This window comes from Paractinoplanes brasiliensis (genome assembly GCF_004362215.1).
Lineage (GTDB): Bacteria > Actinomycetota > Actinomycetes > Mycobacteriales > Micromonosporaceae > Actinoplanes > Actinoplanes brasiliensis.
Window position 1 is genome coordinate 5,832,145 of the sequence record NZ_SNWR01000001.1, and the last position, 112,427, is coordinate 5,944,571.

Genomic DNA, 112,427 nt, shown 5'->3' on the forward strand with positions numbered 1-112,427 from the left:
GGTGACCCCGCGTACGGGGGAGACGACGGCGGCCGGATCTGACCGCGCAGCGGGTGGTGCGGCGGGCCCCACTGCTGTCAACATCACACCGGACAAGACGGATCCCCCCGTCGGTGCTGATCCGGAGCCCGGCGCCACCGCCTCGACGGCCGCCGCCGGCTCCGGGGACGTCGTCGATGGGAGCGTGCCCACAGACGGGACTGGTAGTGTCGCCCGTCCGACCGACCCACCCGGGCCAACCGGACAGGCCGGGACGACGCCTGACAACAGCGGCCCAGCAGCCGGAGAGGAACAGCCGTGACCCCGCGCGGTGCCGAACGGCCCGACGACGACGCTGACCTGCGCAACGAGCAGGCCGGCGGGCGCAAGGGGCGCCGCTTCGGCCGCGGGCGTCAGGAGCCGATCGAGGAAGAGCCGGTCGCCCAGGAGGAAACCGGCTGGCTCGACGACCTGCGCACGGCGAAGGAACAGCGGTCCGCGATCGGCCCCGGCACCCTCGCCGGCGAGACCCGGTACAGCAAGTCGGGGCGGGTCGCACCCGGTCCCGACGACCCCGGCGAAGACCTCTCCGCCCCCGGCTGGCAGTCGGGCAGCGGCGAAAACCCCGCGATCGGGCGCCCCGGCCAGCGTTCGGCCGCCATCCCGCCTCAGGCCGTTGCCCCGCCCCGGCCCGGGCAGCCTTCGGGCGCCGTCCCACCGCCGCCGGCAGGCCCGGCCGGTCCTGGGCAGCGTTCGGGCGCCGTCCCACCGCCGCCGGCGGGCCCGGCCGGTCCTGGGCAGCGTTCGGGCGCCCGCCCGGCTGGTTCTCCGGGCCGCGCCGACGTTCCACCACAGGGTGGCGCAGGCGGTCAGCAATACGGTGGCCCTGATCCGGCCGGCCGTACTTACGGCGGCGGTCAGGCCGGTCCGCCTGACGGCGGTGGTCCGGCTGGTCCGCCCGGTGGCGTTGGCCCGGCTGGTCAATACGGCAGCCCTGGATCCGGTGGGCAGCCTGGGGTCGTTCCTCCGGGCGGTCTCGCAGCGCCGGGTCACTACGGCGCTCCTGCACAGGGCGGTCAGCAGTACGGCGGCCCGGCCGGGCGGCCGGGGCGGCACAACGCCGAGCCCGGCATGCCCGACGCGGGTTCGGTGGTCCCGCTCTCCGGCAACGCGCCCGAGGTCCCCTCGGTGCGACCGGTGTCCCCGGCCTCACGCCCGGTGTCCCCCGGTGGCCCCATGCGCGGCCGCGACCGTTTCCGCAGCGACGGCTCGCACCCTGTCTCGGGCGCCGGCTACAGCGATCTCGGGCCTGGACGGCCCACCTCGGGAGCGCCGCGCCCGGTTTCGGGTGCCCCGGGCTTCGACAGCACAGGTGCCGGGCGTGCCGTGCCGGGTGGCCCAGGTTTCGACAACTCGGGTGCCGGGCGTGCCGTGCCGGGTGGCCCAGATTTCGACAGCCCGGGTGCCGGGCGTGCCGTGCCGGGCGGCGCCACGTTCGGCGGGCGCCCGGTCTCCGGTGTGCCCGGCGGGGCTGACTTTGGTGGTCCGGGCGGTCGGCCTGTGCCGGGTGCGCCTGGCGGGGCTGACTTCCGTGGTCCCGGTGCCGGGCGGCCTGTCTCGGGCGCGTCCGGTCAAGAGACGTTCCCGGGCGGCGGGCCGGGTTATCCCGGGCCGGAGCAGCCCACCGGTCGGCACGGCCGCGGCGGCGAGGACACTCCGGGCGAGCCCACCGGGCGGCACGGCCGCGCGGGCGAGGACGCTCCGGGCGAGCGCACCGGACGCCACGGCGGCGGCGAAGCAGGACAACGCGGCCGCCGAGCCGGGCGAGGCAATGGCCCCGGGCCGGGTGGCACAAGTCAGAACATTCCCCGGCACGGTGGTGCCGGCCAGGGCAGCGGAGCCATAGCGGGACCGGAAGGGCCGCAGGGCCCCGGCGCCGTGGGTCACAGTGCGCAACCCGGCCCCCCAGGACGTGCGCAGGGCAATCAACCGGGTGCCAACCCGCCGGCAGGCGGGCGCGGGCCGGGGATGTCCGGGCACACGGGCAGCTTCCCCGCGGCGGTTCCGGGCACCGGGCCGGTGCGGGCGGCCGCCGTTGTGCCTCCGGTCGTGCCGGGACGCGAGGGTGTGCGGACCCCGGCGGTTCCCGGGCGAGCCGGAGCCATGGCCGGGCAGACCTCGGGAGTGGTTCCGCGGCCCGGTGACGGTTCCGGCCGCGTCCCGCCCCGCGGCGGACAGCCGGCCGGGCCGGGACAGCCGGGTCAGGGCCAGCTGGGGCCGGGTCAGGCAGGGCCGGGCCAGATGCGACCGGGTCAGCCGGGTCAGGGCCAGCTGGGGCCGGGTCAGGCAGGGCCGGGCCAGATGCGACCGGGTCAGCCGGGTCAGGGTCAGCCGGGTCAGGGTCAGCTGGGTCAGGGTCAGCTGGGGCCGGGTCAGCTGGGGCCGGGTCAGGTGGGGCCGGGTCAGCCGGGGCGCGGCCGAGCCGGGGCGGGCGCCGTTCCGCCGGGTCAGGTTCCACCGACCGGGCCGGTGTCGCCGGGGCAGCCGCCACAGAACACGTACGGGCGTCCACCGGCCGGGGCGGCGGCACCCGGCCCGTCGCTGCAGGACCCATATGGGCGTCCGCCGGGCGGGCCGGTGGGACCCGGGCAGCCGCCGCAAGACACGTATGGGCGTCCACCGGCCGGGCCGGTCTCGCCTGCGCAGAATGTCTATGGCCGGCCGCCCGGCGAATACGGGCAGCTCGCGCGCGCGCAGGGTGTGCCTCGTCCGCCGCAGGACGACGCCGAGCAGGTGCCGGGGGAGTACGGGCAGCTTTCGCGCGCCCAGGCCGTTCCGGGGCAACCGCAGCTCGAGCCGGGTCAGGCCACCGGTGCCGTTCGCGGCCCGGCCGGCCGTGGCCGGAAGGCGGGTGGCCGCGGCGCGCAGACCAGCGGAGGACCCGCCCATGGAGCAGCCGGAGCGGCCGCGGTCGGCGGCATAACGGGAGCTGCCGCGGCGGGTGGGCTGACGGCCGGCGCCGCCTCGGTGCGTGGCGCCCAAGGCCCGGCAACAGCGGACGACGCGAACATCGGCGCGGTGCCGACTGCCCGGGGCGGGCGCCGGTCGGTGAGCCTCGACGACGCCGACAGCGGCGCCGCACCCGTTCGCCGCGGGCGCGGACGACCGAGCTCTGACGATGCTGACAGTGGTGCGCTGGGTGCCGTGCCGGTTCGTGGGCGGGGGCGGTCGAGCTCTGACGATGCTGACAGTGGTGCGCTGGGTGCCGTGCCGGTTCGTGGGCGGGGGCGGTCGAGCTCTGACGACGCCGATAGTGGTGCGCTGGGTGCTGCGCCGGTTCGTGGGCGGGGACGACCGAGCTCTGACGACGCTGACAGTGGCGTGCTCGGCGCTGCACCCGTTCGTGGGCGAGGACGGTCGAGCTCTGACGATGCTGACAGTGGTGCGCTGGGTGCCGCGCCGGTTCGTGGGCGGGGACGGTTCAGCTCGGACGATGCGGACAGTGGCGCGGTCGCCGCTGCGCCGGTTCGTGGTGGGCGTGGATCCACCGAACCGGGTGACGGGGACAGCGGCGCGCATGCTGCTGCCCCGCATCGTGGCGGGCGTGGCCCAGCGAGCCTGGTCGACGTGGACGGTGCTCCACCCGCCCCGGGCGGGCGTGATGCGAGCCTGGCCGACGTGGACGGCCGTGCGCCGGTGGGCAGTGCGAGCGTGCCCCGGGCCAGTGCCGCCGCGTCGGTGCGTGGTGCGGCCGGGGCGGCTGCGGCCGGGGCCGCCAAAGTGGGATCGGCCAAGGTCGGAGCGGCAGCCCCGGTGGGAGCGGCAAAGGCCGGAGCGGCCGCGCCCGTGGGAGCGGCCAAGGTAGCGCGGGCGGCTGCGCCCGGACGGGCGGTTGTCGAGACCGGGGGCGGTCCGCCGCGGGGTGACTCTCCCGTTGTGGGGGCCAAGGCCGCCGTGGCCAAGGCGGCCGTGAGCGTGCCGGCCGGCGATGACCAGCGGGCGACCTCCGGCGGCGTCACCGGGATTCGCGAGCAGTTGCGCACCCAGCGGCGCCTGCGGGTGGTGACCTTGGTCTCGCTCGCGGTTGTCGTGCTGGTGGTGCTGCCGGTCTTCTTCGGGCTGCGGACGGCCGGCAACGACCCCGTCTTCGGCTCGCTCGACTCGCTCGACGTGCCGTCGTGGGCCGAGCAGAAGGTCGACGACCAGAACTTCGGCAGCCAGTGGTGCTTCGAGGAGTGCAAGTTCCGCGAGCGCACCGCCGAGTCGCAGAAGCCGTTCAAGGAGACGACCGCTGTCTACACCACGGCGCTGAAAGAGGCCGGCTGGGAGCCCTGGACGGTCGAGGACTGCCCGGAGCAGGCGGTCAACCCGGCCGAGAGCACCTACAGCTGCTGGAAGCGCGACGAGTTCACACTGGACCTGCGGGTGAGCCCGCCGGACTGCAAGATCGACCAGGTGACCGCGAACGACCCGGCCCTCGCGGGTTCGGTGGCCCCGACCGTGCCGCCCCCGGGATCGTGCACGGGCTCGGCCGTCAGCATCAAGGTGCAGAACGCGATCGCCGACACGCGCGGCAAGCCGGACACCGGGAAGAGCCCGTTCACCGGCGAGACGCCGGACCCCGTCATCACGGATGATCCCCTCTTGCAGCCGACACCCACGGCGTCGTGACGCGGGCTGTGGTCACGGACGGTAGGGTCTGCACGTTGACCCGCCCACCCGTGACCTTGTAAGGGAGACGCGCCTGATGGACGCCGGAGAAATCGCAGGCCTGATCGCGGCGGGCGCCTTTCTGATGCTCGTCATCGTGCTCGCTGTTCCGCTGCTCAAGCTGGGGCGCACGGTCGACGCCGCCACCAGGGCGATCAACGACGTGACCGATCGCACCGGCCCGCTGCTGACCGATGTCAACGAGACCGTCCGGGGCGTGAACACCGCGCTCGGCCAGGTCCAGGTCTCTTTGGACGGTGTCAACGTCCAGCTGGCCAAGGTCGACACGATCACCGAGCACGCCGCTCACGTCACCGCCAACGTGGCCAACCTGTCCACCGTCGTGGCGGCCGCCGCGGCCAACCCGTTGGTCAAGGTGGCCTCGTTCGGGTACGGCTTGCGCAAGACCGTGCAGGCTCGCCGCAACGCCGACGAGGCACGGGAGATCCGCGAGACCATGAAGCAGCGCCGCAAGGCCGCCCGCCGCTAATTTCTCAGAAGGGAACCAACCCGCCATGAAGCGGCTGCTCTGGCTGGGTGTCGGCCTCGCCGTCGGCGCCATCGTCGTTCGCAAGCTCACCCAGAAGGCGAACGAGTTCACCCCTACCGGCATCGCCACCTCGCTGTCGCAATCCGCTGGCGGCCTGGTCGAGTCGGTGCGTAGCTTCGTGGATGACGTGCGCATCAACGCGGCCGAACGCGAGCAACAGATCAACAAGGCGTTCGCCGAGGGTGAGCTGTACGTCTACGAGGACGAGGACGGCCCGGACGGCCAGGAGGGGAATCGATGAAGACGGCGGAGATCAAGCGGCGCTATCTGGCGCATTTCGAGGCCAACGGGCACACGGTCGTGCCGAGTGCCCCGCTGCCCGCTATCGACGACCCGAACCTGCTGTTCATCAACGCCGGCATGGTGCAGTTCGTGCCGTACTTCCTGGGTCAGCGCACCCCGGCCTTCAAGCGCGCCGTGAGTGTGCAGAAGTGCATCCGGACGCCCGACATCGACGAGGTCGGCAAGACGTCGCGGCACGGCACGTTCTTCCAGATGAACGGCAACTTCTCGTTCGGCGACTACTTCAAAGAGGGCGCGATCAAGCTCGCCTGGGAGCTGTCGACGAACCCGATCGAGCAGGGCGGTTTCGGGCTCGACCCGGAGCGCATCTGGCCGACGGTCTATCTGGACGACGACGAGGCGTACGGGTATTGGAAGGCGATCGGCGTCCCCGAGTCGCGGATCGTGCGCCGGGGCAAGAAGGACAACTACTGGTCGATGGGCATCCCGGGCCCGGCCGGTCCGTGTTCCGAGCTCTTCTACGACCGTGGCCCCGAGTACGGCAAGGACGGCGGCCCCGAGGTCGACGAGGACAGGTTCATGGAGTTCTGGAACCTGGTCTTCATGCAGTACGAGATCACCGACGTGAGGTCGAAGTCCGAGTTCACCGTCGTCGGTGACCTGCCCAAGCAGAACATCGACACCGGCATGGGCCTGGAGCGGGTCGCCTCGATCCTGCAGGGCGTCGACAACCTGTACGAGATCGACGAGGTCAAGCCGATCCTGGCCCGCGCGGCCGAGATGACCGGCAAGCAGTACGGCGCGAAGTCGGGGCACGTCGCGGGAGAGTCCCACCCCGACGACGTACGGCTGCGGGTGATCGCCGACCACGTGCGCACCGCGCTGATGCTGATCGGCGACGGCGTGACGCCCAGCAACGAGGGCCGCGGTTACGTGCTGCGGCGGATCATGCGCCGCGCGATCCGGGCGGTCCGCCTGCTCGGCTGGCAGGGGCCGGCGCTGCCCGAACTGCTGCCGGTGGCGCGTGACTGCATGGCGCCGTCGTATCCCGAACTGGCCGAGGAGTTCGGCCGGATCTCCACGTACGCGTACGCCGAGGAGGACGCGTTCCTGTCCACACTGCGCGCGGGCACGACGATCCTGGACACGGCGATCAGCGACACGCGGGCCCAGGGCGGCAAGGCGCTCAGCGGCGACAAGGCGTTCCAGCTGCACGACACGTACGGCTTCCCCATCGACCTGACCCTGGAGATCGCGCAGGAGCAGGGACTGGAGGTCGACCAGGACGGGTTCCGCCGGCTGATGGCCGACCAGCGGGCCCGCGCGAAGGCGGACGCCGCCGCGCGCAAGACGGGGCATGCCGACCTCAGCGCGTACAGGAATGCCCTTGATCTTGGTGGCCCGGTCGAGTTCACCGGCTATCAGGAGGTCACACGCGAGTCGCGGGTCCGCGCGCTGATCGGTGGCAGCGGCTCGGTCGAGGTGGCCGGCGAGGGTGACTTCGTCGAGCTGGTGCTCGACACCACCCCGTTCTATGCCGAGGGCGGCGGTCAGCAGGCCGACACCGGTCTGATCAAGGTCGGCGGCGGGCAGCTCGAGGTCGTTGACGTGCAGCAGCCGCTGCCGGGCCTGATCGTGCACAAGGCGCGGGTGATCCGCGGCGAGGTGCGTACGGGCGAGTCGGCCGAGGCCGAGATCGACGTGACCCGGCGCAAGGCGATCTCGCGGTCGCACACCGCGACCCACCTGATCCACCAGACGATGCGCGCGTTCCTCGGCGAGTCGGCGACCCAGGCCGGTTCGCTGAACGCGCCGGGCCGCCTGCGGTTCGACTTCAACACGCCGGGGGCCGTCTCGCCCGCGGTGCTGCACGACGTCGAGCAGCAGGTCAACGAGGTGCTGCTGCGTGACCTCGAAGTGCACGCGTTCATCACCTCCCAGGCCGAGGCGCGCCGGCTGGGCGCGATGGCTCTCTTCGGGGAGAAGTACGGCGACGAGGTCCGAGTGGTTGAAGTCGGCGACTACGCGCGTGAACTTTGTGGTGGCACGCACGTGTCGCGCTCGGGTCAGCTGGGCCTGGTCAAGATCCTCAACGAGTCGTCGATCGGTTCCGGCGTACGCCGCGTCGAGGCGCTGGTCGGCATCGACGCGTTCGGCTTCCTGGCCAAGGAGCACCTGCTGGTGAGCCGCCTGGCCGAGCTTTTCCGGGTGCCTGGCGAGCAGGTCGCCGACCGGGTCGAGCAGACGGTCACCGCGCTGCGCGACGCCGAGAAGGAGCTCGAGAAGCTGCGCGCGCAGATGGTTCTCGGCGGCGCGGGCACGCTCGCGGCCCAGGCCAAGGATCTGCGCGGGGTGGCGTTCGTCGGCACCGAGGCTCCCGAGGGCGCGGCCGGCAACGACGTGCGTACCCTTGCTCAGGAGATCCGCGGCAAGATCGACGGGGCTCGCCCGGCGGTCGTCGCGGTGGCGGCCCGGTCGAACGGCAAGGCGTCGCTGATCGTGGCGCTCAACGGGGCGGCGAAGGACCGCGGGCTCTCCGCGGCCGATCTGGTCAAGGGCGCGCTGTCCGGCCGGGGTGGCGGCAACGCCGACCTGGCGCAGGGTGGCGGGCTTCCGGCCGACCAGGTGCCGGCGCTGTTGGCGGCGGTCGAGAAGGCGGTGGGCGACACCGCGAACTAGGGGGCTGCGCCTTCAGCCCGGTCAAGGACGGTGGCGGGGCTGTGGATGGCGTGACGGAGGGTGGCCGGATGAGCGCACTGTCGCGGGGTAGGCGACTGGGCGTCGATGTCGGTAAGGTGCGCGTCGGGGTCGCGATCAGTGACCCTGACGGGATCCTGGCCACCCCCCTGGTCACGGTGCCCCGTGACATGGGCGCGGCAGATGATGCTGTGCCCGGCGACATAGCTGAGCTCGTCCGCCTCGTGGGGGAACACGAGGTGGTGCAGATCGTGGTGGGACTCCCGGTGCGTCTCAACGGTGCCGAGGGACCTGCCGCCATCGACATTCGTGCGTACGCTGGGCGACTGGCGGCCTCGGCCGGTGAGGTTCCGGTCGTTCTGGCGGACGAGAGGATGTCGACGGTGGTGGCAACCCGTAGGCTTGCCGAGCGTGGCGTCCGAGGGAAACGCCAACGAGCGGTCGTCGACCAGGCGGCCGCGGTGGAGATCCTGCAGAGCTGGCTGGACGCGCAGCGGAGGCAGAGATGATCGACGAGCTGGATCTGGCGTTCGACGAGCACGCCGACAAGACGAAACCTCGGCACCGCCGGGGCCGCGGCGGCAAGAAGAGCACGGGTAAGTCCGGCATCGCCTTCGTCATGGCTTTTGTCCTGCTGGCCGCGCTCGGCGGCGGGGTCTACTTCGGCTACAACAAGGTCAAGGGCTTCTTCACGGCGGCCGACTACGACGGCGCCGGCGGCGAGCCCATCCAGGTGACGATCGAAAAGAACGCGACGCTCACCGACATCGGCAACACCCTCGTCGACGTCGACGTGGTCAAGAGCACCAAGGCCTTCGTGAACGCCGCGGATGCGAACCCCAAGGGCAAGAACATCCAGTCCGGCACGTACAACCTGAAGAAGCAGATGTCGGCCGAGAACGCCGTGACCCTGCTTCTCGACCCCAAGTCGCGGGTCACCAAGGGCGTCACGTTCCGTGAGGGCCTGACGATGATGCAGACGTTCACGCTGCTGTCGAAGGCCACGAAGATCCCCGAGGACGACTTCGTGCAGGCCGCGAAGAACCCGGAGGATCTGGGCATCCCGTCCTTCTGGTTCAACCGGCGTGACAGCAAGCAGGTCAAGAAGACGGTCGAGGGGTTCCTCTTCCCCGACACGTACGAGTTCGACCCCAAGATGGACGCCGAAGCGATCCTCAAGGTGATGATCGGGCGGTTCCTCGAGACGGCCGAAGAGATCGGCTTCGTCGACACCGTGCAGAAAAACCTCTCGGTCTCGCCGTTCGAGGCGCTGATCGTGGCGTCGCTGGCCGAGGCCGAGTCGGGCGTGGCCAAGGACCTTCCCAAGATCGCCCGGGTCGCCTACAACCGCACGTACAAGCAGAAGCCGGCCATGCCACTGCAGTTCGACGTGACGGCGAACTACTGGCTGCAGCTCAAGGGCAGCGCCGCCAAGCACTCCGGCCAGCTCAGCCAGAAAGAGCTGAACGACCCGAAGAACCCGTACAACTCGGTGAGCCAGACCGGCCTGCCCCCGGGCCCGATCGACAACCCGGGCAAGGCCGCGCTCGAGGGCGCGATGAAACCGGCCACCGGGCCGTGGCTGTTCTTCGTGGCGGTCGACAAGGACGGCAACTCGGCCTTCGCGGTCACCGACGCCGAACACGAGAAGAACATCGACAAGGCGTGCGCCAACGGCATCAAGCTCAGCTGCGACTAGCCTGTTCGGCGTGACCACGAGCCCGTCCCGCCGCGCCGCCGTGTGCGGCAAACCGATCGCGCACTCGCTGTCGCCCGTGATCCACAACGCGGGGTTCGCCGCGGCGGGGCTGTCCGGCTGGGCGTACTCGTCCTTCGAGTGCGCCGAGTCGGAGCTGGCGGGGCTGGTGGGCGGGCTCGGGCCCGAGTGGGCCGGGTTGTCGCTGACCATGCCGCTCAAGGAGGAGGGCCTGCGCCTGGCCTCCTCGGCGACGGCGGTGGCGCTTGCGGTCGGTGCGGCCAACACCCTCGTACGCCGTGACGACGGGTGGCACGCCGACAACACCGATGTGGCCGGGATGGTGCGGGTGCTCACCGACGCGGGGCCGGCGGCCGCTCCCACGGGCGCCGAGCCCGACGGCGGGGCGGCCCCGGATACTCCCGGCAGTGAACTCGGCGGCGGTTCGGCCTTTGCTCCGACGGTGACTGTGCTCGGTGGTGGGGGCACGGCACGGGCGGCCCTCGCGGCGGCGGCCCAGCTCGGCGCGCCGGCCGTCACGGTGGTGACCCGGCGGCCAGCGGCGCGCGAGGAGTTGAGACCCGTGGCCGAGGCCCTCGGCATCACGCTGCGGGGCGTGGCGTGGGAGGACGCGAGCGCCGCTTTCGAGGCGGACGCCGTGATCTCGACAGTGCCCAGGGGCGCGGCCGACCACCTGGCCGGCGATGTGCCCTGGCGTGCGGGGACGGTGCTCTTCGACGCCCTCTACGACCCCTGGCCGACACCCCTCGCGGCCGACGCGCGGGCTCACCACGTACGGGTGCTGTCCGGTCTTGATCTTTTGCTGGCTCAGGCGCTCAGCCAGTTCGAGCAGTTCACCGGTGTGACCCCCGCCCCCGAGGAGGCCATGCGGGCGGCTCTGCTCGCCGCGGCGGCAGCCCGTTAGCGGCCGGTCAGCGTGACATGCCAGACTGTCATCCGTGTTGCGCTGGCTGACCGCAGGTGAATCGCACGGACCGGCACTCGTCGCGCTCCTCGAGGGTGTTCCCTCCGGGGTCGAGGTGACGAGCACGGAGATCGGGCGCGATCTCGCGCGCCGCCGGCTGGGTTACGGCCGGGGCGCCCGCATGAAGTTCGAGCAGGACGTCGTCGAGATCATCGGCGGCATCCGGCACGGGTTCACGCTGGGCAGCCCCGTCGCGATCCGGGTGGCCAACTCCGAGTGGCCCAAGTGGGAAACCGTGATGGCGGCCGACCCGGTCGACCCGGCGGAACTGGCTGCACAGGCCCGCAACGCGCCGCTGACCCGCCCGCGTCCCGGACACGCCGACCTGGCCGGCATGCAGAAGTACGCGCACACCGACGCCCGCCCCATCCTCGAGCGCGCCAGCGCCCGTGAGACGGCCGCCCGGGTCGCCGTCGGGGTGGTGGCCAAGGCCCTGATCAAGCAGGCGCTCGGCATCGAGATCGTCTCGCACGTCATCGAGCTTGGGTCGGTCGCGGCCAAGAGCGGCCTGATCCCCACTCCTGAGGACGCCGAGCGCATCGACGCCGACCCGCTGCGCTGCCTCGACCCCGAGGCCAGCGCGCGCATGGTGGCCGAGGTCGACGCGGCCAAGAGCGACGCCGACACCCTGGGCGGCATCGTCGAGGTGCTGGCGTACGGGGTGCCGCCGGGCCTGGGCTCGCACGTGCAGTGGGACCGCAAGCTCGACTCGCGCCTGGCCGCCGCCCTCATGTCGATCCAGTCGGTCAAGGGCGTCGAGATCGGCGACGGCTTCACGCAGGCCCGCTCGCGCGGCTCGGTCGCCCACGACGAGATCATTCCGACTCCCGACGGCGTCAAACGGGTCACCGACCGCGCCGGCGGCCTCGAGGGCGGCATCACCAACGGCGAGCCGCTGCGGGTGCGGGCCGCGCTCAAGCCGATCTCGTCGCTCAACCGCGCGCTGCAGACCATCGACGTCACCACCGGCGAGCCGGCCACGGCGATCAACCAGCGCTCCGACGTGGTAGCCGTGCCGGCCGGCGCGATCGTGGCCGAGGCCATGGTCGCCCTGGTGCTGGCCGAGGCCGCGGTCGAGAAGTTCGGCGGCGACTCGGTCGGCGAGATCCGGCGCAACCTGCAGGGCTACCTCGACACGCTGGTCATCCGCTGATGGCGCCGCGGGCCGTGTTCGTGGGCGCCCCCGGCGCCGGCAAGTCGACGATCGGCGCGGCGGTCGCCCGGCTGCTGGGCGTGCCGTTCGCCGACGCCGACGCGATCATCGAGGTCGAGGCGGGCAAGCCCATTCCCGAGATCTTCATCGACGACGGCGAAGAGGTGTTCCGCGAGCTCGAACGCCGTACGATCGCCGAGGCGCTCGGCTCCTTCGACGGCGTGCTGGCCCTCGGCGGCGGGGCGATCCTCAACGAGGGCACCCGCGAGCTGCTGCACAAGCACACGGTGGTCTATCTGTCGGTCGAGCTGAGCGACGCGGTCAAACGCGTGGGCCTCGGCGCGGGCCGCCCGCTGCTGGCGATCAACCCGCGCGCCACCCTGAAATACCTGCTCGACCAGCGCCGGCCGCTCTACGCCGAGGTCGCCACCCACACGATCAAGACCGACGGCCGCGAGCCGGACGAGATCGCCGCCGAGGCTCTCGCCCTGCTGCGGAAATAGCCGGAGCCGCTCTCCGCCGCGGGGCGATCGATCTTGGGCTCCTGCGGCTGTCCCGCGTTCTTTGCGGGCGCTCGGTGTGGGCTGGTCTCGCGCTTTTGCGGGCGCTCGGTGTGGGCTGTCTCGCAGCCTTGCGGGCGCTCGGTGTGGGCTGGTCTCGCGCCCTTGCGAGCCTCGGTGCGGCCTGTCTCGCGCCCCTTTGCAGGCGGCTATTTTGCGGCGGCCTCCAAGCGCTCGATCCGGGCGATCAAGGGCGCGATCTCGGCCCGTACGGCGGTGAGGAGCCCCCTCATCGCGGGAGCGCCGGGATTGTTCAGGTTGGTGCGGAGGTGGGCGTAACCGGCGAGGGCCACCCCGACCGCCCGGCGAGTGGACTTGGCGTCGGCGCCGCGGTCGCGCAGCGTTTTGCCCGCCCCGCCGTCGGGCTCTGCGGTCAGGGCCACCAGCAGATGCTCGCAGCCCACGTAGTTGTGACCGAAACCGATCGCCTCGCCGACGGTCTGTTCCAGCGCCATTGCCGCGTGCCGGCTGAACCGCAAACCGGCGGCCGCGCCACCCGCGCCACCCGGCGTGGCGCCGCCTGACGTGGCGCCGCCCGGCCCCGCGCCGCCCGGCCCCGCGCCGCCCGGCTCCGGGCCTGTGGGCGCGGTCAGCGAGGTGGGCGAGATGTCCATCGCGGTCAAGATCTGCAGCGCGAGGTTGTTGCCCTCGGCGAGCATGCCGTGCAGCAGGTCGCCCGTTGTCACTGCTTTGCGGCCGGCGTCGCGGGCCCGTTGCGCCGCCAACGTGATGACGGTGATCAGCCGGGCCGTGAGCGTGGGGAGGCGGTCGGCCAGTTCGGCGGCGTCCAGGTCGTCGAGCAGGGCCGCGCGGATCGTAGTGACCCGCTGCACCGCCTGTTCCAGGGCGCGCTGGCAGATCGCCGAGACCGGGATGCCGCTCTCGCGGACGGAGTCGGCCAGATCGTCAGGAAGGTACACGTTGATTTTCGGCATGAATCCTTTGTAACCCTAGTGGGGGTAGAAAGATATAACCCCATTCCGGCGCCGATAGGGTGTCGGCCGTGGTGACTCGGATTTCGGTGAGCGGTGACCGTCCGTACGACGTGCTGGTCGGACGTGATCTCGCGGGCGGGCTGCCCTCGCTGATCGAGGGCGCGGCCCAGGCGGCGGTGCTCTTCTCCGCTCCGCTGCGAGCGCAGGCCGAGCGGGTGGCGGAGGCGGCCGGGGTTCCGGCGCTGCTGATCGAGGTGCCCGACGCCGAGCGCGGCAAGACCGTCGACGTCGCGGCCATGTGCTGGGACAGACTGGGTGACAACAACTTCACCCGTACGGACGTCGTTGTCGGCGTCGGTGGTGGCGCGGTGACCGATCTGGCGGGTTATGTCGCGGCGAGCTGGCTGCGGGGTGTGCGCTGGGTGCCGTGCGCGACGTCGCTGCTGGGCATGGTCGACGCGGCGGTCGGCGGCAAGACCGGGATCAACATCGCCGCCGGCAAGAACCTGGTCGGCGCCTTCCATCCGCCGGCCGGCGTGCTCTGCGACCTCGACGCGCTGCGCACCCTGCCCGCCGATGACCTGCTGGCCGGCCTGGCCGAGGTGATCAAGTGCGGCTTCATCGCCGACCCGGTGATCCTCGACCTCATCGAGGCCGACCCGGCCGCGGCGGTCGACCCGGGGTCCCCGGTGCTGCGGGAGCTGGTCGAGCGAGCGGTCCGGGTCAAGGCCGAGGTGGTCGGCGTCGACCTCAAGGAGTCGGGCCTGCGCGAGATCCTGAACTACGGCCACACCCTGGGCCACGCGATCGAGAAGCGCGAGAAGTACACCTGGAAGCACGGCCATGCGGTCTCCGTCGGCCTGATCTTCGCCGCGGCTTTGTCGCATTTGTCCGGGCGGCTTCCGTCCAGCGATCATGATCGACACCGACGTGTTCTTTCGCTGGTCGGCCTCCCCACCTCGTATCCGAAAGAGGCGTGGCCCGAGCTGCTGAGCGCGATGCGTGTCGACAAGAAGACCCGGGCGGCGACCCTGCGCTTCGTTGTGCTGAACGCACTGGCCGAACCCGGCATCCTGGCCGGCCCGGACGAGGCCCTGCTGGAGCAGGCGTACGCGGAGGTGGCGCGATGATCTACGTGCTGAACGGTCCGAATCTGGGCCGCCTGGGCACCCGGGAACCCGAGATCTACGGCTCGACCACGTTCGCCGACCTCGAACGGCTCTGCCTCGAAACCGGCGAGGAGCTCGGCGTCAAGGTCGACGTGCGCCAGACCGACGCCGAGCACGAGATGATCAAGTGGCTGCACCAGGCCGCCGACGAGGGCGCCGACGTCGTGCTCAACCCGGCCGCGTGGAGCCACTACAACATCGCGATCCGGGACGCCGCGTCCATGCTGCGCGGGCGGCTCGTCGAGGTGCACATCTCCAATATCCACACACGCGAGGAATTCCGGCATCATTCGGTCATCTCGGCCGTCGCCACCGGGGTCGTCGCCGGGCTCGGGGTCGACGGCTACCGCCTGGCGCTGGCCCACCTGGCCCGATTCGCCGGGAAAGCATAAGCGCCGGTAAACTCGGTCGGTCACCGAACTCGTTCCTTCATAAAGGCAGACAGGGCTTACACGAACATGGCTTCCACGAACGACCTCAAGAACGGCCTGGTGCTCAACCTCGACGGCGACCTCTGGTCGGTCGTGGAGTTCCAGCACGTCAAGCCCGGCAAGGGCGGGGCGTTCGTCCGCACCACGCTGAAGAACGTGCTGTCCGGCAAGGTCGTCGACAAGACGTTCAACGCCGGCACCAAGGTCGAGACCGCCACGGTCGACAAGCGCACGATGCAGTACCTCTACCAGGACGGCGAAGACTTCGTCTTCATGGATCTCGACACGTTCGACCAGATCACCGTCCCCGCCGGCACCGTCGGCGAGAACGCGAACTACCTGCTGCCCGAGGCCGAGGCCACGGTCGCCACCCACGAGGGTGTCCCGCTCTACATCGAGCTGCCGACCAGCGTCTTCCTCGAGGTCACGTACACCGAGCCGGGCCTGCAGGGCGACCGCTCCACCGGCGGCACCAAGCCGGCCACGGTCGAGACCGGCGCCACGGTCAACGTGCCGCTGTTCATCACCACCGGCGAAAAGATCAAGGTCGACACCCGCGACGGCCGTTACCTCGGTCGTTCCTGAGATGGCCGAAGGTCCCAAGACGCAGATGCCCGCGCGTCGCAAGGCGCGCAAACGGGCCCTCGACGTGCTCTACGAGGCCGACCTGCGCGACTTGCCGCCCCGGCAGGTGCTGGCGACCTACCTCGAGCGGATCGCCAAGCCCCACCCCGAGCATCTGGACTACGCCGTCGGCCTGGTCGAGGGCGTGGCCGAGCACCTCGACCGCATCGACGAGCTGATCGCCAGTTACGCCGAGGGCTGGACGATCGACCGCATGCCCGTGATCGACCGCAACCTGGCCCGCATCGCCGTCTACGAGCTGCTGTACGTCCCCGAGATCGACGACCCGGTCGCGATCACCGAGGCCGTCGAGCTCGCCAAGACGATGTCGACCGACGACAGCCCGCGCTTCCTCAACGGCATCCTCGGCCGCATCGCCGAATTCGCCACCCGGTAATCATCGGCCGGGCCCCGACGGTGTCATCGCGCCCGGGGCCCGCCCGCCGAAGATCAAACCGTTAGGGCCCCGACCGCACATCGCGCCTCGGGGCCCGCCCGCCGAAGATCAAAACCGTTCCTCCGTACGCGTCGTCGGCTCCGACAACCGCATCGGGGCAGCCCTGGGCGTGCCGGCGGCCTGGCTGCAACACCGGGCCGTAGCGCCCGCACGTGATGGTGGTGGGTCGGGCTCCGGCAGTGAAGAGCCGCGGCGGCGCGAAACCGTGCCGCCGTTCGCCCGGTGAGGAGCCGTGGCGGTGAGACCGTGCGGCCGTTCGCCCAGTGAGGAGCCGCGGCGGTGAAACCGTGCGGCCGTTCGCCCAGTGAGGAGCCGCGGCGGTGAAATCGTGCGGCCGATCGCCCTCGGCGAGCGGACGAATGTCGATCGGTATGCCGACAGCGTCCCGGGCTCGTCCACCGGTTCACCGGGCCGGGCGTCGTAGGGTGTGGCCATGCCTCGCTACGCCCGCCGTTCGGCCCGCGTCCTGGTGATCGACTCCGCCGACCGGGTGTTGCTGTTGCGGCTGGCGTCGCGCTCCCAGCAGGAGCACGCGTGGTACACGCCCGGCGGCGGAGTGAAGTGGTGGGAACGGCTGCAGTCGGCCGCCGCCCGTGAGCTGCACGAAGAGGTGGGGCTCGCGGTCCGGCCGCGCGAGTTGCGGGCGGTGGCGTTCACGAGTGGTCATGCCGAACTGCCGTTCGCGAAGGGCCTGTTCCGGGACGACTTTTTCGTGCACCGCGTCGACCGGCACGAAGTGGACACCAGCCGGCACACCGCGTTCGAGCGCCGGACCTACACGGGCTTCCGCTGGTGGTTGGCTGGGGAGCTGGCCACCACCGACGAGACCGTCTACCCGTTCCGCCTGGCCGACCTACTCACCGACCTCGTTGCGGGCCGCGAGACCGGACTCGTCTCGGCCGGCGGGGCCGGGCTCGTCGAGCTGCCATGGCATCACGCAAGCTGATCGGGTGCTGGTCAGAGATGCGTGGCGTCGCGTGAGCTGATCGGGTGCTGGTCCGAGATGCGTGGGGTCGCGTGCGCTGATCGGGTGACGGGTCGAAAAAGCTGACGGTGTGCGGTGCGGGGGTCACGGATCGCGCAAATTCCGGCGGAGATGTCGATCTTCGTGGATGGGGTCGACACGATCAGTAATGTCGGCCGTCGCGCCCGGCGGCCCGGCCGATGGCAGCATCACGTGCGGGCCCTACGGCCCGGTGTTGCAGCCAGGTCGCCGGCACGCCCAGAACTGTCCCGGTGCGTTTGTCCGAGCCGACGACGCGTACGGGAAAACGGTTTTGATCTGGACGTGAGAAGGGCGCGGACAGCGAAAAAGCCCGCGAGTGAACCACGGGCTTTTCGGGCTCGGGACTCGCGCCGACGGTGGGATCGGCGTGGTCGGGGTCGGGGATGTGACCGGTTGGGGGCCGGTGTTGTGAAGCGGGACTAGCTGGCGAAGAACGCCCGGGGGTCGGCCACGAGAACGCCCTGCTCGGTCAGGCGCTCGATCAGGCCCGACGGCGAGATGTCGTAAACGATGGCCAGCGCCCGCAGGTCGTCGGCGCGGATGGAGAGGACGCGGCCGTTGTAGTCGCCGCGCTGCTGCTGGATGGCGCGGGCGTAACGGGCGACGTAGGCGAGGTCCTCGCCGGTGGTGTCGTAGAGCTTCTCGAGGTCGAGCACGATCTTGTTGGTCGCCTCGAGGCGGACTCCGCTGCCGTCGGGCAGCAGTTCCGAGACGGGGACCCGGTAGAAGTCGGCCAGCTCGGCGAGGCGCGAGACGGTGACGGCACGGTCGCCGCGCTCGTACGACCCCACCACGACGGCCTTCCACCGGCCGTTCGACTTCTCTTCCACACCCTGCAGGGACAGGCCCTGCTGCTGCCGGATGGAGCGCAGGCGCGCCCCCAGCGACTTGGCATACTCAGACGGCATTGAAGAACACTCCCACTGTGCTGGCCCGGAGGGTTCCCCTCCGCGATCGCTACGCAGCGTGACGGTACGGAGTTTGCGACCCCTGGTCAAGTGTCGGTTACCTATGAGTCGCGCGTACCCGGGGCGAAGTGTCGGATTCGTCCGGCGTGTTCTGTGGTCAGCCACGTCACCATGGTCATTGCCGCATCCGCTGGTAACGTAGCGTCAGCCATAGGGGCGGCCCCGTCCGGGGTTGTTCCGAAGACGTCCTTTAACGACCCGTCCCGTGAGGCGGGGAAGGGGGTCCGCGGTGGCATCGCCACGCGCCGACGCGTCCAGCAAGATCATCTTGAGCGAGTCCGACCTGCAGCGGGTCGTCGACCGCATCGCTCACCAGATTCTCGAAAAGACCTCCGGGGCCACCGGCACCGTGCTTCTCGGAATTCCCACTCGCGGAGTGCCGCTGGCTCGCCGGCTGGCCGCCCGCATTCACGCCTTCGAGGGCATCGACGTGCCGGTCGGGTCGCTCGACATCACCCTTTACCGCGACGACCTGCGGCTGCACGCGACCCGCGCGCTCGGCAAGACCGAGCTGCCCGGCGGCGGCATCGACGGACGGCGGGTGGTGCTCGTCGACGACGTGCTGTTCAGCGGGCGTACGGTCCGGTCCGCTCTCGACGCGCTGAAGGACGAGGGCCGGCCCAGCTCGGTGCAGCTCGCGGTGCTGGTCGACCGGGGGCACCGCGAGCTGCCGATCCGCGCCGACTACGTCGGCAAGAACATCCCGACCTCGCAGGCCGAGAGCGTCCGCGTGTCGCTGACCGAGATCGACGGCCTCGACGAGGTCAAACTCATCGGGGGAGCCCAGTGATCAAGCATTTGCGCTCGGCCGCCGACCTCGACGCGGCCACCGCCACCCTGATCCTGGACACGGCGGGCGAGATGGCGGCGCTGGCCGGCCGCGAGGTCAAGAAACTGCCGACACTGCGCGGCCGCACGGTGGTCAACCTCTTCTACGAGGACTCGACGCGCACCCGCATCTCGTTCGAAGCGGCGGCGAAGCGGCTCTCCGCCGACGTCATCAACTTCTCGGCCAAGGGTTCCAGCGTGTCGAAGGGCGAAAGCCTCAAGGACACCGCGTTGACCCTGCAGGCCATGGGGGCCGACGCGGTCGTGATCCGGCACCCCGCCTCGGGCGCGCCGCACAGGCTGGCCGCGTGGGTCGACGGGTCGGTGGTCAACGCGGGCGACGGCACCCACGAGCACCCGACGCAGGCGCTGCTCGACGCGTACACGATGCGCTCGCGCCTGGGCCGGATCGACGGCCTGCGCGTGGCCATCGTGGGTGATGTGCTTCACAGCCGGGTCGCTCGCTCCAACGTTCTGCTGCTCACGACGCTGGGCGCGCAGGTCACGCTGGTGGGCCCGCCGACGCTCATCCCCGTCGACATCGCCGCCGCGCTGTCGCCGAAGACAGAAGTGTCGTACGACCTCGATAGCGTCCTGCCCGACATGGACGTTGTGATGATGCTGCGGGTGCAGACCGAGCGCATGCAGGACTCGTACTTCCCGTCCGCCCGGGAGTACAGCCGCCGCTACGGTCTCGACCTCGCGCGCATGCGCAAGCTGCCGGAGCACGCGATCGTGATGCATCCCGGCCCGATGAACCGCGGCATGGAGATCACGCCCGAGGTGGCGGATTCGTCGCGCTCCACGATCGTCGAACAGGTCGCCAATGGGGTCAGCGCCCGGATGGCCGTTCTCTACCTGCTGCTTGGGGGCAAGGCATGACCTCTTACCTGCTTCGTGGTGTTTCCCTGCTGGGCGCCACGCCGCGCGATCTGGTGATCGCTGATGGGCGCATCTCGGACAAGCCGGACGCTGAGGAGATCATCGACGCCGACGGGCTGGTGGCGCTGCCGGGCCTGGTCGACCTGCACACCCACCTGCGCGAGCCCGGCCGGGAGGACGCCGAGACCGTCGAGACCGGCTCCCGCTCGGCGGCGCTGGGCGGCTACACGGCGGTCTTCGCCATGGCCAACACCTCGCCCGTCGCCGACACCGCGGGCGTGGTCGAGCAGGTCTGGCGCCTGGGCCGCGAGGCCGGCCTGGTCGACGTGCAGCCGATCGGCGCGGTCACCGTCGGGCTGGCTGGCAAGCAGCTGGCCGAGCTGGGCGCGATGGCGACCTCCGCGGCCAACGTGCGGATCTTCTCGGACGACGGGCACTGCGTCGCCGACCCCCGCCTGATGCGCCGCGCGCTGGAATACGTCAAGGCGTTCGACGGCATCATCGCCCAGCACGCCGAGGAGCCGCGGCTCACCGAGGGCGCGCAGATGCACGAGGGCGAGGTCAGCACCCGGCTCGGGCTCACCGGCTGGCCGGCCGTCGCCGAAGAGGCGATCATCGCGCGTGACGTGCTGCTGGCCGAGCACGTGGGCAGCCGCCTGCACGTCTGCCACGTCTCCACGGCCGGCTCGGTCGAGGTGCTGCGCCAGGCCAAGGCCCGCGGGGTTCGGGTGACGGCCGAGGTCACCCCGCATCACCTGCTGCTGACCGACGAGCTCGCCGCCTCCTACGACCCGGTCTACAAGGTCAACCCCCCGCTGCGTACGGCCTCCGACGTCGAGGCGTTGCGAGCCGCCCTGGTCGAGGGCGTGATCGACATCGTCGCGACCGACCACGCGCCGCACGCCGTGGAGGACAAGGAATGTGAATGGGCGTACGCCCGGCCGGGCATGGTGGGTCTCGAGACCGCCCTGCCGGTCGTGCTCTCGGTGCTGGGCGAGCAGTGGGATCTGATCGCCGAGCGCATGTCCCGGACGCCCGCGCGGATCGCGGGCCTGACCGGCCACGGCACCGGCCTGGCGGTCGGCGATCCGGCCAACCTCACGCTGGTGGACCCGTCTGCCCGGCGGGTCGTCGACCCGGCCGAGCTGGCGAGCCGCAGCCGCAACACACCGTACGCGGGCACCACCCTGCCGGGTCGCATCGTCGCGACCTTCCTCCGGGGAGAGCCGACGGTCCTCGATGGGAAGGCTGTTAAGTGAGTAAAGCGATCCTCGTTCTCGAGGACGGGCGTACGTTCACCGGTCTCGCTTACGGCGCGCTGGGTGAGACGTTCGGCGAGGCCGTCTTCACCACCGGCATGACCGGGTATCAGGAGACCCTGACCGACCCGTCCTACCACCGGCAGGTCGTCGTGCAGACCGCGCCGCAGATCGGCAACACCGGCGTCAACGAGGAGGACGACGAGTCCTCCAAGATCTGGGTCGCGGGTTACGTCGTACGGGATCCGGCTCGCCGGCCCTCGAACTGGCGCTCGACCGGTGATCTGGGGGAGCGGCTGGCGGCCGAGGGTGTCGTCGGCATCAGCGGGATCGACACGCGGGCGTTGACGCGGCACTTGCGCTCACGCGGGGCGATGCGGGTCGGCATCTCCTCGGTCGACCTGGACCCGCAGTCGCTGCTGGCCCGGGTGCAGTCCTCGCCGCAGATGGTGGGGGCGGACCTGTCGGCCGAGGTGACCACGTCCTCCCGGTACACCGTGGAAGCTGTCGGCGAGCATCGCTACACCGTCGCCGCGCTCGATCTCGGGATCAAGCGGAACGTCTCGCAGCGGCTCGCCGCGCGGGGCGTGACGACGCACATCTTCCCGGCCACCTCGACGATCGACGAGCTGCTCGCGGTCTCGCCCGACGCCGTGTTCTTCTCGCCCGGCCCCGGCGACCCGGCCACCGCCGACGGCCCGGTGGCGCTGGCCCAAGAGGTCATGCGCCGGCAGAAGCCGCTGTTCGGCATCTGCTTCGGCAGCCAGATCCTGGGCCGCGCGCTCGGCTTCGGCACCTACAAGCTCGGGTACGGCCACCGCGGGATCAACCAGCCGGTGCTCGACAAGACCACCGGCAAGGTCGAGGTGACCAGCCACAACCACGGCTTCGCGGTCGACGCGCCGCTCAACACCGTGATCGGCACAGAGTTCGGCGGGGTCGAGGTCTCGCACGTCTGCCTCAACGACAACGTGGTCGAGGGCCTGCGGGGGATCGAGGTCCCCGCGTTCACTGTCCAGTACCACCCCGAGGCCGCCGCCGGCCCGCACGACGCCGACTACCTGTTCGACAGGTTCGTCGAGCTCGTGGAAAAGAAGGGCTGATCACGATGCCGAAACGTGAAGATCTCAAGCACGTGATGGTGATCGGCTCCGGCCCGATCGTCATCGGCCAGGCCTGCGAGTTCGACTACTCCGGCACCCAGGCGTGCCGGGTGCTGCGGGCCGAGGGCATCCGCGTCTCGCTGGTCAACTCGAACCCGGCCACGATCATGACGGACCCCGAGTTCGCCGACGCCACGTACGTCGAGCCGATCACCCCGGAGTTCGTCGAGCTGGTCATCGCCAAGGAGCGCCCCGACGCGATCCTGCCCACGCTGGGCGGGCAGACCGCGCTCAACACCGCGGTCGCGCTGCACGAGAGCGGCGTCCTCGAGAAGTACGGCGTCGAGCTGATCGGCGCCAACATCGACGCCATCCGCCGCGGCGAGGACAGGCAGCTCTTCAAGGACATCGTGGCGAAGGCCGGGGGCGAGACCCCGCGCTCGCGCGTCTGTCACTCGATGGACGAGGTGCACGCGACGGTGGCCGAGCTCGGGCTGCCCGTGGTCATCCGGCCCTCGTTCACCATGGGTGGCCTCGGCTCGGGCATGGCCCACACCAACGAGGATCTGGAGCGCATCGCCGGCACGGGCCTGGCTGCCTCCCCGGTGCACGAGGTGCTCATCGAGGAGAGCGTGCTCGGCTGGAAGGAGTACGAGCTCGAGCTGATGCGCGACAAGCACGACAACGTCGTGGTCGTCTGCTCGATCGAGAACGTCGACCCGATGGGCGTGCACACCGGCGACTCGGTGACGGTGGCCCCGGCCATGACCCTGACCGACCGCGAGTACCAGAAGCTGCGTGACCTCGGCATCGCCGTGCTGCGCGAGGTCGGCGTGGACACCGGCGGCTGCAACATCCAGTTCGCGATCAACCCGGACAACGGGCGCCTGGTCGTCATCGAGATGAACCCGCGCGTGTCGCGGTCGTCGGCGCTCGCCTCGAAGGCGACCGGCTTCCCGATCGCCAAGATCGCGGCCAAGCTGGCCATCGGGTACACGCTCGACGAGATCCCCAACGACATCACCCTCAAGACGCCCGCGGCGTTCGAGCCCGCCCTCGACTACGTGGTGGTGAAGATCCCGCGGTTCGCGTTCGAGAAGTTCCCGGGGGCCGACGCGGAGCTGACCACCACGATGAAGTCGGTCGGCGAGGCGATGTCTCTCGGGCGCAACTTCGCCGAGGCCTTGAACAAGGCGATGCGGTCGCTGGAGACCTCCGCTGCCGGGTTCTGGACCAAGGCCGATCCTCCCGGCTCACTTGAGGACGCTCTGTCCGCTTTGCGGGTCCCGCACGACGGCCGGCTTTACACCGTCGAGCGGGCGCTGCGGCTGGGCGCCACGGTCGAGCAGGTGCACGAGGCCAGCGGCCGGATCGACCCGTGGTTCCTCGACGAGATCAAGGCGCTCGTCGACCTCCGTACGGAGATCATGAACGCGCCGGTGCTCGACGAGGAGCTGCTGCGCCGGGCCAAGCGCTCGGGTGTCTCCGACAAGCAGCTCGCGGCCCTGCGCCCCGAGCTCGCGGGCGAGGACGGCGTGCGCACACTGCGGCACCGCCTCGGCGTCCGCCCGGTCTACAAGACCGTCGACACCTGCGCGGCAGAGTTCGAGGCCAACACCCCGTACCACTACTCGTCGTACGACGAGGAGACCGAGGTGGCGCCGTCGGCCCGGCCCAAGGTGCTCATCCTCGGCTCCGGCCCCAACCGCATCGGCCAGGGCATCGAGTTCGACTACTCCTGCGTGCACGCGGTCATGGCGTTGCGCGGTGTCGATTTCGAGACCGTGATGGTCAACTGCAACCCCGAGACTGTCTCGACCGACTACGACACCGCCGACCGGCTCTATTTCGAGCCGCTCACCTTCGAGGACGTCTTCGAGGTCTTCCATTCCGAGGACTCCAGCGGCAAGGCAACCGGCGGCCCCGGCGTGGTCGGCGTCATCGTGCAGCTCGGCGGTCAGACCCCGCTCGGCCTGGCCAACCGGCTCAAGGCCGCGGGCGTCCCGATCGTCGGCACCTCGCCCGAGTCGATCGACCTGGCGGAGCACCGTGGCCTGTTCGGCGCGGTGCTGGCCAAGGCGGGCCTGCGCTCGCCCGACCACGGCACCGCGACCAGCTTCGACGAGGCCAAGACGATCGCCGACACGATCGGGTATCCCGTGCTGGTCCGCCCGTCGTACGTACTCGGCGGCCGTGGCATGGAGATCGTCTACGACGAGCCGACGCTGCGGGGCTACATCGAGCGGGCCACCGAGATCTCGCCGGACCACCCGGTGCTGGTCGACCGGTTCCTCGACGACGCGGTCGAGATCGACGTGGACGCGCTCTGCGACGAGACCGGCGAGGTCTACCTGGGTGGCGTGATGGAGCACATCGAGGAGGCCGGCATCCACTCCGGCGACTCGTCGTGTTCGCTGCCGCCGATCACCCTGGCCGGCTCGCATCTGGCCGAGGTGCGCCGCTACACCGAGGCGATCGCCCGCGGGGTCGGGGTGCGCGGCCTGCTCAACGTGCAGTACGCCCTCAAGGACGACACGCTCTACGTCCTCGAGGCCAACCCGCGCGCGTCCCGGACCGTCCCGTTCGTCTCCAAGGCGACCGCGGTGCCGCTCGCGAAGGCGGCCGCCCGGATCATGCTGGGCGCGACCATCGCCGAACTGCGGGCCGAAGGGCTGCTGCTGCCCGAGGGCGACGGCGGCATCGTGCCCGAGAACGCGCCGATCGCGATCAAGGAAGCGGTGCTGCCGTTCAAGCGGTTCCGCACCCCGGCCGGTCACGGCGTGGACAGCCTGCTCGGCCCAGAGATGAAGTCGACCGGCGAGGTGATGGGCATCGACGCCGGCTTCGGGCAGGCGTTCGCCAAGTCGCAGGCCGCTGCGTACGGGTCGCTCCCGACCGCCGGCAAGATCTTTGTGTCGGTGGCGAACCGGGACAAGCGGGCCATGGTCTTCCCGATCAAGCGGCTGGCCGATCTCGGCTTCACGATCGTCACCACGGCCGGCACCGGCGAGGTGCTGCGCCGGTACGGCGTGGTCTGCGAGGTCGTGCCCAAGCACTACGAGAGCCCGGGCAAGAACGCCGTCGAGCTGATCCTGGCCGGCGAGATCGCGATGATCATCAACACGCCGTCGGGCGCCCGCGCCCGCAACGACGGGTACGAGATCCGCAGCGCGGCGGTCACGGCGGACATCCCGAGCATCACCACGGTGCCGGGCGCGGCCGCCGCGGTGATGGGCATCGAGGCGCTGATGCGCGGCGACATGACAGTGCGCCCGCTGCAGGAGATGCACGCCGCTCTGCGGGACGCGAAGTGACCTTGTTCGAGTCCGCCGTCCGGCCGGTGCTGTTCCGGCTGGGCGGCGGGGACGCCGAGACGGCGCACGAGTTCACGCTCAAGCGCCTGGCCGCGCTGCCTGCCCCGGTGCGCGCCGCGCTGAAGAGGCGCTATGCCACGGCCAAGCCGGTCGAGGCGTTCGGCGTGACGTTCCCCAACCCGGTCGGGCTCGCGGCCGGCATGGACAAGAACGGCGTCGCGCTGCCGGCCTGGCCCGCGCTCGGGTTCGGCTTCGTCGAGGCCGGCACGGTCACCGCGCACGCGCAGCCCGGCAACGACAAGCCGCGCCTGTTCCGGCTGCGGGACAGCCGGGCGATCATCAACCGGATGGGCTTCAACAACGCGGGGGCGGCCGCGCTGGCCGAGCGGCTGCGCGCGCTGGGCCCGATCGGGGTGCCGCTGGGGGTGTCGCTCGGCAAGTCCAAGGTCACCCCGCTGGGTGAAGCCGTCGAGGACTACCTGAGCTCGTACCGGCTGCTGCACCCGTACGCGGACTACATCGCGGTCAACGTGTCGTCGCCCAACACGCCCGGCCTGCGGACCCTGCAGGACAAGGGCGCCATCGCGGAGCTGCTGGGGGCGTTGCGCGGGGAGACCCCCGTACTGGTGAAAATCGCCCCGGATCTCACCGAGCCGGCCATCGCCGAGCTGCTCGAGGTGTGCCTGAGCCACGGCGCGGCCGGTGTGATCGCGACCAACACGACCCTGGCCCGCGAGGGTCTGGCGGCTGCCGACCAGCCGCTGGCTGGTGAGGCGGGCGGGCTCTCCGGGGCGCCGCTGACCGAGAAGGCGCGCAAGATCGTCCACTTCGTCCACGCCGAGACCGACGGCAAGCTGCCGATCGTCGGCGTCGGCGGCGTGATGTGCGCCGACGACGCCGCGCGGCTGTTCGACGCGGGCGCCGCGCTGGTGCAGTTGTACAGCGGGTTCATCTATCACGGCCCCGCGCTGGTGCGAGCGGCGGCGCGTTCGATATGACCGATCTGCTCGCCCTCGACCGGGCGCACGTCTGGCACCCGTACGGGCCGATGCCGGGACGCAGTGAGCCCTACTTGGTCGAGAGCGCGCAGGACGTACGGCTGCGGCTGGCCGACGGCCGGGACGTGGTCGACGGGATGTCGTCGTGGTGGGCGGCGATCCACGGCTACCGGCACCCCGTGCTCGACGCCGCGCTCGTCGAGCAGTCGCAGCGGATGAGCCACGTGATGTTCGGCGGGCTCACCCACGAGCCCGCGATCCGGCTTGCCACCACGCTGGTCGACCTCGCGCCGGACGGGCTGGAACACGTCTTCCTGTGCGATTCGGGCTCGGTCGGCGTGGAGGTCGCGATCAAGATGGCGCTGCAGGCCCAGCTCGCGCTGGGCCGGCCGGGGCGGCGCAAGCTCGCGACCTGGCGCGGCGGCTATCACGGCGACACGTTCCATCCGATGAGCGTGTGCGACCCGGTCGGCGGCATGCACTCGCTGTGGACCGGGGTGCTGCCGCCGCAGATCTTCGCCCCGGCCCCGCCGACCGGCTATGACGGCTCCTACGCCGCGTCCTTGGCCGACCTGGTGGAGCGGCACGCGGACGAGATCGCGGCCGTGATCGTCGAGCCGGTCGTGCAGGGCGCCGGGGGTATGCGGTTCCACGATCCGGCGTATTTGCGCGTCCTGCGGGACGTGACGGCCGCACACGGCGTCTTCTTGATCTTCGATGAGATCGCGACGGGCTTCGGCCGGACGGGGTCGTTCTTCGCCGCCGAGTTGGCCGGGGTGACGCCCGACATCATGTGCGTCGGGAAGGCGCTGACGGGCGGGTATCTGACCCTGGCGGCGACGCTGTGCACGTCCGAGGTGGCGGCGGCGATCTCGGCCGGTGAGGGCGGCGGGCTCGCGCACGGCCCCACCTTCATGGGCAACCCGCTGGCCTGCGCGGTGGCGAACGCGTCACTGGGCCTGTTGCGATCCGGTGACTGGGCCTCCCGCGTACGGGTGATCGAAAGCGGTCTGCGGGCCGGGCTCGAGCCGTTGCGGGCCGCGCCGGGGGTCGCCGACGTACGGGTGCTCGGCGCGATCGGGGTCGTGCAGCTGGACCATCCGGTCGACATGGCGAAGGCGACCGCCGCGGCCGTCGAGGCAGGGGTATGGCTGCGCCCGTTCCGCGACCTGATCTACACGATGCCGCCGTTCGTGACGGCCGCCGAGGACGTCGACCTGATCGTCTCGGGCATCGCCGCCGCGGTGGCGGCAACCTGACTGACCACTTGACTGCTGACACAAAGAGGGAGCCCGCATGGAGACCTTCGGCAAGCGCCTCGCGGAGGCCATGGACAAGCGGGGCCGGCTCTGCGTCGGCATCGATCCGCACGCCGCCCTGCTGACCAGGTGGGGGCTTACCGACGACATCGCCGGCCTGGAACGCTTCGCCCATACGGTGGTCGAGGCACTGGCCGATCGGGTGGCCGTGCTCAAGCCGCAGTCCGCGTTTTTTGAGAGATTTGGGTCACGTGGCATCGGAATTCTTGAGTCAACTATCCGACAGTCCCGCGAGGCCGGTGCGCTGGTTCTTCTCGACGTGAAGCGCGGCGACATCGGCTCGACGATGGCCGCGTACGCGAGCGCCTATCTCGATCCGTCGAGTTCGCTGTGTGCCGACGCGATTACTGTGAGTCCCTATCTCGGAGTGGGCTCCCTGCGGCCGGCGTTCGACGCGGCGGCGGCGAACGGCGGCGGCGTGTTCGTCCTGGGCCTCACGTCCAATCCGGAGGGACCGTCCGTCCAGCATGCCGTCGCAAAGGACAAAAGGACCGTAGCGCAGACCGTGATCGATGAAATTTCCCTGCTCAACGCGGGTGCGGAGCCCCTCGGAAGCTTCGGGCTCGTAATCGGAGCGACAATCGGCGACACCGGACACGATCTGTCCCGGGTGAACGGTCCGCTGCTTGCTCCGGGGCTCGGCGCGCAGGGCGCCACCCCCTCCGACCTGCGGTCCGTCTTCGGTGAAAGCCTGCGCACCGTGCTGCCGTCGTACTCACGGGAAGTCCTCGCGGCGGGACCCGGCGTGGCCGAACTGCGGGCCGCCGCGGACCGTGTCGCGGCCGACTGTGAGACCGCTCTCGGGTGAAACGCGCCTGCTTATCAGGCAGCCGGACAGCCGGATCGGGGGTACCCCCACGTTGCCGAAAGCGCCGTTGACCGCTAGTTTTCCCGGCGCCGGGAACCACATGCCCCTTTGGTTCCCTGGCACACCACGTTTCACAGAAGCGCCGGTATTCGACTACGGCGCGATAGGGACCTGAGGAGAACTGGTGCCGCTCCCGTCACTGAGCCCCGAGCAGCGCAAGGCCGCGCTGGAAAAGGCCGCGGAAGTTCGCAAGGCTCGGGCTGAGCTGAAGGAACAGCTCAAGTCCGGCAAGACCACCCTCGCCGCTGTGCTTGACCGCGCGGAGGAGGACGAGGTCGTCGGCAAGCTGAAGGTCTCGGCCGTGCTTCAGGCGCTGCCGGGCATCGGCAAGATCCGCGCGACCCAGATCATGGAGAAGCTCAAGATCGCTGACAGCCGCCGGCTGCGTGGTCTGGGCGACCAGCAGCGCAAGGCCCTCCTGGGGGAGTTCGCTGCGAACTGACTCATGGGCTCGTGTTGAATGAGCCTGTGAGCATGGATGACGACGCGCGCCCGGCAGCCCGCCTCACCGTCCTGTCCGGCCCCTCCGGGGTCGGCAAGGACAGCGTGATCGAGCTGATCCGGGCGCGCTCGCCCTGGATCAAGCTGTCCGTGTCGGTGACGACGCGGAAGAAGCGCGACTACGAGACCGACGGCGAGCACTACCACTTCGTGACCCGGAGCGAGTTCCAGCGGCTGATCGACGGCGGTCAGCTTCTCGAGTGGGCCGAGTTCGCCGGCAACCTCTACGGCACGCCGCGAGCACAGGTCGAGGGGTGGATCTCGCAGGGCCGTCCGGTGCTGTTGAAGATCGACCTGCAGGGCGCCCGGCAGGTGCGGGCCACGATGCCCGACGCCCAGCTGGTGTTCCTGGCCCCGCCCAGCGTCGAGGAGCTCAAGCGCCGCCTGGTCGGCCGGGGCACCGACGACGAGGAAACGATCCGTCGCCGGCTGGCCCACGCCGACGAGGAACTGGCCGCCGAGAAGGAATTCGACCGGACCGTGGTCAACGACTTCGTCGAGCGGGCCGCCGACGAGCTGGTAGGATTGCTCGGTTCGTCATTTCTGACGCCCGCGCAAGCCCCAGAGCACTAGGGCAAGCCCAGGACCCAAGGCAAGCCCAGGACCCAAGGCAAGCTCAGAACCCAGGGCAAGCCCTGGAACTAAGGCCCATCAACTTTTTAAGGACGCGAGAGAACTGTGGGAACCATCGCGAACCCGGAAGGCATCACCAACCCGCCGATCGACGAACTGCTCGACAAGACCTCGTCGAAGTACTCGCTGGTGATCTTCGCGGCTAAGCGCGCCCGACAGGTCAACGCCTACTACAGCCAGCTCGGTGAGGGCCTCCTCGAGTACGTCGGCCCGCTGGTCGAGACCACGCCGCAGGAGAAGCCGCTCTCGATCGCCATGCGCGAGATCAACGCCGGCCTGCTGACCGCCGAGGCGACCGACAACCCGTGATCCGGGCTGCCTGATCGGCTCGCCGCCGATCCAACGCCGCGCCTTCGCGCGGTCCCATCGATCCCGCGTCTCCGCTTACCGGGCGCGGGATCTTTGCTGCCCGCCCTTTCCCCGTATGCAGTGTTGTCCGGAGTTTTCCACAGGATGTCGGGTGGTTCCGCGGCGGCGACCGGGGCGGGCTAGCGTTGTCGGCGACAGCGTGAAAGGGGTCCGCGGTGACGGAAGTGGTGCTCGGAGTGGCCGGTGGCATCGCCGCCTACAAGGCCTGTGAACTGCTTCGCTTGTTCACCGAGTCGGGCGACCGGGTGCGGGTGGTCCCGACCGCCGCCGCGCTGAAGTTCGTCGGGGCGCCGACGTGGGCAGCGCTGTCCGGGCAGCCGGTGGCGACCGACGTGTGGGACGACGCGCACGAGGTGCCCCATGTGCGGATCGGGCGGGCGGCCGAGCTGGTCGTCGTCGCGCCCGCCACCGCCGACGTGCTGGCCAAGGCGGCGCACGGCATCGCTGACGACCTGCTGACCAACACGCTGCTGACGGCTACGTGCCCGGTCGTGTACGCGCCGGCCATGCACACCGAGATGTGGGAGAACCCGGCCACCCAGGCGAACGTCGCAACCCTGCGGGCTCGTGGCGCTGTGGTGATCGAGCCGGCCGTCGGACGGCTGACCGGCAAGGACACCGGCAAGGGGCGCCTGCCCGACCCGGCCGAGATCTGGGAGCTGGCGCGACGCGTACGGAAGCGCGGTCTTGATCGTGATCTGTCGAGGTTGCACGTCGTGGTGACGGCGGGCGGCACGCGCGAGCCGCTCGACCCCGTGCGGTTCCTCGGCAACCGGTCGTCCGGCAAGCAGGGGTATGCGCTGGCCAAGGCGGCCGCCGCCCGCGGTGCGCGGACGACGCTGATCGCGGCGAACGTGACACTGCCCGACCCGGCCGGGGTCGACATCGTGCGCGTCGGCACGACCGAGGAGCTGCGCGTCGCGGTGGTGAAGGCGGCCGTCGACGCCGACGTGGTGGTGATGTCGGCCGCCCCCGCCGACTTCCGGCCGGCCACCGTCGCCGAGGAAAAGATCAAGAAGACCGATGACGGGACGCCGGCGCCGATCGCGCTCGTGACGAACCCGGATATCGCGGCTGAGCTGGGCGCGAGCAAGCGGCCCGGACAGGTTCTGGTCGCCTTCGCGGCCGAGACGCACGACGCGATCGAGCACGCACGAGCGAAATTGATCAAGAAACGTGCCGACCTGATCGTCGTTAACGAGGTGGGAGTGGACCGCGTCTTCGGCGCCGACCACAATGAGGTCACGCTGCTGGGGGCCGACGGAAGCACGGCCGCTTACGCCGAACTCCCTAAAGACGATGTGGCCGATATGATTTACGACCATGTCGTGAGGCTGCTGGAACGCCAGGTCGCAGACGATGGGACGGCGTAGCACCCAGGCGTCTTCGATCCGGCGCGGTGGCTACACTTCCGCGTTACGTTGTATTCGACAAATCTGAGGAGCACCGTGGCACGCCGCCTGTTCACCTCCGAGTCGGTCACGGAAGGCCACCCGGACAAGATCGCTGACCAGATCAGCGACGGCATTCTCGACGCACTGCTGGCGCAGGACCCCCGCAGCCGCGTCGCGGTGGAAACGCTCATCACGACCGGCCAGGTGCACGTGGCGGGCGAGGTCACCACCCAGGCCTACGCCGACATCCCGAGCATCGTGCGCGACACGATCCTGCGGATCGGATACGACTCGTCGAAGAAGGGCTTCGACGGCGCCTCCTGCGGCGTCAGCGTCTCCATCGGGTCGCAGTCGCCCGACATCGCGCAGGGTGTCGACAGTGCCCTCGAGCTGCGCGAGGGCGACAGCGAGCACGTGCTCGACGCCCAGGGCGCCGGCGACCAGGGCATGATGTTCGGTTTCGCCTGCTCGGAGACCCCCGAGCTGATGCCGCTGCCGATCGCGCTGGCGCACCGCCTGGCCCGCCGCCTGTCGGCCGCCCGCAAGGACGGCACGATTCCCTACCTGCGGCCCGACGGCAAGACCCAGGTCACGATCGAGTACGACGGCCTCAAGCCGGTACGCCTCGACACCGTGGTCGTCTCGTCGCAGCACGCCGCCGACATCTCGCTCGAGTCGCTGCTGACTCCCGACATCCGCGAGCACGTGATCGCGCCCGAGCTCGAGGGCCTGGGGCTCGACACCGACAACTACCGTCTGCTGGTCAACCCGACCGGCCGCTTCGAGATCGGCGGCCCGATGGGTGACGCCGGCCTCACCGGTCGCAAGATCATCGTCGACACGTACGGCGGTTACGCGCGGCACGGCGGCGGCGCGTTCTCCGGCAAGGACCCGTCCAAGGTGGACCGGTCCGCGGCGTACGCGATGCGCTGGGTGGCCAAGAACGTCGTGGCGGCAGGCCTGGCCGAGCGCTGCGAGACCCAGGTCGCCTACGCGATCGGCAAGGCCCACCCGGTGTCGCTGTTCGTCGAGACGTTCGGCACCGAGAACGTGCCGGTCGAGCGGATCGAGAAGGCCATCAACGAGGTCTTCGACCTGCGCCCGGCCGCGATCATCCGCGACCTCGACCTGATGCGCCCGATCTACCAGCAGACGGCCGCCTACGGCCACTTCGGCCGCGAGATCCCGGAGCTGCTCTGGGAGAACACCGAGCGCGCGCAGGACCTGAAGAACGCCGCCGCCTGATCCTTGGGCTCGAGAAGGCGCCCCCGCGAATCGTCGTGGGGGCGCCCTTCTTTTCGGGCAGCCGGCGGTCGCCCTGGTTGTCGCGTGGGCGCGGTCCGGGTCGGCCCGGCGGCTTGCGTGTCGGGATCGCCGTCGCCGGGCACACGCTCGGTGCCGGACGGCCGGCGTGCTGCGCGGGGACTCGTGCCGCCGGCTTCGGCCGGTGGGCTCCCGCCGCGGCGGTGGCGTCGTCGCGTCTCAGAACAGCGCGGACGGGTCGATCTCGATCCGGACGGTGAGCGGGGCCTTCTTGGCGCTGCGGACCGCCGCCGCCTCGTGCAGGGCCCGTGCCAGCGGCGCCAGCTGGGAGCGGGGAACCCGCAGCAGCATGCGTTCCTGCTCCTCGGCGGCGGGGACGGGGCCGAGCAGTTCGGTGTCGGGTGGCAGCTTGGCGATGTCGAGGAAGTCGGCCACCGCCTCGGCCTTGCCGGTGACGCTGGCCATCCGGGAGGCTGGCGGGAACGACAGCTCGCGGCGTTCGGTCAGCTCGCGCGCGGCGAACCAGGCTGGATCCCAGCGGATCAGGGCCTGCACCGGGGCCAGCGAACCGTCGGCCACCACGACGACGCGCCCGCCGGCCGCCGCGGGCCGGGCCAGGGCGGCCGCGTTCAGCCAGCGGCGCATCGTCTCCTCGGCCGCGCGCAGGTCGGAACGGGTCAGCAGGGCCCACGCGTCCAGCAGCAGGACAGCGCCGTAGCCGCCGTCGGCCGCCGGCTCGGCGCCGGGCGTGGCGACCACGACGGCGGGCTCGGCCGGCACTGTGTCGAGGATCTCGTCACGGCCCGACGTGCGTACGGGCGAGCCCGGAAAAGCACGGCCCAGTTCCTCGGCCGTACGTTTGGCCCCGGTGATCGAGGCGCGCAGCCGCCGGCCGCCGCAAGCCGGGCACGCGTAGGCGGCAGCGGCCCGGCCGCACCAGTGGCAGGTGGGAACCTCCCGGGCCCCGTGCAGACCCAGCGGACCTGAGCATTGTGGACAGCGCGCGGGGGTGCGGCAGTCGTTGCACGCGATCGACGGCAGGTAGCCGCGCCGGGGCACCTGGACCAGCACCGGAGCGCCCGTTTTGAGGGCCTGCCGGGCGGTCTCCCACACCAGGCTGGGCAACCGGGCGGTGGCCGCGGCGGGATCGCGGGCCATCTGCGGGTCGTCCCCGGTGGGGGCGATGGCCGGCGCGTGCCGGCGGAGCACGTCGCGGGCGGCGCTGATCTCACGGGCCCAGCCGGTTTCGAGCAGCAGCTGCCCCTCGCCCGTACGAGCGAATCCCCCCACCAGCGCCGCACAGTCAGCCAGCTGGGCCCGGGTCAGCAGCACCTCCCGCGCGTGCGGGTACGGCGACCGCGGCTCGGCGTGCAGGTCGTCGCCGTCGTCCCAGATCACCACAAGCCCGAGCTTGGCCACCGGCGCCCACATGGCAGCCCTCGTGCCGGCCACGACGGGCACCTGATGCCGGCTGGCCGCCAGGAACCGCCTGTACCGCTCGGCCGGGCCCAGCGCCGCGTTCAGCGCCACGTGCCGGCCCGGACCCAGCGCCCGGCCCAGGGCCCGGTCGACCCGATCCAGGTCGCGGGCGTCGGCCACCACGATCACCACGCCGCGCCCGCCGCGCACGGTCGCCTCAGCGGCCTCGGCGATGCGGCTCGCCCACTCCTCCCCGGGCAGCGCCGCCCAGACCGCCCGCGCGTTGCGCCCCTCGGCCAGCGCCCGAAGAAAAGCCCGCCCGGCGACGTAGTTGCCCCACCCGTCGGAACCCTCACCCACGGCCGGGTCAGCCCCACCCTCGAATCCCGCGGGTGTGCCGCCCGCCGGCGCCGCGTGTGCCGCACTCTTCACCCCGGCGTGAGCGACATGCTGAGGCGCCGCGTGTGTGGCCTGCTCTGCCCTTGTTTGTGCAGCGCGCTCTGCCTCCGCGTCTGTGGCCTGTTCTGCCCTTGTTTGTGCGGCGCGTTCCGCCTCCGCGTCTGTGGCCTGCCCCGCCCCTGTGTGTTTGCCGTTCGCCTGCGCTGTGGCGCCGTCTGCGCTCAGAGGGGCAGCGTCTGCGCTTGCAGGGGCGACGTCTTCGCCCTCCGCGGTCGTGTCCTCAACCGGTTCGTCGCCGGAGGGTGATTCGGGGGTTTTTGAGGCTTGGCCCTCGACCCGGGCGTGGCGTGGCGGGACGGCCAGCCGGAGGACGTCGTAGAGGTTGCCCGCGTAACGGTCGGCCACGGCCCGCGCGGCTCGGGCGATCTCGGGGTCGAGGACCCGTTCGGGCGAGACCACCCGGTCGAGATAGGCCAGCTTGCCGCCGTGGGGCGAGGACTCCGCCCGCTCGAGCAGGAAGCCGCTGATCAGCTGCCCGGCGAAGCGAACCCGCACCCGGACCCCCGGCTGGGCCGCTTCGTCGTCGGCCGCCGGCACCAAGTAGTCGAACGGGCGATCGAGGTGGGCCAGGGGCACGTCAACACACACGCGTGCCACGGGGAGCCTCTCGGCCGGCACCCGTTCGCTGCGTCCACCCTTTGTCGCCATCGCCGAACATTCTGCCCGCCCCCTCCGACAATCCCGCTCGCTCCCACTCGCCGGCGCTGCGAAGGGATGCCCGTTGGGTGTCGTGGTGGAAGGGGGCGGCGTAAGCGGTGGAGGGGGAGCCGGCTGAGCGCGAGTGGTGGGAGGGTGCGGGTTGGCGCGGCGGGCGGCGGCTCGGGCGGATCGTCACGCCAGTCATGCAGTCTCCCGGCGGGACGGCGTACGGGATGTGGGTGGGCCGGCGTGACCGGGAGCACGGCTGGGGCGTGACGCGACCCGTGGCCGGGCCAGGGCACTCCGTAGACTGGTCGGGTACCGAGCCGAGATGTCAGGAGTCTGCCCGCGTGACCGTCCAGTCCATCCGTCTGTTCGGCGATCCGGTGCTCCGGACGCCGGCTGATCCCGTCGTCGACTTCGACAAGGAACTGCGCACCCTGGTCAAGGATCTGACCGACAGCATGCTCGACGAGGGCGGCGCCGGGCTGGCCGCTCCGCAGATCGGGGTCGGGCTGCGCGTGTTCACGTTCGACGTGGACGACGTGGTCGGGCACATCGTCAACCCGGTGCTGTCGTTCCCCGACGACGAGGAGCAGGACGGGCCGGAGGGCTGCCTGTCGATCCCGGGCATCTACATCGACACCAAGCGCCGGCAGAACGTCGTGGCCGCCGGGTTCAACGAGCACGGCGACCCGATCCAGATCGTCGGCACGGGGCTGATGGCGCGTTGCGTCCAGCACGAGACCGATCATCTCGACGGCGTGTTGTTCCTCGACCGGCTCGACACCGCCGCCCGGAAGGACGCCATGAAGCAGATCCGCGCCGCGGACTGGTACGACGCGGGCAAGCCGCCGACGATCAAGGAGAGCCCACACGGTCGTGGCCTCTTCGGTCTGGGGCGGTGAGCGGTTTGCGCCTCGTTTTCGCCGGTACGCCGGCAGTGGCCCTGCCCAGTCTCGACGCGATCGCCGCCTCGGGGCACGAGTTGCTCGCCGTGGTCACGCGGCCCGACGCCCCAGCCGGACGGGGCCGCCGCCTGGTGCGCTCGCCCGCCGCCGCCTGGGCCGACGAGCGGGGCATCGACGTGCTCACGCCCGAGCGGCCGCGCGAGCCCGAGTTCCAGGAGCGTCTGCGCGCGCTCGCCCCCGACTGTGTGCCCGTCGTGGCGTACGGCGCGCTGGTGCCGCCGAGCGCCCTCGAGATCCCCAAGCACGGCTGGGTCAACCTGCACTTCTCGCTGCTGCCCGCCTGGCGCGGCGCCGCTCCCGTGCAGCACGCCGTCCTGCACGGTGACGAGGTGACCGGCGCGAGCGTGTTCGAGCTCGAGGCGGGCCTCGACACCGGCCCGGTCTACGGCACGCTGACCGAGGACATCCGCCCCACCGACACCTCTGGTGACCTGCTCGAACGGCTCGCCACCGAGGGGGCCGGGCTGCTTGTCGCGGTGCTCGACGCGATCGAGGCCGGCACGGCTCGCGCGCACCCGCAGCCGGCCGACGGCATCACCCTCGCGCCCAAGCTGACCGTGGAGGACGCGCGTATCCGCTGGGGCGACCCGGCGTTCGCGGTCGACCGGCGGATCCGGGCGTGCACCCCGGCGCCGGGCGCGTGGACGACCCTGCGTGACGACCGGCTCAAGCTGGGCCCGGTCAAGCCGGTGGCCAACGGCCCCGAGCTGGCGCCCGGTGATCTGCTGGTCGAGCGGACGCAGGTGCTCGTCGGCACGGCGACCACCCCGGTGGCGCTGGGCGAGGTCCGCGCCGCCGGCAAGAAGCCGATGGCGGCGACCGACTGGGCTCGTGGCCTGCGCATCCAGCCGGGGGAGAAGCTTCAGTGACCGAGCACAAGGCAGGGCGGCCGCACGGGTCGGGACGCCCCCGGCGACCTGGTGGTCCGGGGTTCGACCGGGACGCGCGTTCGGGCCGGGCGCCCCGGGGCGGGCGGCCACCGTCGGATCCGGCGCGGCAGGCCGCGTACGAGGCGATTGCGGCTGTGCACCGCGATGACGCGTACGCGAACCTGGTGTTGCCCGAGATCTTGCGGGGGATGGCGCTCAGCGGACGGGATGCCGCGTTCGCGACCGAGCTGACCTACGGCACGTTGCGGCTGCTGGGCACCCTCGACCTGATCGTGGCCGACGCGGCCGGGCGCGAGGTGTCCCGGATCGACCCGCCGGCCCGCGACGCGCTGCGGCTGGGCGCCTACCAGCTGCTGCACACCCGGGTCCCCGCCCACGCCGCCGTCAACCAGACCGTTGACCTGGTGCGTTCGGTCGCGCCCGGCGCGGCGGGGTTCGCGAACGCGGTCATGCGCACGATCGCCGAGACGCCGCTGGACAAGTGGCTCGAACGGCTCGCGCCCGACTACGAGACCGACCCGATCGGCAACCTCGCGGTGCACCACAACCATCCCGAGTGGATCATCAGGGCGTTCTCCGAGGCGCTGGGTGGCGATCTGGCCGACACCACCCGGTTGCTGATCGAGGACAACCAGCCGCCGGTCGTGCACCTGTGCGCGCGTCCGGGGCGGGCCGACGCGGTCGACCTCGCCGATGAGGTGGGCGGCGTGCCGGGCGCTTTTTCCCCGTACGCGGTCTATCTGAACGGTGGCTCCCCGCGGGAACTCGCCGCGATCCGTGAGGGACGCGCGCACGTGCAGGACGAGGGCTCGCAGCTGGTGGCGGCCGCGTTGCTGGCAGCGCCGATCGAGGGGCAGGACGCCCGTTGGCTCGACCTCTGCGCGGGGCCGGGCGGCAAGACGGGCCTGCTCGGGTCGATCGCCGCCGGTCGCGGGGCCGAGGTGACCGCCGTCGAGGTCGCTGAGCACCGGGCCCGGCTGGTGGAGCAGGCCACCGAGGGCATGCCGGTGACCGTGCTGCCGATGGACGGCCGGTCGGTGGGCCGCGATCCCGACCTGCCCGAGGAGTCGTTCGACAGGGTGCTGGTCGACGCGCCGTGCACCGGGCTGGGTTCGTTGCGGCGGCGGCCCGAGTCGCGCTGGCGCCGGCAGCCGGCCGACCTGCCGCCGCTGACCAAGCTGCAGCGGGAGTTGCTGGTCGCGGCCCTGCGGGCGGTGCGGCCGGGCGGCGTGGTGGCCTATGTGACGTGCTCGCCGCACATGGTCGAGACCCAGGTGACCGTGACCGAGGGGTCGCGCCGCAGCGGGGTCGAGGTCGACTTCGTGGACGCGCGGCCGCTGCTGCCGCCGGGCATGCCGGGTCTCGGTTCGGGTCCGACGGTGCAGCTCTGGCCGCACCGCCACGGCACCGACGCCATGTTCCTGGCCGTCCTCCGGAGGACGAGTTAGCGACAGAGGTAGTGGATCTTCCGCTTGCAGGTGGCGGCCCGTTCGCTCTCGAACGGGCCGTCACTCTATCGGTTGTCGCCACCGAAGCTGTCCCTGTTCACAGCAGCGGGGTTATCCACAGGCGGGAAGAGCGAAGGCTCCGGAGGCCATAGACTTCGTCCCGTGGAGCCATCACTGATCATCGCGCCCAGCATCCTCGCCGCCGATTTCGCCCGCCTCGCCGACGAGGTGCACGCCATCGAGGGTTCGGCCGACTGGGTGCATGTCGACGTCATGGACAACCACTTCGTGCCCAATCTGACAATTGGCCTTCCGGTGGTGCAGAGTCTGCGCAAGGCGACCAGCATCCCGTTCGACGTGCATCTGATGATCACGGATCCCGAGCGCTGGGCGCCGGGTTACGCCGAGGCCGGGGCCTACAACGTCACCTTCCACGCCGAGGCCACCGACGACCCGGTCGCGCTGGCGAAAACCCTGCGTGCGGCGGGGGCCAAGGCCGGCCTGGCGATCGACCGGGACACGTCCGTCGAGCCCTATCTCGATCTGCTGCCCCATGTGGACACCGTGCTGATCATGACGATCAAGGCCGGGTTCGGCGGCCAGAAATTCCTGCCCGAGACGCTCGGCAAGGTACGCGAGGTACGCCGCCGTATCGATGCCGGTCAGCTCGAGGTGCGGCTGGAGGTGGACGGCGGCATCGCGGCGGACACAATTGAACAGGCCGCCGAGGCGGGCGCTGACGCCTTCGTGGCCGGCACGGCGGTCTACGGCGCGCAGGACCCGGCCGAGGCAATTCGTAAGCTGCGCGCACTGGCCGGAGCGGCCACGGGAGCGGGAGGAGTCGGATGAGCACTGGGGTCGCTGATCCCAAGCCGGAGGAGCTCGGTCCCGAGCCCGAGGACCGCCCCGACCTGATCCTCGTCGTCGACGACGATCAGGACATCGCCAGCTTCGTCGAGTTCAACCTCAAGGTCCACGGGTTCGAGGTGATCCGCGCCCGCGACGGCGAGGAAGCGCTCGACCTGATGCAGAACAACCGGCCCGACCTGGCCGTGGTCGACTGGATGATGCCGCGCATGGACGGTGTCGAGCTGACCCGCCGGTTGCGCGCCGAGCCGCTCACCTCGGCCCTCCCGGTGATCATGCTGACCGCCAAGAGCATGACCGTCGACAAGGTGGTGGGCCTGACCGCCGGGGTCGACGACTATCTGGTCAAGCCGTTCGACACGGCGGAACTGATCGCCCGGGTGTCCTCGACGCTGCGGCGCAACAAGGAGTTCCGCGAGGTCTCGCCGCTGACCGGACTGCCCGGCAACGCGCGGGTACGGCGCGAGATCGCCGACCGTATGAAGCTCGGCGGCGAGTACTCGGTGGGCTACATCGACGTCGACAGGTTCAAGAGCGTCAACGACGTGTACGGCTTCGACCGGGGCGACGAGTTCATCACGGCGCTCGCCCGCAGCCTGCACCGCGCGGTCACCGCGGTCGGGCCGCCGTCGATCTTCCTCGGGCACATCGGCGGCGACGACTTCGTCTTCATCTGCACGCCGGATCAGGTGCTGCCGCTGACCAAGCGCACCGTCACCGACTTCGAGCAGGCGGCCGACCAGCTGTACGACAAGCGGGACGCCGAGCGCGGCTACATCGAGGTGCCCGACCGCCGCGGCAACAAGAACAGGGCGGCCCTGGTGACCCTGTCGATCGGGGTGGCCCAGGCGACGGTCGAGGGCCGCCGCTTCACCGACCCACGTGTGGTGATCGCGGTCGCCTCCGAGATGAAAAAGGTCGCCAAGTCCCAGCCCGGCTCGTACGTGGCGATCGACCGCAGGCGCGCCGACGGCGAGGAAGCCTGACGAAGCACGAAGCACGAAGCACGACGCACGCACGGACGACGCACGGACGACGGACGCACGGACGACGGACGCACGCCACGGACGCACGGACGCACGGACGCCACGGACGTACGGCGCTGTGGTGCGCGCCGCACGGGAAGGCGGTGCGGTGGCGGCAGTAGCGGTCCGGGTCCCGGCCGAGGGGCGGGGTGCCGGGACGAGCTGCTGCGAAAGTGCTGGTCAAGGGCAATACACCCCAGACGGGTGTGAGATGCCTCGCCTGAGGGGTGTCAAAAATTCGTAGGCGTGCAAAACTCGGAGTTGACCCACCACGCGCTGGCGGGACTCGGTGAAATTCCGAACCGGCGGTGATCCGATCGTGAGATCGGTAAGCCCGCGACCCGGACGTCGTTTACCCAACGGCGGACGGTGGATCTGGTGAGAACCCAGGGCCGACGGTTGATCAGGCAGCATCCTGGTCAGACAGTCCGGATGGGAGACAGCGCGCGGAATCGGACCGTGGGCGCAGCCTGAACGCAGGCTCGCCGACGACCGGGGTGCGCGAAGCGTACCTTTCTGCCCGGTTCCCGGCGTTTCCTCCCCCTTGCACAGCGCGTGACCGTGCCGCGCCGTGAGAGGAAGACACCGATGGTGACCGAGGACGAGGCGATGCGCCGCGCGATCGCGCTGGCCGCCCGGGGCCTCGGCACGACGAGCCCCAACCCGGTGGTCGGCTGCATCCTGCTCGGCAGCGACGGCGAGATCGTCGGTGAGGGCTTCCACGCGTACGCCGGTGGCCCGCACGCCGAGATCGTCGCCTTGGCCCAGGCCGGCGACCGCGCGCGGGGCGGCACGGCCGTCGTCACCCTCGAACCCTGCAACCACACCGGCCGCACCGGCCCCTGCAGCCACGCCCTGATCAACGCGGGCATCCGGCGGGTGGTGATCGCCGTCGACGACCCGACCCCGGTGGCCGCCGGGGGCGCGGTCACCATGCGCGCCGCCGGGCTGCAGGTTGAGACGGGCGTGCGCCGCCTGGAGGCCACCGAGGGCAACGTCGCCTGGCTGACCGCAGTGCGCCGCGGCCGCCCGTACGTGACCTGGAAGTTCGCCGCCACGCTGGACGGGCGCTCGGCCGCCGAGGACGGCACCAGCCAGTGGATCACCTCGGCCCCCGCCCGCGCGGACGTGCACGTGCTGCGCGGCACGGTCGACGCCATCGTGGCCGGGGTCGGCACCGTCCTCGCCGACGACCCGCAGCTCACGGTCCGCGATCTCAAGGACGGCGCCCTCGCCATCAAGCAGCCGCTGCGTGTGGTTGTCGACTCCGACGGCCGTACGCCGGAAAAGGCGCGGGTGAGGGACGCCGCCGCGCTCACCTGGATAGCCACGACCCGCGAGCTCGGCGCCGGCCCGGACGGCCGCGTCGACCTGAACGCGCTGCTGGCCGCGCTGTTCGGCCGGGGCATCCGCTCGGTGCTGCTGGAGGGCGGCCCCACCCTGGCCGGCGCTTTCCTCGCCGCCGGGCTGGTCGATCAGGTTATCGGTTACGTCGCGCCCAAGCTGCTCGGCTCGGGCCGGGCGGCCCTGGTCGGCGCGGGGGTCGCCACCATCGCCGACGCCATCGAGCTCGACCTCAAGGACATCGCGCAGATCGGTCCCGACCTGCGCTTCACCGCGGCCCTCCGGATGAAGGAGAGCTGATGCGAGCACAGACCGAAGGAGAGCGGATGTTCACGGGCATCGTCGAGGAACTGGGCGAGATCGTCCGCCTCGAGCACACCACCGACGACTCCGCGGTGCTGGCCGTCCGGGGGCCGCTGGTCACCGAGGACGCGCAGCACGGCGACTCGATCTCGGTCAACGGCGTCTGTCTCACCGTGATCGACAACGTCGACGGCGTGTTCACCGCCGACGTCATGGGCGAGACGCTGCGCCGCTCGTCGCTGGGCGCGCTCGAGGTGGGCAGCCAGGTCAACCTGGAGCGGGCCGCCGCGCTGGGCAGCCGCCTCGGCGGTCACCTGGTGCAGGGCCACGTCGACGGGGTGGCCCGGGTGATCGCCCGCGAGCCCGCCGCCGACTGGGAGGTCGTCCGCTTCTCGCTCCCCGCCGAGCTGGCGAAGTACGTGGTCGAGAAGGGCTCGATCACCGTCGACGGGGTGTCGCTGACCGTCATGGCCGTCGACGACGACACGTTCAGCATCGGGATGATCCCCACCACGTCCAAGCTGACCGTGCTCGGCAGCAAGCAGCCGGGCGAGCCGGTGAACATCGAGGTCGACGTGATCGCCAAGTACGTGGAGAAGATGCTGGGAGGCCGCAATGTTTGATCAGGTCGAGCGGGCGATCGCGGACATCGCGGCGGGACGCGCGGTGATCGTGGTCGACAACGAGGACCGCGAGAACGAGGGTGATCTGATCTTCGCGGCCGAGAAGGCGACGCCGGAGCTGGTCGCGTTCATGGTCCGCTACACCTCGGGCTACATCTGCGTGCCGATCACCGAGGAGGAGGCCGACCGGCTCGACCTCCCGCCGATGTTCCACACCAACCAGGACGCGCGCGGCACCGCGTACGCGGTCACCGTCGACGCTCGCGAGGGCGTGACGACCGGCATCTCGGCCGCCGACCGGGCCCGGACGATCCGCCTGCTGGCCTCGGCGGAGACCAAGCCGTCGGATCTCTCCCGCCCCGGCCACGTCGTGCCGCTGCGTGCCAAGCCCGGTGGGGTGCTGCGCCGGGCCGGGCACACCGAGGCCGCCATCGACCTGGCCGAGCTGGCCGGGTTGCGTCCCGCCGGGGCGCTGTGCGAGATGGTCAACGACGACGGCACCATGCAGCGCCGCCCCGACCTCGAGAAGTTCGCGATCGAGCACGACCTGACACTGATCAGCATCACCGAGCTGATCGCCTACCGCCGGCACCGCGAGACCCAGGTCGAGCGGGTGGTCGAGACCCGGCTGCCGACCGAGCACGGCCTGTTCACCGCGGTCGGCTACCGCTCGCTGACCGACGACAGTGAGCACGTGGCGCTGGTCTTCGGCGAGCTGGGCGACGGCGAGGACGTGCTGGTGCGGGTGCACTCCGAGTGCCTCACCGGCGACGTCTTCGGCTCGCAGCGCTGCGACTGCGGCCCGCAGCTCGACGCCGCCCTGCAGCGGGTGGCTGAGGCGGGCCGGGGCGTGGTGCTCTACATGCGTGGGCACGAGGGCCGGGGGATCGGCCTGCTCCACAAGCTGCAGGCGTACCAGTTGCAGGACCGCGGTTTCGACACCGTCGACGCGAACCTCGAGCTGGGCCTGCCGGCCGACGCGCGCGACTACGGCACCGGCGCGCAGATCCTGTACGACCTGGGCGTGCGCTCGATGCGGTTGCTGACCAACAACCCCGCCAAGCGCGCCGGGCTGGAGGGCTACGGCCTGACCATCACCGGCCGGGAGGAGCTGCCCGTGCGCCCGCACCCCGAGAACGTGCGGTACCTGCGCACCAAGCGCGACCGCATGGGGCACCTGTTCGAGGCGTTGGGCTGAATTCCTTCCCCGTACGGGCGAGGATGAGTTTTCACAGAGGGGGACACATGGCCGGGTTCGGGGATCCGCATCTGGAGACGGTCGACGCGGCCGGGCTACGGCTCGGGATCGTCGGTTCACGCTGGCACTCCGAGCTGGTCGATCACATGATCGAGCGGGCGCGGGCGGCGGCCGAGGAGTGCGGCGTCACGGACGTCACGGTGGTGCGGGTGGCGGGCTCGGTCGAGCTGCCCGTCGTGGCGCAGGCGCTGGCCCGCAAGTGTGACGCGGTGGTCGCACTGGGCGTGGTGATCAAGGGCGAGACCGACCATTTCAAGTACGTCTGCGACTCGGTGACCGCGGGCCTGACCCGGGTCGCGCTCGACGAGCAGACCCCCGTCGCGCACGGCGTGCTCACGGTGATGAGCCTGGGCCAGGCCCGCGACCGGGCCGGCTTGGAGGACTCGGTGGAGGACAAGGGCTGGCAGAGCACGGTCGCCGTGCTCGGCACAGCCCTCGCCCTCCGCGAGCTTGCCAAGCCCTGATCAGAGGTTCTGCACCTGGATCTCCTGGTTGACCGGCACGGCGAAGCAGTCCTGGTCGTCGCAGCCGGTCGCCAGGATCGCCAGCGTCGCCTTCCTCGGCTGGAAGGGCGCGCCGGTGATCTTCGCGGTGACCCGGGCCATCTCCAGGAACGGAGCGCCGGTGCAGGTCACGTCCTCGGTGACGGTCCCGCTGGCGCGCAGCCCGTCGTTGCGCACCTGGTTGAGCGTGACGGTGACGGTCGCGTTGTAGCCGGCCGGGCAGCTCAGCCCGTACGACACGTCGACCGCGGCGCCGCGGGCCACGCGCACGGCCCACAGGACGTCGATCTCGGCGTCCGCGGCGGCCAGCGCCGGGACGGCCCCGAACAGGGAGAACATAGCGGCGGACAGGGCGGAGACAACAGCAATACGTCGGCGCACGACAACCCCCTAGCTGATGCGGATCGACTCGTCGAACGGGATGGTCACGCAGCTCGTGTCGTCGCAGACCGTCCGCACCGTCCGCGCGGTCGCCTGCCCCACGATGAACAACGCGCCGGCCAGGTCACGGTCGACCCGCATCTCGGTGGCGGCCCAGTCGCCCGTGCAGTCGACCCGCTTCTGCCGGGTGCCCTGCGCGATGCGGTCACCGTTGGCCGCGGTGACGGTTACGGTGAGCTGGATCCTCGCCCCGGCCGGGCAGGTGTAGCTGATGTTCACCAGCACCCGGTCGCCCTGCCGGCGGCGGTCGACGGAGTCGATGCGGGTTGCCGACGGGCCGGTGGCGGCCTGCGCGGCCGGCGCGACCAGCAGGGACCCGGTGACCAGAGCGGCCAAGAAGGCGGACAATGCCAGAATTCGGCGCATAACGGTCCTCTCTCAGGGCAGAGGGCCGCCTCCCCGTATTCGGCGGTTCACCCCCGTGCCCGCGGTAGCACCATGTCATGCACCAACATCAATGCGCCAGGACTTTTGGGCGGATTCAGAGCCGGCCGGCCTCGATGATCCGGGCCAGGAACTGGCGTGTACGGGCCTCGACCGGATCGCCGAGCACCTGGTCGGGCGGGCCCTGTTCGAGGACGCGGCCCTTGTCGAGGAACGCGACCCGGTCGGCCACCTGCCGGGCGAACCCCATCTCGTGCGTGGCCAGCACCATCGTCATGCCCTCGCCCTTGAGGTCGCGGATCATCGTGAGCACCTCGCCCACCAGCTCCGGGTCGAGCGCCGAGGTGACCTCGTCGAGCAGCAGCAGCCGGGGGCTGTTGACCAGCGCCCGCACGATCGCGACGCGTTGCTGCTGCCCGCCGGAGAGTCGATCGGGATAGCTGCCCGACTTGTCCGCCAGGCCGACCCGCGACAGCCACTCCATCGCCTGGTCGCGCGCCTCCCGCGCGGGCCGCTTGTGAACCCGTACGGGGGCCAGGGTGATGTTGTCGAGAACGGTCATGTGCGGGAACAGGTTGTAGCTCTGGAAGACCAGACCGATCTTCTGCCGTACGGCGTCGGGGTCGACCCGCGGGTCGGTGATGTCCTCGCCGTCCAGCCGCACCACCCCGTCGTCGATCTCGGTGAGCAGGTTGACGCAGCGCAGCAGTGTCGACTTGCCCGAGCCGGAGGCCCCGATCAGCGCGACCACCTCGTGCTCGTCCACGTCCAGCGAGAGGTTGTCGAGCACCACGGTGGCGCCGAACGTCTTGCGGACGTCGGTGCAGGACAGCAGCATCAGGTCCCCGCGTTCTGCCGGCGCGCGGCTCGTAACGTCACCCAGTCGGTGACCCCGATCAGCGGCAGCGCGAGCAGCACGAAGAGCACACCCGCGACCACGTACGGGGTGAAGTTCGCCGTGCCCGCCTGGTTGATCTGCGCCGCCCGGATCGCGTCGATCGGCCCCGCCAGCGAGATCAGCCCGACGTCCTTCTGCAGGGCCACGGTGTCGTTGAGCAGCGGCGGAGTGACCCGCCGGATGGCCTGCGGCAGGACCACGTGGCGCATGGTGCGGCGATAGCTCAGCCCGAGCGAGCGGGCCGCCGCCACCTGGCTCGGGTGCACCGACTCGATGCCGGCCCGGAACACCTCGGCCAGGTACGCCCCGTACGTGACCACGATGGCCGCCGCGCCGAGCACCGTGACGCCCGGCGTGCCCTGCAGCCGCAGACCGGGGATGCCGAACGCGAACAGGTAGATCACGATGATCAGCGGCAGACCGCGGAACGAGTACGTGTACGTGGTCGCCAGGGCCCGTACGGGGAAACTGACCGGGCCTCGCAGGGTGCGCAGGATCGCGATGAACAGGCCGAGCGCCAGCGCGCAGATCGTGCAGATCACCATCAGCCGGATGTTGAGCCACAGCCCGGACAGGATCGACGGGTAGTTGTCCCGGCCGGTCAGCGCCTTGACAGCGATGTCGGTGTCGAAGAACGACGCCTTGACCCTGTCCCAGCCCGGCGAGCCCGTGACCCCGAGATAGAGCAGCAGCCCGACGACGGCGGTGGAGAGCGCGGCCAGCAGCGTGGAACGGATCGCCCGCTTGCGGCGATAGGCGATCCGTTCCAGCTGAATGTCGCTCGGCTGGTGGACGGAGCTCACTGGAGTTCGGGGGCCCCGTCCGCGCCGGCCAGCCAGGTCTTCTCGAGCACGGCCAGGGTGCCGTCCTGGCGCAGCTGGTCGACCGCGGTGCTGACGCAGCCGGTCAGCGCCGAACCCTTGTCGAGCACCAGGCCGAACTGCTCGGGCACGCCCACCTGCGGCAGCTGCCCGACGATGACGCCGTCCTTCAGCTCGGCCGCTGTCATGTAGAACGCGGTCGGCAGATCCACCACGATGCCGTCGACGGTGCCGTTGACCAGCGCGGCCTTGGCGTCGTCGTTGTTGTTGAACACCGACGGCTGGGCGCTCGGCTTGATCAGGTCGGTGATGGCCTGGTAGCTGGTCGTGCCGACCTGGGCGCCGAGCTTGGCCGCCTGGAGATCGGCAAGGGTCTTGGCATTGGCGATCTTCGAGCCCTTGGTGGTGATGACCGTCTGCCGCACGAGGTAGTAGGGCGACGAGAAGTCCACCGCGTTACGCCGTTCGGGCGTAATCGAGAACTGGTTGATGTCGAAGTCGAACGCCTTCGGGCCGGGGGCGACGGCGTTGTTGAACGTCACAGAGGTCCAGATCACGTTGTCGGGCGAGTAGCCCAGACGCTGGGCCACCTGGTACGCGACGGCCGATTCGAACCCCTTGCCGTTCTTGGGGTCGTTGTCGGAGAACCACGGCTCGTACGCCGGGTTGTCGGTGCCGATCGTCAGCTTGCCGGCGGTCTTCGTCGCCAGGGCGCCGGCAGGGCAAACGTCCGCGGAAGCGCTGGTCGTCGCGGTGGGGGCGGCGTTTTCCTCGACGGGCGAGCAACCCGCGAGGGCGGCGAGCGCGAGCACGGCGCCGCCGGTTGTGAGGAGGGTGAATCGGCTGACCATGCCCGGGAGCCTAGGGCACGTCTCACCTGCTGGGGCCGTTCGTCGCCATCCCGTGACGAGTTGGCAAAATGGCCGCCGTGAAGACGTTCGAAGAGCTGTTCGCCGAGCTTCAGGCGAAAGCGGCGGAGGGGACCCCGGGTTCCGGCACCGTCGCCGCCCTGGAACGCGGAGTCCACTTCATCGGGAAGAAGGTCGTCGAAGAGGCGGCCGAATCCTGGATGGCCGCCGAGCACGAGGGCCCCGAGCGGGCCGCCGAGGAGATCTCCCAGCTGCTCTACCAGGCCCAGGTCCTGATGATCGCGACCGGGCTCGAGCTGAAGGACGTGTATCGACATCTGTGACGTGTCCTCCCCGCCTCATACTCACGAGCAAGGAGCACGTCCGTAATGCTGCGCATCGCCATTCCCAACAAGGGCACCCTGTCCCAGCCCGCGTCGCAGATCCTGCGCGACGCCGGTTACCGCCAGCGCACCGACCCCAAAGACCTGATCTGCCGCGACGAGGCCAACAACGTCGAGTTCTTCTATCTGCGTCCGCGTGACATCGCGACGTACGTGGGCTCCGGCGACCTCGACCTCGGCATCACCGGCCGCGACCTGCTGGTCGACTCCGGCGTGCCGGCCACCGAGATGCTCGACCTCAACTTCGGCGGCGCCACGTTCCGCTGGGCCGTCCCGACCGGCTCGTTCACCTCGGCCGACGAGATCGGCGGCAAGCGCATCGCGACCGCGTACCCCGGGGTCGTGCAGCGTTACCTGGCCGAGCACGACCTCAAGGCCGACGTCGTGCGGCTCGACGGCGCGGTCGAGAATGCCGTCCGCCTCGGTGTCGCCGACCTGATCGCCGACGTGGTCGAGACCGGCGCCACGCTGCGCCAGGCCGGTCTGGTCACGATCGGCGACCCGCTGCTGCGCTCCTCGGCCATCCTGATCGGGCGGGCCGGGCGCGACCACTCCGGCGCGGCCCAGCTCATCCGGCGGCTGCAGGGCGTGCTGGTGGCCCGCAACTACGTCATGCTCGCCTACGACGTCCGCGCCGACCTGCTCGACCACGCGACCGCGCTGACCCCGGGCATCGAGTCGCCGACCGTGTCGCCGCTGCACCGTGAGGGCTGGGTGGCCGTCGAGGCGATGGTTCCCCGTACGGGCATGCACCGCACCATGGACGAGCTCTACGAACTGGGCGCCCGGGCTATCCTGGTCACCGACATCTCGAATTGCAGGCTGTGATGGTCACCTATCGCCCCAAGAAGATCCGTGTCGTCGCCATCCCGATCGCGGCCGCCGTGGTCGTGCTGTTCACCGTGCTCAGCTTCGGCCTCAAGGGTTCGGCCGGCTTCGACAACTCGGGCTCGTTCCAGCGCGGCGACCAGGCCGCGATGATCGGCCTCGGCATCCTGATCGGCCTCGGCGTGCTGGCCTTCCTTCGTCCCCGGGTCACCGCCGACGAGGAAAAGATCAGCATCCGCAACGTCGTCGGCGGCTACGAGCTGCCCTGGTCGGTGGTGCGGGCGGTGCGTTTCGACCGCAACTCGCCCTGGGCCCAGCTCGAACTGCACGACGAGGAGCAGGTGTCGATCCACGCGCTGCAGGCCGCCGACAAGGACTACGCGGTCGAGGGTGTGCGCACCCTGCGAAAGCTGCACTCCGCCGCGGTGGATGCGTGACAAGCCGCACCTGGTAAGCTGGGCGACGTCGACCACGCATGTTCGTCGGATCCCGATCCGCGGGACATGCGCGAAAGAGGAGCCCGCTGGTTCCCACCCGCCGTCCTTTCCTTGAGGGCCGGGTCCGGTCACCTGGGCCTCGGGGGAATATCCGAGGCGCGGGGAGCGTCCTCATGGGCGCCGATGACCGGTCGAGCGGGCCTCAGCATGTGCTGGGGCCTTCTGCTTTCCCGGCCCTGCAGCAATGGGGCGACGGGGCCGACCGACATTGGCATGTAACCGTTCTGAGGAGGCCCCATCAGCGTCGAACCACGCGTTAACGAACAGATCCGGGCACGTGAGGTCCGACTGGTCGGTCCCGAGGGTGAGCAGGTGGGCATCGTCCCGCTTGAGCGCGCCCTTCAGCTGGCCGCGGACGTCGATCTGGACCTGGTCGAGGTTGCTCCCATGGCGCGGCCGCCGGTGTGCAAGCTCATGGACTTCGGCAAGTTCAAGTACGAGAGCGCACTGAAGGCACGCGAAGCACGGCGCAACCAGCAGCAGACCGTCATCAAGGAAATGAAGCTCCGCCCGAAGATCGACCCGCATGACTACGAGACCAAAAAGGGTCACGTGGTGCGGTTCCTCAAGGCGGGCGACAAGGTCAAGGTGACGATCATGTTCCGCGGTCGCGAGCAGAGCCGCCCCGAGCTGGGTTTCCGGCTCCTGCGCCGGCTCAGCGAAGAGATCTCGGAGCTCGGTTTCGTGGAAGCCAGTCCGAAGCAGGACGGCCGAAACATGATCATGGTGCTCGCACCGCACCGGGCGACCAAGGCCGCGGCCGTGGCAGCCGTCGCGGGCAAGCCGGGGCGTGAGCCGCGCGACGGCGAAGCGCCGGCCGAAACAGCTCCGGCGGCCACCGAAACCACCGCAGAGTAGACAGCTTTTCCGCACGTAGGGGGCCGCAACGGGCCCCCTGTCGTGCGGAAAGATCAGAAAGAGGCTCCACGTGCCTAAGTTCAAGCCCCACACCGGCACCGGCAAGCGGGTGAAGGTCACCGGTAAGGGCAAGATCGTCCGCGAGAAGGCCGGCAAGCGCCACCTGCTCGAGGGCAAGTCCTCGCACGTCACCCGTCGCATGACCGGCACGGTCGTGGTCGACAAGGCTGACACCCCGCGAGTCAAGAAGCTGCTGGGCCGCTGACGCGCGCGCCACACACGTTCCCCTGTTAGGAGTACCGAAATGGCACGCGTCAAGCGGGCAGTCAACGCCCAGAAGAAGCGTCGCACGTTGCTGGAGACCGCCAGCGGATACCGCGGTCAGCGCTCCCGCCTTTACCGCAAGGCCAAGGAGCAGGTGCTGCACTCGATGCAGTACTCGTACCGCGACCGGCGTGACCGCAAGGGCGACTTCCGCCAGCTGTGGATCACGCGCATCAATGCGGGCGCCCGGGCCAACGGCCTGACCTACAACCGCCTCATCCAGGGGTTGCGGTTGGCCGAGATCGAGGTCGACCGGAAGATTCTGGCTGACCTCGCGGTGAACGACGCTGCGGCCTTCGCGGCGATCGTCGAGGTGGCGAAGGCTGCGGTTGCAGCCGAGGGTACGGGCGGCGCTGCCGCCCAGACCGCGTAAGCAGGAATTTCCGTAGGCGTCTCCCGATGGGGAGGCGCCTACGACCTTTTGAAGAGCAAATTCAAGAGCAGATGTCGTAGCGGGGTGGTGGGTACAGACCGTCGCTCCCGCCGAGGGCCGCGGCGGGCTTCGCTGGCCGCTGGCGCGTCCAGAACGCGAAACCCACCACGGCGACCTGCGTGAGCGGTTGCGCCCGAAAGCCCAAACCAAGATCAAGGACCGTCGATGACGTTCACATCCCGTACGCCGCGCGTTGTTGCGGCTCGGAAACTGCAGCGCCGGCGCGATCGGGATCAGAGCGGACGGTTCCTGGCGGAAGGGCCGCAAGCGGTGCGGGAGGCGCTGGCTTCGGGCGTGGTGGTGGAGTTGTTCGCCACTGCCGATGCGGTTGAGCGGCATGGGGAACTGGCCGCGCATTCGCCCGTGGTGTCGACCGTTGACGAGGAGGCTCTGGCGGGGCTGGCCGAGACCGTGCAGCCGCAAGGTCTTGTTGCCGTGTGCGAGCAGGTGGATGTGCCGCTCAAGGAGGCGCTGGCCAAGCGGCCGCGGCTGGTGGCGGTGGTGGCCGAGATCCGCGACCCCGGTAACGCCGGGACCGTGATGCGCACCGCGGACGCCGCCGGGGCGGGAGCGGTCATCTTCGCGGGGGACGCCGTCGACCCGTACAACGGCAAATGCGTCCGCGCGTCGGCCGGCTCGTTGTTTCATGTAGATGTGGTGCGAACCGGATTGGACGTCGTGACGGCGCTGCGCGAGGCCCGCCTGCAGGTGCTCGCGACCAGCGGCTACGGCGCCGACGACCTGGACACGCTGGCCGACGACGGCGTTCTCGCGCGGCCGACCGCGTGGCTGTTCGGCTCGGAGGCCCACGGTCTGCCCGAGGACCTGCTCGACGCGGCCGACCGGCGGGTGCGCGTGCCGATCTACGGCGGCGCCGAGAGCCTCAACCTGGCCGCGGCCGCCGCTGTCTGCCTCTACGCCTCCGCGCGGGCCCAGCGCTGATGCGGGCCATCGTCTACGACGCCTTCGGGGCGCCGCCGCGGGTGGCCGAGGTGCCCGAACCGGCCTGCCCGCCCGACGGCGTGGTCATCGACGTACGAGCCAGCGGCCTCTGCCGTTCCGACTGGCACGCCTGGCGCGGGCACGAACCGGTGCCGCTGCCGCACATCCCCGGCCACGAGTTCGCCGGGATCGTCGTCGCGGTCGGGCCCCTGGTCGGCGGGTTCTCCCTGGGCGAGCGGGTGACAGCCCCGTTCGTCAACGGCTGCGGGATCTGCGAGTTCTGCACCTCCGGGCGGGCCCAGGTCTGCCCCGACCAGACCCAGCCCGGCTTCACCCACCCCGGCTCGTTCGCCGAGCGGGTGGTCGTCCGGGCGGCCGACACCAACCTCGTCCGGCTGCCCGACAGCGTCGGCTTCGTGCAGGCCGCGTCGCTGGGCTGCCGGTTCGCGACGGCCTTTCGCGCCCTGACCGGCCACGGTCCGGTGCCGGACGACGCCGTGATCGCCGTCTACGGCTGTGGCGGCGTCGGCCTGTCGGTGATCCTCATCGCGGCCGCGCTGAACCTGCGCGTGCTGGCCATCGACCCGTCGCCCGCCGCCAACTCGTTCGCGGCCTCGCTCGGCGCGGTGATCGTCCACGAGGTCGTCGAGGAGGCCGACATCGCGGTCGACGCGTACGGGTCGGCCGCCACCGCCGAGGCCTCGGTGCGCGCGCTGCGCCGCGGTGGCCGGCACGTGCAGGTCGGCCTGATGCTCGGCGACGACGCCCGGGCCCCGCTGCCGTGGGACCTGGTCGTGGCCCGCGAGCTGCAGGTGGTCGGCTCGCACGGCATGGCCGCGGCCGACTACCCGCCGATGCTCGACCTGGTGGCCCGCGGCCGGCTCGACCCGGGCCGCCTGATCGGCTCGGAGATCCCCATGGAGGCGGCCGGGGTCGCCCTGAGCGGCATGGACTCGCCGATCCCGGCGCACGCGGGCATGGTCGTCGCCGTGCGTCAGGGGTGAGGCGATATGCTGGGCAGCGTGTGGACCCCGATGACGCTGTTTAGCCGGCCCGCTGGTCGCGGGCCGCGGGTCTGACCCACCCCCCTCTCCCTGACCGGCGGGCTGCGGCTCAGCCGCACCTCCGTAGACTGCCGTCCGGCATCACCGTGAGGGAGACAATGTCCTACCGCAACGATCCATACGACCCGAAGCAGGCCGCCCTGCTCGACCCGGCCGCGCTCGAGGCCGCCGTGGACGAGGCGCGCAAGGCCTTCGACGCCGCGTCCGACCTGGACGACCTGGCCGCCCTGAAATCCGCGCACCTCGGTGACCGTGCGCCCGTGTCGCTGGCCCGCCGCGAGATCGGCTCGCTGCCCCCGGCCGCCAAGTCCGACGCCGGCAAACGCGTCAACCTGGCCCGCCAGTCCATTCAGGGCGCGTACGACTCCCGCCTGACCGAGCTCGAGATCGAGCGCGCCGCGCGGGTCCTGGTCACCGAACGCGTCGACGTCACGCTGCCGTGGGACCGCCGTCCCCGCGGCGCGCGGCACCCGCTGACCACGCTCATGGAGCACATGGGCGACCTGTTCGCGGGCATGGGATACGACATCGTCGAGGGCCCCGAGCTCGAACTGGAGTGGGCCAACTTCGACGCCCTCAACATCGGGCCCGACAACGCCGTGCGCGGGTCCATGGACACGTTCTACGTCGACATGCCCGGCCTGGTCATGCGCACGCACACCTCGCCCGGCCAGGTGCGCTCGATGCTCACCCGGCAGCCCCCGATCTATGTGGTCAGCCCCGGCCGCGCCTACCGCTCGGACGAGCTCGACGCGACCCACTCGCCGGTCTTCCACCAGATCGAGGGCCTGGTCGTCGACGAGGGCATCACGATGGCCCACCTGCGCGGCACGCTCGACCACTTTGCCAAGGCGATGTTCGGCCCCGACGCGCGCACCCGCTGGCGGCCGCACTACTTCCCGTTCACCGAGCCCTCGGCCGAGTTCGACGTGTGGTTCGCCCAGCACCGCGACGGCCCGCGCTGGGTCGAGTGGGGTGGCTGCGGCATGGTCAACCCGCGGGTGCTGACCGCCTGCGGCATCGACCCCGAGCGCTACTCGGGCTTCGCGTTCGGCATGGGCGTCGAGCGCACCCTGATGTTCCGCAACGGCGTCAGCGACATGCGCGACATGGTCGAGGGCGACGTCCGGTTCACCGCCAACTTCGGAATGGAGGTCTGAGCCCATGAAGACGTCTCTGTCCTGGCTGCGAGAGTTCGTCGAACTGCCCGCGGGCCTCACCGCCGAGCAGCTCGACGAGGCCCTGACCAACCTCGGCATGGAGGTCGAGTCGATCGTCGACCAGGCCGCCACGGTCACGGGTGACCTGGTGGTGGGCCGCGTGCTCACGATCGAGGAGCTGACCGGGTTCAAGAAGCCGATCCGGTTCACCACCGTCGACGTCGGCCGCGCGGAACCGCAGGAGATCGTCTGCGGCGCCCGCAACTTCGCCGAGGGCGACCTGGTGGCGGTCATCCTGCCCGGCGGCGAGCTGCCCGGCGGCTTCAAGATCGGCGCTCGGAAGACGTACGGGCGCAACTCGAACGGCATGATCTGCTCCGCGGCCGAACTGGGGCTCAGCGGCGACCACGACGGCATCATCGTGCTGCCGCCCGGGGCCGCCCGGCCCGGCGACGACGCCCGTCCCGTCGTGGGGCTTTCCGATGTGCTGGTCGAGGTCGAGATCACGCCCGACCGCGGTTACGAGATGAGTCTGCGCGGCCTCGCCCGCGAGCTGTCGTACGTGTTCGACGCCCCCTTCACCGACCCGGCCGCCATCGAGTTCGCCACCGCCACCGAGGCCTCGCCCCACCCGGTGACCGTGGAGGACACGGTCGGCTGTGACCGCTTCTCGGCCCGGGTCGTGCGGGGCATCGACCCCAACGCCGCGTCGCCGCTGTGGATGCAGCAGCGCCTGGTCGCCGCGGGCATCCGCACGATCTCGCTGCCCGTCGACATCACCAACTACCTGATGCTCGAGCTCGGCCAGCCGATGCACGTCTTCGACCTCAACCGGCTCAACGGCGGCCTGGTCGTGCGCCGGGCCCGGCCGGGCGAGAAGCTGACCACCCTCGACGGCGTGGCCCGCGTGCTCGACGCCGAGGACATGGTGATCTGCGACGACACCGGCCCGATCTCGCTGGCCGCGGTGATGGGCGGCGAGACCAGCGAGTGGCAGCCCGACACGGTCGACGTGCTGCTCGAGGCCGCCCACTGGGACGCGGTGATGGTCGGCCGCACGGCCCGCCGGCACAAGCTGTTCAGCGAGGCCGCCAAGCGGTGGGAGCGCGGCGTCGACCCGCAGCTCACCCTGGTCGCGCTGGAGCGTGCCGTCCAGATCCTGACCGAGCACGCCGGTGGCACTGCCGACGAGCGTGTGCTCGACATCGACCACGTCGTCGCGCCGGCCACCATCACGCTCGACCCGGCCCTGCCCACGCGGCGGATCGGCCTGGCCTACGACACCGAGCAGGTGGCCGCGCTGCTGTCGCAGGTCGGCTGTCACGTCACCGGGCCCGGCCCGTTCGAGGTCACCCCGCCGTCGTGGCGGCCCGACCTGCTCGCGCCGATCGACCTGGTCGAGGAGGTCGCCCGGCTGGGCGGCTACAACGACATCCCCAGCCTGCTGCCCCCGGCTCGCGGCGGCAGCGGCTTCACCCCTGAGCAGCACCGCCGCCGTACGGTGGGCCGGGCCATGGCCGAGAACGGGTACGTCGAGGTCCTGTCCTACCCCTTCGTGGCTCCCGCCGCGGCCGATCAGCTGGGCTACCCGGCCGACGACCCGCGGCGCAGCGCCGTACGGCTCACCAACCCGCTGTCGGAGCAGGAGCCGCTGCTGCGCACGTCGTTGCTGCCGACGCTGTTCGGCACGCTCAAGCGCAACCTGGGCCGGGGCAAGCGCGACGTGGCGCTGTACGAGATGGGCACGGTGTTCCTGCCCGGCCTGGCAGAGGCCGCCCCGCCCGCGATGGGTGTCGACCGCCGGCCGACCGACCAGGAATGGGCGGCGGTCAATCAGATCGTCCCGGCCCAGCCGTGGCACCTCGCGGTCGCCCTCACCGGCGACATCGAGCCCGGCGGCTGGTGGGGCCCGGGTCGCGCGGCTTCCTGGGCCGACGCGGTCGAAGCGGCGCGAATCGCGCTGGCCGCCGCCGGTGTCGCCGCGTCCCGCGTCACCGTCGCGGCTGCCGACTACGCCCCCTGGCACCCCGGCCGCTGCGCAGCGATCTCGGTCGACGGCACGGTGATCGGCCACGCGGGCGAGTTGCACCCGGCCGTCGTGTCCGCGTTCGAGCTGCCCAAGCGCGCCTGTGCCGCCGAGCTCAACCTGGACGCCCTGCCCCTGCCCCCGGTCACCCAGGCCCCGGCGATCTCGTCGTTCCCGCCCGCGCTGATCGACGTGGCCCTGGTGCTCGACGCCGCGGTCCCGGCCGCCGACGTCTCCGCCGTGCTCGCAGCGGGCGCCGGCGACCTGCTCGAGTCGGTGTCGCTGTTCGACCTGTACGAGTCGGAGCAGCTCGGGCCGGACAAGAAGTCACTCGCCTACAAGCTGACTTTCCGGGCCCCCGACCGCACCCTCACCACCGAGGAGACGTTGGCCGCCCGCGACGCTGCCGTGGCCGCGGTGACCTCCCGCTTCGGTGCCTCTCTCCGCGGCGCCTGACGGCCCTCCAGGCGGGCCACTCCACCCGGGGTGCGCCCGCCTGCGGCCGGGTTTCTGCGGTTTGGCCGTTTGTGGGGGGTTTGCGAGTTTGGTTCGGCGGTGCTGACGCTGGTCCGTGTGGACGGGGTGCTGTGCCAGCATCCGTGGCATGGGGAGCGAAGTCGTCTCGATAGCGTTCTCGCTCGTGGCCCTGGTCGCCGCCGCGGCCTCCCTGACTCTGCAGGCGCGCGACGTCTTCGCCAGCCGGCATCAGGCCATCCGCAGCGCCCAGCTCGAACTGGTGCAGATGGCCATCGACAATCCGGCCCTCTATCTCGGCTACGAGCCCACCGAGCAGGAACGGGCGACCTTCCAGCACCGGGGTTACGTCAACCTTTTCATCAAGCACATCGAGCTGGGCTACCTGACCGGCACGCTGGGTGAGCCCGAGACACGGACCCAGATGAGCGAGCTGTTCGCCAACCCCGGCCCCCGCGAGGCGTGGGCCGCCATGCGGTCGGTCTGGACGGCCGAGGCGACCAGCGCCGCCAAACGGCGGTTCGTCCACATCGTGGAGGACGAGTACCGGCTGATCGCCCGTCCCGGACTCACGGACGGCGACGGGCCCGGATAACGGCCCGCCGCCCCGCCCTCATGACCGGCTACAGATCGTCGAACTCCCCGTCCTTGGCTCCCTTCAGGAACGCCTGCCATTCCTCGGCCGTGTACTTCAGCACCGGCCCGTCCGGATTCTTGGAGTCACGGACCAGGATGGTGGTCTCGACCGCGATCTCGACGCATCCCTTGATCCCGCTGGCGCTCGACTTGCGCCACGTCGGTAGAACGTGTGTTTCCACCGCATCTCCTCGTCGTTTCCCCGGTGCCGGTCAGATGAATTTCAGCACCGTCACCGTCTCGGCGTTCTGAACCAGAAGTTTCGAACCCTTGGGCTTGGTCTCCTCCTGCACCTCCCCATAAATGATCAATGCGCGGTTGACGATGTCGGTTTTATTGAGCCCGGTCTCCTCGCTGAGGCGCTCGAGTTGTTCGGACGCCTGGGGATTCAGATTCACGGTCAGCCGTGTGGCTCTCGGCTTAGGATCTTCACTCGCTTCTCCTGTTTCCCGCTCGGCTTTCGATGCGGCCATTCGGCTCGATCCTCAATTGTGTGTTCGATGAACGATGTTGTTCAGCACTGCTGTCTGCCGGTCCTGGCGCGGATCCACGCGGTGGGTGAGCGTTCCGGGTCAGGGTCGCGATGATGGAAAACCCCGCGACGGTCGTCACGGTGATCGCCAGCATCCAGGGGGCGGCTTCGCGGAGGTGTGTCGCGAGCAGGCAGACCACGACGGTGTAGGCCGAGATCAACGACAGCAGCCCGAGGGTGCGGAGTTGCCGCCCCAGCTCGTTGCTCCGAGGCGTCAGCGTGAAGGACCCGGCGGGCACGATCTCGACGTAGGAGCGAGAAGTCGGTGCCTCATGGGAAAGATCCAGGTGCCTCGGGGCGATCGATCGGTGGTCCCTTCGCGGGGCCGCCGCGGGCGGCTCGCCGGTTCCGGAGCGCGGCCTGGGAGCCCGGTGCGCCCGGATCACCGGCACCGCGGCGGCGGCGGCGAAGATCGCGACGCCGATGGGCCGGCTGTCCGGCCAGACGAACATCGATGCCCCGACCAGGGCGGCGGTGACAACGACGGCGAGCAAAATGAAGATTGCTCTGCGCTCGAGGGGGCGACCAGTTGTCGGTTGTGCCATCATTAGGTGCTCCATCCGAAGATCGATTCAGGTGGAGTTTGGCACCGGCGCAACGGCTTTTTCAATGTTTCTGTCGGGCCTCGGGAGGCGGAGAGGTCTTGTGCGGTACACAATGCGTGCCCGCATGCATCAAAGTGCTGCACGACTGCTGGTCAGGAATTGTCCGGCGCGGCATCTGCCAGGCCTTCTTCCCCCGAACGGGCCTATTTTTGGCGCTCGTCCCCCGCGGGGGTGATAATTGAAGGTTTGATAATCACCCCGTGGTGTGGCCGCCGCTGACGGTGATGTGTTCGCCGGTGATGAAGCGGGAGGCGTCCGAAGCCCCGAGGGCGGCGACGAGATCGTCACGCGCCGACCCTAGTTCATCGATAAGCATGGACTTCTGCTCATCTGGTGGGACACAGTGGTGGGCATGGCCAAGACGAGTCGGCGTGCGTTTCTGTCCGTGACCGCTGCAGCCGCGGCCACACCCCTCGTGACCGGGGAGCAGGCTCGAGCCGGTGGGAAGCCGCCGAGCCGGGAGCTGCGCACGATCCTGCGCGAGATCGACCCGGGGCGAATCGAGACGATCGTGCGCAAGCTGGTGTCGTTCGGCACCCGGCACACCCTGTCCAGCCAGGACGATCCCGTACGGGGAATCGGCGCCGCCCGCGACTGGATCTTCGCCGAACTGAAGCGTCACGCCGCGGCGTCGGGCGGCCGGATGACCGTCGAGCTGCAGTCGTTCGTGCAGCCGGTGTCCCCGCGGGTGCCCGTGCCGACCACCATCACCAACGTGATCGCGACCCTGCGCGGCAGCGTCACCCCCGACCGCACGTACGTGGTCACCGGCCACTACGACTCGCGGGTGAGCGACGTGATGGACGCGGTCAAGGACGCGCCGGGCGCCGACGACGACGCGTCCGGGGTGGCCGTGGTGATGGAGCTGGCGCGGGTGATGGCGACCCGGCGGCCCGAGGCGACGATCGTGTTCGCCGCGGTGGCGGGCGAGGAGCAGGGCCTCTACGGTTCCGACCATCTGGCCCAGAGCTACCGTGACCGCAACACCGACATCCAGGCCATGTTCAGCAACGACATCGTGGGCACGGGGGACGCGCACGACGGCAGCCGGCCCAGCGACCGGACCGTGCGGCTGTTCGTCGAGGGCGTGCCCACCTCGGAGACCGCGGCCGACGCGAACCTGCGCAGGAGCGTGGGAGGCGAGAACGACGGGCCGTCGCGGCAACTGGGCCGGTTCGTCAAGGACGTCGAGCCCGACGGCGCCGACGTGCGGGTCGTCTGGCGGCGCGACCGCTACCTGCGGGGCAGCGACCACATCTCGTTCCTGCTGCGGGGCTACCCGGCGGCCCGGTTCACCGAGCCGCGCGAGAACTTCGCCCACGAACACCAGGACGTACGGGTGGAGGACGGCGTCCAGTACGGCGACCTGCCGGAGTTCTGCGACTTCGACTACATCGCGCGGGTGGCCCGGGTCAACGCGGCCGCGCTGTGGTCGCTGGCGCAGGCGCCGGGGATGCCGCGGGGAGTCGTCATCGACACGACGCGGCTGACCAACGACACGACCCTGCGCTGGGAGCTCGGCGCCGAACCGGACCTGGCCGGCTACGAGGTCGTGTGGCGTGAGACGACCGCGCCCGACTGGGAGCACTCGCGGGCCGTGGGGAAGGTGACGACGGTGACGATCGACCTGTCGAAGGACAACCTGTTCTTCGGCGTACGGGCGGTGGACACCGACGGACATCGCAGCCCGGTCGCGGCGCCCCGGCCGTCCAGCTGATTTCGATATCCCGTCAGGGGAGACCCGGCGTGGCCCGCCGGTGCGACGATGTTGACCATGACGCTCGATCACACGGTGCGGCTGCGCTTCGGGGACACGTCGCGCGCCGCGGCGACCCATACCAACCTTTCCGCGGTACGCCTCGACGGGCCGGTGCTGTGGATCGCGGGCGACGAGACCGCCACCCTGGAGCGGCTGGTCGCCGACAACCCGGACGCGCCGGCCGAGTTCGCGGACGAGACCACGTACCGGCTCGGCGACTTCATCACGCTGCCCGGCACCGACATCGAGGAGGAAGCCGACGTCGAGGGGCTGGCCCGCACCGGCCACTTCCTGTGGGCGATCGGCTCGCACAGCCTGCGGCGCAAGCAGATCAAGGACCGGCACGACGGGCAGAAGGCGCTGCGCCGGCTGGCCCGTGTCGAGGGGCAGGAGAACCGCCAGATCCTCGTACGGCTTCCGATCGCCGACATCGAAGGGCTTCCCACCCCCGTACGGGAGATCGAGGTCGCCGGCGAGAAGCACTACGCGGCCGCGCTGGGTGGCCGGGACGACCTGCGCTCGCTGCTGCGCCGCGACGAGCACCTGGCGCCGTTCCTGCCCATCCCCGGCAAGGACAACGGGCTGGACATCGAGGGCATCGCGGTCGTCGGTGACCGGGTCTATCTGGGGCTGCGCGGGCCGGTGCTGCGCGGCTGGGCGTTCGTGCTGGAGCTGCGGCCGTACGTGGATCCCGACGAGCCGGACAGGTTGCGGCTGCACGAGTTCGACGACGGCTTCACCTATCGCAAGCACGTGCTCAAGCTCGACGGGCTGGGTGTGCGCGACCTCTGCCCGGACGGCGACGACCTGCTGATCCTGGCCGGCCCGACGATGGACCTGGACGGGCCGGTCCGCGTGTACCGCTGGCACGGGGCGGGGCGCACGCAGCAGCCGACGATCGTCCGCGGCGACCTGATCACCCGAGAGCTGGAGCTGACGTACGGCGAGGGCGACGACCACGCCGAGGGGCTGAGCTATTACGGCGACGGACGGCTGCTGGTCGTCTACGACAGCCCGGCCGCCGTCCGCCTCACCGAGGACGACGCGGTGATCGCCGACGTCGTCCGCCTGCCGCCCCGAAGCTGATCACGCGCGAGCGCGAGCGGCGGGACGTGGGGCCCGAATCTGATCACGCGCGAGCGAGGGCGGAGGGACGTGGGGTCCCGAGTCTGATTACACGCGAGCGAGGGCGGCGGGACGTGGGGTCCGAGTCTGATCACTCGCGAGCGAGAGCAGAGGAACGTGAGGCCCGAGCCTGATCACGTGCGAGCTGAACAGCGGAACGCGGGGTCCCGAAGCTGATCAGGCGTGAGCAAAGTGCAGCACGCCGGGCCTGGGTCATTCACGCGCGGCCAGCAACGTCACGGGCGGCCGCCGGGTGTACGTCCACGAGGTGATCAGGGTGGTCAGGGCGGTGACCGCCGGGGCGACCACCGCCACCCCCAGCAGCAGCGACCACGACACCTCGAGCGTCGCGACGCCGGTCACGGCCGCCGTCGTGGACAGCACGGCGGCGAAGGCGGCCGCCGCCGCGAGACCGCCCAGCACCAGCCCGGCCCCGGTCACGGCGAAGGATTCCAGCACCGCCGCCCGGATGACCTGTCCACGGGTCAGCCCGGTCACCCGCGCCTCGGCGAACTCGCGCCGGCGGGTGGCCGCGCCGATCACGACCGAGTTGACCACGCCGATCAGCGCGTACAGGCTCCCCAGCCCGAGCACGATCAGCATCACCTTGCGGTTGGTGGAGTCGCGGTCGGCGGCGTCGGCCCGCAGCCAGTCGCCCAGGTCGGAGACCGGGCCCAGGCGGGACAGCGCGGCCCGTACGGCTTCCCGGTCCGCGCCGGGTTCGAGCGCCACGAACGACAGGGCGGACGCGCCGGTCAGTTGCGCCCCGGTGAGCCGCCCGGACGGCAGCAGCAGGTTCGCGCCGCCGCTCATGGCAGCCGGCACCGAGCCCGTAACGGGCAGCTCACCCAGGTCACCGCCGGGCAGCCTGAGGCGCACCGTCCCGTCGCGAGGCACGTCCCCGCCCGGCCCAGCCACCGCGCCCCGCCCGTCGAAGGTCACCGGGGTGCCGTGCACGGCCGCGTACGCCGCCGGGTCGATCACCAGCACCGAGACGCCCTCGGACTCCCGGTCCTCGCCCTCGCCGTAGGTCATCTCGCCGGGCAAAGAAAGCTCGGTCGACACCGTGGCTACGCCGGGCACCGCAGCGACACCCGACACCGTGCCGCCGGACACCGTGCCGCCCGGCGTGGTGTTGCTGGGCGTGGTGTTGCTGGGCGTGGTGTTGCTGGGCGTGGTGTTGCTGGGCGTGGTGTTGCTGGGCGTGGTGTTGCTGGGCGTGGTGTTGCCGGGCGTGGTGTCGCCCGGCGCGGTGCCGCCCGGCACCGTGCCGTCCCGCGGCGCCGCGTCGATGGGGCTGTGGCCGACAACCACGAAGTCGGCGTGTGTCGTGCGCTCCTGCTCGATCACCGCGCTCGCGCTGAACGACGCCCCCGCCGCCGTGTTGCCGACCACCAGCGCGACCAGCACGATCAGCGGCGCCGCGACCGAGGCGGAACGGCGCCGCGCGTCACCGACGTTGGCCCGCGCCAGCGAGCCCAGCACCCCGCGCAACGGCATCAGCCGGGCGAGCAGCGGCACCAGCAGCGGCCCGAACGCCACCACGGCCACCGCGGCCGGCATCGCCACGTTCATCGCCATGGCCGCCCCGCCGGCCGGGCCGCCGTGCGGGGCCACGATGACCAGGGCCAGCGCGCCGCCGAAGAACAGCAGCCCGGCGATCCAGCGCCCGGCGGTCATCACCCGGGCCGCCGCGCCGGTCTCGCGCAGCGCTTCGAGGGGTCGCACCCGGCTCGCGCGCCGCGCGGCGACCAGCACCCCGGCCGTCGCCAGCAGCAGCCCCGTGCCGAGCGAGACGCTGAGGATCCACGTGCGCCACTGCCCGGTGAACCCCTCGGGCACGAACTCGAAGCGGCGCAGCAGCCATCCCTGCACCGTCACGACGCCGAGCCCGGCCGGGATGCCGAGGCCCGCCCCGGCCAGGCCGAGCAGCAGCGCCTCGCCCAGCAGCAGCCGGCGGACCTGCCCGCGGCTCCCGCCGACCAGGCGCAGCAGGGCGAGGTCGCGGCGGCGCTGGTCGACCGTGAACGCGAACGTGGAGCTGATGATGAAGCAGGCCAGGAAGACGGCCAGGCCGAGCACGACGCCCAGCATCGCCACCGCCGTGTCGGCGCCGTCGGCGAAGCGCATGCGGTCGGCCTCGCTCAGCCCGGGTGGCGGGTCGATCGTGGCGGCCGTGATGATCAGCAGCAGCGACGACTGCACCAGCGCCACCCCGAGGGCGACCGACAGCAGCGCGCCGGCGAAGAGGGTCCATCGTTCGGCCAGCCCGGCCCGGCTCAGGCGCAGCATGTCAGCGCTCCCAGGCGGCGAGGCGGTCGGCGACCCGGTGGGCGTCGGCCCCGGCGATCCGGTCGACCACCCGGCCGTCGCGCAGGAACACCACCGCGTCGGCGCGGGCGGCCGCGCCCGGGTCGTGGGTGACCATCACGATGCTCTGCCCGGCGTCGGCCATCGCCCGCAGCAGGTCGAGCACCGTGCGGGCGGCGGTGGAGTCGAGCGCGCCGGTCGGCTCGTCGGCGAACAGCACCTCGGGCCGGGTCACCATGGCCCGCGCGATCGCCACGCGCTGCTGCTGGCCGCCGGAGAGCTCCCGTGGCCGGTGGCGGGCCCGGTCGGCCAGGCCCACCGCGTCGAGGGTGGCGCGCACGGCCGTACGGGACGGGCGTTGCCCGGCGAGCCGCAGCGGCAGTGCGATGTTCTGCTCGGCGGTGAGCGCGCCGATGAGGTTGAAGCTCTGGAACACGAACCCGATGCGGGTGCGGCGCAGCGCGGTCAGCTCGGCGTCGCCCGCCGCGGTCAGGTCGGTGTCGCCCAGCAGCACCCGGCCGTTGTCGACCTTTTCGAGCCCGGCCGCGCAATGCAGCAATGTGGACTTGCCGGAGCCGGAGGGACCCATCACCGCCGTCCAGCCGCCGCGCGGGAACTCGAGCGTCACGTCGTCGACAGCGCGGACGGCCGCCGGTCCGCGACCGAATACCCGGCTCACGCCGTACAGGGAAATGGCTGCTCGGACGGGGGTCAGCGTTGTCGTCATACCGGAAAACGCTAGTGATTCGCGGCCGGGAAGTCGCTGGGGCCAGCATCCCGGCTCGGGTGGTGCTAGGTCCACCAGCGGGGTACGGGTTGAGTAACGGTACTCAGGTTCCGGCGGCCGCTGATTCATAGGTTCTTACCCATGACGAAGCGACGGAAGTTGGTTTGGACGGCCGGAATCCTGGCGGCGGCGGTGGCGAGCGCCGGGGTGGGCACGGCGGTCTGGGCCGACCCCCTCAAGCTGCCGGGCAGCCACACCATCGAGGTGTACGCGCAGGAGGATGCGCTCTCCGGCGAGACGCAGAAGGACCCCGGCTTGTTCGGGATGTGCGACGCCGACACGTACTACGCCGAGCAGGGCGACCGGAAGCTGTGCATCGTGCTCAGCGGGCCGCTCGGCGAGGTCAAGGCGCAGCGCAAGGACGGCAAGGTGACGGTGGCGGCCGAAGAGGTGGCCGCGCTCAAGCGGATGGCCGCCAAGGACTCGGACGCCACCACGCTGGTGCTCATGGGCAGCGGCCCGTCCGCGCTCATCCCGATCGCCGATCTGACCGACGGCAAGCCGGTGACCGTGCCCGCCCTCAGCTGACCGGCCGCCACCCCAGCGCGGGGCCGAGCCGGCCGGCGATGTCGGTGAGGATCTGCACGTAGTCGGGGTGGTCGAAGCTGAACGGCAGGGCGAAGGCCACCTCGTCGATCTCGCGGAAGGCGGCGTGCGCCAGCAGCTGGTCGGCGATCTCGGCCGAGCTGCCGATCAGGTCGGGCGAGAAGAGCATCCGGGCCGGGCCCTGCGGTTCCCTGGTACGGGGGGTGCGCTTCTCGACGTACGCGGCGTATTTGGCCTTCTGTTCGGCGTTCGCCGAGTCGGTGGGGATGACGACCAGGCCCTGGGACACCCGGGCCCGGTCGCCGTCCGGGTGGTGCTTGCGGAAGGTCCGCACGTGCGACAGCTGGATCTCGGCGAAGTCCTCCGCCTCCTCGGCCTTGACCACGCTGCTGGTCAGGAAGTTCATGCCGTGCTCGCCGGCCCACTGCGCCGAGCGCAGGCTCGCCCCGCCGTACCACATCCGACCGGCCAGGCCCGGCGAGTGCGGCTCGACCCGGTCGGAGAACACCTCGACGACCCCCTGGGCGCCGCTGAAGTCGGTGGCCTTGTCGCCGCGGACGAAACCGAGCAGCCGCTCGACCCGGCGATAGCTGAAGTCCTCGGCGCCGGCGGTGTCCGGGTACAGCGCCTCCTTGACGGTCTCCCAGTTCATCGGCGGGCCGACGCTGACGCCGGGGTTGATGCGCCCGCCGGAGAGCAGGTCGACGGTGGCCAGGTCCTCGGCCAGGCGCAGCGGGTTCTCCCAGCCGAGCGGGATCACGGCCGTGCCCAGCTCGATCCGGGAGGTGCGCTGCGAGGCGGCGGCCAGCATGGCGATCGGCGACGAGATGCCGTGCTGCAGGTGGCGGTGCCGCAGCCAGGCGCTGTCGAAGCCGAGGTCCTCGCCCAGCTTGATGATGTCGAGCGTGGACTCGTGCCCCGGTCGGGGGTCGTCGGGGTCGAACAGGCCGATGGTGAGGAACCCGAGTTTGCGCAGCGGTCGCGATGTCACGGCTCTCAGCATGTCACGAACAGACCGTTTGTCAGCCGGTCAGCGCCTCCTGCACGGTTGTCTCCTGGCGGCCCAGGAAGACCGGGTCGCGGTGGGTGACGATGTCGGCCACGGCCTTGACCACGGCGCCCCGCTCGCGGATCACCGAGTTGCGCCACGGTTCCTCGTAGACGCGTACGGAGTCGTCACCCACCCCGGTGGCTTCGATGCCCAGCTTGCGGCAGAGCGCCACCGCCCGGTCGAGGTGGTAGGTCTGCGTCACGACGATCGCCCCTCGCCGAACACGTGCCCGTGGGCCGTTCCGCGGACCCACAGCTCACCGCCGGCCGACGTCAGCACCCCGACCGCCACCACGAGCGCGCCGGCCGTCACCAGCCGGCGCACCCACCGCTTCCCGAACCTGACCCGCGGAACGATCCTCACCCGCGGCACGATGCCAGCCGGTGTCAACGCCCGCGGTCAGGCGATCGTGAACGGCGCCCGCAGCAGGTCGCGTTCGCGTGAGCTCGGCCCGACCAGCAGCTCGAAGTCGCCCGGCTCGACCACGCGGCGGCCGTCGGCGGTGACCAGCGAGCAGGCCGACGCCGGAACTTCGAGCTCGACCGTGAGCTGCTCGCCCGGCGGCACGGTGACCTGCCGGTACGCCTTGAGCTCGCGGCCCGCCCAGGTGACCGACGTGACCAGGTCGCTGACGTAGACCTGCACCGTCTCGAGCGCCGGGCGCGTGCCGCTGTTGGTCAGCGTGACCGTCGCCCGTACGGTGTCCGGCTCCGCGACCGTGGGCGTGGTGACGGTCAGATCCCCGTACGTGATGGTGGTGTACGACAGTCCCTCGCCGAACGCGAACAGCGGGTCCTGCGTGAGATCGGCGTAGCGGCTGCCGTGCTGCCCGCGGATCGTGTTGTAGTACACCGGCTGCTGCCCGACGTGCCGGGCAACCGACAACGGCAGGCGGCCGCTCGGCTCGATCAGGCCCAGCACCAGCTCGGCGATCGCCCGTCCGCCGCGCATGCCCGGGTTGAACGCCTGGATGATCGCGGCGGCGTCGAGGGCCGAGGGCGGCAGGACGGTCGGCTTCGAGTTCACCAGCACCACGATCATGGGGGTCTTGGTGGCCGCGATCGCGTCGAGCAGGGCGATCTGGCCGCCCTGCAGCTCCAGGGTCGCGGTCGACTTGTGCTCGCCGGTGAGGTTCACCGTGTCGCCGACCACGACCACCGCGTAGTCGGAGCGGATCGCCTTGTCGCGGGCCACGTCGATCAGGTGGTGGTCGACCGGGGCGCCCTGCGAGATCGGCGGGCGCGGCTGCCCGTCGGGGTAGGTGTCGCCCTCGGGGTCGGGCACCAGGCGCTCGATCTCGGCGCCGCGCGCGTGCTCGATCACCCACTCGGACGGCGCGACCGCCCGGAAACCGTCGAGCACCGTCTCGGTCAGCTCGCGCGGGTGGCCGTCGGGCAGCCAGTCGACCTGGCCCGAGTCGCCGGCCCAGTCGCCGAGCTGCGCCGAGACGTCGTCGGCGTTGGGGCCGATCACCGCGATCCGGCGGAACTTCTCGAGGCTCAGCGGCAGCACGCCGTCGTTCTTGAGCAGCACCAGCGAACGCCGGGCCACTTCGAGGTTGAGCTCGGCGTGGGCGGGCGCGCCGATGACCTCGCGCTGCCGTTCCACCGACGGGGCCCGCGGGTCCTCGAACAGCCCCAGCTCGAACTTGAGGCGCAGGATCCGGCGTACGGCCTCGTCGATCTCCTCCTCGGCCAGCAGCCCCCGCTCGACCGCTTCCTGCGCGCCCTCGAAGAAGCCCGGGGTGACCATGACCAGGTCGTTGCCGGCCTTCACGGCGACGGCGGCTGCCTCGGCATAGTCGGCGCACACCTTTTGCTCCCAGACCATGCGCCCGACGTTGTCCCAGTCGGTCACCAGCGTCCCGGTGAAGCCCCACTCGCCCTTGAGCACGTCGTTGAGCAGCCATTTGTTGGCCGTGATGGGCACGCCGTCCATCGACTGGTAGCCCAGCATGAAGACGCGGCAGCCCTCCTTGGCGACCCGCTCGAACGGCGGCAGGAACCACGAGCGCAGCTTGCGCGGGCTGATGTCGGCCTCGCTGGCGTCGCGCCCGCCCTGGGTCTCGGAGTAGCCGGCGAAGTGCTTGGCCGTGGCCAGGATCGCGGTCGGGTCGCCGAGGCCGCCGCCCTGGTAGCCACGGATCATCGCCGCGCCCAGCTCGCCGATGAGGAACGGGTCCTCGCCGAACGTCTCGTCGACCCGGCCCCAGCGCAGGTCGCGGGTGATGCACAGGACGGGGGAGAAGGTCCAGTGGATGCCCGTGGCCGCCACCTCGACGGCGGTGACCCGGGCGACCCGCTCGAGCAGCTCCGGGTCCCAGCTGGCGGCCATCCCGAGCTGGGTCGGGAAGATCGTCGCGCCGGGCCAGAACGAGTGGCCGTGGATGCAGTCCTCCGCGGTGAGCAGCGGGATCTGCAGCCGGGTCTTGGCGACCAGGTCGATCGCCTCGAGCATCTTGGCCGGGGAGGTGTGCAGGATCGAGCCCGCCAGCTTCTCGCTGACGATCTCCTTAACGTCGCCCCGGGCGTCCAGCTGGAGCATCTGCCCGACCTTTTCGGGCAGGGTCATGCGGCTCAGCAGGTCGTCGACGCGCTGGTCGACGGGCAGGGAAGGATCCCGGTACGGGACGTCAGCAGGCACGAGCGCCTCCGGTCGTCATGACCGCGGTGGCACGGTCTGCGAAACACGAACAATCGGGAGTCTTCCAGCCCGGAACCGGTTACGGGAGCCCGGCCCGGTTCCGGAACTTTTCACTTAGTTGTCAGAATCGCTCTCGTCGATGCTCGGCACCTCGATGCCGGCCGCCTCCAGAGCGTCCAGCCGGGCCTCCGCCGCTTCCTTCTCGCGCTCGACGAGGTTGGCGTATTCCACCAGCACGGACGGGTCGGTGGTGTCCTCGAGCCGGTCGAAGAACCGCTGGGTCGTGCGGACAGCTTCCGCGTACGCGGCGGCGGCTTCCCGGAGGGCGAGGATCGTCTTGTCGGTCATGCCGAAAGTGTGGCACCACTGCCCGTACGGGCAACTCGCCTGGGTAATGGTGTTGCCCGGTCCTATGCACGGTTGATACGGTCCTCTGCATAGTCATGCGGAGGTTGGGTATGGGAATCCGGGTCGCGGTCGCCGGGGCAAGTGGATATGCGGGGGGCGAGTTGCTGCGCCTGCTCGCCGGGCACCCCGAGTTCGATCTCGTCGCCGCCACGGCGCACTCGCAGGCCGGCGCGCACGTCACCGCCGTACACCCGCAGCTGGCCGGTCTCGACCTCACGCTCACCGCGACCGACGCGGCCGGGCTGAGCGACGCCGACCTGGTGTTTCTCGCCCTGCCGCACGGCCAGTCGGCGGCCCTCGCCGCCCAGCTGCCCGAGTCGGTCAAGGTCGTCGACCTGGGCGCCGACTTCCGGCTCAAGGATGCGGCACTGTGGGAGCGGTACTACGGCGGCCCGCACGCCGGCACGTGGACGTACGGGCTGCCGGAGTTGCCCGGCCGGCGGGAGCTGATCGCCGCCTCGAGCCGCGTGGCGAACACGGGGTGTTATGCGGCCACCATCACACTCGCGCTGGCGCCGCTGATCGCCTCCGGGCTTGCCGACCCGGCCGACGTGGTCGTGGTGGCGAGCTCCGGCACCAGCGGGGCGGGCCGCAGCGCCAAGGTGAACCTGCTGGCCAGCGAGATCATGGGCGACCTCTCGCCGTACAAGGTGGGCGCCCACCAGCACGTGCCCGAGATCAAGCAGGCCACCGGGGCGACGTCGCTGTCGATGACCCCGGTGCTGGCGCCCATGCCGCGCGGCATCCTGGCCACCGTCACAGCCCGTCGTGCCCAGGACGGCGACCCTCGCGAGGCGCTTCTCGCCGCGTACGGGAATGAGGCTTTTGTGCATGTCCTGCCGGAGGGGGCGTGGCCGCACACCGCCGCGACCGCCGGTTCCAACTCCTGCCACCTGCAGGCGACCGTCGACGTCGACTCCGGCCGCATCGTGGTCGTGAGCGCCCTTGACAACCTCGGCAAGGGCGCCGCGGGTCAGGCCGTGCAGTGCGCCAACCTCATGTCCGGCCTGCCCGAGACCATGGGCCTGTCCGTGTTCGGAGTCGCACCGTGACCGTCACCACCCCCAAGGGCTTCCGCGCGTCGGGCGTCGCCGCCGGCCTCAAGCCCTCCGGCAACCTCGACGTGGCCCTGGTCGTCAACGACGGCCCCGACTTCACCGCCGCCGGCGTCTTCACCGGCAACCGGGTCAAGGCCGCGCCCGTGCTCTGGAGCCAGCAGGTGCTCAAGGGCGGCGTCGTGCGCGCGGTCGTGCTCAACTCCGGCGGCGCCAACGCGTGCACCGGCAGCCAGGGTTTCCGCGACACCCACGCCACTGCCGAGCACACCGCGACGGTGCTGCGCGGCGGCCCGAAGCCGCAGCTGATCGGGGCCGGCGACGTGGCGGTCTGCTCGACCGGCCTGATCGGCGAGCTGCTGCCGATGGACAAGCTGCTGCCCGGCGTCACCGCGGCGGCCCGCGCCCTCGAGAGCGACGGCGGCGCCCGGGCGGCCGAGGCGATCATGACAACCGACACCGTGTCCAAGAACGCGGTCGTCCAGCGTGAGGGCTGGTCGGTCGGCGGCATCGCCAAGGGCGCGGGCATGCTCGCCCCGGCCCTGGCCACCATGCTCGTGGTGATCACGACCGACGCCAGCGCCGACAACGAGGTGCTGGACGCGGCGCTGCGCGAGGCAACCCGGCTGACCTTCGACCGGATCGACGCCGACGGCTGCATGTCGACCAACGACACCGTGCTGCTGCTGGCCAGCGGCGCCTCCGACGTGCAGCCCACGCCCGAGGAACTGACCGACGCCGTCAAGCAGGTCTGCCACGACCTCGCCCAGCAGCTGATCGCCGACGCCGAGGGCGCAACCAAACACGTCGCGATCGAGGTCAAGGGCGCGGCCAGCGAGGCCGACGCGGTCGAGGTGGGCCGCTCGGTGGCCGGCAACAACCTGGTCAAGACCGCGCTGTTCGGCAACGACCCGAACTGGGGGCGCATCCTCGCGGCGGTCGGCACCACCAAGGCCCGCTTCGAGCCCGACCGGGTCGACGTGGCCATCAACGACGTGTGGATCTGCAAGGGCGGCGCGGCCGCGGAGGACAGGTCCAAGGTCGACCTGTCCGGCCGTGACGTGCGGATCACGGTCAACCTGCGCGAGGGTGAGATGGACGCGACGATCTGGACCACCGACCTGTCGCACGCCTACGTGCACGAGAACTCGGCGTACTCCTCGTGAGCACCGAGAAGGCCGCGGTCCTGGTCGAGGCGCTGCCCTGGCTGGAGAAGTTCCACGGCTCCACGATCGTCGTCAAGTACGGCGGCAACGCCATGATCAACCCTGAGCTGCAGCAGGCGTTCGCGGCCGACATGGCGTTCCTGCGGTACGCCGGGATCAAGCCGGTCGTCGTGCACGGCGGCGGCCCTCAGATCAGCCGGATGCTCGACCGCCTCGGCATCGAGAGCGAGTTCCGCGGCGGCCTGCGCGTCACCACCGCAGAGGCGATGGAGGTCGTCCGGATGGTGCTGACCGGGCAGGTCGGCCGCGAGCTGGTCGGGCTGATCAACAGGCACGGCCCGCTGGCGGTCGGGCTCTCGGGGGAGGACGCGCACCTGTTCACCGCCGTACGGCGTGGGGCCGTGATCGACGGTGAGGAGGTCGACATCGGGCTGGTCGGGGACGTCGACCGGGTCGACACCTCGGCCGTCGACGACCTCATCGCGGCCGGCCGCATTCCCGTGATCGCAAGCGTCGCCCCCGACGCCGACGGGGTGGTGCACAACGTGAACGCCGACACCGCCGCCGCCGCGCTGGCCGAGGCCCTGGGCGCGCAGAAACTGGTCGTGCTGACCGACGTGCCGGGCCTCTACACCGACTGGCCCGACACGTCGTCGCTGGTCACCGCGATCGACGCCGACGCCCTGGCCAAGCTGCTGCCCCGGCTCGAATCGGGCATGGTCCCCAAGATGGAGGCCTGTCTGCGAGCCGTACGCGGCGGCGTGCCCGCGGCCCATGTCATCGACGGCCGGGTCGCCCACTCGACCCTGCTCGAAGTCTTCACCCCGGAAGGAATAGGAACCATGGTGGTCCCGTCATGAGCTCGCTGATCGAGCGCTGGCAGCAAGCGGGCATGAACAACTACGGCGTCCCGCAGGCCGCGTTCGTCCGGGGCGAGGGGGCGGTGATCACCGACGAGGACGGCAAGCAGTACGTCGACTTTCTCGGGGGCATCGCGGTCAACGCGCTCGGGCACGCCCACCCGGCCGTGGTCGCCGCCGTCACCCAGCAGGTGCGGCAGCTCGGGCACATCTCCAACTTCTATGTCGCCGAGCCGCCGGTCGCGCTGGCCGAGCTGCTGCTCGCGCTGGCCGGGCGGGCCGGGCGGGTCGTCTTCACGAACTCGGGGGCCGAGGCCAACGAGGCCGCTTTCAAGATCTCGCGGTTGACGGGGCGTACGCATGTTGTCGCCACGCACGGTGGGTTCCACGGCCGGACCATGGGGGCGCTCGCTCTTACCGGGCAGCCGGCCAAGTCGGACCCGTTCCGCCCGCTCCCGGGCTCAGTCACTCATACGACATTCGGCGACTTGTCAGAATTGAGCGAAGCGGTGACTGCTGACACCGCCATGGTCATCCTCGAGCCCATCCAGGGCGAGAACGGGGTGGTGGTTCCGCCGGCGGGCTACCTGCGCGGAGCTCGGGATATTTGCGACAAAGCGGGCGCTCTGCTCGTGCTGGACGAGGTGCAGACGGGCATCGGGCGTACGGGGCACTGGTTCCACCACCAGAGCGAAGGCATCGAACCCGACATCATCACCCTCGCCAAGGGTCTCGGCGGTGGCCTGCCCATCGGCGCCTGCGTCGCGTTCGGCCGCGCCGCCGAGCTGTTCACCCCCGGCGCGCACGGCACCACGTTCGGCGGCAACCCGATCTCGTGCGCGGCCGGCCTGGCCGTCATCCGCACGATCGCCGGCGAAGGCCTGCTGGACCACGTCAAGCGGGTCGGCGAGCAGCTGCGCCGCGGCGTCGAAGGACTCAACCACCCCCTGATCAGCCATGTACGCGGCGCCGGCCTGCTGCTCGGGATCGTGCTCACCGCCCCCGAGGCCGCCCGCGTCGCCGCCGCCCTCAAGGAAGCCGGTTTCCTCGTGAACGCCCCTCAGCCCGACGTCATCCGGCTGGCCCCGCCGCTGATCATCAGCACCGAGCAGGCCGACGCCCTCATCGAGGCTCTGGGCGGTGTGCTGTGACGACCCGCCACTTCCTGCGCGACGACGACCTGACCCCCGACGAGCAGAACGCCGTGCTCGAACTGGCCGCCCAGATGAAGGCCGACCGGTTCGCGTACCGGCCGCTGGAAGGCCCGCGCTCGGTCGCCGTCTTCTTCGACAAGGTCAGCCTGCGGACCCGCCTGTCGTTCGAGGCCGGCATCGCCGAGCTGGGCGGCCAGCCGCTGATCGTGGACACCCAGGCGACCCACTTCGGCCGGGGTGAATCGCTCAGCGACGCCGGCCGGGTGGTGTCGCGGTACGTCGCGGCGATGGTGTTCCGCACGACCGGCGACGAACGCCTCGTCGAGCTCGCCGCCGACGTGCACGTGCCGGTGATCAACGCGCTGACCGACGGCTTCCACCCCTGTCAGCTGCTGGCCGACCTGCTCACCATCCGCGAGCGACTCGGCGCCACCCGGGGCAAGAAACTCGCGTACGTGGGCGACGCGGCCAACAACATGGCGCACTCCTACCTGCTGGCCGGGGCGAGCGCGGGCATGCACGTACGGGTGGCCGGTCCGTCCGGTTTCGACCCGGCGGCCGCCGTGGTGTCGCGCGCCGCCGAGATCGCGGCCTGGACGGGCGGCTCGGTCGAAGTCCTGCGCGACCCGCTGGAGGCGGCCGACGGCGTCGACGTGATCGCCACCGACACGTGGACGTCGATGGGTCAGGAGAACGACGGCCGTGACCGGCTCACCCCGTTCTGGCCCTACCAGGTCAACGGCAAACTGCTCGGCGTGGCCGCGGAAGGCGCGATCGTGCTCCACTGCCTGCCCGCGCACCGCGGCGAGGAGATCACCGACGAGGTCATGGACGGGCCGCAGAGCGCGGTCTTCGACCAGGCCGAGAACCGTCTGCACGCCCAGAAGGCGTTGCTGGCCTGGCTGCTGTCGGTGAACCAGTCATGACCGGGCCGGTGACCCGTGCGGGCCGGCACGCCCGGATAGTCGAGCTGATCCGCGACCGGGCGGTCCGCTCGCAGACCGAACTGGCCGAGCTGCTGTCCGACGAGGGCGTCCAGGTCACCCAGGCCACCCTGTCACGCGACCTGGAAGAACTCGGCGCGGTCAAGGTCAGCGGCGCCTACTTGATTCCCGAGGACGGCAAACGCCCGCTGCGCGAGACCACCGAGCAGGGCCCGGCGCGCCTGCTGCGCCTGCTGCGCGAGTTGCTGACCGGCGTCGACTCCAGCGGCAACATCGCCGTGCTGCGCACCCCGCCCGGGGCCGCGCACTTCCTGGCCAGCGCACTCGACCGGGCCGGGCTCACCGACGTCGTCGGCACCATCGCCGGCGACGACACCATCCTCGTCGTGGCCCGCGACGTCCACGGGGGCAAGGCGCTGGCGGCCAAACTCGCCGACTGGGCCGGGCACAACCACGAAATGCCACAAGGCAAACTGAGAGACGATGACTGAGAAGACTTCCCTGTGGGGTGGCCGGTTCGCCGGTGGGCCCGCCGATGCCCTGGCCCGCCTGTCGGTGAGCGTGCAGTTCGACTGGCGCCTCGCTCCGTACGACATCGCCGGCTCCCGAGCCCACGCCCGCGTCCTCGCGGCGGCCGGGCTGCTCGACCCCGACGAGCTGGGCCAGATGCTCGCCGCCCTCGACGACCTCGAGGCCGCGTGCGCGTCCGGCGAGTTCCGTCCGACCATAGACGACGAGGACGTGCACACCGCCCTCGAACGCGGCCTGCTGGAACGCCTCGGCGCGCTCGGCGGCAAACTGCGGGCCGGCCGCTCCCGCAACGACCAGGTCGCCACCGACCTGCGGCTCTACATGCGCGACCACGCCCGCGGGGTGGCCGTGGCGCTGGTCGAACTGGCCGACGCGCTGACCGAGCAGGCTGCCCGCAACGTCGGCACGCCCGCGCCCGGCCTCACCCACGTGCAGCACGCCCAGCCCGTCTCGTTCGGCCACTGGCTGCTCGCCCACGTGCAGCCGCTGCTGCGCGACCTCGACCGGATGAAGGACTGGGACGCCCGTACGGCCATCTCCCCGCTGGGCAGCGGCGCGCTGGCCGGCTCGTCCCTGCCACTCGACCCGGCCGCCGTGGCGAAGGAACTCGGATTCAACGCGCCCGCGCCCAACTCGATGGACGCCGTGGCCGACCGTGACTTCGTCGCCGAGTTCCTCTTCATCACGTCGCTGATCGGCGTACACCTGTCCCGCCTGGGCGAAGAGGTCGTGCTCTGGACGTCCACCGAGTTCGGCTGGGTCGAACTGGACGACGCCTTCGCCACCGGCTCATCGATCATGCCGCAGAAGAAGAACGCCGACATCGCCGAACTGGCCAGGGGCAAGAGCGGCCGTCTCATCGGTGGCCTGGTCGCGGTCCTGACCATGCTCAAGGGCCTGCCGCTGACCTACGACCGCGACATGCAGGAGGACAAGGAACCGGTCTTCGACGCCATCGAGACGCTGGAACTGCTGCTGCCCGCCCTGGCCGGCATGATCTCCACCATGACCGTACGGGTCGACCGGCTCGCCGCGGCCGCCCCCGTCGGTTTCTCGTTGGCCACCGAGGTCGCCGACTGGCTGGTCCGCAAGAACGTCCCGTTCCGCGACGCGCACGAGATCACGGGGAAGCTGGTAGCCCTGTGCTCGGTCCGCGAGTGCGAACTGGAAGACCTGACCGACGACGACCTGAAAACAGTCAGCGAGCATCTCGACCCGTCGGTCCGTCAGGTCCTCACCGTGGAGTCGGCCCTGGCCGGCCGTACCACGCCGGGCTCAACGGGCCCGGGCCCGGTCGCGGAACAGCTGGCGCAGGTGCAGCACCACCTCGACACGTGGCGCCAGTGGGCCGTCGAGAAGGTCGTGCCCCGCTGAGACCGGCCCACCGTTGCCCGGTAGGCCGGCGGCTTGACAGCCGTCGGGAGCATGGCTCGCATGAGTCTTGACGTGGACCGGTCCCTGGCCGGTGCTGTGATCACTCCGGCTGCGCCGCTGATGCTGCCGAGCGGCCGGCTCATCGCCGCGGAGCCAGGCACCGGATTCCCGGTCGGTGAGGCCGCCCGGTGGGCGTTCGCCGAGACTGTCGCACCCGGCGCCTACCCTGTCGAGATCGTGCACCGCGACGGGCTGCTGATCGCGGCCCGGGTCGTCGTTCGTCCCGAGCCGGTCGCCGCCTGGCGACCGGCTCAGCGCGACGGAGAGCCGTACGTCTATCCGGTCGACGGCGGCGCCGGGTCGTTCGGCTCGCCGGAGGTGTTCGAGGCTCTGACCGACGACGAGGCCCGGGAGGATCTGATCGCCGACCTGTCGTTCGACAGCGACGAGGCTTACGCCGTCTACACCGACCCGGCGAGCGGCGCCAACCTCGTCTCCTTCCAGATCGGTGCGGACGGACGCTATCCGACCTGGATCGGCTGGACCGCCGCCGGTGACATCGCCTGTTTCCTCACCGACTTCGGCGAGCTGGAACACCAGGCGCGGCGCTGACGGGCATCGGTGCGGAGGCGACCACGGCAGCGATCCGGTCGATGTCGCCCGGGGTGCAGCGGTGGTCGACCGGGAGGGTGAGGATCCGGGTCGCCAGGTCCGCCGCTTCGGGGTCGCCACTCCAGAAGCCGTTGGTGGGCTGACGCCAGTGGACCGGGGCGTAGATGCCGTGGGCGGCCAGGTGGCGTAACAAGCCGTCGCGGGTGGGCTCGTCCGGGCAGAGGACCTGGATGCGGAAAGGCGCCGCGCCGGGAGGAAACGTGCCGGGTGGGGCGGGCAGAAGGTCTTCCAGAGCGCGGACGTTGCGGGTGGCGGTGGCGCGCAGACCGGCGATGTCGAGCACGGGCAGCACAGCCGTGGTGAAGGCGCTCGGGGCCGACTCGCTGCCCAGCAACGCGCGCTCGCCCTGCTGCTGGAGGTCTCGGAAAGCGGCCTTGGCCACGGGACGGCCGTCGAGCCAGGCGGCTTTGAGCACCATGGCGGCCAGCTTGAGGTCGCTTCCCGGCGCGGGGCCGGCAACAGGCGTCGGCACGTCGTGGCCCTGCGGGGACCACAGCATCCCGCCGTCCGGGAGCGGCAGCGTCTTGCGCAGCGAGGCCACCCCGTACGCGGCAATGCTGTTCGCAGCCCACGGGCCGAAAGGGTCGTGCGAGTGGTCCTCGATCACGGTCACCTCGGGGTGGGCCGGGATCCATTCCCGCCAAACCGCCCCGTCCGAGCGCCCGAAGAGGTTCTGGGCCAGCACCACGTCACCGGGACGAACCGGTGAGGGGAGGTCGCGATACCAGGCCAGCGGCATGTGCGCGCCCAGAACCTGAGCCACGCCCATGCAGAAGAACGACGGCACGTGCAGCCGGCCGGGGCGGGCGAGATGCCGCAACAGCACCGTCAGCGCCCCGCAGCCCGTGGCGAACAAGGCGTGACCGGGCGGGAGGAGGCCGTCCCGCGCGTCGTTGAGCAGGACGGCCGGGTCCCAGTGGAACTCGGAGCCGATCTCAGGCCGCACGCCGGACGTCCTCGGCGCGGGCGATGTTCAACGTGTCCACGTGCACCGGTGGTTCGCCGCGGCGCAGGTCGGCCACCGTACGGGCAAGAATGCGCAGATCCAGCAGCGGGGACCAGTTGTCGACGTACCAGCGGTCGAGCACGAACCGCTGCGGCCAGTCGATGTCGTCGCGGCCGTTGACCTGGGCCCAGCCGGTGATCCCGGGCTTCACCTCGAGGCGGCGGGCGTCCAGGGCCGAATAGTTCGCCACCTGGGGCAGCACGTCGGGGCGGGGGCCGACCAGCAGCATCTGCCCGGTCAGCACGTTGATCAGCTGGGGCAGCTCGTCGAGGCTGGTGCGGCGCAGGAACCGGCCGCAGCGGGTGATCCGGGGGTCGTTCTCGACCAGCCCGTATGGGTCGTGAATGCCCAGTGTGGAGCTCAGCGCGACCGAGTTGTGCACCATCGAACGGAACTTGAGCATCCGGAACGGCCTGCCACCCAGTCCGGCGCGTTCCTGCACGAACAGGACACCGGGGCCGTCGGCGAGGCGGATCCACAGCGCCACCGCGAGCAGCACCGGGGACAGCAGGATCAGGGCGACGGCGGCGACGAGCTGGTTGACCAGGCCCCAGAGCGTTCTCATATCGTCTCCACGTTCGGTCCGGTGAGGCGGCGGCGGGTGTCCAGCACGTACGCGGCGTGCTCGGCGACAAGGTCGAGGTCGAACACGTCGTGGTCGGCCAGCAGCACCACGGCGTCGGCTTCGGCCAGTTCCGTGGCGGTCAGGGAAACCCGGGTGACGCGACGGTCCACCTGCGCGTCCTCGACGACGTGGGGATCGGCCGCCCGTACGTCGGCGCCCATGTCGAGCAGCAGCGAGGCAACCCGCCGGGCCGGCGACTCGCGGGCGTCGCCGCTGTTCTTCTTGTAGGCGAGGCCGAGCAGCAGCACGGTCGACCCGTTGACCGCTTTGCGTTGCGTGTTCAGGGCCGCGACGAGACGCCGTACGACGTAATCCGGCATGTGGTTGTTGATGTCGTTGGCCAGCTCGACGAAGCGGAAGCTCTGCCCGAGCGTGCGCTGCACCCGCCACGACAGGTAGGACGGGTCGATCGGCAGGCAGTGGCCGCCCACCCCGGGACCGGGCACGAACCGCAGATAGCCGAACGGTTTGGAGCTGGCGGCGTCGATCGCCTCCCACACGTCGATGCCGAGGTCGTGGGCGAACACGGCCAGCTCGTTGACGAGGGCGATGTTGACGTGGCGGAACGTGTTCTCGAGCAGCTTGGCCAGCTCGGCCACCTTGCAGTCGGAGACGCGTACGGTCTTGGCCACCACCGAGCTGTAGAAGGCGTCGACGTGTTCCAGCGAGGCCGGGTTGATGCCGGAGACCACCTTGGGCGTCGTCTCCAGCGTCCATTCGCGGTTGCCGGGGTCGATGCGTTCGGGGCTGTAGCCGAGGTGGAAGTCGTCGCCGGCGACCAGCCCGGAGCCCTCTTCGAGCAGCGGGGCGACCAGGTCCGTGGTGGTGCCGGGATAGGTGGTCGACTCGAGGGCCACGGTCGCGCCGGGCCGCAGGTAACGGGCCAGCGTACGGGCGGACTCCTCGATGTATTTGAGGTCGGGCGTGCCCTCGCGCAGCGGTGTGGGCACGGCGATGACGGCGATGTCGAAGCCCGCGCACGAGCGGGGGTCGGCCGAGGGCTGAAACGTGCCGAGGTCGACGAGTTCCCGCAGGTCGGCCGAGGACACGTCATCCACGTACGACTCACCGGCGGCGAGCCGTTTGATCCGCTCGTCGTCGACGTCGAACCCGACGACGCTGTGCCCGGCCCGGGCCGCACGGACCGCCAGCGGCAGCCCCACGTATCCCTGACCGACGATGACAACCCGCATGAGGGCTCCTTAGCTGGCTTTCAGGTATTGACGGGCGACGGACAGGGCCGGGCTCTCGGCGAGCCAGCGCATGACCGCGATCAGCTCGGGCCGGCTGGCCTTCGGGTCGAGCAGGGAGAGAGCGGCCCCGTCGAGCGGCGGAACCGGCACCTGTGAGATGAGCGGATGGTTCGGGCGGCGGTCGCTCTCGTGCGCGCCGAACAGGCTCTCGTGCATCTTCTCGCCGGGCCGTAGTCCGGTGTAGACGATCGGGACCGGCCGTTCGGCGGCGTCGGCCAGGCGGCGGGCCACGTCGGCGATGCGTACGGGCTCGCCCATGTCGAGCACGAGCACCTCGCCCGCGCTGTCGAGCGCGCCGGCCTGCACGACCAGGCGTACGGCCTCCTGCACGGTCATGAAGAACCGGGACACCTCGGGGTGCGTCACCGTGATCGGGCCGCCCGCCTCGACCTGGGCCGCGAACGCGGTGAGCACCGAGCCGCGGCTGCCCAGCACGTTGCCGAAGCGGACGCTGCAGTACGTGCCGTCGCCGGCCTCGTCGGCGGCGGCGGTGAGCCGTTCGGTGATGCGCTTGGAGTAGCCGAGGACGCTGCCCGGGTCGGCGGCCTTGTCGGTGGAGATGTTGACCAGCCGTTCGACGCCGTGGCGCTGCGCGGTCTGCAGGATCTGGTACGTGCCGATGATGTTGGTCTTGAGGGCCTCGGACGGGTGCATCTCGAGCAGCGGCAGGTGTTTGAGGGCGGCGGCGTGGAAGACGACCTGCGGGCGGTGCTCGGTGAAGACCTCGTCGAGCCGTTGCCGGTCGCGGATGTCGGCCACCACGAGGTTGCGGTCGTCGAGCAGGCCACGGCCGTCCATCGACAGCTGTACGGCGTGCAGCCCGGACTCGTCGCGGTCGAGCATCACGAGGGCGGCGGGATCGAACCGTACGAGCTGACGGCACAACTCGGAGCCGATCGAGCCGCCGGCGCCGGTGACGAGCACCCGTCTGCCGGTCAGGTAACCGGCGATGGCCCGCAGGTCGAGACCGATCTCGCGGCGGCCCAGGAGATCGGCGTGGCTGACCGGGCGGATGTCGTCGACGCCGACCGTGCGGCCGAACAGCTCGACCACCGGCGGGACGACCTTGACCTCGGCGCCGGTAGGCCGGGCGAGCTCGGTCAGTTCCCGTACGAGGTCGGCGCCGGCGCTGGGAATGGCGATCAGCACGATGTCGGCCTCGTACCGGCTGACCACCGCGGCCATGGCGTGCCGGGTGCCGGCCACGGGCACGCCCATCACCTGCAGGGTGCGTTTGGCCGGGTCGTCGTCGAGCAGGGCGACAGGCACGTACGGGCTCTCGGGGTTGCGCAGCATGGCCCGCACGACCTGCGTCGCGCCCTCGCCCGCGCCCATCACGACCACGCGCCCGCCGTGCTCGGGTGAGGGCCGCAGCCGCTGGTCGCGGGACAGGCGTACGGCGTAACGCACACCCGCGGTGAGCACGAGCGCGATGAGCCCGGACGCGATGATGGCCGAGCGCGGCACCAGCCGGTCGAGCAACGTGTCGAGGACGAAGAGCACCGGCGTGGTGACCGCCGTGGTCTTGGCCAGCGCCGCGATCTCCTCGAAGCACCCGTACGCCCACCGGCCGGTGTACAGGCCGAAACGCAGGCCGAGCAGCGTGTGCACGACGGCCCCGGCCGCCGCGAGCAGCAGCACCCCGGACAGGTCGGATTCGGCCAGGTTGCCGTCGTGACGCAGCACCGTGGCGATGGCCAGCGCGACCCCCAGGGCCAGCGCGTCGACGCCGGCCCGCGCGGCTCGTCCCGGCAGGACCGAGCCGATTCCGTGCGGCCATCGGCCCCCCGGAACGTCGGTGTCCTCGCGGGGCGCCGCACTGCGTACCTGCATGGATCCTCCTTGTGGCGGGCACCCGTTCGCGAGGCAGGGGAAATACGCCCGGCAAATAGCGATTCACCGAGGCGGGAATGAGATCGGAATTGCTTTCTTCGCCTGCGTTCCGAGCTTGGCAGGAGGGGTCGGATGAATACAGTGGCAATTGTCATGCAGCAAGTGAGTACTTCTCACGTTTGCCATGACATGCGCTCTGGCCAGGCAGATCACGATTCACGAACAGGGTCAGGAACATGAGAGGCTCTCTGGTTTCGCATGACATTTGCGACTGTCATTCACGCGCGGACCTCTGCGAACGTCCATTCTGCGGAGCGTGCAATCACCTTGCCGACAATGCGACGGAAGGGTAACCGGAAATGGCCGTTCGGGTGCTGCACGTCATCAGCGCCCGGCCCGGCGACGGCGCCGAGCATCAGCTGCGACTGCTGATCCGTCACCTGCCGCACGAGAGTGAGGTGGTCACGCTGTCACCGCCCGGACCGGTCCTCGCCGGGCTGCGGGCCGCCGGCACGGCCGTGCACGAGATGGTCAGCGGCCGCGATCTCGACCTCGGCACGATCGTCCGGCTGCGGCGGCTGACCCGGCGCGGCGGCTTCGACATCGTGCACACCCATCTGTTCCGGGCCGGGGTGCAGGGCCGGCTCGCCGCCCGGCTGACCGGCCGGGCTCAGGTCGTGACCACCGAGTACCACCTCGAGGAACGGCGCCGGACCGGCGTACGGGGCTCTTTCACCATTGCCGTGTCCGAGCGGATCGCCGAGCGGCTGCGCCGGTGGGGAGTGCCCGATGACCGGCTCACCGTGATTCCCAAGGCGCTGGACCCCCGGGAGTTCCGCTTCGACGAGAAGTTGCGCGACGAGACGCGGGCCCGGCTCGACCTCGCCCCCGGCACCCCGGTGATCGGAGGGCTGGGCCGGCTCGAACCGCGCAAACGGTTCGACGTGCTGATCAGGGCGGTGGCCCAGGTTCCCGGCGCGGTGCTGCTGCTGGCGGGCGACGGACCGGCTCGCCGTGGGCTGGAACGGCTGGCGGCGATCGAGGGAGTGTCCGACCGCGTACGGTTCGCCGGGCCGATCGGGCACGCCCGCGAGATCCTGTGCGCCATGGACGTCTTCGCGTCACCCGGCCGCGAGACGTTCGGGCTGGTGGTGCTGGAGGCGATCGCCGCCGGGCTGCCCGCGCTCTACGCGACCTGCGAACCCTTGCGGGACGAGCCGGTCGAGGGCGCGTACCGGCTTACCCCGCACGACCCCGAGTCGCTGCCCCGCAAGCTGCGGACCGAGGTGCTCTGCCTGGCCGAACGGTCGGGCGGGCGGCTCACCGCACGCTCGGCCGGCGACCGGTACGCCGCGCAGACGATGGCGGCCGAGGTCGGCGATCTCTACGAGCGGGTCAGCGGCTCGGGCTGACGGAGCAAGGCCCAGCGGTCGAGCGTCCGGGCCACCCCATTTCCCCGTACGACGATCAGCCAGCCAAGCCAGGCCCCGAGGGTGTTCGCCATCAGGTCGTTGACGTCGGCCCAGCGGTCGCCGTGCAGGAACACCAGCAGCAGCCCCTGAATCGTCTCGATCGACAGGCTGATCAGGAAGCCGATCAGCACCACCCGGCGCCGGTCACGGATCCCGGCCACCACGCGCAGCGCGGCCGCGAGCGGCACCGTCATGATGATGTTGAGGATGAAGTCGTCGACCCGCATGGTGAGGACGGGGACGAGCAGGAACCGGTAAAGCTCGGGGCCGCCCGCCTCGGGGCCCCAGGCGATGCGCAGCGGCAGCATGGTCGCGCCGAGCACGGCCACCGCGTACCACCCGGCCACCCACGTCGCGACCAACGGGCCCGGGGTGGTCACGCGCCGCCGGTGTGCGATGACGGACGCGAGCACCATGAGCACGACCCCGAGCGGAATCAGGATCGGAAGCGCGGGAACCTCGAGTCGACCGGACGGCACCGACCCAACGGTACCTATCAGCGGAGCCAGCCGTCCTTACGGGCGATCCGGATCGCGTCGAGACGGTTGCGGGCCCCGGTCTTGGCGATGATCGCCGACAGGTAGTTGCGGACGGTGCCACCGGACAGGAACAGCTTGCGGGCGATCTCCTTGACCGGCTCACCCTCGGCGGCGAGCCCCAGCACCTCGAGTTCGCGCGTGGTCAGGCCCTTGTCGGTGAGCAGGGAGGCCGTCTGCAACCGGGCCGAGACCACCCGTTCGCCGCCGGCGAGACGGCGCACGGAATCCGCCAGCAGGGCCGCCGACGCGTCCTTGGGCAGGAAGTTGAGCGGACCGGACCGGTGCCGGGGCGGGAGCATGCCCCGCTTGCTGGGATCGCAGAGCAGCAGCAGCGCGCACGAGGGGTTGGCCGAGCGCACCGCGTTGGCCACGGGCAGCACCTGGCTCACCATGTACTCCGTGTCGATCACGATCACGGACGGCCACATCTCGGACGCCACCCGCGGCAGGTTGTTGCCGAACGGGAGCGTGCCGATGAAATGCATGTCGGGGTTCGACTCGAGCAGGGCACGAACGGGGACGCCGAAATAGCCTTCGTCTCTGGCCACCGCAACCCGGATCACCACATCACCTCGCCGATGGACGCCAGCACCCGTGCCCGGACCGTGTCCGGCAGGCACCCCGGAAAGCTTTGTTCCTGTGTACTCCTGCTTGTCTATTCGTCGTGCTCACGTCGGTGGATGGGCGGGCACGTCGAGAAATCTCCGTCCGGCCTGCTCACGACACGCTTGCGCCACCGGTCACACGCGCCCCGGCGCCATCTCACCGTAACGTCTCCGTCACACACTGGCGACATGCCTAGCCGATCAAATGACCCAAGTTGACCGGATCTCCTGATCGGACAGTCGGCGATTCGCCCGAAATCCGCGGAAATGATCACGTGATCGTCCGAAGCGGACGGCGGACTCCGTGTTTGGTCGCATCGCCGCCGTGCCGCGTTTTCGCCGCACCGCCGCTGTTTCGCGCTCTTGGTCGCGCCGTCGCTGTGCCGCGCTTTCGGTCGCGCCGTCGCTGTTTCGTGCTTTTGGTCGCGCCGTCGCTGTGCCGCGCTTCTGGTCGCGCCGTCGCTGTGCCGCGCCTTTGGTCGAGCCGTCGCTGTTTCGTCGCGCCGCAGCTTTCGTCGCGCCGCGGCTGCGCCTTTCAGACCGACGTTCCGTCGCGCCGCCGGTCGAGCAGGCGGCGAACGGCGGGCAGCACCTCGGAAACCGCCGGGATCCCCGGCTCCGGCGGGGTCTCGCCCACCTCGAGCGCAGGGGCCGAACGGGCCAGCGTCCCGGCCATCCGGTCGACGTCGTTCATGATCGAACCGGTGAGCACCAGTACGCCGGTGTCGGCGAACTCGCTGCGCACGGTCCGCAGCGTGCGCCGGGGGGCCTCGCGCAGGTGGGCCAGCAGGTCGTCGAGGTGACCGGCGTCCTTGGTGGCGTCGGCGTTCGGGTCCGACACCAGGTCGGCGTGCGCGGCGAAGGCCTCGGCCGCCGTCGTGAGCACGTGCCCGATCTGCTGCGGCACGGCGGCGGTCATCGGTGTCGCGATCGCGTCGAACATCGAACGCGCCACCGAGTTGACCTGGTGGACGCCGTGTTCGAGGGCGCGCAGCGTCTGCTGCAGCGGGACGACCTGGGCCACCGGGGTGGTCAGCGACCACCGGGCCTGCTTGCTCAGGTCGTCGACCGCGGAGACCGCCTCGGCCAGGTCCTCGCGCAGGTCGCGGGACTGGGCCAGCCAGCCGGCGGCCTCGTCACGGGTGTATCCGCCCCGGGCGCCGGCGCCGAGGTCGCCGAGCAGCAACGCGATCTCGGCGGAGACGTGGGCGAGCCGGTCGCGGGCCCGTTCGATCGGGGTCTCCCCGCCGACCAGCGGGGAAAGGATCGCGCCGACGACGATGCCGAGCGCCGTCGTCGCCACGCGCTGCCACATGAACGTCTCGGTGACGGTGCTGCCGGCGACCAGGATGCCCAGCGAGGTGGCCGGCACCGCGACGGCGCCGTCACCCAGCCGCAGCAGCCGGCCGACGGCCAGCCCGCAGCCGGCGATCAAGGCGATCGACCACCAGTGCAGCCCGAAGAAGTGCCACACCCCGACCGCCGCGGCGATGGCGGCCACCGTGGCGATGAGGCGTTGCGCGCCCTCCCGGACCGAGGCGTGCGAGCTGATCTGCACCGACAGGGTCGCGGAGATCGCCGCGATCACCGGGCCCGCCAGTTCCAGCATCGTGGCGGCGGACCACGCGATGCCGGCGGCGACCGCGGACACCACCACGGCCCGTACGCCGGCGCCGTCTGTCCGGTCGAGCACCCAGCGGGCCCAGCGGCGCATGCGTTCGGGCAGGTGCGGCCGCACCCGCGCGTGCACGGCCCGGTAGCCGGAGTGAACAGCGGGACGGACGTGACGGCGCAGCAACGCCGCGGTCAGCGCGCACAGAGCGAGGCCTGCGGCGACAACCAGCCACTCGTACAACGTTAGATCTTCTCTCGTCACGCACGGTTACTTCCACCTTCGACGTTAGCGGCGAGTCGCCCGCCTGATGGTGATATGAGGGGAATGTGACCGGCGTCGCGCGCCCTCTAGGCTGGGAATCAACCTTTTCGATACCGGGCGGCGTTAGCTACACATGTCATCACACGCACCGCCGGACGACGGCTTCCGCGCGTTCGTCGAGCAGCAGTGGGCGCCGCTGGTGCGGCTGGCCTACCTGCTGACCGGCGACCGCGGCTACGCCGAGGACCTCGTCCAGGCGGCCCTGGAGAAGACCCATCGCAAATGGGTACGCGTCTCGCGGATGGAGGCGCCGGTCGCCTACGTACGCCGGGCCATGGTCAACACCGCGACGTCGTGGCGCCGCCGCCGACGGGTCAGCGAGGTCCCGCTGCTGGCCACGGACGGTCCCGTAGCCGACCCGTACGGCTCGATCGAGCACCGGCAGCAGGTCGTCGCCGCGCTGCGCACCCTGCCCACACGCATGCGCGCGGTGCTGGTCCTACGCTACTTCGGCGACCTGAGCGAGGCCGAGATCGCCGAGACGCTCGGCTGCTCGGTGGGCACCGTCAAGAGCCAGGCCTCCCGCGGCCTCGACCGGCTGCGCGAGCACCTGGACCCCGCCGTTCCTCCAGCCGCCGGCCGCTCGGCCGCTGGTTCCCCGTCCGTCGGTCCGCCGACCGCTGTTTCCTCGACCGCCTCCGCCGAGAAGAGGACGCGCGCATGAACACCGAGACCACCCTGAAGGACGCGCTCGCGGCCGAGGCCGACGCTCTCGGCGCGCTCGACAACCCGTGGCCCGGCTTCGAACGCCGCGAACGCCGCCACCGCACAAGGCGTCGCATGGCCGCCGCCGGGGTCGCCGCCGTACTGGCCGGCGCCGCCGGTGTGCAGGCCGGGGTCATCCCGCTGCCCGGCTGGGCGCCCGGCATCACCGTTGCCGGTTTCACCACCGTGCTCGACCAGGGCCCGACCCGCGGGTCGCTGGCCGGCGACAAGGCTTTCCTCGAGGACGTGCGCCGCCACTTCAAGGACGTCGAGGACCCGGGCGAGACCTGGCGGATCGCCGACCGCAGCAAGATCCGATTCGTGTACGCCGCCGACGTCGGCGACCGCAGGCTCGTCCTGGCGCTGGTCCCCCTGCGTTTCGGCTTCCTCGAGGACCAGGCGCTGATCTGGTACGACGGCAACGCCGGGGACCCGGCCGCCGAACTGGTCGAGAGCGGCCGCGTCGACGGCGGCGAAACCGTGGTGACCTACTCACAGCGCAGTGCCGACGCGCCGGGCGTGCTCGTCGTGGTCGCGCCGCACGGCTCCACCGTCGCGATCAGCGAGGGCTTCAAGTACAGCGCCGAGGGCCGCATCGACCACGAACCCGACGAGGTGCAGGCGGCCGGCACCGGGCTGGCCGAGCTGGTGATGCCGCCCGCACCCGCGCCCACCGACACCAAAGTCACCGTCACGTCCGGCGCGGACGTCCTCTACTCCGGCACCGTCGGCGGCGGCTGGGCGAGCAACTCCGACTACCGCCCCGACGAGTTCCCCGCGGCCACCGTGACCAGGGCGCTGACCGGCCGGACCTTCGACCGGGCCACGATGACCCGCTGGGCGAACAGCGCACTGCAGGACGCCCGGCTCCCCTCCGCCGATACGGCGCTCACTGTCCGCTGGACCGGCCAGGTCAACGGACAGCCGGCCGCGCTGCTGACCATCCAGCCTCGCGGGGGCGGCGTGCTCGCGTACGCGTTCCACGGCACCGGAGACTCGTACCGCCAGGACCTGCGCCTGCTGCTACCGGCGGCGAACGCCGAACGGCGGCCCCTGGCGTGGCGGATGCGTGCCGACGGCAGCGACGACCGCACCGACCGCGTCATCGTGGTGGCTCCGCCTGGCGCGACCCGCTTGACCCTGCAACAGGGCACAGCAGCACCGGTGGAACTGACCCCCGACCCGACCGGCGCCGCCATGGCCTCGGTTCCTCCGGCACAGGAAGCGCACGTGACCGCGTACGGGGAAAACGGGTCTGAAGTTGCCACCACCCCCGTCCCGCTTTTCGAAGGCGACAGCGGCGGCCTGCCCGGCGACACCCCGAAAACCCGCATCATCGGCTGACGGACGAAAGAGCCACGCCGGAGTTTGTTCCGGCGTGGCCGGACGCGATCATAGGCCGTCCGAACGAAGGTCCGCAGATGCCCCGGACGCTGCGAAGACCCGGCACACCGACCGGGATCAAACTGACAACCACGGACTGCGCGCGCCGGCGTGCACAACCGCAAACGAGCGCAGCAGGTGGGCGCGCCCGGTCGTGAGTGTCGTTGGTGTGGTTGATCTGGGACGGCACAATGCCGGAGGTGATCGACTCGGCGGAGGCGGCTTCGGTGGCCGTCCAGAACTGGCTGGACACGCTGTACGGGCCGGATGAGGGCTTGCGGGTCAAAGCCGTGGCCGGCGGTGGTCCGGTATGGCGGGCGGTAGCGGGTAAGCCGGGAACTCACCTCGGGGAGTTCGGCGCGCGGGTGGACAAAGTTACCGGGGTCGTCGAAGTGGGCTTTGGGTCGCAGAACGGTCCGTCGGCCAGGGAGGGCTACGTACGGATGATGCGGACGACGGTGGTACCGGAATTGCGGCGGCTCGGTTTCACCGGCTCGGGGCGCCGGTTCACCCTGCAGACCTCGAAGCACCCGGGAACGATCACGTTTCAGCAGTCGCAGGGTAATACGTGGATGGGCGTGAAGTTCACTGCCAACGTCAGCGTGGCGTCGCGCTCCGGCTGGACCGCCCGCCTCGGTTCGATCAGCCACCATGGCTGCGACCACTGGTGGTCGCTCTGGGCAGGATTCCCGAGCGATGACGTGGCTGCCGACCTGATCACCGCGATTCGGGACAACGTTGTCCCCGTCCTCAAGGGTGACCGTAACCCGCCTGGGGCTCCCGCCGCCGAGCCCATTGTCGCGTCTGCCGGTCAGCGATTGAAGGGCGCCGCGTCCTCCTGCCTTCACCGCCGGTTCCGTAACGGATCCTGACCCCGACGAATCATCGAGGTAGTAACGGTCGGACTGGCCAGGAGGCCTTTGAGCAGCAGGTCATCCACTCTCGGTTCGTACCTGACCTGCGTTTTGTTCATCAGCTCGGGCTCGGGTGGATTCAATCTCTCGCCGTCGCGCTCACATGCCGCCGCCCCTGAGACCCAGGTCGTCAGCGATGGACTTCACTTCGTCGACCTGGCCGCGCACCTTGTCGGGGCCGCCCGTGACACCCAGGTCGTCGGGAATCATCTCCAACTCCCAACGACCGTCACTGGCCAGTGCTGCCGGATAGCTGCCGGTCGACGCCCACTGCTCGGCGGCGGCCAGTTCGGCCAGGCGCAGCCCAGCCGGGGTGCGCGGGTCGGGGCCGTATCCGCTGATCCGCCCCTGTCGACGTTGTAGAGGTAAAGCACGACGAACGGCGACGCCACCGTCGTGACCACGAACAGCACGCTCAATGCCATCCAGACGGCATCCGGGATGTCCTCCTGCAAAGCGGCCAAGCCGTTGATAACGACGGCCAACGACCCGAGCGCGGACGCGATCAACCAGCTGGAGATCCAGGTCTGCTGCCGGCCCCGGGCATACGGGCTGCGAATCATCCCGTCCGCGGCAACCCGCTCCCACAATTCGGTTGTCACCGGGTGCTTGTGCACCGTCTCACGCACGTCCTGGACCGCGATGGGCCGTTCCGCCTCGGTGAGCACGGCGGCGGTCAGCGGCCGGGCCCATTCCGGGAATTCGGTGGCGTTTGAATCGCCGCCGCTGCGGTGCAGAACGCCGTCGGTAATGCTGAGCCGTTCATGCCGGACAAGATCTGCGAGGATCACGTCAGTGACCCGATCGGGTCCACCGATCGCGAAGGCCAGCATCAACGGGTCGGGCCTTGCGCGCAGCCAGGCGCGGGCACCCGCCACCGCCCGCCGGCGGTCGCGGCGTTCCCGCGACGCCGGCACCACGAACGGCAATGCCAGGGCAGGCAAGGCAACCACCGCACCGGCGATCGGATTCAGAAAGGCCAGCCCGACCAGCGCACCCAGCACGACGGCAGTTGCGAGCACGAAGAGCCAGAAGAAGCCCACCATCGACCGCCTCTCACCGGATGCCGAGCGACGTAGTCCATCGTAGAGAGCACGCGCACACCAGCCTCCTCATCCGTGAAACCCCAGCCGTGCAGCCGACCCTCACACCGCTCCCGGGTGACCTCGTCATACGTGTTGTCGAGAAAGGCTCGAGCAGATCGACCCACGGGTCAGGCCGCTTACGGACGGCCACCCCAGCGGAAGCCAGAGCGACGGACAGCTCCGCCCTGTGATCGGAGTGAACGAACACCGTCCGGCCGTCGACCATGGCGGGTACACCAGGATCGTACGTACCCGCCGGGACGGGCCGGCGGGTACGGCGTACGGGAGATCATGGGTAGGGCGGGAACCGGCCGGTCATCGATTCCGGTGTCAAAGGGCCGGCCAGTTTCTCGAAGTTGCACCGGATTTCTGTCAGAACGTTGCCCCGAGCATCGATGAAGTTGGATGCTGGGCCCGGTTGTGTGAACCGGCACCGATTCAGCCACCGGGGGATTCCATGGCACATCGTGTTCGCCTCAGCAGACTGCTCGGCGCGGCGGTCGTGGCCGCGCTGGCGTCGACCGTCCTGACGCCCGCCGCGGCGCCGGCACAGTCGCCTACCCCGCCCAACGTCGTGCTCGCCTGGAACGTCCACGCCCAGACCGCCATCTACGAGGTCGCACGCCAGTCGCCCACTGCGGGCGTCCGCAGCTTCGCCATGGTGCAGGGCGCCGTGTATGACGCGGTCAACGCGATCGCCGGCACCCCGTACGAGCCGTATCTGGTCGCTCCGCCTGCCCGCCGCGGCGACTCCATTCCCGCGGCCGTGGCGACCGCGGCTCACCGCGTACTCCTCTCGCTCTTCCCGGCTCAGGCCGACGCGCTCCGTGCGCAGCATGACGAAGCGCTCGCCGCGGTCCCCGACGGCAGCGCGAAGCGCAACGGCATCAGGGTCGGCGAGGCCGCGGCGGCGGCCATGACCGCGGCCCGCCGCGACGACGGCGCGTTCACCGACGCGACCTGGCCGGTCGGCACCGTCCCCGGGGCATATCGCCTCACCCCGCCGGGATTCGTCCAGGCCGGCGCCTGGTACGCCTTCCTCAAGCCGTTCGTCCTTGACCCCGCGGCCTACCGCGTGCCCGGACCACCGGCCCTGACCAGCGCCGCCTACGCGCGCCAGCTCAACGAGGTCAAGGCGCTCGGTGAGGCTGCCAGCATCACCCGCACGCAGGACCAGACCGAAGCGGCGACGTGGTGGGACGACTACCGCCAGGTGGAGTGGTACATCAAGCGTGGCCTGGCCGCCGAGCACCGGCTGAGCCCGCTGCAGACGGCGCGCATGCTGGCGATGGTCGACGTGTCCACGGCCGACACGATGATCTCCTGCTACCGGCAGAAGCGGCACTGGAGCTTCTGGCGTCCGGTGACGGCGATCCCGCTGGCGGACATCGACGGCAACCCGAGTACCACCGCCGATCCGGCCTGGACGCCGCTGCGCGTCACCGCGCCGTCGCCGGAGTGGCCCTCCGGGCACGCCTGCTACACGTCATCGATCATGACCGCGCTGCGGGAGTTCTTCGGCCGCGACGATCTGTCGTTCAGCGCCTACAGCGCCGAGTCGGGCACAACCCGGCATTACGACAGCCTGTCCTCGGCTCGGGCCGAGCTGATCGGGGCGCGGGTCTGGGCTGGGGTCCACTACCGTGGCGCGGCTGTGCAGGGCGACCGGCTCGGCGAGGCTGTCACGCGCGGGGTTCTCGCCAACGAGTTCGGTCGCCGCTGACCGCTTGCCTATTGGTGGGTTGGTCTTTGTTGTTGCGGTGGACGTCGGGGCCGGGCGTGACCACGCACGGCTGGTGGAGCGTTCTGTGCCCGTGCGCGGTCACCCCGGCGCCCGCTTGTATGCGAGCCCGTCTGCAACGAGGCATCACCACTGGTCACCTGTAACCCCCGGTCGGAACGGACATCTGGGCTTGTGCCGATGGACCCCTTACGCGGCATCCGGCGCTCGGGTGATCCGTCACGTCCGGAGGGCGATGATGCACGCGACCTGCACACCCGGCCGGCCGACTGGTTCGTAGACCGTGGTCATCACCACGTGGAAACCTGCCTCAGCCAGCATTTCGTTCACCGCATCGGGTCGTCGGCGATACAGGGTGAGATCGATGTCGGTACCCCACTGCTCAGTGAGGTGCTTCGACCCGTCACCCATCTGAAAGGCCAGCAGGACCGGTGCCTCAGGAACCAGCACCCGGTGAAACTCCCGGAGCACTTGCGGAAGTTCCCGGTCCGGCACATGGATGATCTACAGCCACGCGAGAACGCCCGACAGGCTGCGGTCGGCCTGCGTCAGTTCGTCCATCGAGCCGACCTCGAACGGGATCCCGGGAAAGTTCGTCCTGGCCTGCTCAACCATCTTGGGCGAAAGATCGATGCCGAAGACGTTGAGGCCCGGAGAGTGCAGGAAGGCGGTCAGCTGTCCGGGTCCGGATCCCACATCCGCGACCCGTCCGCCGGCGGCCAGCTTGGCGAAGATGGCCAGAAGTCCTTCCTGCACCGGCTGCTTCGACAGGTCCTCAAGGACAAGAGCGGAGTAGTTGGACGCCGCGCTGTCGTACGAAAACCGGACGGCATCCAGTTGATCAAGCCTACTCAAGCCACCAGTATGCGATAGGCGAAAACCATGCTCGGGCTCCGGCCTGGGGACTCGGCCACGCCCAACGAGCCTGGACGGTCTGCCGGCTGGGAGAAGGGCCGCCGCTGGGGGCTTATGTGTTTTGGGCCAGGGCGTGTCGGTCGAGCGCGGCCGCCCACATGCGCGCGAAGAGCCGGTTGGGGGCGAGCCGCAACAGAAGGAGCTGGAACTTCTGCCGGCGTGGGTCGGTGTGGTTCCATTCGGCGTGCAACCGGCTGCCGCGGCCGGTGAGTGTGGTGATCCGGACGAAGCCTTGGCCGCCTCCCGCGTAACTGCTCTCGACTATGGTCCAGCGGACCACGGACGGGTCGGACCAGTCGTAGCGGGCGACAACCCAGAACGGGGACCGAGGGGTGCTTTCCCGGGCGACCGCCCAGGTGGGACCGTGTTCCCGCAGCTCGTAGGTCTTCGGGTCGAGGGTCCGGTTCCAGGTGCGCAGCCGCTCCGGAGTGAGGTCCGTCAGGGCGTGGTGCACCTGTTCGGGTGAGCCAGCGTGTCGGCGTCGAAGCGCATGAATTTTCTTCAGGTGGCGAGGGCCCGCCGGAGGTGGTCCGCCCCGGGGCCGTGCAAGTGGCCGACCCGGACGACGCGGCCGGTGAGCAGGAGGAACAGGTCGGTCATGGTGCCGGTTACCGATGCGCCGTCGCCGGTCGACCAGGCGTGGTCGGTGGCGGTGAGGCGGTAGGTGGTCAGCGGCAGCCTGCGGAAGACTTTCGCGTTGCCACGGCCTCGGTAGGAGACGACTCGGTCGGCTGCCTCGGCGACCTCGACGGCGGGGACGTCGATCTCACGGCCCAGCGGGATCGCCATGTCGAAGGTGTGGCCGATGGCGTCGATGAGCGCCTCGCGGCAGGTCAGGCCGGGGACCGGGCGGTGCCGCCCCACCAGCAGGTCGAGCCTTTGCAGGAGTTGCTCGCGGTCGTGGCGCCGGGCGAGGTCGATCGAGGCTTCCCGGATGAGGTGGTTGGTGCCGCCGGGATGCCGCATGGCGAGCAGCGCGAACTGCCGCAGGGTCAGCAGCGGCATCGTCAGGTGCGCGGCGACGTCCCCGACCGTCCAGCCCGGGCACAGCGACGGGGTGTCCCACTCGTCGGGGGCCAGATTTTTCAGAAGGTCGATGACGGCGCGGCGTCGCCGGTCGACGGCCGACCAGACCTCGGTGTCGTCCATGGGCCGAATCCCTTCGCCGGACGAGAACTAGTACGAGTATGGTACTAATATCTGGTCTTGATCGGGACTACCCGGAAGGTGCGGGGTGGAACGCGAGATCGCGTCCGGCTGGTTGATGTTCATCGGTTTCCGGGCCGCCGAGGACCGCATCCTCGCCGCGCTGGCCGAGGCGGGCTACACGGACCTGACCCGGGCCCAGGCCCGCCTGCTGGCCGGCATCGACCTGGAGGGCACGCGGCTGGTTGTGCTGGCCGACCGCGCCCGGATTCCCAAGCAAACCGCTCTCGCCCTGGTCAACGGCCTTGAGGCGGCAGGTTACGTGGAGCGGGCGCCGGATCCCACCGACGGGCGAGCACGACTGATCCGGCTGACGGCACGCGGCCGGGGCGGGCTGCCCGTCGCCATGGCCGAGGAAGCACGGATCGAGGCCGACTGGCAGGCCGTCCTGGGCGCCCGCCGCATGCGGGCGCTCCGCGAGGCGCTGTGGGATCTGGCGCTGAACGTCGATCCGCAGCTGCAGCCGCCCGAAGGTGGGCAGTGAGAAAGCACGCCACGTCCGATATGGAGGATGCGTAAATCGGGTGGGCGTTCCCGGGGCGCGCTGTTAACGTCGGCGGCGGGACTGCGGGTCCGCGCACGAAGGGGGATGGGCCGTTGTACCGCTGCTGACAACGTCGACCGCGCGGCATTTGCCGCGCCGGGCGTCACGCACTGACCGGCGAGCGTGGGGATTGACCCTCGCGTGGGTCGTCGTGCGCGGACAACCTTCGCGGAGCGTTGCCTCCGCTCGGAACTGTCGCAGCAGATGGGTACCTCAGCAGTGATCGCTTTTGAGTCAGCACGCAGCTACGCCTGGAACGGCGCGTGGATCCTCCGGAGAACGGCGTTCGACTTCCCGAAGCCCCGGCCGCTGCCCGCTCCCCGCCGCCGGATCTGGCAGCGGGACTTCAGCCGGGCCGGTGAGATGAGAACCCCGGTCCGCCGCCAGTGGGCCCGTTCCGCCCGCCGCGACTACCGCCGCCGCTGGCGATAGGGAACAGGGACTACCGCCTGGCGTGCGGTAGGCCTCGGAGGGCGATGACGGGCACGCCGGCATCGTACGTGCCCGCCGGGGCGGGCCGGCGGGCACAGCGTACGGGAATCAGCGGTGTGCGGCGTGGAAAACAGCGGCGTGCGGACAACATCGGCGTACGGGGAGATCAGCGGTAGGGCGGGAACCGGCCGGTCATCGATTCCGGTGTCAAAGGGCCGGCCAGCTTCTCGAAGTTGCAGCGGTCGATGACCACCCGCCAGGTGTGGAACTGCCGGCGGCCGGAAGCGAACTGGGACTTGTAGCGGAACAGCGAGTCGGCCGAGCCGCCCACGCCCCCACCCAGGTGGTAGGTCGTGTTGCCGCGGGCGCGGCCCCACAGGCGTACCTCGTGGTAGAGCAGCTTGTCGGCGTACAGCACCGGGCCGTCGGCGGTGGACTGCAGGTGGGTGTGCATCATGCCGGCGTACTCGAAGAACAGGTTGCCGCCCAGAATCCGGCCGTCGGCCACGGCCACGGCGAGGTGGACATGGCCGTCGAGCGCGGCGCGGAGGCTGTGGAAGTGGTCGGCGCCGAAGAAGTAGAAGTCGGTGGCTCCGACGCGGCGCATGGTGGCGTGGTAGGTCTTGATCCAGTCGTCGAACAGGTCCCAGCGGTCGAAGACGATCTCGACGCCGGCCCGCTTGGCCTTGTTGATCTGGTTGCGGTGGCTGCGGTGGGTCTGGGACCACAGTTCGTCGGGGCTCAGGGTCAGGTCGATCGACACGGTCTCGCCGTGGTGCACCAGCGTGCCCGAATCGGCCAGTGCCTCTTGGCAGCCGGGGATCAGCGGATGGAGCCGCGCGAAGGCGGTGATCACCCCCTCGGCGGCGAGCAGGTCGGTCATCGCGGCGGCCGCGCGCGACCAGAAAGCAGCGTCCTGGCTGCCCACGGGGCCTGGGTACCCGTACGGGGAAATCGCGTCCTGAAGGTCGGTGTCGGGCACCGGCCGTAACAGCAGGGGAAGCAAGAAGACGCGTCCCGCCTCGTCGTAGCGGTAGGCCGTCGCAGTGGCGCCGGTCAGGCCGGCGTCGAGCCGCACGTACTCGGGGATGTGGTAGATGTCGTGCCGGACCCGGTCGAGCGCCTCCGTCCATGCCGGGTCCTGGGGTGACAGCAGTGCGGCATCGGCCATGGTCAACCTCCGGTGAGTTGGGGGATCCGGGGTTCGGCAGCGGGGCGGCGCCGGGCCCGGTTCCGTCGGCGGGCGTTCAGGGCCGAGCGCAGCATCGCCCTCGGCACCGAGCGCTGGGTGCTCACGTGCAGCAGGTACCGCCACAATGGATACTCGCCGCGGCGGTCGGACAACGCGTACGAGAAGCGGATCGACGGCAGATCCGCGTATTCGGGCATCCGCTCGAACCATTCGCTGCTGGCGCGGGCGGCCCGTTGCAGCGGCGCGAGCGCGGCGCGGCGGCGATGTTCGTAGCGTTCCAGGGCGGGGGCGAGGGGTCCCCCTGTGGTGAGGCTGTCAGCCAGCTCCATCGCGTCCTGCATGGCGAGTTTGGTGCCGGATCCGATGGCGAAATGGGTGGTGTGCGCGGCGTCGCCCATCAGCACCACGTTGCCGTTGTCCCAGCGCTGGTTGGTGACGCGGCGGAAGTTCAGCCAGCCGCTCGAGCGATTGATCAGCGGCTGCCCGTCGAGGTGCGCGGCGAAGATGCTTTCCAGCCGCGCGCAGCCGGCCGCGGCGTCGAGCCGGTCGAGTTCGAGCGCCGACCAGACGGCGGGCGTGCATTCGACGATGAACGTGCTGGTCTCGTCGTCGAACGGGTAGGCGTGGTACCAGATCCAGCCGGCGTGCGTCTTTTCGAAGCCGAACGTGAACGTGCGGAAGACGTGCGGGGTGCCGAGCCAGATGTACTTGTTGGCGCCGGTCGAGATCTCGGTGCCGAAGTGGGCGGCGTCGGCGTTGCGCAGCTGACTGCCCGCCCCGTCACAGGCAACGATCAGGTCCGCGTCCGCCAGCTCGGCGTTCCGCGCCCGGCCGCCCGGCAAATCGGAAATGTCGCTATGGGGAAGGGTGGGTGGCGTAGGGGCATGCCGGTGGCGCACAGGGTGGCTGACGGGCTCGGAGTAGCGCACGTCGACGCCCAGTTCTTCGGCACGCTCCGACAGGATCGCGAGCAGTCTGTGGCGGCCCAGGCTGAAGCCGTACCCCGCCAGGTACGTCACGTCCTTGCCGGTGGCCCGCACCTCGTACTCGTCCCACTGGCAGGCCGCTTCCCAGATCCGCCGCGCGCTGACCGGGTCGTACGCGAAAAGGTCGTCCAACAGGTCGTCCCAGAAGACCACCCCCCACCCGTACGTGACCCCCGGCGGGTTTCGTTCCAGCACGGTGACCGAGCGCGCGGGGTCGGCCAGCTTGGCCAGCACCGCGAAGTACAGTCCGGCGGGCCCACCGCCGACACAGGTGATCCGCATGGCGTCTCCTAACGGTAGGACGGGAACGTGCCGCCCTCATCGGTCTCCCGGCCCAGGGCGAAGACCAGTTCCTCGTACGCGGGCCGGTCCGCGACGATGCGCCAGGTGTGGAACGGATGCTCCCGGGGCGAGAACCCGGCCTTGTACGTGAACAGCGAGTCCCGCGCCCCGCCCTTGCCCCCGCCGAGGTGGAAGACGGTGTCGCCGCGCGCCTTGCACCAGCGCCGCACCTCGTCGTAGAGCAGCTCGTCGGCGTACCGCTTGGGCGCCCGCCGCGTCGAGGACACGTAACCCGTGGCGATGCCGTGGTGCTCGAAGAACGTGTTGCCGCCAACCACCTCGCCGTCCTCGAGCGCGACGGCCAGGTGCATCCGGTCGCCCATCGCGTCGTGCATGGCCGCCAGGTGTTCGCGGGTGAAGAAGTAGTACTCGCTCGCCCCGACCCGGCGCATGTTGTCGTGGTAGACCTCGACCCATTCGCCGAGCCGGTCCCAGTCGTCGAAGACCACCTCGGTGCCGGCCCGCCGCGCCCGGTTGATGTGGTTGCGGTGGTCGCTGCGGGTCTGCCGCCACATCTCGTCGACGCTGAGCGTGAGGTCCATCGAGACGGTCTCGCCGTGGTGCACGAGCGTGCCGAAGCGGCGGAGAAGTTCGTACGGGGCCGGCAGCAGCGGGTGCATGCGGACGAACGCGGTGACCACCCCTTCATCGCGGAGTGTCTGCAGCATCGCGACGCAGGCGCGCTCCCAGAAGTCACGGTCGCCCGGCATGGCGTCGCTGACCGGCCCCGGATACCCGTACGGGGAAAGGGCGTCTCTCAGCCCGGTGCCGGGGATCTCGCGCAGGATCAGGGGCAGCAGCAGGTGCCGGCCGCCGTCGGTGTACCAGAAGGCGGCCGGGGTGCCGGAGCACAACGCCGCGTCCAGGGTGACGTATCCGGGCAGGTGGTAGGTGTCGTGCCGGGTCCGGTGCAGGGCCTCCTTCCATTCCCGGGCGGCGGGTCCCACGAGGGCTGCGGTCATCTTGGTTCTCCTTGAAAGCGGGCGTTGAGCGCCATGTTGGCGGCGAACTGGTCGTTGACGACCTGGTGACTTTCGAGCCGTTGCTGCACTGCCGCGTCGTGGCGGCCGAGCTTGACGAAACCGTCGGAGAACCAGCCGTTGTCGGCCCCGGTTCCGTCCACAAAGGCCCGATAGGTGGTGCTCCCGGGCCAGACGACCCGGGTCAGCAGCCGGGAGAAAGCTGCCATGTCGGCCTTCGTCCAGGTGGCGCCGCGGTCGCGGGCCTCCACCACGTACGCCATGACCCCGTTGCCATGGCTGACGTCCTGCCCCGGCCGTTGGGCTGAACCCCACACGTCGCTCCAGAAGTACGCGGTGGGCTCGGCCGGGTTGCGCCGCATCTGCTGCTTGAGCCCGCCGGAGTACCCGGGAACGTGCTGGTCGACGTCGGCGATCACCGTCGTGTACCGCGCCCGGCGGCCGTTGTCGGCGGTGCAGCGGGCCAGGTTGAGCGCGATCAGCCCCCAGTGCGCGGTCATGTGGGTGCGTTCGCGATAGATGGTTTCGCCGGGCCCGCGAGAGAACCACTTCTCGAAGACGTGTTTCTCGGCGAACGACAGCAGCCGGTCGTATCGTGCGCGGTAACCCCGGTCGGCGTACGCGGAGGGGTTTTCGCGGAGGGCGAGCAGCAGCGCTGTCCCGTACCGCCAGAAGTAGCTCTCGTAGAGCGGCACCTCGTCGCCGTCCTGCCGCGCCGAGACCCACCCGAGGTAGCCGCCGCGGCGGGGGCGGGCCGCGGCGACGACGTTCTCGGTGTACTGCAGGGCCCGATCGAGGTAGCGCCGCTCGCCGGTGGCCCGGAACATCGCCACCAGCGCGTCCACCGTGTACGAGACGTTGTAGTGGTCCCAGCTGTCCGCCGACCGGGTCATCGGCAGAGCCGTACGGGTCTGGTAGTCCCACGACCGCAGGAAGACCCCGGCCCAGTAGCTGACCGGTTTGAGCCCGGCCACCGGCCCGTCCGGCTCGGCCGGCAGCGGGCTGAGCGCGCCGGACACGTCGTCCCCGCCGGCGTCGCACGCCGCCGCCACCGAACCGAGTCCGGCCAGCAGCAAGGCCCGCCGGCCCACCCGGGGGTTCACGCGTTCACCTGCTCGTGGTCCCGGGCCGGGGCGGGCACCACCGCGGCCGCGGCCGCCAGCGCGGCGAACAACCACGCCAGCCGGGAGTCGTAGTAGTCACCGGAGAACAGGCTGCTCAACCCCACAAAGGCGGCCGCCGCCACGGCCAGGCCGGTGAGCTGCGGCCGGCGCCCGCCCCCGCGTACGGTGGTGGTCCACAACAGCACGGCCGCGGTGAGCAACCCGATGCCGATCAGCCCGCCCTCGGCCGCCACCCCCAGCACGTAGTTGTGCGGGTACTCGACGAACTGGTTGACGCCGACCAGCCCGTAGAAGCCGTCCAGCCCGGCCCCGGCGATCGGGTGGTCGACCGCGAGTTGCCAGGCCGCGGCCCAGATGTCCGTACGGTCGGAGAGGTAACGTTCCTGCACGGTCTGCTCGACGAACCGCTCCTGGAACAGGCTGGTGAAGGCGGGCGGCGCGAACACCCCGATGGTGGCGACCGCGGCCACCACGAAGACCAGCGCGCCGGCGACCGCGCCCGGATGCAACCGGCGGCGGATCTTGAACAGCGCGACGGCCCCCACTGCCGCGCCCGCGAGCAGGCCGGCGCGCGAGCCGGAAAGCACCGCGGCCAGGCCGAACAGGGGAGTGGCGAGCAGCGGCCACAGGCGCCGGTGGAACATGGCCAGGGCGATCGCGCTGATGATGCCGAGGATCTCGATGCGTACGAAGACGTTGGGGCCGCCGCCGAACGCCGAGTACCGGCCCTGTTCGCCGGGGCCGTTGACGAACAGGGCGGCCAGCGCGAACACGATCGCGGCCAGGTAGAACAGCAGGAACGCCGTACGCACCACCTTCTCGGGGTCACCCACGGCGTACAGGTAGAAGGCGACGACCAGCGCTGCCAGCAGCAGCAGGTCGACCGTCTGCGGCCCGACCCGCGAGGCCTCCGGCGCCCACAACCCCGAGGCGATCTGGAACAGGAAGAACAGCACGGTGGCGACGAGCCAGCCCTCCCGCCGCTCAGTGGCGACCGCCGTGCGGGGCCGGCGCGCGAGGTCGACGATCAGCACGGCCAGCGCCACCAGCAACCCGATCACCCGCAGGTCGACCCAGGCCAGGTCGGGGTATCCGGCCCGGTCGAGCGTGAACCGGCCGCCGATCGCCACCAGGATCAGCACCAGGCCCGGCGCCAGGAAGACGGTCATGCCCGGTCACCCGTCAGCCGGTTGGCGGCCAGCGCGAACAGCAGGCACGAGCCGTACCCGATCAGCGAACCGTAGGCCGCGCCGAGGATGCCGAACGGCGGGATCAGCAGCAGGTACGCGGCGAAGCTGACGACGAAACCGGTGATCTCGGCCGCCGACACCAGGCTGCCGCGGCCCTTGGCGATCAGCAGGCCGAGCGTGACGCGCGAGATCGCGTACAGGCCGGCGGCGGCCACCAGCGGCACCACGACCGACTTGGCCTGGGCGTACTCGTGGCCGAAGACCGGGACGATGAGCAGATAGAGACCACCCGCCGCGATCGGCGCCACGACCAGGCAGTACGCGGCCACCGCGAGCAGGATGGGCCGGGTCGGCAGGCCGCCGTCGTTGTGCTCCTTGCGCCACTTGCCGAGCTTCGCGTCCGCGTACGCCCGCACCGGCCAGGCCAGCAGCTCGGTCATCGTGGCCACGGCGGTGTAGATGCCGAGCGCCGACGTCGACGCCAGCGCGGGCAGGGCCAGCCGGTCCGACCGCAGCATGGCCATGTTCGAGATCGCCGCGGGGAACAGCGAAAGACCTTCCCTCCGTACGGCCCGGTTGTGATCGGCCAGCGGCGCGCCCGGGCGTCGCAGCCAGAGGACGACGTAGACGGCCGTCGGCACCAGCCCGGCGATCAGGTACGCCACGATCCACAGCGCCGGCGTGGTGGTGTTCGCCGTGTAGAGAACCGCGAGCAGGGCCAGCAGCAGGAACGCCTCGACCACCCGGCAGACCAGGAAGTCGCCCACCCGCCCGGCCGCGATCGCGATCGAGCGCGTCGCCAGCCCGGCCACCTCGACCAGCGTGTACGCCGCGATCAGCCCGACCACGAGCAGCCCCGGGTTGTAGTGGTCGGGCGCCACGACCTCGAAGCCCGCCATCAGCACCAGCCCCACCAGGCAAGGCACGATCAAGAGCTTCCCGTACGCCTTGACGGCGGCCCCCGGAGCAGCCTCGTGATACGTCGCCACGAAGCTGCGTTCGGTGCCCAGCAACATGAACTGCGTCGACAGATAGACCACCTGCAGCATCAGCGCGACCTCACCCCGATGCGCCGGGGCCAGGGCCCGCACCATCAGGATGTTGGCGACGAAGGCCACGCCCCCGGTGAGCAACTGCGCTGCGAAAAGCTGCACGTACGATTCCCGCAGCTGCGCGCCCGCCCACGCTGCCGGTCCGGGTCGCCGGGGCGGGGCGAGCTGCAGCTCACTCATCCTCGTCGCCTTGCCGGGTCTCCTCGGCGTCCTGCTCCGTCACCGTCGCTTGCCCCCGTACGACGGACTTGCCGTGCCCGTTCAGCGACACCGCCTCGCCGTTGACCGCCGCCATCACCTTCTCGGGCGGGATGATCACCTGAGTCCGCGCCGAGTCGTCGTCGGCGCCCGCACGGGGCTGAGGCGGCACGATGCGCTGCGTCTCCCCGCCCTCATCCGCCCGCCCTGGACCCTTCTCTGTCCGTACCGCGCCCTGATCCGCGCGCCGCGGGCCCTGGTCCGTACGCCCTTGGTTCTCCGGCCGTTCCAGGGTGGCTGCCGGGTGCGGGTCCTTGTGCGGCTGCCGGGGCGTGATCACCGAGTGCCGCACGTCGACGGTTGCCACGGCGTCGGAGACGCGGGCCCGGCCGCTGACCGGGTTCGGCGGGGGTGGCGGCTCCTCGGGCTCCCCCAGCAGCGTGTTGATCAGTCCCGGGCTGCCCATGGAGAACGCCGGGCGCGAGGGTCCCGGGGCGGGAGTGTCCGGCAGCCGTCGCGGCAGGGCGTTGAGCACCGCGCCGACCAGCTGGGAGCCGACCCGTTCGAGCAGGTCGGCCGAGCGCCGCACGTCGGCGGCGCGGGTACGCCCGGCCCGCACCACGAGCAGCGCGCCGTCGGTCACCTTGCCCAGCACGGCGGCGTCGGCCACCCCGTGCACCGGCGGTGCGTCCACGATGACGATGTCGAACCGTGCGGTCAGTTCGCGCAGGGTCGCCGCCAGCCGGGGCGACGCCAGCACCTCGCCCGGGTCGGCCCGCTTCTCGCCCGGCGGCAGCACGGTGAGCCGCCCGCCGAGTGGGTCGCGCAGCACGTCGTTCACGTGGATCCGCCCGGCCAGCACCTCGGCCAGCCCCGGCCCACCTGTCATCGACATGTAACGGCCCACCCCGGGCGAGCGCAGGTTGGCATCGACGAGCAGCACCCGCGCCCCCGTCTCGGCCATCGCCAAAGCCAGCCCGCACGACACCGCGGTCGTCCCCTCCTTGGGTCCCGCCGCGGTAATCATCAGCGAGGCACCCCGGCCCCCAGCCGCGTCCGCACCGCCAATGCCTGCGCTGCTCATGCCTGCGCCGCCCATGCCTGTGCCATTCATGCCCGTGCCGGCCGCGCCCGTGCCGTACATGCCCGTGCCGGCCGCGCCCGCGCCGCTCACGCCTGTGCCGCCCGCGCCGCTTATGCCCACGCCGCCTATGCCCGCGCCCGTACCGCTCGTGCCTGTGCCGCTCGTGCCTGTGCCGCCCGCGCCGCTCATGCCCGCGCGGCCGGCGGTCAAGTCGGACGGCAGCAGGCTGCGCAACCGCCGGAACGCCTCGGCCAGCGCCGAGTCCGCCTGTTCCGACCGTCCCCACCGGCCACCGAGTGAGATCACCCCCACCGCGCCGATGCCGAGCCGGCGCAGGTCTTCCTCCTCGGTGACCGTCTTGCGGGCCGCCTCGCGGGCCGCCACCCCGACCCCACCCACAAGGAGTCCGAGCACGGCCGAGAAACCCACATCGCGAACCAGATTGCCCGGCTCGGCCACGGTGACCGCCTCCTGGGCCACGGTGATCTGCGGCGGGGGTCCGTCACCGCCCGCGGCGCCCGGCGGGTCCAGCCTCTTGGCCAGCGCGACCAGCGCCGCCGTGGCGTTGGTGACCATCGAGCGGCTGCGCTCGGCCGACGAGTCCCGGGCCGTCACGACCAGCAGGTCCGTACCCGCCTGCACCTCGGCCGACAGGCTCTTGCGTACCTCCTCGACGGTGGCCGGCGGCTTGAGCTTGGCCACCACGGTCTGCGCCACCCGCGGTCCGGTGAGCAGCGCGATGTACGAGTTGAGCCGGGTCGCCTTGGTGTCCGGGTCGCTCGATCCGGTGCTGACGAACAGGACCATCGACGACCGGTACGCCGGTTCCCGGGTCAACGACATTCCGGCCGCGACCCCGGCCGCCAGCAACACCGGCACGACGAGCCAGACCCATCGACGGCGGCACGCCCTTACGTACTCGCGCAGTTCCACGCCCTACGCCCCTTCAGCCGTGGTCTCGGCCGCTCGGCCGGAGGTTGCTGTCTCGCCCGTCCGGCTGGAGGCTGTCTCGCCCGTCCGGCTGGAGGCCGCTGTCTCGGCCGCCCGGTCGAGGACCGCGGCGAACCGGTCGAAGAGCAGGTCCCGCGAGAACTGCTCGACCGCGAGCTTGTGCGCCGCGATGCGGGCCTGCGCCAGCCACGACTCGTCACGGCAGCGGCGTGCCAGCAACGAACCCGCCGCGTCGGTGTCGACGGGGTCGAGCACCAGCCCCGCGCCGGTCTCGTCGAGCAGGTCGGCCTGCCACCCGCCGTAGTTGATGGCGATCGGCCGTCCCGCTGCCAGCGCGTCGAAGAACTTGTTGGCCGAGTTCTCCCACAGCGCCCGGATCGGCCGTACAAAACTGCTCGACATCGTCGCGGCGCCCAGGATCACCGGCAGTTCCGACTTGGGCACCTTTTCCCACATCCGTACGGTGTCGTCGAGCAGACCCAGCTCGGCCGCGAGCCGCTTGGTGGGCTCCCACTCCTTGCCGTGCCCGACGATCAGCACCCGGATGCCGGGGTCGAGCTCACGCATGCGCTTGGCGGCCCGTACGAGATAATCGACGCCGTTGACCGCGCCCAGTGCTCCGGTGTAGACGATCAGCGGCCGCTCACCCAGCCACTCGTGCTTCCGGCGGAACCGTTGCACCGCCTCGGGGTCGACGTCGAAGAGCTCCATGTCGGCCGCGTTCGGGACAACCGTCGTACGGGTGGACGGTCTTCTCCTCGTGACACCGGCCGCCATGCCGGGGGAGAGCGCGACGACCTCGCTCGCGTTGCGGTAGGCGAAGTTGGCCAGGGCGCCGGCCGCTGCCCGGGCGAGGGGGTTGCGCAGGGCGCCCATCTCGATCGGCACCTCGGGCCACAGGTCGCGCACCTCGAACACGAACGGCGCCCGGCGCAGCTTCGCGGCCAGCACGCCCGGCACGGCGACGGTGAGGGGGGTGCTGGTGGCGAAGACGAGGTCGGCCCTCAGCCGTGCCGCCCGCGCGGTCGCCACGACCATGAACTGGGCGAACGCGCGGATCCTGCGGGCGTACGACATTGAGTTGTTGTAGGGGATCGAGAACCAGTGCACCCGTACGCCGTCGTCCTCGGTCTGCCGCCAGCCGAGCCTGGTGTTCGTGCCGGTGATGTCGGTGGTGATCACGTCGACGGTGTGTCCCCGGGCGACCAGGCGGCGGGCCTGCTCGTACGAGCGGATGCCCCCGGCCATGCCCGGATTGCAGTAGTACTGGTGGATGTAGACGATGTGCATCCCGCTACCCTTCGTGCTCGGCGGCGACCGCGCGGACGGCGGCGGTGACCCGTTCCCGGTCGTGCTCGGTCAGCGCTGAACCGCTCGGCAGGCACAGCCCGCGGCGGAACAGGCCGGCGCAGACCTCCCCGCCGCGCATCACGCAGTCGCGGAAGACCGGTTGCAGGTGCATCGGCTTCCAGGTGGGCCGCGCCTCGATGTCGTGGGCGGCGAGCCGTTCGAGCACCCGGTCGCGGCTCGCGCCGAACCGTTCGGGGTCGATCAGCAGGCAGGTCAGCCACCAGTTCGTTTCCCCGTACGGGGTGAGCGGCATGAACGTCACCCCGGGCAGGTCCCCGAGGGCGGCGCGGTAGTAGCGACCGGTCTCGCGCCGCGCGGCGATCATCGAGTCGAGCCGCTGCAACTGCCCCGGCCGACCGCGGCGAGCAGGTTGCTGAGCCGGTAGTTGTAGCCGACGGAGCGGTGCTCGTAGTGCGGGAACGGCTCGCGGGCCTGGGCCGACAGGTGCCGCGCCTTGCGGGCCACCCCGTCGTCGTCGGTGACGAGCATGCCGCCCCCGCCGGTGGTGATGATCTTGTTGCCGTTGAACGAGAGCACGCCGGCCAACCCGAACGACCCCGCCGGTTTCCCCCCGTACGAGGCTCCGAGCGCCTCGGCCGCGTCCTCGATCAGCGCGACCCCGTACCGGTCGCACGCGTCGACCAGTGGCTCGTAGTCGGCGCACTGTCCGTACATGTCGACGGCGATGACCGCGCGCGGCGGGCGGCCCTTGGCGCAGCGCCGTTTCAGCTCCTCGGCCACCAGCCCCGGGTCGACGTTCCAGCTCTCCGTCGTGCTGTCCAGGAAGACCGGGCGGGCGCCCAGATACATGACGGCGTTCGCGGTCGCGGCGAACGTGAACGACGGAACCAGCACGGTGTCGCCGCGCCGCACGCCGGCCGCCGCCAGCGCCAGGTGCAGGGCCGCCGTGCCGCTGCTCAGCGCGATCGCGTGCCGCACCCCCACGATCTCGGCCAGCTGCGCCTCGAACGCGTCCAGGTCGGGGCCGACCGGCGCGACCCAGTTCGAGTCGAACGCCTCCAGCAGCAGTTTGCGTTCCAGCTCGCCGACGTCGGGCGGGGACAGCCAGATCCTGGTCTCAGTCATGAACCCGTGTCCTCACAGCCCAGAGCGGCCAGGCCGGGTGCAGGCCCTGGCGGTGGATCATCATGGGGGAGTGGCCCGGCTGCATCGCGGGCCGCAGCGTGCTGGCGAAACTCGTGTAGCCGGCCTCCCGGGCCAGCTCGACGTCGCGCCGTCCGAAGTCGACCGCCGGATGCCCGTACGGGGCAGCGAAGTGCCGCACCTCGACGCCGAGCTCGTCCTCGATCTGGCGCCTGGACTGCGTCAGCTCGCGCCGCGCCTCGCCGTCGGACAGGTCGGCCAGCCGCCGATGTGTCGCGGTGTGCGAGCCGAACGCGAACCCGGCCGCCGAGATCGCGCGGCAGTCGTCCCAGCTGAGGTTGCCCGGCTGCCCGACCAGGCCCGTGGTCAGGAAGAACATCGCCGGCACGCCGAGTTCCCGCAGCAGCGGAACGACAACGTCGAGCCAGCTGGCATGCCCGTCGTCGAACGACAAACAGAAGACGGGCCCGTGCAGAGGTTCTGCACCACTCAGAATCGAGAGGCCTTCGTCCCAGCTCACCAGCGGCCCGCGTTTGCGGAAGGCCAGCAGGTGGCGACGCAGATCGTCCGCGTACTCGGGCAGAACGTCGTGGTAGAACGGCGAATAGATCCCCGCCGTGTCGGGCAGCCGCCGGAACGCCCCGGCAGGCGCCAGAATGCGGCCCTGCACACGGGGCCGGGCCCGGAGCTTGCTGCGCAGTCCGAGCTCGTTGAGGCGTCGTTTGATCAAGGTCGAGGACGGCATCGGCACCCTCCGGCTCACTTCGTCCCCATCGACCCTCGCAAAGCACCACCGAACGGCGTCAGTGGCAATTGTCATCAGGTACGTGAATCATCTTCACATCATTTATGACGTGCCGCCCCTGTCCCGCCGTCGCCTTTACCGAATAGCCTCGAGACGTCTGGTTTCGCGCGTCAATTCGCGGAGGGTGGCGCATGCTGCGACTGCACCGGGTGACCCCGACAGCCGACCTGTGGGCCGAACGTGCCACGTACGACGACCGCCTGATCTTCCACACCGAGCCGTGGCTGAACTTCGTCGCCGAAACCCAGAACGCCTCGCCGGTCCTGGCCCGCGTCACCGACGGCGCCGAGACGGTCGGCCACTTCACCGGCCTGCTCACCAAGCGCTTCGGCCTGCGCATACTCGGCAGTCCCATGGCCGGCTGGACAACCTCGTACGGGGGTTTCACCCTGCGCCCCGACGTGCCCCGCCGCGCCGCGCTGCGGGCCCTGATGCCGTACGCCTTCAACGACCTGGGTTGCGCCCACCTCGAGATCCGCGACCGCTTCGCCACGGTGTCCGACCTCGCCGGTCTGGGTTTGCGCTGGGCCGAGGCGCCGACCGCGACAATCTCTTTGCGGCCCACCGAGGAAGCCCTCTTCGCGGCAATGTCGAGCGCCTGCCGCCGCAATATCAGAAAGGCGGAACGCAGCGGAGTGACCATCGAAGAATCTGTCGCCGATCCGACATTCGCCGACGATTTCTACGACCAGTTACGCGACGTTTTCGCCAAACAAAACCTGGTCCCGACCTATCCGATCGACCGCGTCCGCGCCCTGATCCGCCACCTGGCCCCCGCCGGCCGGCTCCTGCTGCTCCGCGCCCGCGACGCCTCCGGCCGCTGCATAGCCACCGCCGTGCTCCCCTGGCACCACCGAACCATGTACTTCTGGGGCGGCGCCAGCTACCGCACCGACCAGCACCTGCGCCCCAACGAACTCCTGATCTGGCACGCCCTGCGCTGGGCCCGTTCCCACGGGCTGACCGAGTTCGACTTCGTCGGCGGCAACGCCTACAAATCCAAGTACGGCACCGTGTCCGTCCCCGTCCCGTGGGCCCGCCGCTCCCGCTCCCCCCTGATCGCCAACCTCCGCGACGCCGCCGCCCAGGGTTTCGCCCTCAAACAACGAACCCTGGCCCGCCTGACAAATGCCCGCGGCTGACGTCCCCGACCACCGGACGTTCACGTCCCGGCCAGCCCTCACAGCTGACCGGCGCGTTTGCGGCACCTGCGGCAGTACGCGCGCGAAGCCGGCTGGGAATGACAGGCCGTGCCGACGTGCCTCCCGAGCGGGTTGCCCACGGCGTGCATGAACCGGTTGGCCGCACCAGGCAGGCATCGGCGCTTTGCGTATAGCGCCCATCCGGCTACGGTCGGCGCTCAACGCCCGATCAGCAGGCCCACGCCTGCAAACGGCGGCCGAGTATCCGGGTCGGCTCGGTGTGCCCCGGCTGCGGGCGGTCCGGGCGGGTGCGCGTGTCAGGGAACGAGATCGGCGAGTTCGCGATCAACCGGACTCAGGCGGACGGCAAGACGTTCGCCTACGACCAGCGACGGCCTGCCCAAACAGCCCTATCCGAACGGCATTGTGTCAGGAGGAGCCCGGCGTGTGGCGTTCGCTTGCCCTCTGTTCCGAGGACGTGTATGTCCTGATCCAACGTTTGAGGCGCTCCATGACCCGTGGGTCGACATCGAGGGTGTCGATGCGGGCTGCGATTGTCGTCGGGTCGATCAGCCCGGTCTCGATCAATGCATTGCTGAAGGCGTGGTCTTTCTCCCGGCCTGCCACCAGTTTGGACACCACGCAGTCGTGTGGGTCGAGTGCGTAGCCTCGTCCGGGTCGGGTGCTCTGCGATTCGACAAGTACCAAGCGGTCACGCCACCCTGGAGGCAGCGTCGCGGTGGAAACGCTGACCCCTTGGGCGTAGTAGCCGTACATCTCGTGGAACGGCGAGAGTTCGCCAATCGCCCCGTCTACCCGATCGGACTTCTGATTGTCCGAGTCGTCGAAGAAGGCCACGTCGACTTCCATGGACGCGGTGGCTTCCAGCGGGAGTAGGTCCTCCGGGATGGCTGCCAAGATCGACTGGCTGCCGATGACGACGACATCGGGGTCGTCTGCGATCTGGCTCGCGGCGCGCAGAACGTGTTCGAGTTGTTCACGCCTCATGCGGCATGCTCCCAACCGCTGTGGGCGAAGGCCTTGAGGACTTGCTGGCGCTGTGGCTGCGAAAGCACTCCGGCAAAGGGGGAGTTCTGTCGTAGCTCCACGGACTCGGGGTCCTCCGAGGTCAGGGTTTTCAGGACTGCGCCGGGCCCGCGAATCAGCCTTTCTCGCCAGCGTGTAAGCCATACCTCGGTCATCGTGCCTTGGTGCTGCGCCAGGAGCCGATCGAGGTTTTCGGTGGCCTTGGCCAGAACCGCGTCCGGATCGGCGACGAGGTTACCGGCGACCGCCTGATGCAGCCACAGCGACTTGAGTTGATCGCGGGTCAGTTCCTGCTGGGGGCGCAGGACCTTCTCGACAGTGATTCGCTCGACCCTGCGGTGCTTGCCGACCATGATGAACGGCAGGTCTCCCCGCTCACAGAGATTCACCACCTGTTGACGCGAGATGCCCAGGATCTTGGCCACCTCGCCGGTGGTCAAGAGCTCAGTGCCGGTCGTGACCATGACTAGAGCCTAAGTCGTAAACGCCAAAAACACAAAGCCGATGCCCTGTGCATGACGGCCCGCTTCCCTCAATCGCCCCCGTTCGAGAGAGCCTGAAGGCTCACGGCGGCTGCCGATGGGGAAGGGGGGCTGGTTTGCAGAAAGTGAAAGAAGTTTCAGGCTGCGGGGGTCGAGGCGGGAAGCTTGCGGTGGGTGGGGGCCTTGGCGGTCGAGTCGCGAACCACCAGCTCGGGCCGGAAAAGGTACTCCGAGTGCGGAGCGCCGTGCCCGTTGATCTCGTCCATCAAGGAGCGGACAGCCGCCACGGCCATGGCGGTCACCGGCTGGCGCAGCGTCGTCAAGGGCGGGTCGGTGAAGGCGATCAACGGTGAGTCGTCGAAGCCGATGACCGAGACGTCCTGCGGGACCGACAACCCACGGCGGCGGGCCGCGCGGATCGCGCCCAGGGCCATCAGGTCGGAGCCGCAGACCAGAGCCGTGGCGCCCTTGGACAGGAGGCGGTCGGCGGCTACCTCGCCGCCCTCCACGCCGAACAGGGTCAGGGAGACGTAGTCGTCGAGGTGGGCGTCGGCGATGCCGAGTTCGCGTTTCATGGCCTGGCGGTAACCGGCCAGCTTGCGCTGGACGGCGATGAACCTGTTGGGGCCCGAGATCATGCCGATGCGTTTGTGGCCGAGCGCCACCAGGTGGGTGACGGCCAGGTCGCCGGCCAGGCGCTCGTCGCAGGAGACGAACGGGGCCTCGATGCCTTCGGCGTAGCCGTTCATCAGGACGATCGGCAGCGGCCTGTCGAGCAGGCGCTGGTAGCGGGCGTGGTCGGCGGTCGTGTCGGCGGACAGGCCCGAGACGAAGACGATTCCAGAGACCTGGCGGTCGAGCAGCATCTCGACGTACTCGTCCTCGGTGACGCCGCCGGGGGACTGGGTGCAGAGGACGGGTGTGTAGCCCTGCTGGGCCAGGGTCGACTCGATCACCTGGGCGAAGGCCGGGAAGATCGGGTTGTCCAGCTCGGGCACGACCAGGCCGACCAGGCCGGCGCTGCGCTTGCGCAGTCTTTCGGGGCGCTCGTAGCCGAGGACGTCGAGAGCGGTGAGCACCGCCTGGCGGGTCTCCTGGGAGACGCCGGGACGGTCGTTGATGACACGCGAGACCGTCGCCTCACTGACCTGGGCCTGACGGGCGATGTCGGCCATCCGTGCACGCATGGCGACAACTCTAGTGCCGCCGTGTTGCCGGTGAGTTCCTGCAAGCTCTTCCATTCACTGCAAGCTCTTGCTAACGTCCCCGCAACAACAACGACACAGGCCGATGTTCGTTGGCCGTGCCGCACGCTGCGCTTATTCAGCCGCAGCTATGGAATCGCGAAACCACTCCAGCCCGCAAGCCCGCAAGTCGGGACCGACGGCTGATGAAAGTTGCAGCAAGTTCCACCAAAGCCGAGATCAAGGAGACCCACATGCGCATCCGTCCCACGGGTGTTGCGGGTGTAGCCGCCGCCCTGACCTGCGCCCTCGCCCTCGCCGGCTGCGGCGGGAGCGACAAGAACCCCAGCAGCAACCCTTCCGCCGGCGAGAAGGCCGACGCCGCTAAGAGCGAGCTCGTCATCTGGGCCGATGACAAGCGTTCGGCCGCCCTCAAGCCGTTCGCCGAGAAGTTCGGCTCCGAGAACGGCGTCGCCGTCAAGGTGCAGGCCATCTCGAAGGACCAGCAGACCACCTTCGTCACCGCTTCTCAGCAGGGGAGCGGCCCGGACGTGATGGTGGGCGCGCACGACTGGATCGGCAACCTCGTGCAGAACGGCGCCATCGACCCCGTGCAGCTGGCCGCCGAGCAGACCAGCGGGCTCAACCCCAACGCGCTCAAGGCGGTCACCTTCAACGGGCAGACCTACGGGGTCCCGTACGCGATGGAGAATCTTGCCCTGATCCGCAACACCGACCTTGCGCCCGAGGCCCCCAAGACGATCGAGGCGCTGGTGTCCCAGGCCAAAGCGCTGAAGGCCGCCAAGAAGGTCACCGA

Annotated in this window: 114 protein-coding genes and 1 riboswitch (2 of these 115 only partly in view); of the genes, 68 read left to right on the forward strand and 46 right to left on the reverse strand. The window is 70.6% G+C overall.

Features of this window, described 5'->3' with window-relative positions; all coding sequences use genetic code 11:
* On the forward strand, positions 1-301 hold the end of the coding sequence (locus C8E87_RS26485; RefSeq protein WP_239079994.1) for a replication-associated recombination protein A. Its footprint begins 1,364 nt before the window's first position; only the last 301 of its 1,665 coding nucleotides appear in the window; the start codon falls outside the window, past its left edge; its stop codon occupies positions 299-301.
* Between the two features lie 887 nt (positions 302-1,188).
* Here C8E87_RS26485 and C8E87_RS46430 read toward each other — a convergent pair.
* On the reverse strand, positions 1,189-2,928 hold the full coding sequence (locus C8E87_RS46430) for a hypothetical protein (protein WP_133875595.1): 1,740 nt from the start codon (positions 2,926-2,928) through the stop codon (positions 1,189-1,191).
* Between the two features lie 678 nt (positions 2,929-3,606).
* On the opposite strand from C8E87_RS46430, the gene C8E87_RS26495 reads away from it, so the two are divergent.
* The 9 genes from C8E87_RS26495 to C8E87_RS26535 all read left to right on the forward strand — a co-directional run bounded on the left by C8E87_RS26495 (position 3,607) and on the right by C8E87_RS26535 (position 12,516).
* Entirely contained in the window at positions 3,607-4,650 is a 1,044-nt protein-coding gene (locus C8E87_RS26495; protein WP_133875596.1) for a hypothetical protein, read from the forward strand.
* A 76-nt stretch (positions 4,651-4,726) separates the two neighbouring features.
* Positions 4,727-5,179: a DUF948 domain-containing protein gene (locus C8E87_RS26500; protein ID WP_133875597.1), complete on the forward strand. Its 453-nt coding sequence runs from the start codon at positions 4,727-4,729 to the stop codon at positions 5,177-5,179.
* 25 nt (positions 5,180-5,204) lie between these two features.
* The gene (locus C8E87_RS26505) at positions 5,205-5,480 is read left to right on the forward strand and encodes a hypothetical protein (RefSeq protein ID WP_133875598.1); all 276 of its coding nucleotides are present in this window, start codon (positions 5,205-5,207) and stop codon (positions 5,478-5,480) included.
* A complete protein-coding gene (gene alaS, locus C8E87_RS26510) occupies positions 5,477-8,161 on the forward strand; it encodes an alanine--tRNA ligase (RefSeq protein WP_133875599.1) in 2,685 nt (894 codons plus the stop codon). The genes C8E87_RS26505 and alaS overlap by 4 nt, the downstream gene beginning before the upstream one ends.
* Positions 8,162-8,229: 68 nt before the next feature.
* Complete coding sequence (gene ruvX / locus C8E87_RS26515) at positions 8,230-8,688, forward strand: Holliday junction resolvase RuvX (RefSeq protein WP_133875600.1); 459 nt, start codon at positions 8,230-8,232, stop codon at positions 8,686-8,688.
* Positions 8,685-9,878 (forward strand): endolytic transglycosylase MltG, encoded by a 1,194-nt coding sequence (gene mltG / locus C8E87_RS26520; RefSeq protein ID WP_133875601.1) that lies wholly within the window; start codon positions 8,685-8,687, stop codon positions 9,876-9,878. The genes ruvX and mltG overlap by 4 nt, the downstream gene beginning before the upstream one ends.
* Before the next feature lie 10 nt (positions 9,879-9,888).
* A complete protein-coding gene (locus C8E87_RS26525; protein WP_239079993.1) occupies positions 9,889-10,800 on the forward strand; it encodes a shikimate dehydrogenase in 912 nt (303 codons plus the stop codon).
* A gap of 34 nt (positions 10,801-10,834) precedes the next feature.
* Positions 10,835-12,013, forward strand: a complete 1,179-nt coding sequence (aroC, locus tag C8E87_RS26530; protein ID WP_133875602.1) for a chorismate synthase — start codon at positions 10,835-10,837, stop codon at positions 12,011-12,013.
* A complete protein-coding gene (locus tag C8E87_RS26535) occupies positions 12,013-12,516 on the forward strand; it encodes a shikimate kinase (RefSeq protein WP_133875603.1) in 504 nt (167 codons plus the stop codon). Before aroC ends, C8E87_RS26535 begins: the two co-directional genes overlap by 1 nt.
* Before the next feature lie 206 nt (positions 12,517-12,722).
* Here the strand turns inward: C8E87_RS26535 and C8E87_RS26540 are convergent, their stop codons facing one another.
* Positions 12,723-13,508 (reverse strand): Clp protease N-terminal domain-containing protein, encoded by a 786-nt coding sequence (locus tag C8E87_RS26540; RefSeq protein ID WP_133875604.1) that lies wholly within the window; start codon positions 13,506-13,508, stop codon positions 12,723-12,725.
* A 59-nt stretch (positions 13,509-13,567) separates the two neighbouring features.
* Here C8E87_RS26540 and aroB point away from each other — a divergent pair, with 59 nt between their 5' ends.
* The 5 genes from aroB to C8E87_RS26565 all read left to right on the forward strand — a co-directional run bounded on the left by aroB (position 13,568) and on the right by C8E87_RS26565 (position 17,135).
* Positions 13,568-14,638, forward strand: a complete 1,071-nt coding sequence (aroB, locus tag C8E87_RS26545) for a 3-dehydroquinate synthase (RefSeq protein ID WP_133875605.1) — start codon at positions 13,568-13,570, stop codon at positions 14,636-14,638.
* The gene (aroQ, locus tag C8E87_RS26550) at positions 14,635-15,069 is read left to right on the forward strand and encodes a type II 3-dehydroquinate dehydratase (RefSeq protein ID WP_133875606.1); all 435 of its coding nucleotides are present in this window, start codon (positions 14,635-14,637) and stop codon (positions 15,067-15,069) included. Before aroB ends, aroQ begins: the two co-directional genes overlap by 4 nt.
* A 66-nt stretch (positions 15,070-15,135) precedes the next feature.
* The gene (efp, locus tag C8E87_RS26555) at positions 15,136-15,693 is read left to right on the forward strand and encodes an elongation factor P (RefSeq protein ID WP_133875607.1); all 558 of its coding nucleotides are present in this window, start codon (positions 15,136-15,138) and stop codon (positions 15,691-15,693) included.
* A 25-nt stretch (positions 15,694-15,718) separates the two neighbouring features.
* Positions 15,719-16,129 carry a transcription antitermination factor NusB gene (gene nusB, locus C8E87_RS26560; protein WP_203720513.1) on the forward strand — a complete coding sequence of 137 codons (411 nt, stop codon included), beginning with the start codon at positions 15,719-15,721 and terminating at the stop codon, positions 16,127-16,129.
* Between the two features lie 493 nt (positions 16,130-16,622).
* On the forward strand, positions 16,623-17,135 hold the full coding sequence (locus tag C8E87_RS26565; RefSeq protein ID WP_133875609.1) for an NUDIX hydrolase: 513 nt from the start codon (positions 16,623-16,625) through the stop codon (positions 17,133-17,135).
* 479 nt (positions 17,136-17,614) lie between these two features.
* On the opposite strand, the gene bldD is transcribed toward C8E87_RS26565, so the two are convergent.
* A complete protein-coding gene (gene bldD / locus C8E87_RS26570) occupies positions 17,615-18,103 on the reverse strand; it encodes a transcriptional regulator BldD (RefSeq protein ID WP_020517563.1) in 489 nt (162 codons plus the stop codon).
* A gap of 289 nt (positions 18,104-18,392) precedes the next feature.
* Here bldD and pyrR point away from each other — a divergent pair, with 289 nt between their 5' ends.
* The 13 genes from pyrR to metK all read left to right on the forward strand — a co-directional run bounded on the left by pyrR (position 18,393) and on the right by metK (position 32,876).
* Positions 18,393-18,953: a bifunctional pyr operon transcriptional regulator/uracil phosphoribosyltransferase PyrR gene (gene pyrR, locus C8E87_RS26575; protein ID WP_133875610.1), complete on the forward strand. Its 561-nt coding sequence runs from the start codon at positions 18,393-18,395 to the stop codon at positions 18,951-18,953.
* Positions 18,950-19,873: an aspartate carbamoyltransferase catalytic subunit gene (locus tag C8E87_RS26580; RefSeq protein ID WP_133875611.1), complete on the forward strand. Its 924-nt coding sequence runs from the start codon at positions 18,950-18,952 to the stop codon at positions 19,871-19,873. Before pyrR ends, C8E87_RS26580 begins: the two co-directional genes overlap by 4 nt.
* Complete coding sequence (locus C8E87_RS26585; RefSeq protein WP_133875612.1) at positions 19,870-21,132, forward strand: dihydroorotase; 1,263 nt, start codon at positions 19,870-19,872, stop codon at positions 21,130-21,132. Before C8E87_RS26580 ends, C8E87_RS26585 begins: the two co-directional genes overlap by 4 nt.
* Positions 21,129-22,235, forward strand: a complete 1,107-nt coding sequence (gene carA, locus C8E87_RS26590) for a glutamine-hydrolyzing carbamoyl-phosphate synthase small subunit (RefSeq protein WP_133875613.1) — start codon at positions 21,129-21,131, stop codon at positions 22,233-22,235. Before C8E87_RS26585 ends, carA begins: the two co-directional genes overlap by 4 nt.
* A gap of 5 nt (positions 22,236-22,240) precedes the next feature.
* Complete coding sequence (carB, locus tag C8E87_RS26595) at positions 22,241-25,549, forward strand: carbamoyl-phosphate synthase large subunit (RefSeq protein WP_133875614.1); 3,309 nt, start codon at positions 22,241-22,243, stop codon at positions 25,547-25,549.
* Entirely contained in the window at positions 25,546-26,547 is a 1,002-nt protein-coding gene (locus C8E87_RS26600; protein WP_133875615.1) for a quinone-dependent dihydroorotate dehydrogenase, read from the forward strand. The genes carB and C8E87_RS26600 overlap by 4 nt, the downstream gene beginning before the upstream one ends.
* On the forward strand, positions 26,544-27,806 hold the full coding sequence (locus C8E87_RS26605; protein ID WP_133875616.1) for an adenosylmethionine--8-amino-7-oxononanoate transaminase: 1,263 nt from the start codon (positions 26,544-26,546) through the stop codon (positions 27,804-27,806). Before C8E87_RS26600 ends, C8E87_RS26605 begins: the two co-directional genes overlap by 4 nt.
* A gap of 37 nt (positions 27,807-27,843) precedes the next feature.
* Positions 27,844-28,674 (forward strand): orotidine-5'-phosphate decarboxylase, encoded by an 831-nt coding sequence (gene pyrF / locus C8E87_RS26610; protein ID WP_133875617.1) that lies wholly within the window; start codon positions 27,844-27,846, stop codon positions 28,672-28,674.
* Positions 28,675-28,858: 184 nt separating this feature from the next.
* Entirely contained in the window at positions 28,859-29,176 is a 318-nt protein-coding gene (gene mihF, locus C8E87_RS26615; protein ID WP_133875618.1) for an integration host factor, actinobacterial type, read from the forward strand.
* A 32-nt stretch (positions 29,177-29,208) separates the two neighbouring features.
* Positions 29,209-29,808, forward strand: a complete 600-nt coding sequence (gene gmk / locus C8E87_RS26620) for a guanylate kinase (protein WP_133875619.1) — start codon at positions 29,209-29,211, stop codon at positions 29,806-29,808.
* A 105-nt stretch (positions 29,809-29,913) separates the two neighbouring features.
* Positions 29,914-30,177 (forward strand): DNA-directed RNA polymerase subunit omega, encoded by a 264-nt coding sequence (rpoZ, locus tag C8E87_RS26625; protein WP_015623990.1) that lies wholly within the window; start codon positions 29,914-29,916, stop codon positions 30,175-30,177.
* A gap of 215 nt (positions 30,178-30,392) precedes the next feature.
* Positions 30,393-31,610: a bifunctional phosphopantothenoylcysteine decarboxylase/phosphopantothenate--cysteine ligase CoaBC gene (gene coaBC / locus C8E87_RS26630; protein ID WP_133875620.1), complete on the forward strand. Its 1,218-nt coding sequence runs from the start codon at positions 30,393-30,395 to the stop codon at positions 31,608-31,610.
* Positions 31,611-31,685: 75 nt separating this feature from the next.
* Entirely contained in the window at positions 31,686-32,876 is a 1,191-nt protein-coding gene (metK, locus tag C8E87_RS26635; RefSeq protein WP_133875621.1) for a methionine adenosyltransferase, read from the forward strand.
* A gap of 237 nt (positions 32,877-33,113) precedes the next feature.
* Here metK and C8E87_RS26640 read toward each other — a convergent pair whose 3' ends face one another.
* The gene (locus C8E87_RS26640) at positions 33,114-35,420 is read right to left on the reverse strand and encodes a primosomal protein N' family DNA-binding protein (protein WP_133875622.1); all 2,307 of its coding nucleotides are present in this window, start codon (positions 35,418-35,420) and stop codon (positions 33,114-33,116) included.
* Positions 35,421-35,761: 341 nt separating this feature from the next.
* Here C8E87_RS26640 and def point away from each other — a divergent pair, with 341 nt between their 5' ends.
* The 9 genes from def (at position 35,762) to ribH (ending at position 44,604) form a co-directional block, all read left to right on the forward strand.
* Positions 35,762-36,319, forward strand: coding sequence for a peptide deformylase (def, locus tag C8E87_RS26645; RefSeq protein WP_133875623.1), 558 nt, complete (start codon positions 35,762-35,764; stop codon positions 36,317-36,319).
* A 5-nt stretch (positions 36,320-36,324) separates the two neighbouring features.
* Positions 36,325-37,251, forward strand: a complete 927-nt coding sequence (gene fmt, locus C8E87_RS26650; RefSeq protein ID WP_133877101.1) for a methionyl-tRNA formyltransferase — start codon at positions 36,325-36,327, stop codon at positions 37,249-37,251.
* The gene (locus C8E87_RS26655; RefSeq protein ID WP_133875624.1) at positions 37,248-38,720 is read left to right on the forward strand and encodes an RsmB/NOP family class I SAM-dependent RNA methyltransferase; all 1,473 of its coding nucleotides are present in this window, start codon (positions 37,248-37,250) and stop codon (positions 38,718-38,720) included. The genes fmt and C8E87_RS26655 overlap by 4 nt, the downstream gene beginning before the upstream one ends.
* Positions 38,721-38,882: 162 nt before the next feature.
* Positions 38,883-39,569 carry a ribulose-phosphate 3-epimerase gene (gene rpe, locus C8E87_RS26660; RefSeq protein WP_133875625.1) on the forward strand — a complete coding sequence of 229 codons (687 nt, stop codon included), beginning with the start codon at positions 38,883-38,885 and terminating at the stop codon, positions 39,567-39,569.
* Positions 39,566-40,573, forward strand: coding sequence for a GGDEF domain-containing response regulator (locus C8E87_RS26665; protein ID WP_133875626.1), 1,008 nt, complete (start codon positions 39,566-39,568; stop codon positions 40,571-40,573). The genes rpe and C8E87_RS26665 overlap by 4 nt, the downstream gene beginning before the upstream one ends.
* A gap of 310 nt (positions 40,574-40,883) precedes the next feature.
* Positions 40,884-41,060: riboswitch (FMN riboswitch) on the forward strand.
* A 140-nt stretch (positions 41,061-41,200) separates the two neighbouring features.
* On the forward strand, positions 41,201-42,256 hold the full coding sequence (gene ribD / locus C8E87_RS26670; RefSeq protein WP_133875627.1) for a bifunctional diaminohydroxyphosphoribosylaminopyrimidine deaminase/5-amino-6-(5-phosphoribosylamino)uracil reductase RibD: 1,056 nt from the start codon (positions 41,201-41,203) through the stop codon (positions 42,254-42,256).
* A 26-nt stretch (positions 42,257-42,282) separates the two neighbouring features.
* Positions 42,283-42,882: a riboflavin synthase gene (locus C8E87_RS26675; RefSeq protein ID WP_133877102.1), complete on the forward strand. Its 600-nt coding sequence runs from the start codon at positions 42,283-42,285 to the stop codon at positions 42,880-42,882.
* Positions 42,875-44,080 carry a bifunctional 3,4-dihydroxy-2-butanone-4-phosphate synthase/GTP cyclohydrolase II gene (locus C8E87_RS26680; RefSeq protein WP_133875628.1) on the forward strand — a complete coding sequence of 402 codons (1,206 nt, stop codon included), beginning with the start codon at positions 42,875-42,877 and terminating at the stop codon, positions 44,078-44,080. The genes C8E87_RS26675 and C8E87_RS26680 overlap by 8 nt, the downstream gene beginning before the upstream one ends.
* Positions 44,081-44,127: 47 nt before the next feature.
* Positions 44,128-44,604: a 6,7-dimethyl-8-ribityllumazine synthase gene (gene ribH, locus C8E87_RS26685; RefSeq protein WP_133875629.1), complete on the forward strand. Its 477-nt coding sequence runs from the start codon at positions 44,128-44,130 to the stop codon at positions 44,602-44,604.
* Here ribH and C8E87_RS26690 read toward each other — a convergent pair whose 3' ends face one another.
* From C8E87_RS26690 to C8E87_RS26710, 5 genes are all read right to left on the reverse strand, one after another.
* Positions 44,605-45,024: a hypothetical protein gene (locus tag C8E87_RS26690; protein WP_133875630.1), complete on the reverse strand. Its 420-nt coding sequence runs from the start codon at positions 45,022-45,024 to the stop codon at positions 44,605-44,607.
* A gap of 9 nt (positions 45,025-45,033) precedes the next feature.
* Positions 45,034-45,450, reverse strand: coding sequence for a hypothetical protein (locus tag C8E87_RS26695; RefSeq protein ID WP_133875631.1), 417 nt, complete (start codon positions 45,448-45,450; stop codon positions 45,034-45,036).
* 115 nt (positions 45,451-45,565) lie between these two features.
* Positions 45,566-46,306: an amino acid ABC transporter ATP-binding protein gene (locus tag C8E87_RS26700; protein ID WP_133875632.1), complete on the reverse strand. Its 741-nt coding sequence runs from the start codon at positions 46,304-46,306 to the stop codon at positions 45,566-45,568.
* The gene (locus C8E87_RS26705; RefSeq protein ID WP_133875633.1) at positions 46,306-47,169 is read right to left on the reverse strand and encodes an amino acid ABC transporter permease; all 864 of its coding nucleotides are present in this window, start codon (positions 47,167-47,169) and stop codon (positions 46,306-46,308) included. The genes C8E87_RS26700 and C8E87_RS26705 overlap by 1 nt, the downstream gene beginning before the upstream one ends.
* Positions 47,166-48,038, reverse strand: a complete 873-nt coding sequence (locus C8E87_RS26710) for an ABC transporter substrate-binding protein (RefSeq protein ID WP_133875634.1) — start codon at positions 48,036-48,038, stop codon at positions 47,166-47,168. Before C8E87_RS26710 ends, C8E87_RS26705 begins: the two co-directional genes overlap by 4 nt.
* Positions 48,039-48,115: 77 nt before the next feature.
* On the opposite strand from C8E87_RS26710, the gene C8E87_RS26715 reads away from it, so the two are divergent.
* From C8E87_RS26715 to C8E87_RS26765, 11 genes are all read left to right on the forward strand, one after another.
* Positions 48,116-48,379: a phosphoribosyl-ATP diphosphatase gene (locus C8E87_RS26715; protein WP_133875635.1), complete on the forward strand. Its 264-nt coding sequence runs from the start codon at positions 48,116-48,118 to the stop codon at positions 48,377-48,379.
* 45 nt (positions 48,380-48,424) lie between these two features.
* Complete coding sequence (gene hisG / locus C8E87_RS26720; protein WP_133875636.1) at positions 48,425-49,267, forward strand: ATP phosphoribosyltransferase; 843 nt, start codon at positions 48,425-48,427, stop codon at positions 49,265-49,267.
* Complete coding sequence (locus C8E87_RS26725) at positions 49,267-49,704, forward strand: PH domain-containing protein (RefSeq protein ID WP_133875637.1); 438 nt, start codon at positions 49,267-49,269, stop codon at positions 49,702-49,704. Before hisG ends, C8E87_RS26725 begins: the two co-directional genes overlap by 1 nt.
* Positions 49,705-50,001: 297 nt before the next feature.
* Positions 50,002-50,622 (forward strand): translation initiation factor IF-3, encoded by a 621-nt coding sequence (gene infC, locus C8E87_RS26730; RefSeq protein WP_133875638.1) that lies wholly within the window; start codon positions 50,002-50,004, stop codon positions 50,620-50,622.
* A 70-nt stretch (positions 50,623-50,692) separates the two neighbouring features.
* A complete protein-coding gene (gene rpmI, locus C8E87_RS26735; RefSeq protein WP_133875639.1) occupies positions 50,693-50,887 on the forward strand; it encodes a 50S ribosomal protein L35 in 195 nt (64 codons plus the stop codon).
* 39 nt (positions 50,888-50,926) lie between these two features.
* Complete coding sequence (gene rplT / locus C8E87_RS26740; RefSeq protein ID WP_133875640.1) at positions 50,927-51,319, forward strand: 50S ribosomal protein L20; 393 nt, start codon at positions 50,927-50,929, stop codon at positions 51,317-51,319.
* 225 nt (positions 51,320-51,544) lie between these two features.
* The gene (locus C8E87_RS26745) at positions 51,545-52,321 is read left to right on the forward strand and encodes a TrmH family RNA methyltransferase (protein ID WP_133875641.1); all 777 of its coding nucleotides are present in this window, start codon (positions 51,545-51,547) and stop codon (positions 52,319-52,321) included.
* The gene (locus C8E87_RS26750) at positions 52,321-53,325 is read left to right on the forward strand and encodes an alcohol dehydrogenase catalytic domain-containing protein (protein ID WP_133875642.1); all 1,005 of its coding nucleotides are present in this window, start codon (positions 52,321-52,323) and stop codon (positions 53,323-53,325) included. Before C8E87_RS26745 ends, C8E87_RS26750 begins: the two co-directional genes overlap by 1 nt.
* A 158-nt stretch (positions 53,326-53,483) precedes the next feature.
* On the forward strand, positions 53,484-54,545 hold the full coding sequence (pheS, locus tag C8E87_RS26755) for a phenylalanine--tRNA ligase subunit alpha (RefSeq protein WP_133875643.1): 1,062 nt from the start codon (positions 53,484-53,486) through the stop codon (positions 54,543-54,545).
* A 4-nt stretch (positions 54,546-54,549) separates the two neighbouring features.
* Positions 54,550-57,027: a phenylalanine--tRNA ligase subunit beta gene (gene pheT / locus C8E87_RS26760; protein WP_133875644.1), complete on the forward strand. Its 2,478-nt coding sequence runs from the start codon at positions 54,550-54,552 to the stop codon at positions 57,025-57,027.
* 148 nt (positions 57,028-57,175) lie between these two features.
* Positions 57,176-57,640 (forward strand): DUF6082 family protein, encoded by a 465-nt coding sequence (locus C8E87_RS26765; protein ID WP_133875645.1) that lies wholly within the window; start codon positions 57,176-57,178, stop codon positions 57,638-57,640.
* Between the two features lie 28 nt (positions 57,641-57,668).
* Here the strand turns inward: C8E87_RS26765 and C8E87_RS26770 are convergent, their stop codons facing one another.
* The 4 genes from C8E87_RS26770 to C8E87_RS45715 all read right to left on the reverse strand — a co-directional run bounded on the left by C8E87_RS26770 (position 57,669) and on the right by C8E87_RS45715 (position 59,134).
* A complete protein-coding gene (locus C8E87_RS26770; protein WP_133875646.1) occupies positions 57,669-57,863 on the reverse strand; it encodes a DUF397 domain-containing protein in 195 nt (64 codons plus the stop codon).
* Positions 57,864-57,893: 30 nt separating this feature from the next.
* Positions 57,894-58,154, reverse strand: a complete 261-nt coding sequence (locus C8E87_RS26775; RefSeq protein ID WP_133875647.1) for a ribbon-helix-helix domain-containing protein — start codon at positions 58,152-58,154, stop codon at positions 57,894-57,896.
* Complete coding sequence (locus C8E87_RS26780; RefSeq protein ID WP_133875648.1) at positions 58,111-58,761, reverse strand: hypothetical protein; 651 nt, start codon at positions 58,759-58,761, stop codon at positions 58,111-58,113. Before C8E87_RS26780 ends, C8E87_RS26775 begins: the two co-directional genes overlap by 44 nt.
* Before the next feature lie 250 nt (positions 58,762-59,011).
* On the reverse strand, positions 59,012-59,134 hold the full coding sequence (locus tag C8E87_RS45715) for an SDR family oxidoreductase (RefSeq protein WP_166661244.1): 123 nt from the start codon (positions 59,132-59,134) through the stop codon (positions 59,012-59,014).
* A gap of 36 nt (positions 59,135-59,170) precedes the next feature.
* Here C8E87_RS45715 and C8E87_RS26785 point away from each other — a divergent pair, with 36 nt between their 5' ends.
* The gene (locus C8E87_RS26785) at positions 59,171-60,535 is read left to right on the forward strand and encodes a M20/M25/M40 family metallo-hydrolase (protein ID WP_133875649.1); all 1,365 of its coding nucleotides are present in this window, start codon (positions 59,171-59,173) and stop codon (positions 60,533-60,535) included.
* Between the two features lie 57 nt (positions 60,536-60,592).
* Complete coding sequence (locus C8E87_RS26790; RefSeq protein ID WP_133875650.1) at positions 60,593-61,663, forward strand: DUF3616 domain-containing protein; 1,071 nt, start codon at positions 60,593-60,595, stop codon at positions 61,661-61,663.
* 252 nt (positions 61,664-61,915) lie between these two features.
* On the opposite strand, the gene C8E87_RS43825 is transcribed toward C8E87_RS26790, so the two are convergent.
* Positions 61,916-63,994, reverse strand: coding sequence for an FtsX-like permease family protein (locus C8E87_RS43825; RefSeq protein ID WP_166661245.1), 2,079 nt, complete (start codon positions 63,992-63,994; stop codon positions 61,916-61,918).
* A gap of 1 nt (position 63,995) precedes the next feature.
* Positions 63,996-64,739 (reverse strand): ABC transporter ATP-binding protein, encoded by a 744-nt coding sequence (locus C8E87_RS26810; RefSeq protein WP_133875651.1) that lies wholly within the window; start codon positions 64,737-64,739, stop codon positions 63,996-63,998.
* Positions 64,740-64,880: 141 nt separating this feature from the next.
* Between C8E87_RS26810 and C8E87_RS46435 the strand changes: the two genes are divergently transcribed.
* Complete coding sequence (locus C8E87_RS46435; protein ID WP_133875652.1) at positions 64,881-65,327, forward strand: hypothetical protein; 447 nt, start codon at positions 64,881-64,883, stop codon at positions 65,325-65,327.
* On the opposite strand, the gene C8E87_RS26820 is transcribed toward C8E87_RS46435, so the two are convergent.
* The 5 genes from C8E87_RS26820 to C8E87_RS26835 all read right to left on the reverse strand — a co-directional run bounded on the left by C8E87_RS26820 (position 65,320) and on the right by C8E87_RS26835 (position 69,387).
* Positions 65,320-66,336: an LLM class flavin-dependent oxidoreductase gene (locus C8E87_RS26820; RefSeq protein WP_239079992.1), complete on the reverse strand. Its 1,017-nt coding sequence runs from the start codon at positions 66,334-66,336 to the stop codon at positions 65,320-65,322. The two genes, C8E87_RS46435 and C8E87_RS26820, sit on opposite strands and share 8 nt — an antisense overlap.
* Before the next feature lie 31 nt (positions 66,337-66,367).
* A complete protein-coding gene (locus C8E87_RS26825) occupies positions 66,368-66,598 on the reverse strand; it encodes a hypothetical protein (RefSeq protein ID WP_133875654.1) in 231 nt (76 codons plus the stop codon).
* The gene (locus C8E87_RS43830; protein ID WP_166661246.1) at positions 66,595-66,759 is read right to left on the reverse strand and encodes a hypothetical protein; all 165 of its coding nucleotides are present in this window, start codon (positions 66,757-66,759) and stop codon (positions 66,595-66,597) included. The genes C8E87_RS26825 and C8E87_RS43830 overlap by 4 nt, the downstream gene beginning before the upstream one ends.
* A 36-nt stretch (positions 66,760-66,795) precedes the next feature.
* On the reverse strand, positions 66,796-69,039 hold the full coding sequence (locus C8E87_RS26830) for an exo-beta-d-1,3/1,6-glucosidase (protein ID WP_133875655.1): 2,244 nt from the start codon (positions 69,037-69,039) through the stop codon (positions 66,796-66,798).
* A 114-nt stretch (positions 69,040-69,153) separates the two neighbouring features.
* Positions 69,154-69,387 carry a hypothetical protein gene (locus C8E87_RS26835; protein WP_133875656.1) on the reverse strand — a complete coding sequence of 78 codons (234 nt, stop codon included), beginning with the start codon at positions 69,385-69,387 and terminating at the stop codon, positions 69,154-69,156.
* 110 nt (positions 69,388-69,497) lie between these two features.
* Between C8E87_RS26835 and argC the strand changes: the two genes are divergently transcribed.
* Genes argC through C8E87_RS26875 form a run of 8 tightly spaced genes read left to right on the forward strand, consistent with a single transcriptional unit; the run spans position 69,498 to position 77,143 of the window.
* Positions 69,498-70,499: an N-acetyl-gamma-glutamyl-phosphate reductase gene (argC, locus tag C8E87_RS26840; RefSeq protein WP_133875657.1), complete on the forward strand. Its 1,002-nt coding sequence runs from the start codon at positions 69,498-69,500 to the stop codon at positions 70,497-70,499.
* Positions 70,496-71,668 (forward strand): bifunctional glutamate N-acetyltransferase/amino-acid acetyltransferase ArgJ, encoded by a 1,173-nt coding sequence (gene argJ, locus C8E87_RS26845; protein ID WP_133875658.1) that lies wholly within the window; start codon positions 70,496-70,498, stop codon positions 71,666-71,668. The genes argC and argJ overlap by 4 nt, the downstream gene beginning before the upstream one ends.
* Complete coding sequence (argB, locus tag C8E87_RS26850) at positions 71,665-72,528, forward strand: acetylglutamate kinase (protein WP_203720511.1); 864 nt, start codon at positions 71,665-71,667, stop codon at positions 72,526-72,528. The genes argJ and argB overlap by 4 nt, the downstream gene beginning before the upstream one ends.
* Complete coding sequence (locus tag C8E87_RS26855; RefSeq protein WP_133875660.1) at positions 72,525-73,679, forward strand: acetylornithine transaminase; 1,155 nt, start codon at positions 72,525-72,527, stop codon at positions 73,677-73,679. Before argB ends, C8E87_RS26855 begins: the two co-directional genes overlap by 4 nt.
* Positions 73,676-74,608, forward strand: coding sequence for an ornithine carbamoyltransferase (gene argF, locus C8E87_RS26860; RefSeq protein ID WP_133875661.1), 933 nt, complete (start codon positions 73,676-73,678; stop codon positions 74,606-74,608). Before C8E87_RS26855 ends, argF begins: the two co-directional genes overlap by 4 nt.
* Positions 74,605-75,117, forward strand: a complete 513-nt coding sequence (locus tag C8E87_RS26865) for an arginine repressor (RefSeq protein WP_133875662.1) — start codon at positions 74,605-74,607, stop codon at positions 75,115-75,117. The genes argF and C8E87_RS26865 overlap by 4 nt, the downstream gene beginning before the upstream one ends.
* Positions 75,110-76,531 (forward strand): argininosuccinate lyase, encoded by a 1,422-nt coding sequence (argH, locus tag C8E87_RS26870; protein WP_133875663.1) that lies wholly within the window; start codon positions 75,110-75,112, stop codon positions 76,529-76,531. The genes C8E87_RS26865 and argH overlap by 8 nt, the downstream gene beginning before the upstream one ends.
* Before the next feature lie 60 nt (positions 76,532-76,591).
* Positions 76,592-77,143, forward strand: a complete 552-nt coding sequence (locus C8E87_RS26875; RefSeq protein WP_133875664.1) for a DUF4241 domain-containing protein — start codon at positions 76,592-76,594, stop codon at positions 77,141-77,143.
* Here the strand turns inward: C8E87_RS26875 and C8E87_RS26880 are convergent.
* From C8E87_RS26880 to C8E87_RS26895, 4 genes are read right to left on the reverse strand one after another with little or no spacing between them, the layout of a single operon-like run.
* The gene (locus C8E87_RS26880) at positions 77,103-78,149 is read right to left on the reverse strand and encodes an aspartate aminotransferase family protein (protein ID WP_133875665.1); all 1,047 of its coding nucleotides are present in this window, start codon (positions 78,147-78,149) and stop codon (positions 77,103-77,105) included. The two genes, C8E87_RS26875 and C8E87_RS26880, sit on opposite strands and share 41 nt — an antisense overlap.
* Positions 78,139-78,774 carry a sugar transferase gene (locus C8E87_RS26885; RefSeq protein WP_133875666.1) on the reverse strand — a complete coding sequence of 212 codons (636 nt, stop codon included), beginning with the start codon at positions 78,772-78,774 and terminating at the stop codon, positions 78,139-78,141. The genes C8E87_RS26880 and C8E87_RS26885 overlap by 11 nt, the downstream gene beginning before the upstream one ends.
* Positions 78,771-80,027 carry a nucleotide sugar dehydrogenase gene (locus tag C8E87_RS26890; protein ID WP_133875667.1) on the reverse strand — a complete coding sequence of 419 codons (1,257 nt, stop codon included), beginning with the start codon at positions 80,025-80,027 and terminating at the stop codon, positions 78,771-78,773. The genes C8E87_RS26885 and C8E87_RS26890 overlap by 4 nt, the downstream gene beginning before the upstream one ends.
* A gap of 9 nt (positions 80,028-80,036) precedes the next feature.
* Entirely contained in the window at positions 80,037-81,920 is a 1,884-nt protein-coding gene (locus C8E87_RS26895; protein WP_133875668.1) for a nucleoside-diphosphate sugar epimerase/dehydratase, read from the reverse strand.
* A gap of 359 nt (positions 81,921-82,279) precedes the next feature.
* Between C8E87_RS26895 and C8E87_RS26900 the strand changes: the two genes are divergently transcribed.
* Positions 82,280-83,332, forward strand: a complete 1,053-nt coding sequence (locus tag C8E87_RS26900; RefSeq protein ID WP_133875669.1) for a glycosyltransferase — start codon at positions 82,280-82,282, stop codon at positions 83,330-83,332.
* Here the strand turns inward: C8E87_RS26900 and C8E87_RS26905 are convergent.
* The 3 genes from C8E87_RS26905 to C8E87_RS26915 form a co-directional block, all read right to left on the reverse strand.
* Complete coding sequence (locus tag C8E87_RS26905) at positions 83,305-83,871, reverse strand: VanZ family protein (protein WP_133875670.1); 567 nt, start codon at positions 83,869-83,871, stop codon at positions 83,305-83,307. The genes C8E87_RS26900 and C8E87_RS26905 overlap by 28 nt on opposite strands.
* Positions 83,872-83,888: 17 nt before the next feature.
* Complete coding sequence (locus C8E87_RS26910; protein WP_133875671.1) at positions 83,889-84,494, reverse strand: response regulator transcription factor; 606 nt, start codon at positions 84,492-84,494, stop codon at positions 83,889-83,891.
* Positions 84,495-85,071: 577 nt separating this feature from the next.
* Complete coding sequence (locus C8E87_RS26915; protein ID WP_239079991.1) at positions 85,072-86,412, reverse strand: FUSC family protein; 1,341 nt, start codon at positions 86,410-86,412, stop codon at positions 85,072-85,074.
* Positions 86,413-86,545: 133 nt separating this feature from the next.
* On the opposite strand from C8E87_RS26915, the gene C8E87_RS26920 reads away from it, so the two are divergent.
* From C8E87_RS26920 to C8E87_RS26930, 3 genes are all read left to right on the forward strand, one after another.
* Positions 86,546-87,136, forward strand: coding sequence for a SigE family RNA polymerase sigma factor (locus C8E87_RS26920; protein ID WP_133875672.1), 591 nt, complete (start codon positions 86,546-86,548; stop codon positions 87,134-87,136).
* Positions 87,133-88,521 (forward strand): hypothetical protein, encoded by a 1,389-nt coding sequence (locus C8E87_RS26925; protein WP_133875673.1) that lies wholly within the window; start codon positions 87,133-87,135, stop codon positions 88,519-88,521. The genes C8E87_RS26920 and C8E87_RS26925 overlap by 4 nt, the downstream gene beginning before the upstream one ends.
* A 239-nt stretch (positions 88,522-88,760) precedes the next feature.
* Entirely contained in the window at positions 88,761-89,432 is a 672-nt protein-coding gene (locus tag C8E87_RS26930) for a DUF4304 domain-containing protein (RefSeq protein WP_166661247.1), read from the forward strand.
* A 248-nt stretch (positions 89,433-89,680) separates the two neighbouring features.
* Here C8E87_RS26930 and C8E87_RS26935 read toward each other — a convergent pair whose 3' ends face one another.
* Complete coding sequence (locus C8E87_RS26935) at positions 89,681-90,520, reverse strand: DUF2207 domain-containing protein (RefSeq protein WP_133875675.1); 840 nt, start codon at positions 90,518-90,520, stop codon at positions 89,681-89,683.
* A 496-nt stretch (positions 90,521-91,016) separates the two neighbouring features.
* Here C8E87_RS26935 and C8E87_RS26940 point away from each other — a divergent pair, with 496 nt between their 5' ends.
* A complete protein-coding gene (locus C8E87_RS26940) occupies positions 91,017-92,282 on the forward strand; it encodes a vanadium-dependent haloperoxidase (RefSeq protein ID WP_133875676.1) in 1,266 nt (421 codons plus the stop codon).
* Positions 92,283-92,519: 237 nt separating this feature from the next.
* On the opposite strand, the gene C8E87_RS26945 is transcribed toward C8E87_RS26940, so the two are convergent.
* The 4 genes from C8E87_RS26945 to C8E87_RS26960 all read right to left on the reverse strand — a co-directional run bounded on the left by C8E87_RS26945 (position 92,520) and on the right by C8E87_RS26960 (position 94,364).
* Positions 92,520-92,750 carry a hypothetical protein gene (locus tag C8E87_RS26945; RefSeq protein ID WP_133875677.1) on the reverse strand — a complete coding sequence of 77 codons (231 nt, stop codon included), beginning with the start codon at positions 92,748-92,750 and terminating at the stop codon, positions 92,520-92,522.
* Between the two features lie 54 nt (positions 92,751-92,804).
* Positions 92,805-93,155, reverse strand: coding sequence for a class I SAM-dependent methyltransferase (locus C8E87_RS26950; RefSeq protein ID WP_133875678.1), 351 nt, complete (start codon positions 93,153-93,155; stop codon positions 92,805-92,807).
* A gap of 112 nt (positions 93,156-93,267) precedes the next feature.
* Positions 93,268-93,669: a hypothetical protein gene (locus tag C8E87_RS26955; RefSeq protein WP_133875679.1), complete on the reverse strand. Its 402-nt coding sequence runs from the start codon at positions 93,667-93,669 to the stop codon at positions 93,268-93,270.
* Between the two features lie 47 nt (positions 93,670-93,716).
* Positions 93,717-94,364, reverse strand: coding sequence for a maleylpyruvate isomerase family mycothiol-dependent enzyme (locus C8E87_RS26960; RefSeq protein ID WP_133875680.1), 648 nt, complete (start codon positions 94,362-94,364; stop codon positions 93,717-93,719).
* Positions 94,365-94,449: 85 nt separating this feature from the next.
* Here C8E87_RS26960 and C8E87_RS26965 point away from each other — a divergent pair, with 85 nt between their 5' ends.
* Both C8E87_RS26965 and C8E87_RS26970 read left to right on the forward strand, forming a co-directional pair.
* Positions 94,450-94,905 carry a MarR family winged helix-turn-helix transcriptional regulator gene (locus C8E87_RS26965; RefSeq protein ID WP_203720510.1) on the forward strand — a complete coding sequence of 152 codons (456 nt, stop codon included), beginning with the start codon at positions 94,450-94,452 and terminating at the stop codon, positions 94,903-94,905.
* Between the two features lie 264 nt (positions 94,906-95,169).
* Entirely contained in the window at positions 95,170-95,397 is a 228-nt protein-coding gene (locus C8E87_RS26970) for a hypothetical protein (RefSeq protein ID WP_133875681.1), read from the forward strand.
* A 166-nt stretch (positions 95,398-95,563) separates the two neighbouring features.
* Here C8E87_RS26970 and C8E87_RS26975 read toward each other — a convergent pair whose 3' ends face one another.
* The 11 genes from C8E87_RS26975 to C8E87_RS27020 are packed head-to-tail and all read right to left on the reverse strand — an operon-like array spanning position 95,564 to position 107,695.
* Positions 95,564-96,568 carry a GNAT family N-acetyltransferase gene (locus C8E87_RS26975; protein WP_133875682.1) on the reverse strand — a complete coding sequence of 335 codons (1,005 nt, stop codon included), beginning with the start codon at positions 96,566-96,568 and terminating at the stop codon, positions 95,564-95,566.
* A 2-nt stretch (positions 96,569-96,570) separates the two neighbouring features.
* Positions 96,571-97,857 (reverse strand): FAD-dependent monooxygenase, encoded by a 1,287-nt coding sequence (locus tag C8E87_RS26980; RefSeq protein WP_133875683.1) that lies wholly within the window; start codon positions 97,855-97,857, stop codon positions 96,571-96,573.
* Positions 97,858-97,865: 8 nt separating this feature from the next.
* Positions 97,866-98,879 carry a GNAT family N-acetyltransferase gene (locus C8E87_RS26985; RefSeq protein ID WP_133875684.1) on the reverse strand — a complete coding sequence of 338 codons (1,014 nt, stop codon included), beginning with the start codon at positions 98,877-98,879 and terminating at the stop codon, positions 97,866-97,868.
* Positions 98,876-100,000: a hypothetical protein gene (locus tag C8E87_RS26990; RefSeq protein ID WP_133875685.1), complete on the reverse strand. Its 1,125-nt coding sequence runs from the start codon at positions 99,998-100,000 to the stop codon at positions 98,876-98,878. The genes C8E87_RS26985 and C8E87_RS26990 overlap by 4 nt, the downstream gene beginning before the upstream one ends.
* A complete protein-coding gene (locus C8E87_RS26995; protein ID WP_133875686.1) occupies positions 99,997-101,190 on the reverse strand; it encodes an O-antigen ligase family protein in 1,194 nt (397 codons plus the stop codon). The genes C8E87_RS26990 and C8E87_RS26995 overlap by 4 nt, the downstream gene beginning before the upstream one ends.
* Positions 101,187-102,443, reverse strand: coding sequence for a lipopolysaccharide biosynthesis protein (locus C8E87_RS27000; RefSeq protein ID WP_133875687.1), 1,257 nt, complete (start codon positions 102,441-102,443; stop codon positions 101,187-101,189). The genes C8E87_RS26995 and C8E87_RS27000 overlap by 4 nt, the downstream gene beginning before the upstream one ends.
* Positions 102,436-104,478: a tyrosine-protein kinase domain-containing protein gene (locus C8E87_RS27005; protein WP_133875688.1), complete on the reverse strand. Its 2,043-nt coding sequence runs from the start codon at positions 104,476-104,478 to the stop codon at positions 102,436-102,438. Before C8E87_RS27005 ends, C8E87_RS27000 begins: the two co-directional genes overlap by 8 nt.
* 3 nt (positions 104,479-104,481) lie before the next feature.
* Complete coding sequence (locus tag C8E87_RS27010) at positions 104,482-105,786, reverse strand: glycosyltransferase family 4 protein (protein ID WP_133875689.1); 1,305 nt, start codon at positions 105,784-105,786, stop codon at positions 104,482-104,484.
* A 4-nt stretch (positions 105,787-105,790) separates the two neighbouring features.
* Entirely contained in the window at positions 105,791-106,171 is a 381-nt protein-coding gene (locus tag C8E87_RS46440) for a DegT/DnrJ/EryC1/StrS family aminotransferase (protein WP_279536863.1), read from the reverse strand.
* Entirely contained in the window at positions 106,168-106,932 is a 765-nt protein-coding gene (locus C8E87_RS27015; RefSeq protein WP_279536864.1) for an aminotransferase class I/II-fold pyridoxal phosphate-dependent enzyme, read from the reverse strand. The genes C8E87_RS46440 and C8E87_RS27015 overlap by 4 nt, the downstream gene beginning before the upstream one ends.
* Positions 106,925-107,695, reverse strand: coding sequence for a polysaccharide deacetylase family protein (locus C8E87_RS27020; RefSeq protein ID WP_133875690.1), 771 nt, complete (start codon positions 107,693-107,695; stop codon positions 106,925-106,927). Before C8E87_RS27020 ends, C8E87_RS27015 begins: the two co-directional genes overlap by 8 nt.
* A gap of 191 nt (positions 107,696-107,886) precedes the next feature.
* Between C8E87_RS27020 and C8E87_RS27025 the strand changes: the two genes are divergently transcribed.
* Positions 107,887-108,897 carry a lipid II:glycine glycyltransferase FemX gene (locus tag C8E87_RS27025; protein WP_133875691.1) on the forward strand — a complete coding sequence of 337 codons (1,011 nt, stop codon included), beginning with the start codon at positions 107,887-107,889 and terminating at the stop codon, positions 108,895-108,897.
* Positions 108,898-109,326: 429 nt separating this feature from the next.
* On the opposite strand, the gene C8E87_RS27030 is transcribed toward C8E87_RS27025, so the two are convergent.
* The 3 genes from C8E87_RS27030 to C8E87_RS27040 all read right to left on the reverse strand — a co-directional run bounded on the left by C8E87_RS27030 (position 109,327) and on the right by C8E87_RS27040 (position 111,613).
* Complete coding sequence (locus C8E87_RS27030) at positions 109,327-109,905, reverse strand: DUF6036 family nucleotidyltransferase (RefSeq protein ID WP_133875692.1); 579 nt, start codon at positions 109,903-109,905, stop codon at positions 109,327-109,329.
* A complete protein-coding gene (locus C8E87_RS27035; protein ID WP_133875693.1) occupies positions 109,902-110,408 on the reverse strand; it encodes a helix-turn-helix domain-containing protein in 507 nt (168 codons plus the stop codon). Before C8E87_RS27035 ends, C8E87_RS27030 begins: the two co-directional genes overlap by 4 nt.
* A gap of 155 nt (positions 110,409-110,563) precedes the next feature.
* Entirely contained in the window at positions 110,564-111,613 is a 1,050-nt protein-coding gene (locus tag C8E87_RS27040; protein WP_133875694.1) for a LacI family DNA-binding transcriptional regulator, read from the reverse strand.
* Between the two features lie 251 nt (positions 111,614-111,864).
* Between C8E87_RS27040 and C8E87_RS27045 the strand changes: the two genes are divergently transcribed.
* Positions 111,865-112,427, forward strand: the 5' end (the start) of a protein-coding gene (locus C8E87_RS27045) for a sugar ABC transporter substrate-binding protein (protein ID WP_133875695.1). The gene runs 706 nt beyond the window's last position; only the first 563 of its 1,269 coding nucleotides appear in the window; the start codon lies at positions 111,865-111,867; its stop codon lies beyond the right edge, outside the window.

Excerpts from the sequence above, each read along its gene's own strand:
- C8E87_RS46430 (WP_133875595.1), bottom strand. The coding sequence starts at position 2,928 with ATGGGCGGGTCCTCCGCTGGTCTGCGCGCCGCGGCCACCCGCCTTCCG.
- C8E87_RS26500 (WP_133875597.1), top strand. The coding sequence starts at position 4,727 with ATGGACGCCGGAGAAATCGCAGGCCTGATCGCGGCGGGCGCCTTTCTG.
- C8E87_RS26505 (WP_133875598.1), top strand. The coding sequence starts at position 5,205 with ATGAAGCGGCTGCTCTGGCTGGGTGTCGGCCTCGCCGTCGGCGCCATC.
- alaS (WP_133875599.1), top strand. The coding sequence starts at position 5,477 with ATGAAGACGGCGGAGATCAAGCGGCGCTATCTGGCGCATTTCGAGGCC.
- ruvX (WP_133875600.1), top strand. The coding sequence starts at position 8,230 with ATGAGCGCACTGTCGCGGGGTAGGCGACTGGGCGTCGATGTCGGTAAG.
- mltG (WP_133875601.1), top strand. The coding sequence starts at position 8,685 with ATGATCGACGAGCTGGATCTGGCGTTCGACGAGCACGCCGACAAGACG.
- C8E87_RS26535 (WP_133875603.1), top strand. The coding sequence starts at position 12,013 with ATGGCGCCGCGGGCCGTGTTCGTGGGCGCCCCCGGCGCCGGCAAGTCG.
- C8E87_RS26540 (WP_133875604.1), bottom strand. The coding sequence starts at position 13,508 with ATGCCGAAAATCAACGTGTACCTTCCTGACGATCTGGCCGACTCCGTC.
- aroQ (WP_133875606.1), top strand. The coding sequence starts at position 14,635 with ATGATCTACGTGCTGAACGGTCCGAATCTGGGCCGCCTGGGCACCCGG.
- efp (WP_133875607.1), top strand. The coding sequence starts at position 15,136 with ATGGCTTCCACGAACGACCTCAAGAACGGCCTGGTGCTCAACCTCGAC.
- nusB (WP_203720513.1), top strand. The coding sequence starts at position 15,719 with ATGCCCGCGCGTCGCAAGGCGCGCAAACGGGCCCTCGACGTGCTCTAC.
- C8E87_RS26565 (WP_133875609.1), top strand. The coding sequence starts at position 16,623 with ATGCCTCGCTACGCCCGCCGTTCGGCCCGCGTCCTGGTGATCGACTCC.
- bldD (WP_020517563.1), bottom strand. The coding sequence starts at position 18,103 with ATGCCGTCTGAGTATGCCAAGTCGCTGGGGGCGCGCCTGCGCTCCATC.
- C8E87_RS26585 (WP_133875612.1), top strand. The coding sequence starts at position 19,870 with ATGACCTCTTACCTGCTTCGTGGTGTTTCCCTGCTGGGCGCCACGCCG.
- carB (WP_133875614.1), top strand. The coding sequence starts at position 22,241 with ATGCCGAAACGTGAAGATCTCAAGCACGTGATGGTGATCGGCTCCGGC.
- C8E87_RS26605 (WP_133875616.1), top strand. The coding sequence starts at position 26,544 with ATGACCGATCTGCTCGCCCTCGACCGGGCGCACGTCTGGCACCCGTAC.
- pyrF (WP_133875617.1), top strand. The coding sequence starts at position 27,844 with ATGGAGACCTTCGGCAAGCGCCTCGCGGAGGCCATGGACAAGCGGGGC.
- gmk (WP_133875619.1), top strand. The coding sequence starts at position 29,209 with ATGGATGACGACGCGCGCCCGGCAGCCCGCCTCACCGTCCTGTCCGGC.
- C8E87_RS26640 (WP_133875622.1), bottom strand. The coding sequence starts at position 35,420 with ATGGCGACAAAGGGTGGACGCAGCGAACGGGTGCCGGCCGAGAGGCTC.
- C8E87_RS26665 (WP_133875626.1), top strand. The coding sequence starts at position 39,566 with ATGAGCACTGGGGTCGCTGATCCCAAGCCGGAGGAGCTCGGTCCCGAG.
- ribD (WP_133875627.1), top strand. The coding sequence starts at position 41,201 with ATGGTGACCGAGGACGAGGCGATGCGCCGCGCGATCGCGCTGGCCGCC.
- C8E87_RS26675 (WP_133877102.1), top strand. The coding sequence starts at position 42,283 with ATGTTCACGGGCATCGTCGAGGAACTGGGCGAGATCGTCCGCCTCGAG.
- C8E87_RS26680 (WP_133875628.1), top strand. The coding sequence starts at position 42,875 with ATGTTTGATCAGGTCGAGCGGGCGATCGCGGACATCGCGGCGGGACGC.
- ribH (WP_133875629.1), top strand. The coding sequence starts at position 44,128 with ATGGCCGGGTTCGGGGATCCGCATCTGGAGACGGTCGACGCGGCCGGG.
- C8E87_RS26695 (WP_133875631.1), bottom strand. The coding sequence starts at position 45,450 with ATGCGCCGAATTCTGGCATTGTCCGCCTTCTTGGCCGCTCTGGTCACC.
- C8E87_RS26700 (WP_133875632.1), bottom strand. The coding sequence starts at position 46,306 with ATGCTGCTGTCCTGCACCGACGTCCGCAAGACGTTCGGCGCCACCGTG.
- C8E87_RS26710 (WP_133875634.1), bottom strand. The coding sequence starts at position 48,038 with ATGGTCAGCCGATTCACCCTCCTCACAACCGGCGGCGCCGTGCTCGCG.
- hisG (WP_133875636.1), top strand. The coding sequence starts at position 48,425 with ATGCTGCGCATCGCCATTCCCAACAAGGGCACCCTGTCCCAGCCCGCG.
- C8E87_RS26725 (WP_133875637.1), top strand. The coding sequence starts at position 49,267 with ATGGTCACCTATCGCCCCAAGAAGATCCGTGTCGTCGCCATCCCGATC.
- rplT (WP_133875640.1), top strand. The coding sequence starts at position 50,927 with ATGGCACGCGTCAAGCGGGCAGTCAACGCCCAGAAGAAGCGTCGCACG.
- C8E87_RS26745 (WP_133875641.1), top strand. The coding sequence starts at position 51,545 with ATGACGTTCACATCCCGTACGCCGCGCGTTGTTGCGGCTCGGAAACTG.
- C8E87_RS26750 (WP_133875642.1), top strand. The coding sequence starts at position 52,321 with ATGCGGGCCATCGTCTACGACGCCTTCGGGGCGCCGCCGCGGGTGGCC.
- pheS (WP_133875643.1), top strand. The coding sequence starts at position 53,484 with ATGTCCTACCGCAACGATCCATACGACCCGAAGCAGGCCGCCCTGCTC.
- pheT (WP_133875644.1), top strand. The coding sequence starts at position 54,550 with ATGAAGACGTCTCTGTCCTGGCTGCGAGAGTTCGTCGAACTGCCCGCG.
- C8E87_RS26765 (WP_133875645.1), top strand. The coding sequence starts at position 57,176 with ATGGGGAGCGAAGTCGTCTCGATAGCGTTCTCGCTCGTGGCCCTGGTC.
- C8E87_RS26775 (WP_133875647.1), bottom strand. The coding sequence starts at position 58,154 with ATGGCCGCATCGAAAGCCGAGCGGGAAACAGGAGAAGCGAGTGAAGAT.
- C8E87_RS26780 (WP_133875648.1), bottom strand. The coding sequence starts at position 58,761 with ATGATGGCACAACCGACAACTGGTCGCCCCCTCGAGCGCAGAGCAATC.
- C8E87_RS45715 (WP_166661244.1), bottom strand. The coding sequence starts at position 59,134 with ATGCTTATCGATGAACTAGGGTCGGCGCGTGACGATCTCGTCGCCGCC.
- C8E87_RS26785 (WP_133875649.1), top strand. The coding sequence starts at position 59,171 with ATGGCCAAGACGAGTCGGCGTGCGTTTCTGTCCGTGACCGCTGCAGCC.
- C8E87_RS26790 (WP_133875650.1), top strand. The coding sequence starts at position 60,593 with ATGACGCTCGATCACACGGTGCGGCTGCGCTTCGGGGACACGTCGCGC.
- C8E87_RS43825 (WP_166661245.1), bottom strand. The coding sequence starts at position 63,994 with ATGCTGCGCCTGAGCCGGGCCGGGCTGGCCGAACGATGGACCCTCTTC.
- C8E87_RS26810 (WP_133875651.1), bottom strand. The coding sequence starts at position 64,739 with ATGACGACAACGCTGACCCCCGTCCGAGCAGCCATTTCCCTGTACGGC.
- C8E87_RS46435 (WP_133875652.1), top strand. The coding sequence starts at position 64,881 with ATGACGAAGCGACGGAAGTTGGTTTGGACGGCCGGAATCCTGGCGGCG.
- C8E87_RS26835 (WP_133875656.1), bottom strand. The coding sequence starts at position 69,387 with ATGACCGACAAGACGATCCTCGCCCTCCGGGAAGCCGCCGCCGCGTAC.
- argC (WP_133875657.1), top strand. The coding sequence starts at position 69,498 with ATGGGAATCCGGGTCGCGGTCGCCGGGGCAAGTGGATATGCGGGGGGC.
- C8E87_RS26855 (WP_133875660.1), top strand. The coding sequence starts at position 72,525 with ATGAGCTCGCTGATCGAGCGCTGGCAGCAAGCGGGCATGAACAACTAC.
- C8E87_RS26865 (WP_133875662.1), top strand. The coding sequence starts at position 74,605 with ATGACCGGGCCGGTGACCCGTGCGGGCCGGCACGCCCGGATAGTCGAG.
- argH (WP_133875663.1), top strand. The coding sequence starts at position 75,110 with ATGACTGAGAAGACTTCCCTGTGGGGTGGCCGGTTCGCCGGTGGGCCC.
- C8E87_RS26875 (WP_133875664.1), top strand. The coding sequence starts at position 76,592 with ATGAGTCTTGACGTGGACCGGTCCCTGGCCGGTGCTGTGATCACTCCG.
- C8E87_RS26885 (WP_133875666.1), bottom strand. The coding sequence starts at position 78,774 with ATGAGAACGCTCTGGGGCCTGGTCAACCAGCTCGTCGCCGCCGTCGCC.
- C8E87_RS26890 (WP_133875667.1), bottom strand. The coding sequence starts at position 80,027 with ATGCGGGTTGTCATCGTCGGTCAGGGATACGTGGGGCTGCCGCTGGCG.
- C8E87_RS26895 (WP_133875668.1), bottom strand. The coding sequence starts at position 81,920 with ATGCAGGTACGCAGTGCGGCGCCCCGCGAGGACACCGACGTTCCGGGG.
- C8E87_RS26900 (WP_133875669.1), top strand. The coding sequence starts at position 82,280 with ATGGCCGTTCGGGTGCTGCACGTCATCAGCGCCCGGCCCGGCGACGGC.
- C8E87_RS26920 (WP_133875672.1), top strand. The coding sequence starts at position 86,546 with ATGTCATCACACGCACCGCCGGACGACGGCTTCCGCGCGTTCGTCGAG.
- C8E87_RS26925 (WP_133875673.1), top strand. The coding sequence starts at position 87,133 with ATGAACACCGAGACCACCCTGAAGGACGCGCTCGCGGCCGAGGCCGAC.
- C8E87_RS26935 (WP_133875675.1), bottom strand. The coding sequence starts at position 90,520 with ATGGTGGGCTTCTTCTGGCTCTTCGTGCTCGCAACTGCCGTCGTGCTG.
- C8E87_RS26940 (WP_133875676.1), top strand. The coding sequence starts at position 91,017 with ATGGCACATCGTGTTCGCCTCAGCAGACTGCTCGGCGCGGCGGTCGTG.
- C8E87_RS26960 (WP_133875680.1), bottom strand. The coding sequence starts at position 94,364 with ATGGACGACACCGAGGTCTGGTCGGCCGTCGACCGGCGACGCCGCGCC.
- C8E87_RS26970 (WP_133875681.1), top strand. The coding sequence starts at position 95,170 with ATGGGTACCTCAGCAGTGATCGCTTTTGAGTCAGCACGCAGCTACGCC.
- C8E87_RS26975 (WP_133875682.1), bottom strand. The coding sequence starts at position 96,568 with ATGGCCGATGCCGCACTGCTGTCACCCCAGGACCCGGCATGGACGGAG.
- C8E87_RS26980 (WP_133875683.1), bottom strand. The coding sequence starts at position 97,857 with ATGCGGATCACCTGTGTCGGCGGTGGGCCCGCCGGACTGTACTTCGCG.
- C8E87_RS26985 (WP_133875684.1), bottom strand. The coding sequence starts at position 98,879 with ATGACCGCAGCCCTCGTGGGACCCGCCGCCCGGGAATGGAAGGAGGCC.
- C8E87_RS26995 (WP_133875686.1), bottom strand. The coding sequence starts at position 101,190 with ATGACCGTCTTCCTGGCGCCGGGCCTGGTGCTGATCCTGGTGGCGATC.
- C8E87_RS27000 (WP_133875687.1), bottom strand. The coding sequence starts at position 102,443 with ATGAGTGAGCTGCAGCTCGCCCCGCCCCGGCGACCCGGACCGGCAGCG.
- C8E87_RS27010 (WP_133875689.1), bottom strand. The coding sequence starts at position 105,786 with ATGCACATCGTCTACATCCACCAGTACTACTGCAATCCGGGCATGGCC.
- C8E87_RS46440 (WP_279536863.1), bottom strand. The coding sequence starts at position 106,171 with ATGATCGCCGCGCGGCGCGAGACCGGTCGCTACTACCGCGCCGCCCTC.
- C8E87_RS27015 (WP_279536864.1), bottom strand. The coding sequence starts at position 106,932 with ATGACTGAGACCAGGATCTGGCTGTCCCCGCCCGACGTCGGCGAGCTG.
- C8E87_RS27020 (WP_133875690.1), bottom strand. The coding sequence starts at position 107,695 with ATGCCGTCCTCGACCTTGATCAAACGACGCCTCAACGAGCTCGGACTG.
- C8E87_RS27025 (WP_133875691.1), top strand. The coding sequence starts at position 107,887 with ATGCTGCGACTGCACCGGGTGACCCCGACAGCCGACCTGTGGGCCGAA.
- C8E87_RS27030 (WP_133875692.1), bottom strand. The coding sequence starts at position 109,905 with ATGAGGCGTGAACAACTCGAACACGTTCTGCGCGCCGCGAGCCAGATC.
- C8E87_RS27035 (WP_133875693.1), bottom strand. The coding sequence starts at position 110,408 with ATGGTCACGACCGGCACTGAGCTCTTGACCACCGGCGAGGTGGCCAAG.
- C8E87_RS27040 (WP_133875694.1), bottom strand. The coding sequence starts at position 111,613 with ATGCGTGCACGGATGGCCGACATCGCCCGTCAGGCCCAGGTCAGTGAG.